Source organism: Nocardioides sp. NPDC127514 (assembly GCF_040302125.1).
Taxonomy (GTDB): Bacteria; Actinomycetota; Actinomycetes; order Propionibacteriales; family Nocardioidaceae; genus Nocardioides.
Window position 1 is genome coordinate 1 of the sequence record NZ_JBEORF010000032.1, and the last position, 96434, is coordinate 96434.

The window sequence follows — 96434 nt, forward strand, 5'->3', positions numbered from 1 at the left end:
CCGACACCGCTCGCCGCGAGGACCTTCCTCACGGTCGTACGTCCAGACCGGCGACGGGGATACCCGGGCGGGACCCGAGCGAACTGCCTATTACCGGCGAGTAGATGGGCAGTTCGCTACCGGACTACCCCGACGCTCAGTCCTCGACGAATTGGCGGTGGTTGCGGATCACCTCGGCGATGATCACGTTGAGGATCTTCTCGGCGAACTCGGGGTCGAGGCCGGCGTCGTCGGAGAGCCGGCGGAGCCGCTCGATCTGGACCGCCTCGCGGCTCGGATCGGCTGGCGGGAAGCCCGCGCGCGCCTTCAGCCGGCCGACCTGCTCGGTGCACTTGAAGCGCTCGGCGAGAAGGTGGACAAGGGCGGCGTCGAGGTTGTCGATGCTGCCGCGCAGGCGCAGGAGCTCGTCGTGGGCGTCTTCGGTCACAGCGCTATCAAACCCGATGCCGGCCCCGGAGCACCGACGAGTCTTACTCGCCGGACTCCTTCGAGGACTGCTCGGCAAGCGCCTTGTCGATGTCGAGCTCGACGACGGCGTCGATGACCTGCTTGAGCGCGGGCGCGGGGAGCGCACCGGGCTGCGAGAAGACGAGGTTGCCCTTCTTGAAGGCCATCAGCGTCGGGATCGAGGTGATGTTGGCGGCACCGGCGAGCGCCTGCTCGGCCTCGGTGTCGACCTTCCCGAAGACGATCTCGGGGTGCTCCTGGGAGGCGGCGTCGTAGATCGGGCCGAACTGGCGGCACGGGCCGCACCAGGACGCCCAGAAGTCGACGAGGACGATCTCGTTGTCGGTGACGGTGCTCTCGAAGTTCTCTGCGCCGAGCTCGACGGTGGGCATGGGGCTCTCGCTTCCGGTCTGGGGTGGGTGCGCGCCGGATCGGCGGGCACGTACGTCTCAACGCACGTGCGTCACTGAGGATTCCCCGTGCGGATTCCTCGTGGGATCAGGGAAGACGCTTGCTCTTCGGCCCGATCTGCCGCTCGATGCGGCTGCGTGGCTGCCCGGTCAGCTTGGCGACGATCGGAACCCGGAACACGTATCCACCGACAGCCGCTGCGATGACCAGCAAGATAATCCAGAACATGTGATCCAGCGTACGCCGGACCACCCAGGCCCCACCTCAGGATTCTCCCTGAGATGGGGCCCGGACGAGTCCTGGGTCGGTGTCAGGCGGCGCGCCGGCCGCGGCGGCCGGACTCGCGCTTGCGCAGAGCGTCGGTCAGCAGCGAGACCAGAGCCTCGAGCTGTACGTCGGCGGAGTCGGTGACCTCTTCGTCGGAGCCGTCCAGGGCACGAGCCGCGAGGCCGGCCTTGGAGTCGATCAGCTCGGCGATCCGGGTGTCGATGGTCTGCGAGGCGATGATGCGCCAGGCGGTGACCGGCTCGGTCTGGCCGATGCGGTGGACACGGTCGATCGCCTGGGTCTGCTCGGCGTCGGTCCAGGAGAGCTCGGCCAGGATCAGGTTGGAGGCGGCCTGCAGGTTGACGCCGACACCGGCGGCGGTGAGCGAGCAGACGATGATCTTGACCTCGGGGTCGTTCATGAACTCGTCGATGGCCTTCTCGCGTGCCTTCGAGGTCTGGTCGCCGCGGATCGTGGAGTAGCGGATGCCGCGCTCCTCGAAGAGCTTCTGCGCGGTGTCCATCACCTCGATGTGCTTGGCGAAGAAGACGACCTTGCCGACGTTGCGCGCCAGCTGAGCGGCGTAGTCGGCGGCCAGCGAGGCCTTCGCGCGACCGATGCGGCGCATCATCCCGAAGACGTTCTCGCCGGTGGAGGCGTCCTGGTCCTCGCGCTCCCAGGTGGCGACGCGGCGGATCAGCTCGAGGTCGAGCTCGCCGGGGGCCGGCTTGGCGCCGGTCACCCGGGTCTCGATCGCGGTGTCGTAGCGCTGCATCATCCGCTTGGCCAGCTCGGCCTCTGCGGCCCGGATCGAGCGGCCCTCGGCGTCGTCGAGCTCGACCGGCAGGTCGGCCACGCGGCGCGCCGGGATGTCGCTGGCGACGTCGATCTTGCGGCGGCGCACGATGCCCTGGTTGACGACGACGCGGCGGGCCGCGCCGTAGAAGCTGTTGTCCTGCGGGGTCAGGCCGGTCTCCTCGAGCCCCTCGAGCAGGCCGTTGAGCGGTTTGACGTCGTCGATCCAGCCGAGGAACTGCCAGATCGCCCGGAAGTCCTCGATGTCGTTGATCAGCGGGGTGCCGGTCAGCGCCATCAGCAGCGGATTGGCCGTACGCTGCCGGATCTTCTCCGAGAGGGCCAGCACGTGCTGGGAGCGCTGGGAGGACTTGTTCTTGATGAAGTGGGCCTCGTCGACGACCATGCCCTTGAAGCCGAACTCGCCGAGCCAGCCGACGTGGCGGTCGAGGATCTCGTAGTTGACCACGATGATGTCGGCGAAGCCATCGATGTCCTCGCCGTTGCCGTGGACCACGGTCGCCTTCTTGGACGGCGTCCAGAGGTCGACCTCGCGGGCCCAGTTGGCCTTGACGACGTTGGGCACGACCACGAGCAGCGGGTAGGCGTCGGCCGCCTCGGCGGCGAGCAGCGCCTGCGCGGTCTTGCCGAGGCCCGGCTCGTCGGCCAGCAGGTAGGAGCGGTGGCCCTCGGCCGCGGAGGCGACCAGCTGCGCCTGGTGGTGCATGAGCTCGCGGGTGCCCGGCGCGTCGATGTGACCGGGGCCGTAGGCGGGCGGCTCGGGCAGCGGCATGCAGGAGGGCCCGGAGTCGGCGTACTCGAAGCTTCGGAACAGCGGCCCGAGGAGCTCCCAGCCGGACAGACGGCGGGCGTGCACCGGCGGGCGGGCGTTGGTGAAGTCGGGCACCAGGAACGGGTTGGAGAGCTGGCGCTGGATGACGCTGGTCGGGACCACGCGCTTGTCGGGGACCACGACGGCAGGCGTCTCGTCCTCGTCCTCCTCCTCGTCCTCAGGCACGTCGACGCCGCCACGGGCCATCAGCTCGTGCTTGAGGTCGACGGCGGCCTCGGAGATCTCGGCGTCCTCGGCGAGGAGCTCGAACAGGCGCGAGTCCATGGTCGCGGTCTTGGCGAGGATCGTGGCGATCCCGTCCAGACGCTTGAGCTGCTCGGCGCGGCGACCCTCGTTGAGGGTCTCGTCCTCGAGCACGCGGTGGCGCTCGTCTCGGGCGAGAAGCGCGACGACCTGGAACTTGGTCCGTACGTCGGGCATGGCCGAGCGGCGCTGAACGGCCGACTCCACCTCGCGGACGACCTGCGCGAGCACCGGAATGATGCCCTCGTTGTCCTTGTGGACGCCCTTGCGGCGACCGTTCTGCCCGGACTTGCCGGCGTTGCCGTTGCTACGTGAACGGCCGGACCGGTTGTTGCGCCGGGTAGCGGCTCCCTGAGCCAACTGAATCCTCCTTGGGGCCACGCACGGGTGAGTGGCATGTCCAAATGCCGACCCTCATCGGCCGGTCGCCCTCCCAGGGCTCACGCAGATCGATGGCAGACGACTGACGACCGCGGCCAAACAGCGGATACGCGCGATCGGCGCCTCATCGACCGGGCCAGTGACTCGTTCGGTCCCCACGACGAACGTCCACGAGCCGGGCGCTTGGAGCGAGTGTAACCCCACCCACACCGGTTAGCGGAAGTCTCGTTCGGCGTTTTCTGTCAATTGATCAAACGCGAGGCTCAGGCAGGCCTCGGATGAGCCCGGTAGAACTCGCGTGCGCGCCTTCCGAGACGGTTGGTGGCGACGTCCGAGAGCACCACACCGAGCGGGATGTTGAGCACCGGGATGCCGCGCAGGACGACACGCCGGGCGACCCGGACACCGACGAGGTGCGCCATCGAACTGGTGGCCTCGACGGTCTTGTTCACCGCCCAGCGGGAGACGGCCCGGACGCCGAAGCGGCTGCCAGCGGCGCCCGCCACGCTGCCGCCGCCGTCGAAGAGCAGGTTCACGCCGGCCAGCTTGAGGAACTCGTTGACCCGCACCGGATCCTCCAGATCGTGTCCGTACGCGGCGGCGATGTGCATCACCAGGCGCTGCTCGATCCACGCCAGCGCGATCAGGTCGCCGAGGATCGCCGTCCCGGCCGCGGCCACGACCGCAGCCGGACCGCCGATCACGGCCGGCACCTCGGCGACGGCGATCATCGCGCCGCCGCTGGCACCCTGCAGACGAGCGAACCAGCGGTGCTTCCTGATCAGCTCGTCGACGTACGCCTCGGTGTCGAAGCCGGGCTCGGACCGGTCCGCGGCGACCTTCCTGGCGATCTCCGGACCCTGGGTCGCGACCAGGTGGCCGACCAGCACCTGCGGTGCCGCAGACCCTGCCGTGATCAGCTCCTTGACCGGGAACTTCGGCTTCTTGATCATCTACCCTCCGCGTCGCTCGGCGACCGTGCCACCGTCTGAATGGCCCGAACCTATCCGAGGTCGACGCGGCGACAGCGCTGCGACTCAGTCGATCAGGTACTGATCCGCCCAGGCCGAGATGATCCGGGCGGCGCGCTGGGCCTGGCCGCGCTTCGTGAGGAGATGGTCGGAGCCCTCCAGGGACACGAAGGACCGCGGGTGGCGGGCGGTGTTGAAGATGTCGGAGGCGTTCTCGATGCCGACCGTGGTGTCGGTCGGGCTGTGCATGACCAGGAGCGGCTTCTTGAGCTGCATGATCTTGTGGCGCAGGTCGGCGCGGCGTACGTCATGGACGAAGGCCTTGCGCAGGGTCAGCGACTTGCCACCCGCCATCCACGGCGCCTCGCCGTCCTCCAGCACACGGGAGAGCACGGCGTCGTAGTTGTGCTCGACGTGCGCCGGCTGGAACGGAGCCGCGACGGTGGCGACGGCATCGACGCCGACCCCGTCAGCGGCTGCAGCGAGGACCGCCGCACCGCCGAAGGAGTGGCCGACGAGCAGCTCGGCCGGGGTGCCGCGCTCGGCCATGAAACGGGTGGCCTCGACGGTGTCGGCGACCTTGTGGGTGAAGGAGCCGTCGCCCCAGTCGCCCTCGGAGTCGCCGAGCCCGAGGTTGTCGAAGCGCAGCATCCCGATGCCCTCGGCGGCAAGCTGCTTGCAGATCCGTGCCGCGGCCGGAGAGTCCTTCCCGAGGGTGAAACCGTGACTGAACACGCCCCAGCCACGCACCTCACCCTCGGGCAGGTCGATGAGACCGGCCAGCATGGGTCCGGACGTACTCTTGAAGGTCACCTTCTCAGCCACGCCCAGGATTCTCTCAGAATCCGGCGCGACTGATCGGTTCTGCTCAGCGCTCGACGTAGAACAGACGCTTGTTGAGGAACTCGTCGATCCCGAGCGGGCCGAGCTCGCGGCCGAAGCCGGAGCGCTTGGTGCCGCCGAAGGGGACGTCGGCGCCCTCGCCGGCCGGCGTGTTGACGTTGGCCATGCCGACCTCGAGCTGCTGGGCGACGGCGATCGCGCGTGCCTCGTCGGTCGAGAAGACGGCGCCACCGAGGCCGTACTCGACCGCGTTGGCCAGCTCGACGGCCTCCTCGTCGGTGCTCACCTTGTAGACGACGGCGACCGGGCCGAAGAGCTCCTCGGTGTAGGCGCGCATCTCCGGCGTGACACCGGTGAGGACGGCGGGGGCGAAGAAGGCGTCGGGGCCGTCCGAGATCTCGCCGCCTGCGTGGAGCGTAGCGCCCTTGTCGACGGCATCCTGGATCTGGTCGCGCAGCGCCTCGGCGGCCTTGCGGGCCACCAGCGGGGAGTAGACGGTGTCGTCGCCGTCCTCGCCCTCGAGCGGCTTCATCGCGGCGGCGCGCTTGGTGAGGGCCGCGACGAAGTCGTCGTAGACGCCCTCGTTCACGATCATCCGCTTGTTGCCGTTGCAGACCTGGCCGACGTTCTCCATCCGGGTCGCCCAGGCGGTCTCGGCAGCCTCGTCGATGTCGTCGGAGTCGAGGATGATGTACGGGTCGGAGCCGCCGAGCTCGAGGACGACCTTCTTCAGGTGGCGGCCGGCGGCCTCGGCGACCGCCGTACCGGCGCGCTCGGAGCCGGTGAGGGAGACCGCGCGGACCCGCGGGTCGGCGATCATCGTGGCGATCTGCTCGTGGGTGGCGTAGAGGTTCTGGTAGACGCCCTCGGGGAGGCCGGCGTCCGCGAAGATCTTCGCGATCGCGGCCGAGGAGCGCGGGCAGTTCTCGGCGTGCTTGAGGATGACGGTGTTGCCGGCGACCAGGTTGGGCGCGGCAAAGCGGGCGACCTGGTAGTAGGGGTAGTTCCACGGCATGACACCGAGCACCGGGCCGAGCGGGAGACGCTGGATGACCGCCTTGCCCTCGTGGCCGGGCAGGTCGGTCTCCGCGAGCAGCTCGGGGCCGTGGTCGGCGTAGTAGGCGGTGATCTCGCCGGAGAACTCGGCCTCGCCGGCGCCGGAGGAGGCCTTCTTGCCCATCTCGGTGCGGATGATCCTCCCGAGCTCCGCGGCCCGCTCGGTGAAGAGGTCCGCGGCGCGCTTCACGATCGCGGAACGCTCCTCGATCGGGGTCGAGCGCCAGGCTTCGTACGCCTTCTTGGACCGCTCCAGCGCCTCCTCCACCTCGGCATCGGTGGCGAATGGGAAGGTCTCGATCACCTCGCCGGTTGCGGGGTCGGTCACCTGGTACGGAGGCGTGGTGCTCATCGTCATCCTCTTCGATCGGGGGCTGCTTTGGTGCGATGGTACGTGGTTTTGGAGCGCTTTTGATGACGGAACCGTTACTCTTTACCGGTTCTGGCAACTGAATCCGAAGTTAGGACACGTTCTAGAATGTCCGCATGGATCTCGCATTCTTCCGGCGCACCGATGACGGTTTCGAGCCTACGCCGATGGCTCGCAGCATGTGGGCCGAGGACCACATGCACGGAGTGGCCGCCAGCGGCCTGATCGCTCGCGGTCTCGAGGACCAGATCGAGGAGCTCGGACGTGCCTCGGAACTGGTCCCCTCGCGCTATCACGTGGACCTGTTCCGGCCGCCGCGGATGGTGCCGACGCGGATCCGTACGAGGGTCGTACGCAACGGCCCGCGCATCGCACTGCTCGACGCCGAGATGGTCCAGTCAGCGGCCGATGGCTCGGAGCAGGTCGTGGCTCGGGCGACGTGCACCTACCTGCTCGCCGGCGAGAACCCGGCCGGCGACGTCTGGTCGTCGACCGACCGCGCCACTCCCCCGCCGCTCGAGGTCGCGCCGCCGACCTCCGAGCCGCACGTACCGTTCTTCGTCTCCGAGAACCCCTGGTCCGACGACTTCGGCAAGCACCAGAACGCCGGGCGCCACGTCACCTGGCAGGTTGCCGTACCGACCGTCGCCGGCGAGCCGATGACCCCGTTCCAGACCGTGGCCTCCATCGCCGACGCCACCTCGATGGTCACCAACTGGGGCAGCAACGGCGTGGAGTGGATCAACACCGACATCTCGCTCGCCCTCGCCCGGCGCCCGGCCGGGATGGAGGTCGGCCTCGCCACCATCGACCACGTCGCCCATGAGGGCATCTCCGTCGGCACCGCCGAGGTCTTCGACCGCGAGGGCACCATCGGCACCGCCACCGTCACCGCCCTGGCCAACGCCAAGCGCACCGTCGACTTCACCGCTCCTGGCGAGGGCGGTCCCGCCACCCCGGTCTAGCCGAAACCGCAGTTGTGGCGGCCGAATCCGCACTTGTGGGCGACGAAACTCTCGTTTCGTCGCCCACTACTGCAGTCTCGGCCGCCAGAACTCACGTCTCGGCGGGCGCTTGTGCCTTCTCGGCTAGGGCGAGGTTCTGGTCGACGAGGGCGGCCATGAGGGCTCGCTGACGGGTCGGGGTGAGGCCGAAGCCGGAGGGGGTGAGGTCGGGGGTGGCCAGGGACTCGTCGAGGCCGTGGAGGCGGGCGGTCGCGTGGTTGACGTCCGCGATGGCCTGGCGGAGGTCGGTGGTCGCGGGATCGTGGGTGTCGGGGTCGCCGACGAGGTTGAGTACGCCGGTGATGCCGATCCGGCGCTCCTCGCCGACCCGGTCGAGGGCCGCCAGGAGCGTGACGCCGGCCGGGCGGAGCGGCTCGAGGTCAGCGGGGAACGGGTAGGTGGCACGCAGGCGCGAGGGGTTGTAGCGGTAGGCGGTGTTGAGCATGGTGCCGCCGGCGCGTACCGCCCAGACCCGGTGGAGGTCGGAGGCCAGGAAGGCGTACGCAGCCGGGTCCTGGGTGGGATAGACGACCAGCCCGTTGGAGAAGACGTGGTCGGCACCGACCAGCACGGGCCACAGATGCTTGCTGTGCTTGCTGAACGCGATGACGTGCGAGAGCCCGGCGGCGTCGCGGTAGAGCTCGTCGACCGGGCTGAGGAAGCCCCACCAGCGCTCCTTGAGCTGGGGGTACTTCACGAACTGGCGACGGCGCTCGGCACGCACCTTCGACCGCACCAGCCGCGCGAGCGCACGGTCCTCGGCGAGCTCCTCCAGGCCCAGCTTGCCGACGTCGAGCACGAAGCGGGAGGCGGTCGAGCCGCAGGGGGTCACCAGGTCCTCGCCGCTCAGGTAGGGGCGCACGGTGTGCCCGAGCGGACCGCGTCCGAGAGCCTCCGCCTCGGCCGGCGTCAGGACGAGCGTGCGGCCGAGCACGATCGTGCCCTGATAGCCGTGAGGCAGCGGTACGTCGAGATCCAGCCGCGCCGGCTCCGGGAGGGAGAAGCCGTCCTCGAGCGTCCCGGTGATCGCCGGGACCGATCGCCCGTCGAGCCACGCGCTGTCCAGCGGCCGCGTGGTGAGCCAGATCTTCGCGAACCGCACGCCCGCCGTCGGCCACGGGGCCGAACGCTCCGCCCGGGCGACCTGCCAGCCGCGGTCCAATAGCGCCCCGAGGCCGAAGCGCGCGGTGTCACCCTCGCTGATCGAGTCGGTCGTGATCAGCCCGATCTCGCCGCGACTGAGAGCGGCTGCCCGGAGCAGGAAGTAGATGACGTAGTCGGCCCGCCTCGTCGTGCCCCCGGCGAGCGTGTGCGCGAGGTAGTCGCGCAGCTCCTGGCCGATCGCGTCCCGCACCCGCTTCACCCCGAGGTAGGGCGGGTTGCCGACCACCGCGTCGAAGCCGCCGCGCGCCATCACCTCGGGCGCGACCAGCGCCCAGTGGATCGGCCGGACGGCGGGCACCGGCAGACGCCGACACCGACTCAGTGCCGCGTAGGCCTCCTCGAGCCGTCTCCCCGGCCGACCGCCCAGCGGCAGCGCGACCGCGACCATGGCATCGGCGTACGCCTCGGGGTCATCGACGCCGGCTGGCAGCTCGTCCGCGTCGACGAATCCGACCAGCGAGTTGCCGCACAGGATCCGGTCGTCGAGGAAGGTCAGCGGGAGCGAGGGGTCCTCGCAGAGCAGCCAGAGGGAGAGCTTGGCGATGTCGACCGCGACCGGGTCGATGTCGGCACCGTAGAGGCAGCGCGTGACGATCTCGGCCACGGGCCGCTCGCACGCGGACGCCAGATGACGGGCGGAGGCGAGGAGGAAGACGCCGGTCCCGGCGGCGATGTCGACCACGGCCGGGTCGGCGGAGGCGACCGGAGCCAGCGCGTGGGCGACGACCTCGTCGGCGAGCTCGGGAGGGGTGTAGTGGGCGCCGTTGTCGCGTCGCGAGGAGACCTCGAGCAGCGCCTCGTAGACGTAACCGATCTCCTCCAGAACGAGATCATCGACCGCGGCCCCATCCAGGAACAGATAGTTCGACAGCAGATGATCCGGCTGCGGACCGTCCGCGCACGACAGCAACCCGGCGGCGTCCAGGGCAGCGTCGGTGAGCACCATCCCCCGTGCCCGCGCGAACCCCGCCACGACACTGCGCATCACCGCCGCCACCGCCGAGGGGCCGCCGCCCAGCTCGGCAACCGCCGACCGCGCTCGAGTGCGCAGTGCCCGGGGCGTGATCACAGGATGAACCATAGAACGCCCGCAGGTTCGCGGAGACGAACCGATGGTGAAGAGTGACGCGACGGGGTGCCCCCGTTCACCACAACGTCACACCGTGCGTACAGAATCCGGCGCATGTCAATCGACTCGGAGCGGCTCGGGCCCCTCCTTCACCTCCGGCCCGGCACGGCTCCCCGCGTGGCGATCATCTCCGCGAGCTACGGCGCCGGCCACAACTCGGCCTCCCGGGAGATCTCACGAGCGCTCGGGGAGGCCGGATGCGACGTCGAGATCTTCGACTTCGTCGACCTGATGCCCTGGCGGCTCGGGCACGGACTGAAGGTCGGCTACAAGATGCAGCTCCAGGTCAGCCCCGACTCGTGGGGCACCACGATGAGTCTGGTCATGCCGGGACGCCCGCTCCACAAGCCGTTCAACCGGTTCCTTCGCCTCTCCACGCGCAACCTCACCGAGGCCATGCGCGGCGCCGATCTGGTCATCTCGACCCATCCGTTCTGCTCCCAGGTCATCGGCCACCTGCGCACCAGCGGACAGCTCACCGTGCCGGCGGTCACCTATCTCACCGACGCCGCCGTCCCGGCGCTGTGGATCAACCCCGGCATGGACCTCAACCTCGCCATCCACGAGGTCGCCGCACGCGAGGCGCGCATGCTCGGCGGCAACGCGGCGGTGGTCCAGCCGCTGGTCCCGCCGGGGGCGGCGTACGTCCCGGGCCAGGTCTTCCCCGATCCGCTCGCCGACCTCGACCTGGAGGGTCCTCGGGCACTGGTCACCGGCGGCTCGCTGGGCGCGGGTGCGCTTGAGCAGACCGCCCGCGACATCCTCGAGCACAGCGACATGACCCCGGTGGTCCTCTGCGCGACCGATCCCTGTCTCAAGCGCCGCCTGGAGCGGATCCCCGGTGTCGTGGCGCTCGGCTGGCGCACCGACGTACGCGCCCTGATGGCGACCAGCGACTGCGTCGTCCAGAACGCCGGCGGCTTCACCTCGCTCGAGGCCCTGGCCTCGGGCACGCCGGTGATCACCTACCGCTCGATCTCCGGCCACGGCGCGGCCAACTCGGCCAACCTGGACCGTGCCGGACTGATCCCGTGGGCTCGCGACGAGGTCGAGCTCGCCAAGCACCTGGAAGTCGCCGCCGAGTCGCCACGGTTCAACCGGCTCGCGCTCGGCGTCCCCGACATCGTCCAGATCCTCACCGACAGCTACGACGAGACCGCCGTGGCCTAGCCGGCCGGCGGCAGCCCGAAGAGCCGCGCGGCGTTCTCGTAGAGCACCCCGCGTGTCCACTCGTCACCGAGCCCGAGCCCCAGGACCCCGTCGACCGCCTCTAGATAGGGATAGGGGATGTTCGGGAAGTCGCTCCCGAACAGCACCCGCTCGCCCAGCGCCTTCAGGCGCGGCAGTTCCTCGGCCGGGAAGGGCGTCGACGCCTCGGTGAAGGCGGTGAAGGCCATGGTGGTGTCCAGGTGCACGCCGTCGTACTTCTCCACCAGGTCGAGGAAGCGCGAGTAGTCCGGCAGCCCCATGTGAGCGACGATCAGCACCAGGTCCGGATAGCGTCCGAGCAGCGCCTCCATGCCGCTGGGTCCGGTGAACCGACCCGGGGCGGGGCCGTGTCCCGAGTGGATCACCAGCGGCGTACCGGACTGCGAGAGCACCTCCCAGACCGGGTCGAGCAGCGGCAAGTTGGGGTCGTAGTCGCCGACCTGGACGTGCGCCTTGAAGATCCGCGCCCCCGCCTCGACGGCCTCGCGCACGTAGTCACCCGCACCCGGCTCCGGGTAGAACGTCGCCGACTGCAGGCAGTCCGGCTTGTCCGCCGCGAACTCCGCACCCCACTGGTTCAGCCATGCCGCCATCCCCGGCTTGTGCGGATAGGTGAGCGCCGAGAAGTGACGTACGCCGAGATCCCGCAGCACCCGGAGCCGCTCCTCCTCGGAGTGCCGATAGGCGATCGGCCACGGCTGGCCGGTCAACGGCCCGACCGCATCGAAGTAGGCCCACACCTTGTCGAGCATCCGCGCGGGCAGGAAGTGGGTGTGTACGTCGAAGATGCCGTCCAGGCCCAGCGCATCGAGCCGCGCGCGAAGCTGCGCGGGCTCGTCGGGGGCGATGGTGACCGTAGGAGCGTTCACGAGGGCCGAACCTACCCGGCGGTGGCGGACCCAGCGGCCACGGGCGCAGCAAAGGTCTCCGCGATCGCCCGAGCCCTCTCGGGCACTTCGTCGGCGGTCAGCCCCCAGGTCCCCTCCGCGAAGCGCCGTGCGAGCTTCGCGAGCGAGTCGGCACCCTCGTTGAGCGCCTCGCCGACGTGGCCGCGCACCCACTCGAAGGAGAGCCGGTCGGACTCGCGGCACAGGTCGTCGTGCATCCGGGTCAGGCCGGCGAGCTCGGCACGGTGCTCGCTCTCATAGCCCTTCGGCATCGACAGCTCACCGCGGAGCCAGTCCTCGATCATCGCGAGCGCGACCCGGGAGTCGGTCCGGATGGTCAGCGTCCGGCGGGGCAGCGCCCGCACCGCCTCCGCGATCGCCTGCAGCTCGGCCAGGACCACGAGCGACTGCGGGTCGCGGATCCGGGCGTTGGGCACCTGCCGGCCGAAGCCGTGCTGGCCGTCGCCGGCGAGCCATCCCCAGCCGATGAACCCGCGATGGGCCGAGCCGTCGGTCGCCACCACCAGCGGCGGCATCGGGCCGGCCCGATGGATCGCCAGCGCTTCCACCGCCTCCGCCCGGATGTCCGCGTCCTCGTCGGCGAACGGCACCACGGTGACCCCGGGATAGGCGTCGGCGATCTCGTCGGTCAGTATCCAGAACCGCGCGTTGGACGGCAGCGCCACCACGACCTGGACCGGCGCGAGCGACTCCAGCGACTCGTACGCCGCCCCGACCGCCGCGATGATCGCGTCCTCGGTCCCGCGGGCACCCAGCGATCCCGCCGCCTGCAGCCCCGGACCAGCCAGGACCCAGTCCCATCTCTCGGCATCGCTGCACTCTTTGACGACGATGAAGCAACGCATTGCTGACCTCCTGACCCGCCCGAACAAGTCGTCCTCGACGTTACCGGGCGGCCCCTGAGAACGTGACTCCGCCGTCAGGATCCGGACACCGCTGACCGGATCGGTCAGACGAGCCCGAGCTCTCGCGCGCGTACGCCCGCCTGGAACCGGGACGCGGCGCCGAGCGCCTCCATGAGCTCGGCGACCCGGCGCCGGTAGGTGCGTACGCCCAGCCCGAGGGTGCGCGCCGCGGCCTCGTCCTTCACGCCCCGGCCGAGCAGGTCGAGCACCTGCGGCGCGATGTCGCGCAGCTCGGCGATCCGGGCGTCGTAGGCGTCGACGGTCGTCGCCGAGCGCCAGGCCGCGTCGAAGAGCGAGGTGACGCCCTGGACCACCTCGGGCTGGGTGACGATGCTGAAGCTGCGCTCGCCCAGGCGCGGGTCGCCGGCGAGGATCGCGACCCGGCGGTCGATCAGGATCGTCTCGTTGATCTCGTCGGGGGTGATCCGGATCTGGGCGCCGCGGACGTCGCGGATCTCGCGCAGATGGGCGGCGGAGACCGGGTCGAGCAGCACGTTGGGCCGGTAGACCTTCCGCAGCCGCACCTCGGCCCCGTCGCGACCGCACAGCGCCGCTCTGATGCCGGACTCGGTGCGCGCGGCCGACCAGGTGCGCAGGTCGATCGCCGCACAGGCGATGTCGGTGGCGGCCGCGAACAGGTGCGAGGTGCGCCGCACGAGCTCCTCCTCGCCGCGTACGACGGCGACGGTCCAGCCCGTCCGGATCGTCCCCACCGTGTTGGTCACGGCATCGATTTTCCCCCGCCCGCCAAGACGAGAGCCGCGATCGGCAACAACCTGCCAACGGCGTGAGTACGCGGCGCCGGATCGCGACGCTGGAGGGCATGACCACGAACCACATCACCGCCGGTGCCGCCGGCACCTGGCAGCTCGGCGACAAGCGGATCAACCGGATTGGCTTCGGCGCGATGCGCCTGATCGGCAACCTCTCCACCCCGATCGCCCCCGACCGCGAGAACGCGATCGCCGTCCTCGGCCGCGCCGTCGAGCTCGGCGTGAACCACATCGACACTGCGGCGATCTACTTCACCCCGACGCGCTCGGCCAACGAGCTGATCGCGACCGCCCTCCAGCCGTACGCCGACGACCTGCTGATCGCGACCAAGGTCGGCCCCACCCCACGGAGCCGCGACGGCGCCTGGGAGTCCGACCCCCGACCCGAGCACCTGCGCCACCAGGTCGAGGAGAACATCCGCCAGCTCGGCCTCGACCACCTCGACCTGGTGAACCTGCGCTGGGGAGTCGGCCGCGAGCGCGGCACCGGATCGATCGCCGACCACTTCGGCGCCCTGCTCGACCTGCGCGAGGCGGGCCTGGTCGAGCACGTCGGCCTCTCCAACATCGGCCCCGAGCAGCTCACCGAGGCGCTCGCGATCGGGCCCGTGGCCTGCGTACAGAACCAGTACGGTCTCACCACCCGCCGTGAGGACGACGCCCTGCTGCGGCTGTGCGGCGAGCACGGGGTCGCGTTCGTGCCCTTCAACTCCATCGGCGCCGCCGTCGCCGGCGCTGTCCCCGGAACCGCCCCCGACGAGACCGGTCGCGAGGTCGTCGAGGCCATCGCCGCGGCGCACTCCGCCGCCCCCTCCCAGGTACGCCTCGCCTGGACGCTCCACCAGGGTCCGCACGTGCTCGCCATCCCCGGCACCGCCGACCTCGCCCACCTCGAGGAGAACATCGCCGCCGGCGCCCTACGGCTCACCGACGAGGAGGTGAGCCGCTTGGACGCCGTCGCCGCGTAGGCCGCCCGGCTCAGTCCTGGGTGTAGAGGCCGTCGATGACGTCGGCGTACTTCTTGCTCACCACCCGCCGCTTGAGCTTCAGGGTCGGGGTGAGCTCTTCGGACTCGGCGGTCCACTCCTCGCCGAGCAGCTCGAAGGCCTTGACCTGCTCGGGGCGGGAGAGGCGGGCGTTGGCGGCGTCGACGGCCTGGGCGACGGCGCCCCGGATGACCGGGTGCTGGGCCAGCTCGGCGAGCGAACCTGCCTCGACGCCGAGCTTCTGAGCGACCACGGGCGCGATCTCGCCGTCGAGGGTGAGGACGGCGACTACGTACGAACGGCCGTCACCCACCACCATCGCGTGGCCGACGAGCGGGCTCTCCTTGAGGAGGTTCTCGATGTTGGAGGGGGCGATGTTCTTGCCCGCGGAGTTGATGATCATCTCCTTCTTGCGGTCGACCACGGTGAGGAAGCCGTCCTCGTCGAGCGAGCCGATGTCGCCGGTGTGCAGCCAGCCCTCGGAGTCGAAGAGCGCGGCGGTGGCATCGGGTCGGCCCACGTAGCCCGGGGTCATGATCGGGCCCCGGAACAGGATCTCGCCGTCCTCGGCGATGCGCAGCTCGATGCCGGGCTGGGCGCGTCCGACGGTGCCGAGCCGGAAGGCCCCCGGGCCGTTGCCGGTGGCCGCCCCGGTGGTCTCGGTCATGCCGTAGACGTCGTAGATCTTCAGCCCCAGGCCGGCGAAGAACTTCGCCACCTCGATCGGCATCGGCGCCGCCGCGCTGGCCGCCCACTCGACCCTGTCGAGGCCGAGGAGCGCACGCATGGTCGACAGGACCGCGGCGTCGACCTGTTCGAACTGTGCCTGCAGCTCGGGTGAGGTGGTCTGCCCGAACTGCTGCGACTCGACGTAGGCCAGCCCGACCGCCATCGCCTTCTCGACACCCGCCTTCTTGGCCTCGTCGGTCTCGGCGGCGAGCAGCGCGGTGACGCCGGTGCGGATCTTCTCCCAGACCCGCGGCACCCCGAAGAAGCTGGTCGGGTGCACCTCCTGGAGGGTGCCGAGCAGCAGCGCGGGGTCCTGGACCAGGTAGACGTGGCCGCCGTTGAACTGCGGGATGTAGAGGCTGAGCACCCGCTCGGCGATGTGCGCGAACGGCAGGTACGAGACGAGCACTCCCGGCTCCACGACCCCGGAGACCGTCAGCGAGCTGGTCGTCTCGAAGACGATGTTGCGGTGGGTGAGCACCACACCCTTCGGCTGCCCGGTCGTGCCCGAGGTGTAGAGCATCGTGACCGTGTCGTCAGGGCTCACCGCGGCACTGCGCGCGTCCAGCTCCTCGCCGACCTCGGCCAGCGCCGCTGCGCCCGAGGCCACGAAGTCGTCCCAGGCGACCGCCCGCGGGTCGTCCTCCACGGCGGTGTCGATGGTGACGACGCGTACGATCTCCTCGCGCTTGAGCCCGAGCGCCCAGCGGGCGACGTGGTCGTCGGTCTCGAGCACGACGATCCGCGGGTCGGCGTGCTCGGCGACGTAGCCGACCTGGTCGGGCGCGAGGGTGTTGTAGATGCTGATCGGGACACCACCGGCGAGCACCGTGGCCATGTCGGCGACGACGTGCTCGATGCGGTTCGCTGCCATGATCGCGACCGACTCCCCCGGCTGGAGACCGGCAGCGATGTAGGCGGCGGCCAGCTTGCGGGCACGCTGGTGCAGCTCGCCCCAGGTCAGCGTGCGCCAGCCCGTGCCGTCAGGGGTGTGCCGGTCGGAGAAGGCCGGCTCGGAGCCGCGGTCGGCGACCACCTTGGCGAGTACGTCGACCATGGTCCGGTCGCCGATCTGGGACTCGAGGGCGGCACGGTCGGCGAGGACGTCGGGCATCGGAGCGCTCCTTCTGTTGTTTGTGACTCGGGTCACAATCGGGGTGCCTCGACCGTAGGGACGAGTCGGCGCGGACACAAGAGCCCGTCTGCGCTATTTGGGAATCCACCCCGGCGGCGAGTTTTCCATTCAGTGGAAGAACCCCCTGGCGGCAGCCACCGGACGGGAGTTGACTCACCCCATGGCAGAAGAACGTACGCAGGTTGTGATCGTCGGCGCCGGCCCCGCAGGGATGCTGCTGAGCCATCTCCTCGCCGCCGACGGGGTCGACTCGGTCGTGGTCGAGACCCGGTCGGAGGAGTACGTCGCGGCCCGCATCCGCGCCGGGATCCTGGAGCAGTCGAGCGTCGATCTGCTCACCGAGGTCGGTCTCGGCGACCGGCTCGCCCGCGACGCCGACAAGCACCGCGGGATCTACCTGCAGTGGCCCGAGGAGCGCCACCACCTCGACTTCGTCGACCTGGTCGGCCGGGCGGTCTACGTCTACGGCCAGACCGAGGTGCAGAAGGACCTGATCGACGCCCGGCGCGCCGCCGGGCAGGTGGTTCACTACGAGGTCAGCGACACCGCGCTGCACGACATCGCGTCCGACCGACCCTCGGTCACCTTCACCGACGCCGCCGGGCTCCCCCAGCGGATCCGGGCCGATGTCATCGTCGGCTGCGACGGCTCCTTCGGCCCCAGCCGCGCCGCGATCCCGGCCCGGGAGAGCTGGGACCGCACCTATCCCTACAGCTGGTTCGGCATCCTCGCCGACGTCGCGCCGTCGACCGACGAGCTCATCTACGCCTGGCACCCCGACGGCTTCGCGCTGCACTCGATGCGCTCGGAGAGCGTCTCGCGGTTCTACCTCCAGGTGCCCAACGGCACCGACCCGGCGACCTGGTCCGACGACCAGATCTGGGACGCGCTCTCCGCCCGGCTCGGCCACGGCCAGAACGGCTGGAGCCTGCAGCCGGGCCGGATCACCGACCGCAGCGTCCTCCCGATGCGCTCGCACGTCTCAACGCCGATGCGCCACGGCCGGCTCTTCCTGGCCGGCGACGCCGCCCACATCGTCCCGCCGACCGGAGCCAAGGGACTCAACCTCGCGGTCGCGGACGTCGCGCTGCTGGCCCCCGCGCTCACCGCGCTGCTCAAGGGCGACTCACGACTGGCCGACGACTACTCCGAGACGGCGCTGCGTCGCGTCTGGCGCTGCACCCACTTCTCCTGGTGGATGACCACGATGCTGCACACCGCCGAGGACCCGTTCGACACCCAGCTCCAGCTCTCCCAGCTGCGCTGGGTGACCTCGAGCGAGCACGCCGCCGCCGGGCTCGCGGAGAACTACGCCGGTCTGCCGATCGGCTTCTGAACGGCCGGCGGCTCTTGCTCGATCAGCCACAGTCGTGTTTAGGTAAGCCTTACCTAAACACGGAGGTGTCATGGATTCGACCGCCAGCATTGCCCGCAGCATCCTGTCATGCCCTCGTGGCGGCAGCGTGGTGATCGACGGCATCCCCTACTCGATGGAGGAGCTGGAGATGCAGGGCTTCGCCGACGACGGCGGGCGCCCGACCTTCCTGTGCCCACCCGAGCAGCGGATGGCGTACGCCGGGCGCCGCGGCAGCCATGTCGTGCTGGTCCTCCAGGGCGCACTGGGCGACGGCGAGGCGGTCCGGCTGACCGGGGCGTTGAGGTGGCTGCGTACGGATGCCTGCACGTGCTGTGAGACGGAGTGGGAGGAGGTGGTCATGGACGTCTCCAACGTGATGCTGGTGCGCCGCACCGGCGAGGCGGTCCCGATCCCCCTCGATGCCTTCACCGACCGCGACCTCGACCTCAACGCCGGCGTGCTCCACCGCAACCAGGACCATCTCAACAACCACCACGGCAACGAGCTCCGCGAGGCGGTCGCGACCCGCTCCTACATCCGGGTCGACACCATCCTGGCCGCCCAGATCACCGGCCTCAGCGCCGAAGGCTTCGAGTTCCAGTGGGTCGACGAGGGCGGGGCGCACAGCGCACGCACCACGTTCGACCGCCCGGCCCGCACCCCGGAGGACCTCGTCGCCGGCGTCCGGAAGGCCCTCGCCGCCGAGATCTGCTGAGCGGAACACGCGCGCCGAACCTGTTTCCTGGTACACAAATCCCATGTACCTTGGTGACGTATCAACGTCGTGCAAGGAGGCTCGGATGGTTGTGCAGACACTGCGCTCGATCGGTGGCTACGTGGGTGCGGTCGCCGGCACCCCGGTCCGGATGATCACGCCGACCAGGCCCGTGCCGCGCCGGGAGTACGGCGAGACGCTGCGTACGTTGTCCGAGGCGTCGGTCGAGATGTACTTCAACGCCTTCAAGGACGTCGACTGGGATGCGCCCGAGATGGCCCTGTCCGAGGACGACGAGCGCTGGATCCTGCCCACGCTCGACCTGCTCGGCGCCCATCCGTGGTACCAGTCGCTGCCCAAGGCACGCCAGATCGAGGTCGGCCGGCACCGGCTCACCGCGATGGTGAAGACCGGCTCCCAGTTCGAGCAGCTGCTCCTCCTCGGCGGCACCCAGTTCCTGATGGGCGTCGACAACGGCGACCCCGAGTTCCGCTACTTCATGCACGAGCTCACCGAGGAGACCCATCACATCCAGATGTTCCAGGAGTTCACCAACCGCGCCTGCCCCGACGTCGTGGGCGCACCGGGCTGGCTGATGCGTGCCATCCCGCTCGTGGGACATCTCGGCGGGCTCTATCCCGCCCTCTTCTTCGCCATCATCCTGGCCGGCGAGGAGCCGATCGACCACGTGCAGAAGGAGGCCATGCGCGCCGGCGGAACCCATCCGCTCCTGGACCAGATCATGGCCATCCACATCGCCGAGGAGGCCCGCCACATCGGCTTCGCGCACGCCTGGCTCGAGGAGCACGCCCCCTCGCTCAACCCGGTCTCGCGCCTGGCTCTCGGCATCCTCACCCCGCTCGCGATGCGGCTGGGCTCCGACGCGATCATCATCCCCTCGCGCGCCGACCGCGAGCTCATGGGACTGCCCGACTCGGTCGTCCGCGAGGTCTGGGGCACCGGCGCCGAGGCCGCCGCGTTCCGCCGTCATCTCTTCGCCGACGTCCGGATGCTCTTCGACAACCTCGGGCTGCGTACGCCGCTCACGCGGTGGTCCTGGAAGGTGCTCGGCGTGGACGGCCGGCCGGCGCGATTCCGGGCCGAGCCACCCACCGCCGCCGCTTGACGAGCAGAGTTGAATGGCATCACCGACTCAACCGAGGAGCACGATGCCGAACAACGACAATGGCCGCGCGAACATCGGCGTGGTGGGCCTGGCCGTGATGGGATCCAACCTGGCCCGCAACCTCGCATCCCGCGAGGGCAACACCGTGGCGGTCTACAACCGCACCTACGCCCGCACAGAGGAGCTCATCACCGAGCACCCGGAGGCCGGCTTCCTCGCCTCCGAGACGATCGACGACTTCGTGGCGACGCTGGCCAAGCCGCGTACGGCGATCATCATGGTCCAGGCCGGCAAGGGCACCGACGCGGTGATCGAGCAGCTGGCCGAGCGGTTCGAGCCCGGCGACATCATCGTCGACGGCGGCAACGCCAACTTCAACGACACCATCCGCCGCGAGCGCGAGCTGCGTGAGCGTGGCCTGAACTTCGTCGGCACCGGCATCTCCGGGGGCGAGGAGGGCGCGCTCAACGGCCCCTCGATCATGCCCGGCGGCTCGGCCGAGGCCTGGACGACGCTCGGCCCGATCCTGAAGAGCATCGCTGCGGTGGCCGAGGGCGAGCCGTGCGTGACCCACGTGGGCACCGACGGCGCCGGCCACTTCGTGAAGATGGTCCACAACGGCATCGAGTACGCCGACATGCAGCTGATCGCGGAGGCCTACGACCTCCTCCGGCGGGTGGCCGGGCTCTCGGTGGAGCAGCTCGTCGACGTCTTCAGGGACTGGAACACCGGCGACCTGGAGTCCTACCTGATCGAGATCTCCGCGGAGGTGCTCGCCCAGAAGGACGCCGAGACCGGCCAGCCGCTCGTGGACGTCATCCTCGACGAGGCCGGCTCGAAGGGCACCGGCGTCTGGACGGTGCAGAACGCCCTCGGCCTCGGCATCCCGGTCTCCGGCATCGGCGAGGCCGTCTTCGCCCGGGCGGTCTCCTCCAAGCCGGCCCAGCGCGGAGCGATGCGGGCCTCGGTGACCAACCGTCCGAAGGCACCAGCGGTCCCCGACACGTTCGTCGACGACGTACGCGCGGCCCTCTATGCCTCGAAGGTGGTCGCCTACGCGCAGGGGTTCGACCTGATCGTGGCCGGAGCCAAGGAGTACGGCTGGGACATCGACCTGGGTGCGCTCGCCAAGATCTGGCGCGCCGGCTGCATCATCCGGGCCCGCTTCCTCAACCGCATCGTCGACGCCTACGCCACCAAGCCCGACCTGGAGACGCTCCTGGTCGACCCCTACTTCGCCGACGCGGTCGCGTCCGGCGAGGAGGCGTGGCGGCGCGTCGTCGGGATCGCGGCTGCCTCCGGCGTACCCGCACCGGGGTTCTCCTCGGCGCTCGCCTACTTCGACTCGCTCGCCGCCGACCGGCTCCCGGCCGCGCTCATCCAGGGTCAGCGTGACTTCTTCGGGGCCCACACCTACAAGCGCGTCGACAAGGACGGCACGTTCCACACGCTGTGGTCCGACGACCGCTCGGAGATCCCGACGACGCCCTCGACGCACTAGGGAAGCTGCCCGGGCGGAGATACCGAACTTGGGGCTGTCAGCGGCGGCGACGGCGGACCTAGCCTGAAGCATGGGGTTCGACGTTGCCGCTGAGAGGTATGCCCGCTTCATGGGGCGCTACGCCGAACCCCTTGCACCCCACTTCGCCAACTTCGCCCGGGTCAGCATGGGCCAGCGGGTGCTCGACGTCGGCTGCGGACCGGGCACGCTCACCCGTCATCTGGTGACCCTCACCGAGGCCCACCTGGTGGCCGCGATCGACCCCTCGCCACCATTCATGGAGGCGGTCGCACGGCAGCTGGCCAGGGTCGATGTGCACACCGGCGTGGCCGAGGCTCTGCCCTTCGCCGACAACTGGTTCGACGTCTCGCTGGCCCAGCTCGTCGTGCACTTCATGACCGATCCGGAGGCCGGGATCAGGGAGATGGTCCGGGTCACCCGACCCGGCGGCACCGTCGCGGCGTGCGTCTGGGACGGCGACACCGGTGCCGTCGCGCCGTTCTGGGACTGCGTGCACGAGATCGACCCGGAGGCCGAGGACGAGGCCCTGCTCGCCGGCGCCCGGCTGGGTGATCTGGAGAAGCTGTTCAAGAAGGTCGGCCTCCGCAAGGTCGAGCCGAGCGGCCTGGTCGTCCGCGTCACGCATCCCACGTTCGAGGACTGGTGGGACCCGTACACCTTCGGCGTCGGGCCGGCGGGCGACTACGTGAGCGCCCTCGACGACGCCGGTCGCACGGCGCTCGAGGAGGTCGCCCGGCGCCGGCTCGGCAACGGCCCGTTCACCGTGACCGCGACAGCCTGGGCGGCTCGCGGCACCGTCGCCTAGCCGCCCGAGGTCTCCGTCTGCGACCCGGCGCGGCAATTTGCATCGTTCCCCTATCCTCCATAAGGTTGTAAAAGTCAACCAATCAGAGGGGGCGATGATGACGCAGGCGACCTACCGCGAGCTGATGCATCGACTCATCGAGGTCGGGGCCGTCAGGAAGGGCCTGGCCCGCAATCTCCCGCCCGACCTGCCGGCCGGTTCGGCGGGCGTGCTGGGACTGCTGAGCGAGCACGGCGAGATGACCATCAGCGAGCTCACCGACCTGCTCGCCGTCGACATCTCGGTGACCAGCCGCCACGTCTCGCACGTCGCCGACCAGGGCTGGCTCGAGCGCACCCCCAACCCGGCCGACGGGCGCTCGCGCCTGCTGCGCCTCACCGACTCCGGGAGCGATCTGCTCGCCGGGTTCTCCGACCACATCACCGAGCTGCTCGCCGAGCGGCTCAGCGACTGGAGCGAGGAGGAGGTGCATGAGCTGATCCGGCTCATGGCCAAGCTGCACGACAGCCTCGTCTGCCCCGCACCCGCCCTCCCCCACGTACGCACCTAGGGCTCTGCCCCACCACCGATCTGCTCGATACAGAAGGGAAGTCCATGGCAACGACGACAGCCGAACGGACTCACGCCGGTCCACCGGGAGGCCCGTCCGGGGGCGCACCCACCTCGCACGGTGAGATGTCTCACCGCGAGATCATGGAGGCGCTCTCGGGTCTGCTGCTCGGCATGTTCGTGGCGATGATCTCCTCCACGATCGTCTCCAACGCCCTGCCCGAGATCATCGCCGACATCGGCGGCGGGCAGTCGGCCTACACCTGGGTGGTCACCGCCTCCCTGCTGACCATGACGGCCACCACCCCGCTGTGGGGCAAGATGTCCGACCTGTTCAGCAAGAAGCTGCTCATGCAGATCGCGCTGGTCCTGTTCGTGGCGGCCTCGGCCGTCGCCGGCCTCGCCCAGAACCCGGGTGAGCTCATCGCCGCCCGAGCGGTCCAGGGCATCGGCATGGGCGGTCTGACCGCCCTCGCCCAGGTCATCATGGCCGCGATGATCTCCCCGCGCGAGCGTGGCCGCTACTCGGGCTACCTCGGCGCCGTCTTCGCGGTCGCCACCGTCGGCGGCCCGCTGATCGGCGGGGTCATCACCGACGCCGACTCGCTCGGCTGGCGCTGGTGCTTCTACGTCGGCATCCCGTTCGCGGTCATCGCCTTCATCGTGCTGCAGAAGACGCTGCACCTGCCCGTCATCAAGCGCGACGGCGTCAAGGTCGACTGGGCCGGCGCCTTCTTCATGGCCGCCGGCGTCTGCCTGCTGCTCGTCTGGGTGACCTTCGCCGGCGACAAGTACGACTGGGCCTCCTGGGAGACCGCGGCCATGGTCGGCGGCTCCGTGCTGCTCCTGCTGATCTTCGTCCTCGTCGAGTCGAAGGCCGCCGAGCCGATCATCCCGCTGCGGCTCTTCGCCAACCGCACGATCACGCTCTCCTCGCTCGCCTCGCTCTTCGTCGGCGTGGCGATGTTCGCCGGCACGATCTTCTTCAGCCAGTACTTCCAGCTGGCCCGCGGCGAGTCCCCGACGATGGCCGGGGTGATGACGATCCCGATGATCGCGGGGCTGTTCCTCTCCTCGACCGTCTCCGGCCAGGTCATCACCCGCACCGGGAGGTGGAAGGCCTGGCTCGTCGTCGGCGCCCTCCTCATCGTCGGCGGGCTCGGCCTGCTCGGCACGATCCGCTACGACACCGAGTACTGGCACGTCGCCGTCTTCATGGCGGTCCTCGGCCTCGGCGTCGGCATGACGATGCAGAACCTGGTCCTCTCCACCCAGAACCAGGTCGCACCCGCCGACCTCGGAGCCGCCAGCTCCATGGTGACGTTCTTCCGCAGCCTCGGCGGCGCGATGGGTGTCTCCGCGCTCGGTGCGCTGATGGCCCACCGGGTCACCGACTACGTCCAGGACGGCCTGGCCGACCTCGGTCCGCGCTACGCCGCGCTGGCGCAGGGCACCTCGGGCGAGATCCCGGACATGGACAAGGTCCCCGAGCCGCTGCGGTCGGTGCTGGAGAGTGCGTACGGGCACGGCATCGCCGACATCTTCCTGGTCGCCGCGGGGGCAGCCGTCATCGCGCTGCTGTTCGTGGTGTTCATCAAGGAGGTCCCGCTGAAGACCAAGGGCGGGATCGCCCAGGCCGCCGCGGAGGCCGCCGAGGTCGACCGGCCCGCAGCGGTCGCCGAGGCCGTCGCCGGGGTGCCCGAGCAGCAGGCCGCCGCTCTTGCGCCGGTCGCCAACGGGATCGCGCTGCACGGCTTCGTCCGCGGCTCCGGAAACATCCCGGTCCCGCACGCCGCGGTCACGCTGATCTCGCTGTCCGGGCGTCAGCTCGGCCGCTCGGTCGCTCACGCCGACGGCTCCTACGCGGTGGACGCGCCCGGGTCGGGGACGTACGTCCTGATCGCCTCCGCCGACGGCTTCCAGCCGCAGGCGTCCACGGTGGTCGTGGGCGGTGAGCCGGTGGCGTACGACCTCCTGCTCAGCGGCACCACGGGCCTGAAGGGCATCGTGCGTGGCGGCGAGGACGGCGCGCCGATCAAAGACGCGATGGTGATCGTGACCGACGTACGCGGCGACCTGCTCTCCACCGGCACCACCGTCGCGGACGGCACCTTCTTCATCGACGAGCTGGTCCCGGGACCGGCGACGGTCGCGGTCAACGCCGAGGGCTACCGCCCGCGCGCGGTGCCGATCGAGATCGGTGCCACCGGCGTGACTCGGATCGAGGTCGAGATGGTCACCGGCGCTCGCCTGACCGGTGTCGTCAAGGCGGCCTTCGGGCCGCTCGCCGACGCTCGGGTGACGCTGGTCGACGCGGCCGGCAACGTGGCCGGGACCGCGACGACCGGCCCGGACGGGGCGTACGCCTTCGCCGATCTCGACAGCGGGGACTACACGGTCCTGGCCACCAGCTACCCGCCGGCGGCCGGCGCCGTGAGCCTGACCGGCCACGGCGTGGACGGCCACGAGATCGTCCTCTCCCACCCCGAGGACTGATCCGCGATGGCACTGACCGCACAGATCCGCACCCGCGACGGCTGGGCCGTGGCGCACGCGGTCGTCACCCTCACCGACACGGCCGGCGGTCAGGTTCTGCGCGCCGAGGCCGACGAGGACGGTGTCGTCGCCGACGACACCGTCCTCGCCCCCGGGCCGTACGTCGCGATCGTCACCGCGATCGGCTGGTCCCCCGCCGCGGCGACCGCGATCGTCACGGCCTCAGGTCTCGCTTCGCTCGGGACCGTCACGCTGACGCGCCAGGGCGACACCTCGCTCCCGGCCCCCGGCCCGTGGACCATCGATCCCGCCCACTCCACCGTCGGCGCGGTCGCGCAGCACCTGGGCATCTCCAGTGTGCGCGGCCGGTTCACCGACTTCGCCGGGGTCGTCGAGATCGCCCCGGACCGTCTGGAGAAGTCACGCGTCGAGGCCGTCATCCGTGCCGCCTCGATCGACACCGGCAACCGGATGCGCGACGACCACCTCCGCAGCGGCGACTTCCTCGATGTCGAGGCGTACCCCGAGGTCGTCTACCGCTCCACCGGCCTCACCCCGGCCGGATCGGACCGCTGGACCGTGCACGGGGAGCTCTCGATGCACGGGCAGACCCGCTCCGTCGACCTCGACGTCGCCTACCTCGGCACCGGCCCGGACGCCTGGGGCGGCACCCGGGCCGCCTTCCGCGCCACCGCTCAGCTGCGCCGTGACGACTTCGCGATGAACTACAACCAGGCCGTCGCCGCCGGCATCGCCGCCATCGGCACGACCCTCAAGGTGGAGCTGGACATCCAGGCCGTACAGGGCGACACGCTGCCGGCCTGAGCCGAGGCCCCCGACAGCCGAGGCGTCAGTTCGGTCGGCCGAGGCGTCAGGTACGTCGGCCGAGTGGGCAGCGCCGTGACGACTCGGCCGACGCGGGCGACGCTTCGGCCGACGTACGTGACGCCTCGGCAAGGCATATCACTGCCGAGCGACTGAGACTCTGCGAGTATGAGTGCATGGAGCTGCGCCACCTTCGCTACTTCGTCGCGGTCGCCGAGGAGCGTCACTTCGGCCGGGCGGCGGAGCGGCTCCACATGGCGCAGCCGCCGCTGTCGCAACAGATCCGTCAGCTCGAGGCCGAGCTCGGGCTGACCCTGCTCACCAGGACGACGCGGCGGGTCGACCTGACCCCGGCCGGTGCTGCGTACCTGGAACGGGCGCGGGAGATCCTCGGTGCCGTGGACGCAGCCGCCCACGAGGCCGCCAGCATCGCCTCGGGGCGGCGCGGCCGACTGCTGATCGGGTGCGTCGGGTCGGCGACGTACTCGCTGCTCCCGGCGCTGGCGCGCACCCTGCGCGCCGAGCTGCCCGAGGTCGAGTTCGGGTTCCGGGGCGAGATGCTCTCGCCGGACCAGGCCGCGGCGCTCACCGACGGCACCCTCGACCTCGGCCTGCTCCGCCCCCTGCCCACGGGCAACTCCGGGAGCCTCTCGATCACCCACCTGCGCCAGGAGAACCTGCTGGTGGCGATGCCGAGGGACCACCGGTTCGCCGGCCGTCGCCGCGTACGCATCGCCGACCTCGACGGCGAAGGCCTGGTCATCCACGCCGGCGGCGGCCGTTCGGCGATGAACGCGATGATCCAGGAGCTCTTCGACTCCGCCGGGATCCGCAGCCACATCGCCCACGAGGTCGCCGAGACCTCCACCCTGGTCACCTTCGTGGCCGCCGGTCTCGGTGTCGCCATCGTCCCCGAGCCCACTGCGGCTCTCGCCGTCCCGGGAGTCGTGTACGTCCCCCTCACCGGCACCCCCGGCGTCGAGCTCGTCGCCGCGACCCGCGCCGGCGACGAGAGTCCGCTGATCACCCGCGCACTGAACATCCTGGCCGGCCTCAGCACCGACGAGCCCCGAGTCGGCGCGAACTGACCACACGACGCCGAGTCGGCGCGTCATGACGAGCCGACTCGGCACGGATCTCGGTCAGAACGAGCCGACTCGGCGCGGAGAGGGTCAGCGGCAGCGCAAGGTCTGCGAAGGCGGCACGCCGTAGGCCTGCCGGTAGGCGGCGGCGAAGCGGCCGAGGTGGGTGAAGCCCCACCGGTAGGCGACCTCGGCGACAGTGTCGCCGCGGCTGGCGAGCAGGTCGGCGTGGACGCGTTCGAGGCGGATCTCCTGCAGCTTCTGGGTCGGGGTGCGGCCGAGGTAGCGCTGGAAGCCCTGCTGGAGCCGGCGGATGCCGACGTCGGCCTCGCGGGCGAGATCGGAGACGGCCCATTCGCGCGCCGGGTCGGCCTCCATGGCCTCGACGACGCGGGAGACGATCCGGGGCCGGACGGAGCCGACGGCCGGCTCCTCGGGGAAGCAGGCGGCGACGAAGGCGGCGGTCAGCGTCCCGGCCAGCCGGCGACGCACCCTCTCGTCGCCCACCAGCGCCGGGTTGCGCATCGCCTCGGTGCCGAGCGAGCCGAGCAGGCCGATCCAGGCGCGGGCGCCATGGGCACGCAGGTCGAGCTGAGCGGGCAACCGGTCGGTGTGCAGGCCGACCAGGGCCGCGACCTCCTCGACCAGGTAGTCACGGTCGACCCGCATCCCGACGATCGAGCAGTCGGCAGACCAGCGCGTCATCTTGGTCGGCCGGTCGGGAGGGCACACCGTCGCCTGGCCGTCGAGCGAGAGCACATGGGCGCCACCGACGTTGGCCTCGAGCACACCGCTGCGCGGGACGTTGACCGCCCAGGCGCCGGGATGGTCCGACTCCACCGACACCTCCGCACCCCAGCCGATCCGGGTCAGCCGGACGGGGCCGAGGTCGACCGCACGCAGCTCAGCCGGGCACGCGGGCCGGCCGCGCATGGTCAGGGCATGCGGGAAGTACGCCCGGGCGACCTCGTCGGAGAAGCTCTCCATGTCGCCGGACGACCCGGATGATGCGGTGAGAGTGCCGGTGCTCATCTGCCACCCCCTAGTGACGTCCTTCACATTAACAGCGCATCCGGCCGTCGCCGAGAGCGTCCGGAAACCCGGTGCGCAATCCGGACAGCCCGTTCGCCCAGCGGATCGCCGCCCTCGTGATCCGGATCTAGCGTCGTCCTCCGACGTGACCGCCGCCACACATCTGCGGCCCCGACGAAGGAGGAGCTCCATGGACCCACGCACCCTGCGGTCGACCTTCGGCCGCTTCGCGACCGGCGTCACCGTGATCACCTGCCGCACCCCGGACGGCGCCCACCACGGCGCCACGGTCACGGCCTTCACCCCGATCTCGCTGGACCCGCCGCTCGTGCAGGTCGCCCTGACGCGTACGTCCAAGGCGGCCGCCTATCTCGAGGGCGAGGCCTTCGCGGTCAACGTCCTCGCCGACGACCAGAGCGATGTCGCCATGCACTTCGCCGGGCGTCCGGGCAGCGACCCGCTCCCCTGGCGCGAGGGCGCGACCGCGCCGCGGCTGGGCGGGACGGCCGCGACGCTGGTGTGCCGCCCGTGGCGTACCGACGACGGCGGGGACCACCTGCTGTTCCTCGGAGAGGTCGTCGAGGTGATCACCACCGACCGCAAGCCGCTGCTCTTCCACGACAGCGCCTTCCACCACATCGGCAACCCGTCCTCCGAGGTCGTCTGGCTCGGCTGCCAGGACGACCCGAGCACCGGCTGGTTCGACGCGACCACGTCGTTCACCGCCCTCGATGTCCCCGCGATCCCGCGATCCACCCACTACTGATCCCAACCCTGAAAGCCAGACCAAGGAGAGAACCCATGACCGACACCCTCGCCCCGGAGACCCAGCCCGACGGACCGCCGACCGTCAACCCGGCCGCCGGCTCGCCCGCCAACCAGCAGACCAACTTCGCCTCCCGGCCGATGACCGGCGACGAGTACATCGAGAGCCTGCGCGACGGCCGCGAGATCTACCTGCACGGCGAGCGGGTCGAGGACGTCACCACCCACCCGGCCTTCCGCAACCCGGTGCGGATGACCGCGCGCCTCTACGACGCGCTGCACACCGGCCCGCACGTCGACGAGCTCACCGTGCCGACCGACACCGGCAACGGCGGCATCACGATGCCGTTCTTCAAGACCCCGACGTCCTCGGCCGACCTGCTCAAGGAGCGCGACGCGATCGCACGCTGGGCCCGGATGACGTACGGCTGGATGGGCCGCTCCCCCGACTACAAGGCCAGCTTCCTCGGCACCCTGCACGCCAACAAGGAGCTGTACGCCCCATTCCAGGACAACGCCGAGCGCTGGTACCGCGAGTCCCAGGAGAAGGTCCTCTACTGGAACCACGCGATCATCAACCCGCCGGTCGACCGCCAGCTCCCGCCGGACGAGGTCGGCGACGTCTACATGAAGGTCGAGAAGGAGACCGACGCCGGCCTGATCGTCTCCGGAGCCAAGGTCGTCGCGACGGGCTCGGCGATCACCAACTACAACTTCATCGCCCACTACGGCCTGCCGATCCGCAAGAAGCAGTTCGCGCTGATCTGCACCGTCCCGATGGACGCCCCCGGCATCAAGCTGATCTGCCGATCCTCCTACACCGAGCAGGCCGCCAAGAACGGCGAGCCCTTTGACTACCCGCTGTCGAGCCGGATGGACGAGAACGACACCATCTTCATCTTCGACAAGGTGCTCGTGCCCTGGGAGAACGTCTTCATGTACGGCGACGTCGACCGGATCAACGCGTTCTTCCCGCAGTCGGGGTTCCTGCCGCGGTTCACCTTCCAGGGCTGCACCCGCCTGGCCGTCAAGCTCGACTTCATCGCCGGCCTGCTGATGAAGGCGCTCGACGCCACCGGCTCGGGCGGCTTCCGCGGCGTACAGACCCGGGTGGGTGAGGTGATCGGCTGGCGCAACCTGTTCTGGTCGCTGACCGAGTCGATGGCCCGCGACCCCGAGCCGTGGGTCGGCGACGCGGTCATCCCGAAGCTGGAGTACGGCCTGACGTACCGGATGTTCATGATCCACGGCTATCCGCGGGTCAAGGAGATCATCGAGCAGGACGTCGCCTCCGGGCTGATCTACCTGCCCTCCGGCGCCGCCGACTTCAAGAGCCCCGAGGTGCGGCCGTACCTGGACAAGTACGTCCGCGGCTCCAACGGCATCACCGCCGTCGACCGGGTCAAGGTCATGAAGGCCCTGTGGGACTCGATCGGCTCCGAGTTCGGCGGCCGCCACGAGCTCTACGAGCGCAACTACTCCGGCAACCACGAGAACGTGAAGGCCGAGCTCCTCTTCGCCGCCCAGAACCGCGGCGGGGCGGACGCGATGAAGGGGCTCGCCGACGAGTTCCTGGCCGAGTACGACCTCGACGGCTGGACCGTGCCGGACCTGTTCTGACGAGGAGCCCCGCCGAGTCGGCGCGTCAGAACGCGCCGACTCGGCATCCGGGCTCAGCGCAGGATGTACCAGAGCCCGACAGCGGCCGGCAGGACACCGAGGACCAGCCAGGGCGTGAACGGGCTGCGCCGGTGGATGAGGAACCCGCCGGCCAGGCCCAGCACCCCGAAGGCCGCGGCGATGATGCACAGCCCGATCCGCGAGCTCTGGTAGACCGGGTCGATCGCGACGGCACCGATGACCAGCCCGACCGCCAGGTGGGCGACGGTGAACACGACGAGCACGGACGCCACCCACTGCTTCACGTGTGTGAGCGACTTGTCGTTGACGGGCCGGATCGGGTTGTCCGGGTCCATCAGGTGGCGTGGTCGTCGCGGTTGATCGTTCACGGTCCCATACTTACCAGGCGAACTGTTTGTGCACCAACTATTGGTACGCTAACTCACATGCCGACGCAGAAGGACCCCCTCTCGGGGATCGAGAACCCGCTCGCCCTCGATCAGCAGGTCTGCTTCGGCCTGGCCGTCGCCGCCCGCAGCGTCATCGGCCTCTACCGGCCCCTGCTCGAGCCCATGGGGCTGACCCACCCGCAGTATCTGGTCATGCTGGCCCTCTGGGAGGAGGAGCCGCTCCGCGTCTCCGAGCTGGGCCGGAAGGTCCAGCTCGACCCGGGCACGCTCTCCCCGCTGCTCAAGCGCCTCGAGGCGCAGGGCTACATCCGGCGCGAGCGCAACAAGCTCGACGAGCGCTCGCTCGCCGTCGTCCTGACCGATCGCGGGCGCGCACTGCGGGACGACGCCGAGAAGATCCCGCCCGCGATCGTCGAGCGTCTCGACATGAGCGTCGACGAGCTGATGGAGCTCCATCGCCGACTGCTGGAGGTCATCGCCGCAGCGACCCGCTGAGCCGGGCGCCTAGCGGGACGCCAGCGCGCCCGCGAGCGAGTCCAGGACGCCGGGGACGATGGAGAAGTAGGCCCACCGGCCGCGCTGCTCGCGGGTGACGAGCCCGGCCTCGACCAGCAGCTTCATGTGATGGGAGACCGTCGGCTGGGACAGCCCGACCGGCTCGGTGAGGTCGCAGACGCAGGCCTCGTTGTCCTCGGCGGCCGCGATGATCGAGAGCAGCTTGACCCGGTTGGGGTCACCGAGCGCCTTGAACATCCGCGCCAGCACCTCGGCCTGGTCGTCGTCGAGAACGCCTGCGGTCACCGGCGAGCAGCACGCGACGGCGGCGGAGGGAAGCACGGGAAGAACGGTCATGAGGACGAGTCTACCGAATGATATTGACGAACGTCGATACGTCACCTAAGGTCGCCGTCATATCGACGTTCTTGAATCTGAGGAGCATCATGACCGACCTTCCCGTTGCCGTCATCGGCGCCGGCCCACAGGGCCTCGCGGCCGCTGCCCATCTCCTCGAGCGCGGCCTCACCCCGCTCGTGCTCGAGCAAGGGAGCGAGCCTGCGGCAGCCGTCGCCGAGTGGGGCCACGTACGTCTCTTCTCGGCCTGGCCGGAGCTCGTCGACAAGGCCGCCGCCCGGCTCCTGGAGCCGACCGGCTGGGCCGCACCGACGAAGGGCTATCCCACCGGCGCGCAGTGGCGCGAGCACTACCTCGCCCCGCTGGCCGACGCGCTCGGCGACCACGTCCGCTACGGCGCCACGGTGACCGGCGTCTCCCGCAAGGGCCGTGACCGCCTCGTCGACGCCGACCGTGCCGAGCAGCCGTTCGTGCTGCACGTGACCGGTGCGGACGGCACCGAGGAGCGCATCGAGGCGCGGGCCGTCATCGACGCCTCCGGCACCTGGCGCCGGCCCAACCCGGCCGGGGCCGACGGGCTCCCGGCACTCGGGGAGCGTGCGGCGCACGCCGCCGGTGCGCTCGGCTACGCCGTCCCGGACCGCGCGCACCCCGAGGCGTACGCCGGCCGGCACACCGTCGTGATCGGCGCGGGTGACTCCGCGTTCAACGCCGTCAACGAGCTCACCGCCATCGCCGAGGACCACCCGGGAACGAGGATCACCTGGGCGATCCGCCGCGCGGTCTCGACGAACACCTTCGGTGGCGGCGAGGCCGACGAGCTCCCGGAGCGGGGCGCCCTCGGCGTACGCGCGAGAAAGGCGGTCCAGGACGGCTCGGTCGAGCTGGTGACCGGGTTCCGCACGGAGCGGGTGGACGGCGGCACCGTCATCGCCGAGGACGGGCGCGCCATCGAGGCCGACCAGATCGTCGTGCTCACCGGCTACCGTCCCGACCTCGGCTTCCTCAGCGAGATGCGCCTCGACCTCGACCCGACGCTGGAGGCGCCGCGCAACATCGCGGTCCAGATCGATCCCAACCTGCACTCCTGCGGCTCGGTCAGCGCGACCGGCGCCAAGGACCTCGCCCAGCCCGAGCCCGACCTCTACCTCGTCGGGATGAAGTCGTACGGTCGCGCGCCGACCTTCCTGGCGATGACCGGCTACGAGCAGGTACGCAGCGTGGTCGCCGAGCTCGCCGGGGACCACGACGCGGCCGCCCGGGTGGAGCTCGAGCTCCCCGACACCGGGGTCTGCGGCGGCGCCGGCGTCTTCGACGACCCGGAGAGCACGGGCGGTGGCGGCTGCTGCGGCCCGACGGCTCCGAGCGAGGAGCTGTTCACCATCAGCCGCGCGCCGATCACCCTCTCGTGACGGAGCGGGCGGGGGTCACGCCGAGCTCACCGAGGAGACCGAGCACCCGCTGCTCGATCTCGTCGCGGATGCCGCGTACGTGCTCGATGCCCCCGCCCTTCGGGTCGGTGACCTTCCAGTCCTCGTAGCGCTTGCCCGGGTAGTACGGGCAGGCGTCACCGCAGCCCATGGTGATGACGGCGTCGGCGCTGCGTACGACCTCGTCGGTCCAGGGCTTGGGGAACTCCCCCGAGATGTCGATCCCGAGCTCGGCCATGACCTCGACGGCGACCGGGTTGATCGCCGCGGCCGGAGCCGAGCCCCCAGACCAGCCGATCGCCTGGTCGCCTGCGTAGTGGGTGAAGAAGCCGAGCGCCATCTGCGAGCGGCCGGCGTTCTCGACACAGAGAAAGAGGACGGCGGGCTTGGCCTCGGCCGCTGATCCGTCGGTGTTCATCGAGTGGTTCTCCTTGCGGTGGGGGTGTGGGGTCAGGAGTCGAAATCAGGAGTCGAAACGGGAAGCGAGCGTCCGGATCCGGTGCTCGAGCTCGACGTACGCAGCGTCGAAGGCCTCAGGGCCTCTGCCCACCGGGTCGGGGATCGACCAGTGCAGCTCACCGCGGACCTTCGGGGTCTCGTGGGCGCGGTCGCAGACGGTGACCACCAGATCGTCCGGGTCCAGCACGTCGTCGAGATGACGGGGATCGATGACGGGGAGCTCCAGATCATGGCGGGTCGCGACGTCGACCGCACCCGGGTTGATCTGCTCGGCGGGATGGGTGCCGGCCGAGGCGGCCGGGATCGTGCTGACCTGACGCCACAACGCCGCAGCCAGATGCGATCTGGCCGAGTTGCCGGTGCACACGAACAGGACACGCCTGGGCACCGCCACGGGGGACGCGGTGCCCAAGCTCTCGAGCGCGTCCTGCTCGAGGTGCAGGTACGTACGTCTCCCGTCGCCCTCGGAATGATGACGGGACACCACGCCTGCGCTCACCAAGGTCTGCACGTGGTGAGCAAACAAGTTCGACGAGACATTCAGCATCCCGGCGAGCTCTGTGGGGGAGGCATCACTCATCTGGAGGCTGTCGACGATCCGAAGCCGCACCGGATCACCGAGCGCTGCATGCATCTTCGCCCGGCGTTCCAGCTCCGGCTGTCTCTCAACCTCCATTGACTCAATATTGACTGAGTAATCCTCGAACGTCAAGAATGCGACCGTGATCTCTTCCCTCCCGCGCCGCGTGCTGGCCGAATTCCTGGGCACCGCCCTGCTCGTCGCCGTGGTCGTCGGCTCGGGCATCGCCGCCGAGCAGCTGTCCCCCGACGACGTCGGCCTGCAGCTTCTGGAGAACTCGATGGCGACCGTCTTCGGACTGGCCGCGCTGATTCTGATGTTCGGCCCGGTCTCGGGCGCGCACTTCAACCCGGTGGTCTCGCTCGCCGACTGGTTCCTCGGGCGCAAGGCCGGCAAGGGGCTCTCGCTCGCCGAGGTCGGCGCCTACGTGGTGGCGCAGGTCGCGGGCGGGATCGGTGGTGCGTTGCTGGCCAACGTGATGTTCGACGTCGACCAGGCGATCTCGACCAAGGACCGGGCCACCGGCGGCCACCTCGTCGCCGAGATCGTCGCCACCGCCGGCCTGGTGGCCCTGATCTTCGCTCTCGTACGCAGCGACCGCGGCGCCCTGGCGGCACCCGCGGTCGGCGGCTACATCGGCGCGGCCTACTGGTTCACCAGCTCCACCTCGTTCGCGAACCCGGCGGTCACGATCGGCCGGGTCTTCTCCGACACCTTCGCAGGCATCGCGCCCGGCTCGGTGGCGCCGTTCATTCTCGCGCAGCTCGTGGGCTTGGTCGTCGGCGTACTCCTGATCCTGGTTCTCTACCCTGGTGCCGGCGACAAGGCCGACGACGTCGTCGTCCCGCATCCCTGAGCCGCGACCTGCCCTGCCCACCGGAACGGACACGCCATGACGCTCGAGAACGCACGCACCAACGACGTCATCCCGCTACGGGAGGCGACCCGCGCGTGGTTCGCGATCTCCTTGCAGACGTTCGGCGGGCCCGCGGGTCAGATCGCGGTCATGCAGCACAAGCTGGTCGATGAGAAGCGCTGGATCGGACAGCAGCGGTTCCTCCATGCCCTCAACTACTGCATGCTGCTGCCCGGCCCCGAGGCCCAGCAGCTGGCCATCTACGTCGGCTGGCTGCTCAACGGCACCCTCGGCGGGTTCATCGCCGGCGTCCTGTTCGTGCTGCCCGGCGTCGTCGCGCTCCTCGCCCTCTCGGCTCTGTACGTCGGCGCAGGCTCCACCGCGCTGGTGGCCGGGCTCTTCGCCGGCCTCGCGCCCGCGGTCATCGCAATCGTGGTCCAGGCGGTGCAACGCGTGGGCACGCGGGCATTGCACCATCCGATCCTGGTGGCGATGGCGATCGCCTCGTTCGTCGCACTGACCGTCTTCAAGGTCCCGTTCCCGGTCGTGATCGTGGTCGCGGCTCTACTCGGCTGGCTGGCCGGCACGCGGGTCCCCGCCTTCACCCGGAGCAAGGGTCACGGCAGCACGGACGACGGCCCCGAGCCGCTGATCAGCGATGACGCCCTGCACCACGACGCACCGTCGAAGGTCCGCGGCCTGAAGACCCTCGTCCTGGGCCTTGTGCTGTGGTTCGCCCCGGTGGCGCTGGCGGCGATCGTGTTCAGCCGCGACAGCGTGTTCGTCGACCAGGGCCTGTTCTTCTCCGGCGCCGCCGTCGTCACCTTCGGAGGCGCGTACGCGGTTCTTGCCTACGTCGCCCATCAGGCCGTCAACGTCTTCGGCTGGCTGAAGGCCGGCGAGATGGTCCGTGGTCTCGCGCTCGCCGAGACGACACCGGGACCGCTGATCATGGTCGTGCAGTTCGTCGCCTTCGTGGGCGCCTACCGCAACCCGGGCTCCCTCGACCCGTGGGTGGCCGCCGTGATCGCGTCGCTGCTGGTGACCTGGGTGACCTTCGTCCCCTGCTTCCTGTTCATCTTCCTGGGCGCTCCCTATGTCGAGCGACTTCGGAACAACCAGCACCTCACCGCGGCGCTCACCGGGATCACCGCGGCGGTGGTCGGCGTGATCGCCAACCTTGCGCTCTTCTTCGCGCTGCACACGCTGTTCGACCGCTCCCGCACCCTGGCGTGGGGGCCGATCGACCTGGATCTTCCGGTCCTGTCTTCATGGGACCCGATCGCGTTCGCCATCACCGCGGTGGCGATCGCACTCGTCTTCTGGCGCAAATGGAGCACCATGCGGACCCTCGGCGCGTGCGCGGTCCTCGGACTCGCCTCGACCCTCATACCTCTCTGACGGCGGTGAGCAGGTGCGGCCAGGCCGTCGAGGTCGGGTCGCCCCAGGCTGCGTGGTCGGCGTCGTCGACGACCTCCAGGCGTACGCCGGGGTGTGCTGCCACATAGCGCTCGGAGATCGCGAGCGGGATCACGGTGTCGGCGGCGCTGTGCAGGACCCGCACCGGCACCTGCGGGGCGAGACCGAGCGGGTCGGCGGCGGCGTACGCCTCGGGGCTCTCGGACGGGGTGCCACCGAGGAACTCCTCGACCGCGCCGTCGCCGAGGCCGTCCTGGCTCATCGCGGCCAGCGCGGCGGCGGGCGCCAGGGCCACGACGCCGGTGACGAGGGTGCCCGCCCGGGAGGCCGCCCACAGGGCGAGCTGGCCGCCGGAGGAGTGTCCGACCAGGGTGATCCGGCGGGGTGCGTCGTTGTGGATGGTCCACTCCCGGCCGCTGAGCTGGATCGACTCGATCGCGGTCTCGACGTCGTCGAAGGCCTGCCGCCACTGGCCGGGCCCGTGCCGGTACTCGACGGTCGCGGTCAGATGACCGGCCTCGGCGAGTGCCCGGCCGGCGGACCAGGTGCGCATCCGGTCGGAGTCGCGCCACATCCCGCCGTGGAGCAGCAGCATGAGCGAGTCGGTCGCCTCGTCCGGCTCGAAGACGTCGGCGACCTGACGGGCGGTGGCGCCGTAGCGCATCGTCGCATCGGGGTAGGTGGTGTCGGTGGTGGTCATGACTTCTCCCTGCTGTTGTTTCGGCTGTCGCGGTCGAGCAGCACGCTGACCGCGACACCGACCACCAGCCCCCAGAAGGCGGAGCCGATGTTGAAGACGGTGATGTCGGCGACGGTCACCAGGAAGGTGACCAGCGCGCCGGTGGCGTAGGCCCCGCTGAAGGCGGTCTGGAAGGCGCCTTGGAGCGGCTTGAGCATGGCCAGGCCGCCCAGCACGGCGACGTACGCCTCGGGCATGGTGGTGATGACCCGGACCATGCCGGGGGCGAGCAGGCCGAACCCGATCGCGAGCACGCCGCACCAGATCGCCGCGGCATAGTGCCGTCGCCGCTCGCCCGAGGCGGTGACAAGCGCGTTGGTCGGCCCGGCCAGGCAGGTGGACACGCCACCGAAGGGGGCCGCGACCAGCGAGGTCACCCCGCACCAGCCGGTCACCTGGTTCATCCGCGGGTCATGGCCGGCGGCTCGCAGGACCGCCATGCCCTGGCCGTTCTGGACGCCGAGGACGGTGATCAGCAGGGGGATGGTGAGCTCGATGAACGCGGACCCGGTGAAGACCGGCGTCGTCCAGACCGGGTCGGCCAGCCATCGCCCGGAGACCGAGACGGCAGGTCGGTCGGCGAGGCTCACCGCGACCGCGCCGACGGCGAGCGCGACCAGCACCGCCGGGAGCCAACGGGCGAGCCGTGGGACCGCGCTGACGGCGACGAAGGCGACCACCATCGGCCCAGCGATCGCCAGGTCGCGGTCGACGGCGAGGACCAGATCGGTGCCGAAGCGGAGGAAGACACCGGCCACCATCGCCATCACTATCGGCATCGGCAGCAGGTGCATGACCCGGTCGACCTGCCGGGTCAGGCCCAGCGCGACCAGGAGCACCGCCGCCATGATGAAACCGCCGACCGCCTCCGGCCAGGTGGTGCCGGCGGCCATCGCCTGGCCGACGACCACGGTGCCGGGGATCGTCCAGAAGTAGACCAGCGGCTGCCGGCTCCAGCGGGAGGCGATGATCGTCAGGACGCCGTTGAGGCAGAAGACCGCGCTCACCCAGGAGGCGACGACACCAGCGGAGAGCCCGGCGCCCTGGCCGACGGCGAGGATCACCGCGACCGGGCCGGTGCAGGAGAAGAGGAATCCGATGAAGCCGTTGACCAGCTCGTGACGGCCCAGGTCGCGCCGCAGACCGGCCTCGCGGACGTCGGGATCGTCGAGCTCGGTGCTCATGGCTCCTCCGTCGGCTCGGCCGCCATCGCCGCGAGCTCGGTCCGGCTGCGGACGCCGAGCTTCGCGTAGATGCGGGTCAGGTGGTACTGCACGGTCTTGGGCGAGACAAAGAGCTGCGCGGCCACCTCGCGGTTGGAGAGCCCCGAGGCGACCATCTGCGCGACGGTCTCCTCCTGCGGGGTCAGGTCCACCGGGCCACGCTGACCGCGCGGCGCCCGCACTCCCCCGGCGCGCAGCTCGCGCTGGGCGGCGTCGACGTAGGTCACCGCGCCGATCCCGTCCCACAGATCGCGCGCGGAGGAGAGCAGCGCCTCGGCGTCGCGACGGCGGCCGGCACGGCGCAGCGCCTGGCCGTAGGCGAAGGTGACCCGGGCGCGCTCGTAGCGCAGCGGCAGCCCGTCGAGCAGACCGAGCGCGCGGTCGAACGTGTCCCGGACCCCGGCGAGGTCGCCACGCGCGCCGTGCCAGCGGCCCCGGGCGGTGGCCAGCCTGGCCTGGGCGGAGCGGTGCTGCGTCTCCCGGGCGCGGGCCTCGTGCGGGCGGAGGAAATCGTCAGCCTCGTCCAAGCGGCCCTCCGCGATCAGCGCGGCGGCGTACGTCTCGGCCCAGGGCCAGATCGCCGGCTCGGTCAGCGCGCTTCCGGCCGGGGCCTGGGTGAGCGGCTCGAGGATGCGGAGGACCGCACGGAAGTCGCTGCGGGCCTCGGCGATGTGGGCGCGGGCGAGCAGTGCGGGGACGCGCATGATCTCGTAGCCCTGCGCCCCGATCTCGGCGGCGCGGGCAGTGCGGGCCGCCTCCTCCCAGCTGCCGCGCAGCAGGTGGGTCTCGGTGGCCGTCCACTCCAGCAGCGGGGTGACCAGGGCGATGCCGGACTCGGCGGCCAGGGCCCGCCCGGCCGCGACCGTCTGCAGCGCCGCCTCGCCCTCACCGGTCAGGAACTGCACCCGTGCCAGCCAGGCCAGGGCCCACATCGAGATCCGGGTCGAGCCGCCGAGGACCCGAGGGTCGGTGACGCCCTCCAGGCGGCTGCGAGCCTCGTCGGGCTCGTCGGAGAGTACGTCGAGCCAGCCACGACCCATGGTGACCCGCTGGGTCTGGGCGCTGTGTCCGACGCGGCGCGCGGCCAGGGCGTACGCCTCGTGGGCGTCCTCGAAGCGGCCCGCCATCGCCAGGCCGAGCCCACGGATCGCCGCCGCCTCGACGCCCGCCGCCGAGTCCCGGCCGGCCAGCGAGATCGCCCGGTCGGCCCAGGTGACCAGCTCGTCGCCGCGGCACAGCGCCAGCGAGTGCAGCACGTGCCGGGTGGCGATCAGCGCGGCCGTCTCCGGCTCCCGGTCGGCGTTGACGATGTCCCAGGCGCGCTTGAGCCGCACCTCGGCCTCGGTGGCGCGGCCGCGCAGGATCGCCAGATAGGCGAGCACCGCATCGCGCAGCGGCGTCTCGCGCAGACTCTCGACCACGGGCACCAGCGCCGCCGCGCCCATGCCGTCGCCCGCCGCGACCAGCGCGTCGACGGAGCGGATCAGCCGGTCGTCGCGCCGGACGGGGTCCTCGGTGAGCCGGCTGGAGTCGCGGTAGAGCGCCGCGGCCTCCGCCCAGGCGCCCTCGTCACCGCGCCGTTGGGCCAGCCGGGCGACCTCGTCGGCGAGCCCGGCGTCGGGCAGCGGGGTCGCGGCGACGAGGTGCCGGGCGCGGCGGACCTCGTCGTCGACGATCGCGGCGGCGCGCTGGTGCGCGTCGGCGGACCGGCGAGCGCCCATCGTCGCCAGCACGGCGACACCGACCAGCGGCGTACGCCATCGGGGGCGGTGGTCGCGGGTGGTCTCGACGAGCCCGGCCGAGGCCAGGGCGTCGACCGCGGAGAGCGGGTCCTCGAGGCCGGCGAGAGCCGCGGCCTGCCCCAGCGACGCGTCCTCTCCCAGGATCGCGAAGGCCTCGGCGAGGGCACGCCCGGCGGCACCGCAGCCAGCGAGGGCGAGCTGGACCTCGTCGCGGACGTGGACCGGGGCGGGCAGCTGGGTGTCGGGCCGTGCCCAGCGGGTCGGTGGGAGCTCGTCGAGCAGCGCGACCGCGTCGCGCGGGCTGCCCGCCGTGTGGCGGGTGAGGACCTCGGCCATCGACGGGTGCAGAACCCGTCCGCGCAGCGAGGCGAGCTCGCCGACCGCGGCCGCGTCCAGCCCCTCGATGCGTACGGTCTCGGCGGCGATCTCGCCGAGGAACGCGGTGCTGCGGGTGGCGGAGAGCACCACGAGCACCGGTGCCTCGCGGTGCCGGCGCAGCGCGGAGGCGATCGCCTGCAGCGAGAGCGTGTCGGCGAGGTCGGCGTCGTCGACCAGGATCAGTCCGGGCTCGTCGGCACACCCGGCCAGGGCCTGCGTGACCAGGGCATCCGCCGCGGCGACCGGGTCGGCCGGTGGCTCCTCCCCGAGCAGCTGGCGCAGCACCGCTCCGGGCGAGTCCTGCTCCCACGCGCCGGCGCGGGCCCTCAGCGCCGGCGTCGCGACCCGGTCCGCCAGGCCGCGCAGCAGCGCGGTCTTGCCCAGCCCCGGGTCGCCGAGGACGAGTACGGCGGCGGAGCCGGAGGTGCGGGTGCGGGCCAGCCGCGAGGTGAGCTCGACGAGCTCGTCCTCGCGACCGACACACCCAGCTCGTTCTATGAGCACGGTCACACCCTAGGCCCCCTTCAGGCCGGTACGCCGTCGTCGAGCGTGACGCTCACGACGGTCTCTTCCGGGGACCGCGGCACCGCCACGGTCACGAGGGCACCGAGCACCGCGACGCCGGCGAAGATCTGGAAGGCGGTGGTGCCGCCCACTCCGGCGGCGACCAGCGCCCCGCCGATGATCGGCCCGACGATGCCGCCCAGCCGGCCGAACCCGGCACACCAGGCGACGCCCGCGCCGCGGGCCCGGGTCGGGTAGTAGTTGGCGACGAGGCCGTAGATCAGCACCTGCGTACCGATCGTGCCGACCCCGGCGATCGCGACGGCCGGGAACAGGATGGTGAGCGGCAGCCCGAGGGGCAGCAGCAACAGCATCAGGCCGGCGAGCACGAAGGTCGTCGAGACCACCTTCTTGGCCCCGGTGCGGTCGGCGACGTACGAGGCGAGAAGGCCACCGAGGATGGCACCGCCGTTGAGCACCAGCAGGAAGGTGAGCGCGTACGCCTTGCCGTAGCCGTTGTCCTCCATGATCTTCGGCAGCCAGGTGTTCAGGCCGTAGGTGAGCAGCAGACCGGAGAAGCTCATCAGGCCGAGCACGGCGGTCGGGAACGCGAGCGGGCGGCGCGCCAGGGCGCTGAAGCCGACCGCCTCCTGGGCGGTGCTGGTCGCCGCGACCCGGCCGCGGGAGTCGAGCCACAGCTGCGACTCGGGCAGCTTGGCGATGGCGAAGGGCAGCAGGAGCACCAAGGGAGCGGCGCCGATCGCCATCAGGATCCGCCAGTTGGAGCCGCTCGGATCGATGATGAGCGCCATCACGGAGGCGGCCACGCCGCCGGCGGGGATGCCGCTGTAGACGATCGCGTTGAGCCGGTTCTTCCGCTCCGGCGGGGCGAACTCGGCGACCAGGGCGCCGACGGTCGCCAGGATCGCGCCCAGCCCGAGGCCGGTGAGGAAGCGCAGGATGCCGAAGACGGCGATCGACTGGGCGAACGCGGTCGCGGCCATCCCGAGCGAGAACCAGGTGATGCTGGCGAGCACGACCTTCCGGCGGCCGATCCGGTCGCTGACCGCGCCGGCGCTCAGTGCGCCGACGAGCACCCCGACCAGCGCGTAGCTGCCGAGCGTGCCCGCCTGGCCCGCGGAGAGCTGCCCGATCTGCCCGGGATCAGCCATCAGGGTCGGCAGCACCGTGCCGTAGACCACGAGGTCGTAGCCGTCGAACATCAGGGCCAGCGCGGAGAGCGCGACGACCCAGGCGAGCTGGCGCGCGGTCTTGGCCCGAGTGATTTCATCGGTGTTTTCGGACATGGGTGTCTCCATGGGTGACGCGAGCGTGCTCGCGAAGGGAGGGACGGCCCCGAGAGAGGACCTGGTGGCTCAGCCGAGGTCACCGCCGGCGACGGGAAGGACCGTGCCGGTGATGTAGGAGGCTTCCTCGGAGGCGAGGAAGCAGATCGCGGCGGCCTGCTCGTCGAGCGTGCCGTAGCGGTGCATCAGTGAGGTCTCGAGGGTCTGGTCGATATGGGCCTGGAACCAGGCCTTCTCGTCGTCGGTCTGCGGCGTTGGTGTGCCCCGGGAGATCCGGCGCGGCGGCGCTTCGGTGCCGCCCGGAGCGGTCGCGACGACCCTGATGCCATCGCCGGCGTACTCCAGCGCGAGCGAGGCGGTGATCGCGTTGATCCCACCTTTCGCTGCCGAGTACGGGATCCGGTGGATGCCGCGGGTCGCGGCCGAGGAGACGTTGACGATGACGCCGTGCCCGCGCTCGACCATGCCCGGCAGGGCGGCCCGGCAGGCGTACAGCGTGGTCATCAGCGACCGGGTGATCTCGGCGTCGATCTGTGCAGGCGTGAACTCGGTGAACGGCTTGAAGTTGATCGCGCCGCCGACGTTGTTGATCAGCACGTCGATACGGCCGTACGTCTTCACAGCCCGCTCCACCAGCGCGGCCGCGCCGTCGTAGTGCTCGAGGTCGCACTCGACCGCGGTCGCTTGTGTGCCTTGGCCGGTGAGGTCGGTGGCGACCTCGGCCACCAGCGGCGAGCGGTCGGCGAGGACGACCTTGCCGCCCTCGGCGGCCACCCGGCGGGCGACCTGGGCGCCGATGCCCTGGGCGGCCCCTGTGACCACCACGACCTGCCCGGCGAACCTGCCCGGCGTGATGAACCGCGGCCTGCTCGCGGCGGCCGACTCGGCCATCGCGCGCCGCATCGTCTCCTGGGACCGCTCGCTGTGGGCCTTGATCAGGTCGCGTGCGGCCGGCCGGTCGCCGCGCTCGAACGCCTCGACGATGTCGAGGTGGTCCTGGGTGCACTGCGGGTGGCACCAGGTGGCGTTGCGCAGCACGTCCTCCATCCGGCCCTTGACCCCGAGCGCCTGGTAGGCGGCCAGCAGGTGGCTGTTGCCGGTGAGGGTGAACAGGTAGTCGTGGAAGGCCGCGTTCGACTCGGTGTAGCCGTGGGCGTCGAGGAACCGGTCGCCCTCGACGTACGGGAGGGTGGACTCGGCGAGCAGCCGGTAGCCGGCGAGCTGCTGGGAGTCGAGCCGTCCGATGGTGAGGTCGAGCGCCCCCACCTCCAGCGCCGCCCGGGCCTCGAAGATCGCATCGGACGCGGAGATGTCCGGGTGCTCCTCACCGATCGTGTAGCCGTCCGCGGTGGTCGAGACGTCGCCCGCGTCGGCCGAGGCGTCAGGTACGTCGGCCGAGAGGTCATCACCGGCCGGGAACACCTCCTGGCCACCGATCCGGCGAGCGTCATGGGTCACGCTCAGAGCGTCGTCCTCGACCACCGCGCCGCTGGCTCCGTCGAGCGCGGCGGGCGCGACCAGCTGCCCCGCGATGCGGCGTACGACATCTCCGTCGTCACGCGTCGTGGCGGTCGATCCGGCGGGTCCGAGGTCGAGCGCTGGAAGCATCTGCTGCCCCGCGATCGCCCGCGCCTCCGGGTGGGTCTCCAGCTCGCCGCGGACGGGTGACGCTTCGGCCGACGCAGGCGACGCTTCGGCCGACGGGGCTGACGCCTCGGCAGCAGGGACGGCGAGGGCGAACTTCTCGTAGTAGAACCCGGTGGGCTCGATGCCGGCACCGGCGACATGGGTACGCACCGCCTCGACCATCGGCGGCGGACCGCACAGGTAGATCGCGACGTCGCCGTCGTGCAGGTCCTCGTCGCCGATCAGGCTCATCACGTAGCCCTTGTTGGCGGCGGTCGAGGCGGGGTCGGAGACGCAGTGGTCCCAGGTGAACCCGGGCAGCCGCGAGACCAGCTCCTCGACCTCGTCGAGCTTGACCAGGTCGTCGTCGGTGCTGACGCCGTAGACCAGGCGGCCGCCTCGGTCGCAGCCGTCGACGTCCAGCTGGCGCAACATGGAGAGCACGGGGGCGAGCCCGGTGCCACCGGCCAGCATCAGCACCGGCCGGCGCGCCTCGCGCAGGAAGAAGGAGCCGTTCGGCCCGGTGAAGGTGACCTCGTCACCGACGGCGGCCCGCTCGGTCAGCCAGGTCGACATCGCGCCGCCCGGAGTGAGCTTGACCAGGAAGACGAGCCGCTCCTCGTGCGGGGCGTTCGCGAAGGAGTACGACCGGGTCACCTCGGTGCCGGGCACCGCGATGTTGACGTACTGACCCGGCAGGAAGGCCAGCTCGCCGCGGTTGGGGATGTCGATGGCGAGCTCGACCGTGGTCGGGCTCAGCCGGTCCAGGCCGACCACGGTGCCGGTGTAGCTCGCGGCGCCGGTCTTGGCGACCTCGGAGGTGGTGGCGATCTGCAGCGCGAGGTCCGAGCGCGGCTTCATCGAGCACGGCAGGGCGTACCCCTCGGCGGCCTCCGCCTCGGAGAGCGCGTCCTCGATGTAGGTGCCGCCGTCGTACTCCCCCGACTCGCACAGCGCCTTGCACGTCCCGCAGGCGCCGTCGCGGCAGTCCAGCGGGATGTTGATCCGCTGCCGGTAGGACGCGTCGGCGACGGTCTGGTCCTCGCGGACGGTGATGAACCGGGTCACCCCGTCCTCGAAGGAGAGCGCCACCTGGTGGGTCGCGATCCCGGTGCTCGGCTCGGTCTGTGTTGCAGTCATCGCGGTGCCTCAGACGTGGTAGATGTCGACGACGTGGTGGATGTAGTCGTTCTTCAGCACCACGGTCTTGCGGCGGATCAGCGGCTGCGAGCCTGCGAAGTCGATGGTGTAGAACGACGTGCCGTAGTAGGGGTCGACGGTCTTGTAGCGGAAGTACATGGTGTGCCAGTTGAAGCGCACGTCGACCAGGTCGCCGCGGCGCTCGATCACCTCGACGTTGCTGATGTTGTGCGACGTACGCGGCTCGGGCAGCGAGGTGGCCGAGGACCGCTCCGTACGGATCCGGAAGACCCGGTCCTCCAGACCACCCTTGTTGGGGTAGTAGATGAGCGACATCTCGGTCTGCGGGTCCTCGGTCAGGAGGTCCGCGTCGTCCCAGCAAGGCATCCAGTAGACGACGTCGTCGGCGTAGCACTCGAGCCACTTCTCGAACTCGCGGTCGTCGAGGAAGCGCGCCTCGCGGTAGAGGAACTGCTCGATCATGCTGTGCGTAATGAGCTTGGGGGTGACGAGCTTCGCCCCGGCCGGGGCGTTCTGGGTGAGCGTCATGGTCAGTTGCCCTTCTCGTTCGCGATGGCCGTACGCATCTGCTCGGTCCACTGCGCGTGCATGACCGGGTAGAGACCCTCGTCCTCGTTCTTCGCGCCGGCCGAGATCACACCCGGCATGTCCAGCGCCTCGGCGACCTCGTCGGGACCGGTGAGCCAGTGCTCGGCGCCTCGGCTCATGTCGTTCCACGGAGCGGCAGAGGCCTGGTAGGTGAGGAAGCAGGAGCGGAACTCCTCCAGGTCGTCGGGCGTGGCCATGCCGGAGGCGTTGAAGAAGTCCTCGTACTGCCGGATCCGCCAGGCGCGTGACTCCGGGCTCTCGCCCTTCGGCGCGATGCAGTAGATGGTGACCTCGGTCTGGTCGACCGAGATCGGGCGGAAGTGCCGGATCTGGGTCGAGAACTGGTCCATCAGATACACGTTCGGGTAGAGCAGCAGGTTGCGGGAGCCCTTGACCATGAACTCGCCCTTGGCCTCGCCGAACTTCTCCTTGAGCGTGTCCATCTGGTCCCACAGCGGCCGGTCGGCGGGGTTGGCGGCCCAGGTCCACAGGCACAGGTGGCCGTTCGGGTAGGACCAGTAGCCGCCACCCGCCTTGCCCCAGCTGCCGGCGTCGACGGTCTTGGTGGTGTTCTTCGACTCGCCGGTGTTGCGCCGCGAGGTCGTCGCGGCGTAGTTCCAGTGGGTGGCGGTGACGTGGTAGCCGTCGGCGCCGTTCTCCGCCTGGACCTTCCAGTTGCCGTCGTAGGTGTAGGTGGAAGAACCACGCAGGACCTCGAGCCCGTCGGGCGACTGGTCGACCAGCATGTCGATCACCTTGACGGTGTCGCCGAGGTGCTCCTCGAGCGGCAGTACGTCCTCGTTGAGCGAGCCGAACAGGAAGCCGCGGTAGCTGTCGAAGCGGGCCACGTGGGTCAGGTTGTGCGAGCCTTGCGTGTTGAAGCTCTCCGGGTAGCCCGCGTCGTCGGGGTCCTTGACCTTGAGCAGGGTGCCGTCGTTGCGGAACGTCCAGCCGTGGAACGGGCAGGTCAGGGTCATCCGGTTGTCGGTCTTGCGCCGGCACAGCATCGCGCCACGGTGGGCGCACGCGTTGATCATGCAGTGCAGCTCGCCGTCCTTGTCGCGGGTGATCATGACCGGCTGCCGCCCGATGTAGGTCGTGAAGTAGTCGCCGGGATTGGGCACCTGGCTCTCGTGGGCGAGGTAGATCCAGTTGCCCTCGAAGATGTGCTTCATCTCCAGCTCGAAGACCTCCTCGTCGGTGAAGATTCGGCGGTTGGCGCGGTAGATCCCGGCCTCGCGGTCCTCGACCACGGCGTCCGACAGGACGTTCTCGATGTGGCCCAGGCTCTCGGTGAGCGGTGCGGTCATGGTGATGCCTCCAACGGGTGACGGTCCCCACACCTTCGCAAGACGTGGCGACCGTCACACCAGGCGAATGCCCAGTCCCGACCTAGGCACCTATTGATCATTCGAATCGATCAATAGGCGTCAGTTTCGTCCTTGTTGTTTATCTATCGCGGTCCTAGTGTGGCGGTCATCACCACCTCGTGAGGAGCGCTTCATGGAGCTACGCCACCTGCGGTATTTCGCCGCGGTCGCCGAGACCTGCCACTTCGGTCAGGCCGCGGCGCAGCTGCACATCGCCCAGCCGGCGCTCTCCCAGGCGATCCGCCAGCTCGAGTCCGAGCTCGACGTCACCCTGTTCACCCGGACGACCCGGCAGGTCTCCCTCACTCCGGCCGGCGAGTTCCTGCGCACCGAGGCCGCGCGGGTCCTGGCCGCCGTCGACGACAGCGTCCGAGGCGTACGCCGCATCGGGGCCGGCCGCCACGGCCTGGTCCGCCTGGGACTGACCGGCACCGCCTCGTTCTCGCACCTGCCGGGCATCGCCCGGGTGGTCAAGCGCGAGCTGCCCGAGGTGGCGCTCGAGATCCACGCCGACCTGCTCACGCCGGCCCAGTGCGAGCGGCTGCAGAGCGGGGCCCTCGACCTCGGCGTACTGCGGCCGCCCGCCACCGGCGAGGGCCTCACCCTGCGCACCCTCGAGGTCGAGCCGCTCGCGCTCGCCATCCCCGTCGACCACCGGCTCGCCGTCGAGCCCGTCGTGGCCCTGGCCGACCTGCGCACCGAGCCGTTCGTGGCCTACAGCGCCCGCGACTCGGCGGTCAACGAGGCGGTCCTGCGCAGCTGTCGCGAGGCCGGCTTCGTGCCGCGCCGCGAGCACGAGGCGCCCAGCACCGCGGTCCTGCTGGCGCTGGTCGCCGCGGGCCTCGGCGTCGCGGTCCTCCCGGCCTCGGTCCGGGCGCTTCCGCTGGAGGGCGTGGTCTTCCGCGACCTGCTCGACGCGGGCAGCGTCGAGCTCTCCCTCGCCTACCGCACCGACGACGACAACCCCGTCGTCGACGCCGTCATCGAGATCCTCGAGGCAGCCGACCTGTTCACCGCACCCCGTCTGGAAGCTCCCCGATCATGAAGATCACCAAGGTCGAGGCGATCCCGTTCGCCATCCCCTACCGCAAGCCGCTGCGCTTCGCCTCCGGCGAGGTCCACACCGCGCAGCACGTGCTCGTCCGGGTCCACACCGACGACGGTGTCGTGGGCGTGGCCGAGGCGCCGCCGCGACCGTTCACCTACGGCGAGACGCAGGCCGGGATCATCGCCGTCATCGACCAGCTCTTCGCGCCGCAGCTCGCCGGGCTGACCCTGCTCGAGCGCGAGACCGCCCGTGTCTTGATGGAGCGCACCGTCGGCAACCCGACCGCGAAGGCCGCCGTCGACATGGCCATGTGGGACGCCCTCGGCAAGACCCTGGACCTGCGGGTCGTCGACCTGCTCGGTGCCTTCACCGACCGGATGCGCGTCTCGCACATGCTCGGCTTCGACTCCCCCGAGGCGATGGTCGCCGAGGCGGAGCGGATGCGGGAGACGTACGGCATCTCGACGTTCAAGGTGAAGGTCGGCCGCTCCCCCATCGAGCTCGACACCGCCGTGGTCCGAGCGCTGCGCGAGCGGTTCGGCACCGAGATCGAGCTGTACGTCGACGGCAACCGCGGCTGGACCGCGGCCGAGTCCGCCCGCGCGATGAAGCAGATGGCCGACCTGGACCTGCTCTTCGCCGAGGAGCTCAACCCGGCCGACGACGTGCTCGGACGGCGCTGGCTGGTCAGCCAGATCGACGTGCCGTTCATCGCCGACGAGTCGGTCCCGACCGCGGCCGACGTCACCCGCGAGGTGCTCGGCGGCTCCGCCACGGCGATCAGCATCAAGACCGCGCGCACCGGCTTCACCGGGTCGCAGCAGGTGCTCCATCTCGCCGAGGGCCTCGGGCTGGAGGTCGTGATGGGCAACCAGATCGACGGCCAGCTCGGCAGCGCCTGCTCGATCGCCTTCGGCGCGGCCCACCGGCTCACCTCCCGCCGCGCCGGTGAGCTCTCCAACTTCCTCGACATGGCCGATGACCTGCTCACCGAGCCGCTCGAGATCCGCGACGGCGAGCTCGCCGTACGTCCTGGTGCCGGCCTCGGGGTCGAGATCGATCCGGAGAAGCTGGATCGCTACCGCACCGACAACTGAACACCCGACCCCACCGCAACACGAGAGGACACACCCATGACCACCGACCAGACCCTCGAGTCCGCCGAGGCCGCGACCGCGGCCGCCTCGGGCGCCTCCGCCACCGAGCGCTTCGCCGCCGACAAGTCGCCCTTCGACGCCGTCAAGGACACCCCGCCGGAGCGCGTCGACCGGCTGGCCAAGCGCGTGCTCAACGCCGTCTACGACACGATCCGCGAGGAGAAGGTCAGCTACGACGAGTACAACGCGCTCAAGGCGTGGCTGATCCAGGTCGGCAAGGACGGCGAGTGGCCGCTCTTCCTCGACGTCTGGGTCGAGCACGAGGTCGAGAAGGTCGCCACCGAGCACCGCGAGGGCAACAAGGGCACCATCGAGGGCCCCTACTACGTCCCGGCGGCCCCGGAGCAGGGCGCCAACGGCACCATCCCGATGCGCGACGGCGAGGCCGGCACCCCGCTGACTTGGACCGGCACCATCACCTCCACCGACGGCACCCCGCTCGACGGCGCCAAGGTCGAGCTGTGGCACGCCGACGCCGACGGCTTCTACTCGCAGTTCGCGCCCGGCATCCCGGAGTGGAACCTGCGTGGCAGCTTCACCGTCGGGTCTGACGGCGCCTTCGAGATCCACACGATCCAGCCGGCGCCCTACCAGATCCCGACCGACGGCTCCTGCGGCAAGCTCATCGCCGCCGCCGGCTGGCACGCCTGGCGCCCCGCGCACCTGCACGTCAAGGTGTCGGCGCCGGGTCACGAGCTGCTCACCGCACAGCTCTACTTCCCCGGTGACGAGCACAACGACGACGACATCGCCTCGGCGGTCAAGCCCGAGCTCGTGCTCGCGCCCGTCGCCAACGGGGACGGCTCGGTGAGCGTCGACTACGGCTTCGTGCTCGACCCGGTTCGCGGCTGATGCTCTACCACGTACGCATGGACGTCCGGATCCCGCACGACCTGGATCCGGACGTCCGCGACGACACGATCGCCCGCGAGAAGGCCTACGCCCAGGAGCTCCAGCGCGCCGGGAAGTGGCCGCACCTGTGGCGGATCGCCGGGGAGTACGCCAACTTCTCGGTCTTCGACGTCGAGTCCCACGACGAGCTCCACCAGATCCTCTCCGGCCTCCCGCTGTTCCCCTACATGGACGTCCAGGTCACCCCGCTGGCCAAGCACCCGTCCAAGGTCGACTAGAGCTGTCCGAGCACCCGGTCGGCTTCGCGCCGCAGCGGCGCGAAGCCGTGCTCGGCGGCCAGCTGCCGGCCGCGGCGGGCGTGGACCCGGGCGGCCGCGGTGTCTCCCTCCGCGTGGAGCGCCTGGGCCAGTCCGATCCGGGCACGGGTCTCGGTGAACGAGGCGACGTGGGTGTGGCTGAGCCGGACCGCGTACTCGTAGGTCTCGGCGGCGTCTCGGTGGTTCCCGGTCGCCTCGAGGGCCGCGGCATAGCTGCACGCCGTCGAGGCGACGAAACGTACGTCCCCGTGGGCCCGCGCGGTCAGGTGGGCCCGCTCGGCGAGCTCGAGCGCCGAGGCGTGGTCGCCCCGGACCAGGGCGAGCAGGCTGAGCTCCTCGAGCGCGTTGGCCTCGGCGAACGGGCTCCGGTTGCGGGTGGCCTGCGCCAGCGCCGACTCGAGCCGTTCGCCGGCTGAGTCGAGCAGACCGAGAGCGCGCTCGGCGGCGGCCAGGGTGGAGAGCTCGAGCGGCGTGGCGCTGCCCTGTACCTCGCTCAGCTCGACCGCCTGGAGATGGTGACGGCGGCCCTCCTCGAAGCGGCCCTGCTCGGTGCAGGCGATGCCGAGGGCCTGATGCGCCCAGGACCGCAGCCCCTCGGTGCCCTCGACGTCGCCGAGGATCTTCAGCGCGTGCGCGTAGGCGACCTCCGCCTCACGGCCGGAGTCGGCGACCCGGTGGCGGTGGCCGTCGACGATCGACGCGAACGCCAGCCCCTGCGGCCACCCGCTCGTGTCGAGCAGGCTCCAGGCGCGGTCCGACTCCGCCCAGGCCTCCTCCATCCGCCCCAGGACCCCGAGCACATCGGCCCGCAGCGTACGCAGGAAGGCCTCGGCCCGCGCCTCGTCCTCCAGCATGGCGGCTTCGGCCCCGACCGTCACGAGCTCGAGGTAGGTGGTCACGTCGAGGCGGGTGCGGTAGTGGATCCGGGCCTGGTCGACGAGCTTCCAGGCGTAGTGACGCCGGAGCGGGTCGGTGGCCGCCTGCTTCGAGAAGGCGATCAGCAGCTGGGCCTCGCGGTCGAGCCAGGTGCGGGCGTCGTCGGCCGAAGCGAAGCGGCTCTGCGGCGACGGCTCGATCTCCAGTGCGCGGAGGCGGCCGGGGTAGGCGGTGTCGGCGGCGCTGACCGTGGTGTCCAGCAGCCAGTCGGCGAGCCGGCCCTGCGCCTGCGGCTGCTCGGGGTCGGCGGCGGCCAGATCGCCGGCGTGGAGCCGGAGCAGATCGTGGTAGTGGTAGCGCCCGACGCCGTCGTCGGAGACGGCGGTCTGCAGCATGTTGGCATCGACCAGGTCCTCGAGCAGCCGCTGCGTGGTGGCCGGGTCGCGGTCGAGGAGTGCACACGCCGGAGCGGGGTCGAAGTCGTAGGCCGAGATCAGCGAGCACAGCCGGAACGCGCGCTGCGCTTCGGCGGGCATCGCGGCGTAGGAGATCTCGAGGCTGGCCGCGACGCTCACCTCGCCGACGGCCAGCTCGGCGAGCCGGTGGGAGCTCTCGCTCAGCCGGGAGGCGTACGTCTCGATCGACCATTCCGGGCGGCTCAGCAGCCGGGCGGCGGCGATCCGGAGCGCCAGCGGGAGACGGCCGCACGCCAGCGCCAGCGACTCGCTGGCGCGCAGTGCCGCGGCGACACGCTCCTGCCCGACGATCGCCCCGATGAGGTGGACGGAGGCCTCGGTGCTGAGCTCGCCGAGGTGGATCTGGCGGCCCAGGTCGATCGTGCCCGCGAGGGCCGGCAGCCGGTGGCGGCTCGTCATGATCGTCCGGTTGGCGCCGAGACCGGGCAGCAGCGGGATCACCTGGCCGGGGCTGTCGACACTGTCCAGCACGATCAGCATCCGGCGGTCGGAGAGCTCGCTGCGGAACAGGGCCGCGGCATCGGCGGCGTCGGTCGGGATCTGCTGGCCGGAGAGGCCGAGCGAGCGCAGGAAGCGCCGCAGCACCGAGCCGGGGTCGACCGCCTCGCCCGAGACACCGTGGAGGTCGGCGTAGAGCTGGCCGTCGGGGAAGTCACCGCTCAGCCGGGCCGCGGCGGTCAGCGCCAGCGCGCTCTTCCCGGAGCCCGCCGGCCCGGTGACCAGCACCGCGCCACCGCCATCGCCCAGGCCGGCCGCCAGCATCTCGAGCTCGGCGTCACGCCCGATCAGCGCCGGCGCCGCCGGCACCTCCCGAGGTACGTCCCGCCTTCGCGCACCCTCGACCAACGTCGGTCGCCGGGTGTGCCAGCGCCCTTCCAGCGTCCCTTGGCGGACGTCCTCGAGGACCGGGCTCGGGTCCAGCCCGAGCTCCTCGGCCAGGACGGACCGGACCGTGTCGTAGGCGGCGAGCGCCTCGGCCTGCCGTCCGGCCGCGGCCAGCACCTTCACGTACGCCGCCCACAACGGCTCGTCCAGCGGCCGCAGCCGAGCGAGCTCGCCCACGACCGGGAGCGCCTCGATGGCCCGGCCCTCGGCAACGCCGAGGGTCGCCCATCTGAGCACGACCGCGACGTACTCGTCCTCGATGGTGCTCGACAGCCAGGGTGCCTGGTCGAACCCGTCGGGACGCCCACGCCACAGGCCGACGGCCTCGGTGAGCGGGGCCATCTCGTCGGTCCTGGTCAGCTCGCGGAAGCGGACCAGGTCGAGCTCGTCGGCCGAGGCGTCGAGGCGGAGGGCGCTGCCGTCCTGGGTGACCACGACCGGCGCGACGAGGGCGCGCAGGCGCCGGACCAGCTGGGCCAGCCGCCTGCCCGACTCGGCCGAGGTGAGCTCGGGCCACAGCAGGTCGAGCAGCTCGTCGCGCCCGACCTTCTCCCCCGGCTCCAGCGCCAGCCGCCGGAGCAGCAGGCCGACCTGATCGGCCATCTCGACCGGCGCTCCATCGCGGACCACGACGCTCGGGCCGAGGACGGCGATGCGCACCGCCGCCCCGTCGGCCTCGCGGGCGGGTGCGATGGCCTCGGCGAACCGAGCCTTCTCCTCCGGGCTCAGGTCCAGCGCCTCGGCGAGCGCGCGCAGCGAGGCCGCCCTCGGCCGCCTCGTTCTGCCCTGCTCGAGGTCGCGGATCGAGGCGACGCTGACCCCCGCAGCACGCGCCAGCGCGCCCTGGGTCAGCGAACGCGACTCACGGAGCCGGCGGAGCCTGGGACCGAACATGCCCTCATGGCGCACCCCGGCCTCCGTCACGAGCCCGAGCCTGGCGAATCACCACGAAATCCTATCGGGTCAGGCGTGGTCCGACGTGCAGGATCGTCGTACCTGCGAGGATCGCGGCGAGGTGATGAGATGTCGATGATCGACTATGCCGCTCCCGCGGGTCCGACGCGTGGCTATCTTTCGGTTCCCGAGGGTGTTGGGCCCTGGCCCGGCGTCGTCGTCGTGCAGGACCTCTTCGGCGTGGCCTCTGACGTCAGGCGGATCAGTGACCGGTTCGCCGCCAACGGCTACCTGGCGCTGACGCCGTCGCTCTACGAGCGAGGCCCGAAGGTCGGGTGCGTCGTCAGCACGATGAAGTCGCTGGTGACAGGCAAGGGCACCGCGGTCGACGACCTGATCGCCGCTCGCGACCACATCGCCGACGACCCACGCTGCACCGGCAAGGTCGGCGTCGTCGGCTTCTGCATGGGCGGCGGCTTCACCCTGCTGCTGGCCCCGCGCGGCATCTTCGACGCGGCCGCACCCAACTACGGAGTGCTGCCGAGGAGCCTGTCCACGCTGAGCTCCTCGTGCCCGATGGTGGCGAGCTACGGCGCCAAGGACCGCATGCTGCCCGGCGCGGCGGACAAGGTCGAGGCGGCGCTCGCCGCGGGCGACGTGCCGCGCGATGTCAAGGAGTATCCCGGCGTCGGACACAGCTTCATGAACGACTGGGGCTTTCCCCGCCCCGTTCCCGTCCTGGAACGGGTGGTCGGCTACAACTACTCCGAGCCCGAGGCGGAGGACGCCTGGCGGCGCATCCTCGCCTTCTTCGGCGAGCATCTCGACCCGAAATAGCGCGGAAACCTCGGCGTTCTACTGTGGTGGCGCCCGAGTTCAACGGACAGCAAGGCCTCCTGGCCGGGAAAGCGGACACCTCCGGGCACGACCATCCGTCTGCTCCGAGCAAGGAGAACATCCGTGAGCAACTTCCACGTTCCCGTCGTCGACATCGCTGCGTACGTCCAGGGCGGAACGCCCCAGGAGAAGGCGGCCGTCGCGGCCGCCATCGACACCGCCTGCCGTGAGGTCGGCTTCATCCAGATCCTCGGCCACGGCGTCGCTCCGTCCACGGCCGCCGGCCTCGCCGCGGCCATGGACGACTTCTTCGCCCTGCCGCCGGAGGAGAAGATCCGGTGGCGCCGGCCGGCCGCCGAGAACCGTGGCTACACCCCGCCCAAGTCGGAGACGCTCGCGCTCAGCGCCGGCGTCCAGTCCGAGACGCGGATGAAGGACTTCTTCGAGGCCTTCAACGTCGGCTCGTCGGTCTCCGACCACCCCGACGCCGAGCTCGTCGCGGCGCACTACGCGGAGAACACCTGGCCGTCGGTGCCGGACTTCCGGGCGCGCATCGACGCCTGGCGCACCGAGGCCGGCCGGGTCGCGCGCACCATGGTCACCATCTTCGAGGACGCGCTCGACTTGGAGCGCGGTGCCATCGCGAGCCTCGCGGCCCACCCGATCGAGGTCCTGCGGATGAACAACTACGCCCTCCCGGAAGGCACCCGGGTCGAGGTCGACGAGGACATGATCGGGATGGGCGAGCACACCGACTACGGCATCGTCACGATCCTGTGGGCCGACCGGGTCAAGGGTCTCCAGGTCCTGCACGGCGGCGAGTGGCACGACGTCAGCCCGGCCGAGGGAGCGCTGCTGATCAACCTCGGCGACCTCACGACCCGGCTGACCAACGAGCAGTGGCTCTCGACCCTGCACCGGGTCAAGCCGCCGATCGTCGAGGGCGCCATCCAGCGACGCCGGTCGGCTGCGTACTTCTTCGACGGCGACGCCGAGGCGGTCATCGGCCCGCTGGCGGGCTTCGTCGACGACGAGCACCCCCGCCTCTACCGTGACGTCACCGTCGACGAGCACATCGCCGCCAAGCTCGCGGGCTCCCGTGCCGGCGTCCTCAACGCCGCCGCCGGCCGGGAGGCAGCCCGCGTGCTCACCGCGGGTCGCTGACCAGCGGCTCCTCGGAGTGCCGGCGGGCGATCGAAGCAGGCCACCAGATCTTGTCGCCGACCAGGGCGAAGACCGCCGGCACCACCACGGTGCGGACGAGGAAGGTGTCCAGCAGGATGCCCAGGCCCACGATCAGGCCCACCTGGGTCAGCGTGATCAGGGGTAGTACCCCCAGGACCGCGAACACCGAGGCGAGCACGATGCCGGCGCTGGTGATGACGCCACCGGTCAGTCCGACCGCCATGACCATCGCATCGACGGTGTCGTGCTCGGCGGTCTCCTCCCTCGCCCGCAGGACGAGGAACACCGTGTAGTCGACGCCGAGCGCCACCAGGAACAGGAAGGCGTAGATCGGTGTGCTGACGTCGAGCGCAGGGAACCCGAAGACATGCGTGCTCATCCAGGCGCCCAGGCCGAGGGCGGCGAAGGTGGCGATCACGCTGATGGTGACGAGCACCAGGGGCGTCACGATCGACCGCAGCACCGCGAAGAGCACCAGCAGCACCACCAGCAGGATCAACGGCACGACGACCTTGAGATCACGCTCGGCGCCGTTGCGGCTGTCCAGGTCCTTGGCCACGCTGCCACCGACCAGGGCGCCGGTCCCGGCCAGCTCGCTGCGCATCGTCTCGATCGTCTCGATGCTCTCCGGGGTGGCTGGTGCGTCCTCCAGCGTCGCGGTGATCTTCACCAGGTCGCCGCTCTCGCCCGACGGGCGAGCGCTGTCGACCCCGTCCATCTGGTTGACCTGCGCGAGAACCGCGTCGGCCTGATCGGCACCGACCACGATCGTCACCGGATCGGAGGCACCGGGCGGGAAGTGCTTCGAGAGAGTGTCCAGACCGTCGACCGACTCGGCGTCCACACGGAACTGGTCGGTCTGCGAGAGCCCGACCTTGACGCCCAAGAGCCCGGAGGCGAGTACGCCGAGGATCACCGCGGCCACGGCCAGCACCGCTGCCGGGCGGCTCACCACGGTGCGGGCAATCCGGAACCAGACCCCGTCGCGAGACTTCTCGTCCTCGCCGTTGCGCGGCACGAACGGCCAGAACAGGCCACGACCGAACAGCGACAGCGCTGCGGGAAGGGCGAAGAGCGCGAAGAGCAGGGCCACCAGCAGGCCGATCGCAGCCGAGACCCCCAGGGCCCGGGTGTTGGGAGCGACGCTGAACACCAGGGCCAACAGCGCGAGCACGACGGTGAGGTTGCTGGCCACGATCGCCTCGGCGGAACCGCGTACGGCGGCGGCGAGGGCATCGCGGTGGTGTGCGTGCCGCCGGAGCTCCTCGCGGTAGCGCGAGACCAGCAGGAGCGCGTAGTTCGTGCCGGCACCGAAGACCAGCACGCTGGTGATCCCCGAGGTGGAGCCGTCGAGCCCGTTGCCGGTCCAGTCCGCGACGATCTGGGTCACCACCGACGCGGTGCGATCGGCGACCGCGATCACGCTCAGCGGCACGAGCCACAGCACCGGCGAGCGGTACGTGAGGATCAGCAGGATGGCGACGACCGCGGCGGTGACGAGGAGCAGCCGCACGTCGGCGCCTTCGAACGCCGAGGAGATGTCGGCGGCGAAGGCGGCACCGCCGGTGAGCTCGACCGTGAGGCCGTCGGGCCGGTCCTCGTCGACCGTCTCCCGCAGCTCGTCGACGAGCTCGGTGAGGTCGAGTCCGGTCACGTCGGCATCGACGTCGATGGCGACGATCAGGGCATCGCCGTCGGTCGCCGGGATCGGCGGCGAGACCTCGTTCCCGGTGATCTCGGCCCAACGCTGCGACACCTCGGCGACCCACGCCCGGTCCTCCGCGGTCAGCCCACCCGCACGCTCGACCACCGCAACCGCGGGCAGCACGTCACCGCCCGGAAAACTCTGCTGGAGCTCAGCGACCCGGGCCGACTCGGCGTCGGCCGGCAGCGGGTCAGGCGCCGAGCTGGCGGACTCCAGGGAAGATCCGACGACCATCACCGCACCGGCCAGGAGGACCGTGATCACCAGGACCAGCCATGCTGTGGCCTTTCTCGTGGTGAGTCGTGCGAGAGCTGCTAGCGCGGAGCGCATGGTCGGGCCTTTCCAGTAGGGGTGGTGAACGCGTCGGATGACATCGGGGCTAAGGCCTCTCCAGGCCGGCGGCAGCCGCCGCCCAGCTCCACAGCGCCTCGGTCTCTCCGCGACCCGGGCGGGTCGCCGACCGATAGCTCGTGGGCCGCTGGCGACGGTCGTGCCAGAAGGTGCCGGACGGCGGGGCGGGCTCGGTGGCTGCGAGCCACACCGCCGTGTCCGCGCCCTCCTCAGCCGGACGCAGCAGCGGGCGGGTCAACGTACGGAAACTGGGGAGGGATCGGGCGAGGCCCGGGGTGTCCGCCCAGCCGGGGTGCATGACGTAGGTGGAGATCCGGTCCGGTGACCACCGCCGGTCGAGGATCGGTGCCAGCTCCACCTGCATGCGCTTGGACCTCGCGTAGGCCACGGCGCCCTGGTAGGTGCCCTGCTCGAACTCCGGGTCGTCCACGGGAAGAGGCTGGGTGTACATCCCGCCCGAGGCGACGAAGACCTGCCTGGCGCCGCGCGCCGAGCGGCGCAGGGCCGGCAGCAGCTGCTCGGTCAGCCGGATCGGCCCGAGCACATGGGTGGCGACGGACAGCTCGTGCCCCTCGACCGACTCGGTCCGCTCGGGCGGCATGACCCCCGCGTTGTGCACGAGTACGTCGAGCGTGGTGCGGCCGTCGTCGCGCGCGCAGAAGTCTGCGGCGAACGCGTCGATCATCGCCGGATCGGAGACGTCGCAGCGCTCCGTGCGAAGGTCGGCGGCCCGCCCCTCGTCGCGGAGGATCCGCTCGATCCGCTCGACCGCGGGCGCGGCGCGTTCGGGCGAACGTACGAGGAGGTGGACGCGGGCACCGAGCCGGGCCAGGCCCAGCACCGTGGCCTCGCCGAGACCGCTGCCGCCGCCGGTGACCACCGCGGTACGCCCGGCCAGCACGGCCGGACGCGGGTCGCCCTCGGCCCAGCGACGACGACGGATCGCGTAGCCGAGGCGGGAGTAGCCGAGCACGACCGTACGGTCGAGCAGACGGTCGAGACCCTGGTCAGATGCTGCGGCGTGCTTCATGTGCGTACGCTCCCGAGGACATGTCGCAGCGCCTGCTCGGCCTCGTCGAACCGGAAGCGGTGGTCGAGCGCGAGGAGTCGTTGCGGGACCACCCGCTGGTTGGCGAAGGCCACCTCCTGCGCTCCTTCTCCGCCCAGGAGCAGACGGGGACCGAACGACGGTGTCGGCAGGATCGCCGGGCGGTGCAGGGCTCGGCCCAGGGCGGCGGCGTAGGCACGCTGCCGCAGCGGCGCGGGCGCGACGGCGTTCACCGGTCCGGCGAGGCCGGGGTCCACCAGAGCCCGGTGGTAGATGTCGACGAGATCGTCGATCGCGATCCACGACTGCCACTGCTCCCCCGACCCCATCGGGCCGCCGAGACCGGTGGCGAACAGAGGCCGCTGCAGGCGCAGGGCTCCCCCGCGCGGGCTCTGCACGATCCCGGTGCGCACCAGGACGACCCGCATCCCCTCGTCGACCGAGGCCACCGCCGCCTCCTCCCAGTCGCGGACGACGTGAGCGAGGAAGTCGTCCCCGGTCGTGGAGTCCTCGGTGAGGACCTCCTCGCCGCGGTCGGCTCCGTAGATCCCGATCGCGGACGCACAGACGAAGACCCCCACTCCTGCCGTCGCACTGGCCCGGGCGAGCAGGCGGGTGGGCCCGATACGCGAGCCGCGGATCTTCTCCTTGTGCCTGTCCGTGAAGCGGCCGGCGATGCTGTGCCCGGCCAGATGGACGACGGCGTCCACTCCGGCCAGCGAGGCCGGGTCGGGGTCGTCGGGGTCCCAGGCACGCTCGTCCGGAGCCGTCGGCCGGTGGCGCACCAGGCGGACCACGGTGTGTCCGCCGGTCGTCAGGAACGCCGAGACCGCGCTCCCCACCAGACCGGATGCGCCGGTGACCGCCACGGTGAGCCGAGGGGTGCCGACCGCTGAGCGGTGAGCCGCCAGGTCGTCGGCGAGCTGACGCCGCCGGTAGGCGAACATCGGCTCGAGCAGCCGCTTCGGCAGTGTCGTCGTGATCCTGTCGATCACGGAGGTGCCCTCGCCGACGCTCTCGAAGTCGTGGCGATGGTGCCACGACACCGGGAGCACGAACGGACGCGAGACCAGGCGGTCGGCGAAGCGGTGGCCGGCCACGTACTCCTCGGGCAGGTGCTGGGCCACCCATCGCCGGCCGGCCGGGAAGTCGAGCACCGCCGTGCCTCCGGCGAGGTCCTGGGCCTCCTCGCCGATCCGGACGGGCTGCCACGGCGGCACCAGCCGCTCGAACGCGCCGGGTCGACCGTGCCAGTCGAATACGACGTCGGTCGCGTCCGGCACCGTGTGCCGGAACTCGTGGGTCGTCGTACGCAACAAAGTCATAAGGTGGAGTCCTTCAGCTCTGTCAGCCGGGCCAGCGCCTCGCGACGCTCCTCGGCATGGTCGACGACGCGTTCAGGGTAGCCGTTGGTAAAGCCCTCCGGGTGGCGCCACGGCTCGTGGGCGGCTGCCCCAGGAAGATGGCGAAGCTCAGGTACCCAGCGCCGGACGTAGTCACCCTGCGGATCGAACCGGAGCCCCTGGGTGATCGGGTTGAAGACTCGGAAGTACGGCGCGGCGTCGGTTCCGGTCCCGGCCACCCACTGCCAGCCGTGGCTGTTGGAGGCCAGGTCGCCGTCGAGGAGATGGTCGAGGAAGTGCCGGGCACCGGCCGGCCACCAGATGTGCAGATCCTTGATCAGGAAGCTCGCGACGACCATCCGTACCCGGTTGTGCATCCAGCCCTCGGCAAGGAGCTGACGCATGCCGGCATCGACGAACGGGAAGCCGGTCCTGCCCGACTTCCAGGCCTCCAGCAGCTCGGGGTCGTCGTCGTACTGCATGCCTCGCAGCCCGTCCCGCAGGTCACGCCAGGCCGACCCGGGGTCGTGCCAGAGCACGTCGGCGTAGAACTCACGCCAGGCCAGCTCCGCGACGAACCGCTCGACGTCCTCTCCGGAGGCACCGCTGCCGTGCTGATCCAGATCGGCGAGGAGCGTACGCGGATGGATCTCGCCGAACTTCAGGGCCGTCGAGATGCGGCTGGTCCGGTCGAGGTCGGGCCGGTCCCGGGCCGAGGCGTAGCCGGCCAGGTCCTCGGCGCAGAAGTCCTCCCAGCGGTGCAGCGCCACACGCTCGCCGGCCTCCTGGTCCAGATGCTCGGGGTGGTCCGGCAGCGGGTCCGACTCGAGCTTCGTCATCCACTCGACCTGAGCGTCACCGGCGGGCGCCCTCCACCCGTGCTCGCGCCAGGCACGCAGGAAGGGCGTGAAGACGCGGTAGGGAGCACCGCTGGCGTTTCGGATCCTGCCCGGGGTCACGGCGTAGGGGCTGCCGGTGCCGACCAGCCCGATGCCGGCATCCGCCAGCCGCTGCTCCGCGGCCTCGTCGCGTCGCCGGCCGTACGGGGTCGTCTCGGTCGAGATGTGCACCTGGCTCGCTCCGGCCTCGGCGGCGACCTGGGCCACCACCTCGGCCGGGTCGCCCTGACGGATCACCAGTGCCCCGTCCGTCTCCTCGCGCAGCGCGGTGAGCGAGGCCAGCAGCCGCTCCCACCTCCGCCCGGAGCCGGCCAGGCGCGGGTCGAGCACGAACAGCGGCACCACGGGCCCGTCGGCGGCCGCGGCCTGCAGAGCGGGATGGTCTCCCAGCCGCAGGTCCCGCCGGAACCACATCACGGATGTGGTCATGAGTGGTCCCGTTCCCCGGCCTCCAGCCGGATCTGGGCGACGTCGATGACTCCGGCCCGGAAACCCGCCTCGCAGTAGGCCAGGTAGAACTCCCAGGTGCGACGGAACTCCTCGTCGAACTCCTCGGACCGGATCGTGGGCCACGAGGCCAGGAAGGCGGAGCGCCAGCGGCGGAGCGTCTCGGCATAGTCGGCGCCGAACCTGTCGGCGCGGGTCACGCTCAGGCCGACCCGGTCGGCCTGAGCGGAGATCGCCGTGGCGGACGGGATCAGGCCTCCCGGGAAGATGTGCTTCTGGATCCATCCGTAGGAGTTCCGGGTCGCCAGATAGCGCTGGTGCGGCATCAGGATCGCCTGCAGGGCGACGGCACCGCCAGGACGGACCAGACGGGACAGGGCGGCGAAGTAGTCGGGCCAGTAGCGCTCGCCGACCGCCTCGATCATCTCGATGCTGACCACGGCGTCGAAGGTGCCGGTGACGTGTCGGTAGTCCTGCACCACCACCTCGACCCGGTCGGTGTATCCCGCCGCCTCGATCCGCTCCCGGGCCAGGTCCGCCTGCTCGACGGAGAGCGTGATGGTGGTGACCCGGGCGCCGCGACGTGCCGCCTCGATCGCGAGGGTCCCCCACCCCGTACCGATCTCCAGCACGTCGTCACCGGCGCCGACGCCGGCCAGGTCGAGGGCCGCGTCGACCTTGCGCAGCTGTGCCTCTTCCAGATCCTGATCGGCGACCGGACGGCTGCGGTCGAACAGCGCCGAGCTGTAGCTGAGGCTGGGGTCGAGGAACGCGGCGAACATGTCGTTCCCCAGGTCGTAGTGGGCCGAGATGTTCTCCCGGGTGTGCTCCACGGCCCCGCGCTGGTCGGCAGGGATCGGCAGGTCGACGAGGCGGCGCAGCCGCAGCATCCAGCCCGGGAGAAGCCCGGAGAGGCGTTCGGCGTACGGTGTCAGCGCGTCCGCGAGGTCGGTGCCCTCGGCCGCATGCCAGTCCCCGGCCGTGTAGGCCTCACCGAGGCCGATCTTCGGGTTCTCCGCGAGTCGTCGGTAGAACGACTCCGGGCGCTGCAGGACGATGCCCGGCCGCCCGGCCGTACGCGACCCGCCTCGCTGGTTGAGCAGGCTGCCGTCCGGGAGCACGACGTCGACCGGAATCTGCCGGGTCACCAGACGCAGAATCTGCTTGGCGACACGGCCTCGTAGGCTCGCGGCGGCCGCGGGCTCCCTCCGCACCGGCAGCTCGAGCGAGACCGGCTCTGCACTCATGATGTGACCTCCTTGGGAGTGGCTGGACGAGGGATGATGGGCAACCTGCGCAGCCACAGCCGGATCCCGTGGAACCGGATGAGCGCGCTGACCCGGTGAGGCATCAGCAGGTGGGTGAGGCTGACTCGCAGCAGCGCCCGACGTGTCGCGGGCTCCACGGTCCCGCGGGTGGTCGCGGTCAGCACGCGGGCGCTGTCGCGGTCTAGGGCGACGGTCACGGAGACGTGTCGCGGGTCGACCTGGAGCCGGATGTCATAGGTCCCGTTCATGTCGTTGAACGGAGAGACGTAGAAGGCCTTGTCGGTGCGGGCGTGCCCGTTTCGATCGACGTCGAGCAGGTAGGCGTGGCGGCCGCCGTAGGTGTTGTGCACCTCGAAGACGACCGCGCGCAGGACACCGTCGTCCGACTGCACCCAGAAGACGGTGAGGGGGTCGAAGACATGGCCCAGGACCCGGGCGTTCGCCAGCATCAGCACCCGGTCGGTCGGCGCGAGGTCGACGCCGTGGCCGGCGAGGAACACGCCGAGGTCGCCACGGACACCGCCTCCCGACGAGCCCCCGTCGAGATGGTCCTCGGCTCGGAACCCAGCCAGGGGACGCAGCCAGAGCGGCAGTCGAGGCAGGTCGTCGATGTCGATGAGCCACTGGTAGCTGCGGTGACGGAACGCGTGCCGCAACGGCACCGCTCGGGTGTGGCTGACATGACCGACGACCAGCGCGGGAACCTCGGGAAAGGCCGGCGACGGGATCACCACGTCACCCCGAACGACTCTGCCGCCTCCACGCCCGAACGACAGCCGTCCTCGTGGAAGCCCCAGCCGAGGTGGGCGCCGGCGAAGGCCAGGCGAGGCCCTCCGGACGTACGCAGCCGGGCCGCTGCCGCGACCGCCTCGGTGGTGAAGACCGGGTGCTCGTAGCTCATCCGTGCGGTGACCTTGGCCGGGTCGACGTGCTCGGTGGCGTTGAGCGTCACCACATGCTCGTCGTGGTCCTCGAGACCTTGGAGGCGGTTCATCCAGTAGCTGACGACCACCTTGTCGGCGCCACCGCCGCACGATGCGAGGCGATAGTTCCAGGACGCTCGGGCGCGGGGCGAGGCCGGCAGCAGGGTGGCGTCGCGGTGCAGCCAGGTCTCGTTCCGCGAGTATCCGATCGCGGCCAGATCCGCCTTCTCCTCCGGGGTCGCATCGGCCAGGAGCTGCAGGGCCTGGTCGGCGTGGGTCGCCAGGACCACGCGATCGAAGTGCCGGGACCCGGCCTCGGTGCGTACCTCGACCCCGTCGGCGTGCCGCTCCACGGCGGTCACCGCTTCGCCGACACGGATCTCGCCCACCCGCTCGGCGATCTTGTCCACATAGGCACGGGAGCCGCCCACGACCGTGCGCCATGTGGGCGACCCGGTGACCTGGAGCATCCCGTGGTGGTCGAGGAAGGCGAACAGGTGCCGTGCCGGGTAGGCGGCGGCGTCCTCGTCACCGCACGACCAGACGCACGAGACCAGTGGCACGGCGAAGTGCTGGACGAAGTAGTCGCTGAAACCGCCCTCGGCGAGGAACTCTCCCCATGTCAGGTCGCTGTCGGTCTGGAGCAGACGGCGGGCGCGACGGTGGAACCGCGGCACCTGCGCGAGCATGCGGAGGAAACGCGGATCACCGAGGCGACGCGGGTCGGCGAGGATGCCGCCCAGCCCCTTGCCGCCGGCGTACGACAGCCCGCAGTCGTCGCAGTCGATGCTCATGCTCATCTCGGTCGGCCGGGTCTCGACACCGAGCTCTCCGAAGAGCCGGAGCAGGTTCGGATAGGTGCGCTCGTTCATCACGATGAAGCCACTGTCGACCCGGAGGACGGCTCCCGACGCGGTCGCGACGTCGTGGGTGTGCGCATGGCCACCGAGCCTCTGCTCGGCCTCGAAGAGCGTGACGTCATGGCTGCGGCCGAGGAGGTACGCCGCGGTCAGCCCGGAGACTCCGCCACCGATCACGGCAACCGTTGGCCGCGGTGTGTGGGCCGCTCGGCTCATGAGAACTCCCTCGTCCGGCAACGGCATGGCCGCTGGCTAGTTTCGAAGATCGAACGTACAATGTTTGTACAAGGTATGTCAAAGGTTTGAAAGGGGCACGACATGAGGATCGATCGCACCGTGGAGACCTCCGCACCGACCGCCCAGGTGTTCGACTTCCTGGCCGACTTCACCAACACCGAGGAGTGGGATCCGGGCACCGTGCGCACCGACCGGATCTCCGGCGACGGCGGGGTCGGAACGGCGTACGCGAACACCTCTCGGTTCCTCGGGCGCAACACCGATCTCACCTACGTGGTCGAGATCTACGAGCCCGGCAAGCGTGTCAGGCTGCGAGGCGAGAACAAGACGGTCGTGGCCCATGACACGATGACCTTCCTACCGACAGCCACGGGCGGAACCTCTGTGCGTTACGTGGCCGAGTTCGAGCTGAAAGGCATGGCCAGGATGGTGGCCCCACTGCTGACCCCCGCGTTCACCCGCCTGGGTGACTCCGCCTCCGAGCAGATGCGCGCGACCCTGGACCGACTGGGCCGGTAGCCGCGCAGATGTACACCATCAAGCACGCGGCACAGCGGGTCGGCATCACCACCGCGACGCTTCGTGCCTGGGAACGCCGGTACGGCGTGATCGCTCCCCACCGGTCCGAGAGCGGCTACCGCCTCTACGGCGACCACGACGTCGCCGTGCTGCGCTCGATGAAGCAGCTCGTGGACCAGGGATGGTCGGCCGCCCTGGCTGCGGCCGAGGCGATCCGGCTCGATCGCGCGCAGCCCGCTCACGAGATCGCGGCGTCGCCGCGCGACGGAGCCAGCTCCTCCTCCGACCTCGCGGAGCGACTCACGACCGCCGCGTCGGCACTCGACACCACCGACCTGGCAGCGACCCTGGACCAGGTCTTCGCCCTCGGCGGCTTCGAGACGGTGATGACCGACCACGTCTTCCCTGCGCTGGAGGAGCTCGGGGACGCCTGGGCCGACGGCCGGGTCAGCGTCGCCGGCGAGCATCTGGCCTCGAACGCGGTGATGCGCCGCCTCGCCCTCGCGTACGAGGCGGCGGCCGCCCACGGCCACGGGCCCCGCATCGCCCTCGGGACGGCACCCAACACCCGCCACGAGATCGGTCTCTTCGCCTTCGCCGTCGCCGCCCGACGGCACGGCATGGACACCGACTACCTGGGTGCCGACCTGCCGATCGACGACTGGCTCGGCGTGGTCAACGACCCCGCCCTCGCCGCCGCGGTGCTGGTGATCCCCACCACCGCCGACATCATCGCCACCGCCGCGGTGATCACCGCTCTGCACGACCACCGCCCCGATCTCCTCGTGGCCGTCGGCGGAGCCCAGCAGAGCCACGCTCCCGAACCCGCCGTACGCCTGGGTCACGACATCGTCGCCGGCGCGAAGACCCTTGCGGCCCTGATCTCGCAGACGCGACACTGACTGGTCATCACACCTGGTCGGGCAGGGTGGCGCGGAGCACGCGCAGCGTGTTGCCGCCCATGATCGCCGCCACCTCGGTCTCGTCATAGCCCCGGTCGACGAGCTCCTGGGTGATGGCGGCGAGGTCACCGGCGTCCCAGCCGACGGTGGTGGAGCCGTCGTAGTCACTGCCGAGGGCTGCCGTCTCGACGCCCCCTACCTCGACGACATGGTCGATGGCGTCGACGACCGCCTCGACGGTCAGGTCGCACACTGCGGCGTCCCAGTAGCCGACGCCCACGACGCCGCCGGTCGCAGCTACCCCGCGTACCTCCTCGTCGGTCAGGTTGCGGTTGACGTCGCAGGTCGCCTGTACGCCGCCGTGGCTGAGCACCACCGGCTTGGTCGCCATCGCGAGCATCTCGGCGACCGCTGCGTGGCTGGCGTGTGCGATGTCGACGACGATGCCGCGGCGCTCCATCTCGGCGAACACGCGGCGCCCGAGGTCGGTGAGACCGCCCTTCTCTACCCCGTGCATGGAGCCCGCGACCTCGTTGTCGAAGAAGTGCGTGAACCCCGCCATCCGCATGCCGGCGTCGTAGAGCGTGTCCAGGTTGTCGAAGTCTCCCTCGAGGTTCTGCAGGCCCTCGACCGAGAAGAGCGCGCCGGTGACCTGCTTCCCGGCCTCACGGTCGGCGATCAGGGCGTCGAGGTCCGCACGGGAGCGGATGAGTCGCAGCTTGCCGTCGGAGTCCGCGGCCGCATTGTCGAGCTTCTGGGCGTGGTAGAGCGAGCGGTCGAGCAGCGATGTCCAGGTTCGGGGCGGCTGGAGCTGGGCGAAGGTCAGCAGCGTGATGTTGTCGCTGTCCCCGGTGTTGCTGTCGTAGTTCTGCCCCTTCGGCGACTTCGAGACCGACGAGAACACCTGCAGCGCGACGTTGCCGTCCTCCATCCGACGCAGGTCCAGGTGGCCCCGGTCCGAGTGCTCCAGGACGTCGCGGTCCCACATCAGGGTGTCGCTGTGCATGTCGATGACCTGCAGGGAGTCGTGCAGCTGTCGTGTCTCGGGCGTCACCTCCGGCAGGCTGGCCGGGCGGATCTTGTTCTGGGAGTTCTCCACGATCCCGGGGGCCAGCGCGAAGAAGCCGCCACCTCCGACGACAAGAAGGGTGAGTACGGCCAGCAGCACGCGCTTCGTCCAGCGTCGGATCATTTTTCTCGGGGTCCTCTCGAGCAGGCTCGGAACGGCCGAGCTCACGGCGGGACGAGTATCGCGGCGCGTACGCCGGCGACGGGTGAATTGGACCGAATCGCTCGCCTGCCGGGGCGATCGGACAGGATGTGACCATGGCGACACTGGATGAGGACGACATTTCGCTCATCCACGCACTCCAGATCAGGCCGCGCGCGTCCTGGGCCGACCTCGCCGCCGCGCTCGGCACCTCACCGACGACCCTGAGTCGCCGCTGGGAGAGGCTGCGCGCCGACGGCAGCGCCTGGGTCATGGGCCATCCGCGGCCCCGGGGAGCCGACGGGACCAACCTCGCCATCGCCGAGATCTCCTGTGTCGGCGGGCGGTCCGGCGCCATCGCCCAGGAGCTGGCCGCGTGGCCGATGATCATCACCATCGAGGAGGCGGCCCGCGACTACGGGCTGATCGTGACGGCCGTCGGCCTCGACTCCGGCGACATGCCCAAGCTGCTGCTCGACGACCTGTCCGCCCTGCCGGGGGTCCTGGGCGTACGCGCCCACCATGTCGCCCGGCTGCATGTCGACGCGAGCAGCTGGCGCATCGGCGGGCTCGATCACGACCGCGCCCGGGCGGTGGCCCGGATCCCGGACCAGCGCGACACCGGTGGCGCCGCGTCTGCTCCGATCAACCCCTGGACCGAGCCGTACGCCGCCCTCACCCAGGCGCTGATCCGGAACGGTCGCAGCAGCGCGGCCGACATCGCCCGCCAGACCGGCCGACCGCTGTCGACGACCCGTCGCCAGCTCGGCCAGCTGCTCGCCTCCGACGCGCTCACCTTCCGCTGCGAGGTCGCCCAGGGCCTGACCCCTCTGCCCATCGTCGTCCAGACCTGGTGCCGGGTGCCGGTCGGCGACGTCGCCGAGTGCGTCACACGCCTACGGGCCACGCCCGGCGTACGCCAGGTCGTCGGTCTGCCCGGGCCGACGAACCTGCTGATCAGCACCTGGACGCGCTCCGTCGAGAGCGCGATGCTTCTCCACGAGCATCTCCAGCGCGACCTCGCACCGCTCGAGGTGGTCGAGTCCGCGATCGTCCTGCGCCAGATCAAGCGCCTCGGCTGGAGGCTCGACGATGTCGGCCGCTCCACCGGCACGCTGGTGCCCTACCCGGCGAGCACCGACCGCATGTCACACGGCGAGGAGCCGTCTCGTCTCCAGGGGTGAACCCACAGATCAGGAGAGAGACATGCACATCGCCCTTTGGATCACCGCCGGCCTGCTCGCCCTCGTCGCCCTGACGGGCGGCTTCACCAAGACCTTCGTGCCGCTGGAGACGCTGTCCCAGCACGACGGCGCCGCCTGGACCCGCGGCGCCAGCCCCACCTTCGTCCGGACCCTCGGCGTCCTCGAGATCCTGGCCGCGATCGGGCTCGTCCTTCCCGCTGTGCTCGGCATCGCGCCCGTCATGGTGCCCGTCACCGCCGCCTGCTGGATCGCCCTGATGATCGGCGCGATGATCACCCACGGGCGGCTCGGCCAGCCCAAGCTGGTCGCGGTCAACGTCGTCTACCTCGCCCTGGCCCTCTTCATCGTCGTCGGCCGCTTCGGCACCACGCCCTTCACCGCCTGACCAGCTCGTCGAGTCGGCGCATCTGTCTCGTCGACGAGACCGCCTCTGCCGCTGGTCGAGCCGCCGGAGCCGCTGGGCGGAGGCGTGTCGAGACCAACACGGTGGCTTTGCTGGTTGGGGGTGCCGAGAGCTCTCCCTGCCGGGACGTTTCGCTCGGAGGGTGGTCGGGGCCGCCGACCCTTGCTTTGAGGGTGTTCTCGACGAACCCCGGAGTCAAGGACGGCCTGCGGCCGCCGGCTTCGCCGGCCGCTTCGCGGTCCTTGACACCGGGGCCCGTCGAGAAAAAACTTGGCTGGCTATCGGGGCGGCGGCCCGGGTGTGGCGCGGACTGAATGTTGCTTGAAACAGGTGAGGTTGATGGGGTGTGAGGGTGGCCCTTCGGGCCACTTACCATCCACAGGAACGAGGTCGTTCGCTCACCGCGAAAACAGGGCTTGACCTGGGAAAATGATTGGCTCCAGAGCGCGTGAAGGCGTAGAATCGGATCCATCACAGCACACCTCTGGGAGAGGAACGGCGATGAGTCTCGGCCGCGACATCGACCCCTGGGGCACCAACCCCGGCGACGCGATCGACGCTGCCCTGGCCGCCATCGAGACCGCCCTCCACGACCTGCTCGCGACTGATCCCTCCTATTGGCGCACCTGGCAGAAGAAAGACCTGCTCGAACGGTTGGAGAAACTCCAAGCCCAACAAGCCGCACTGAAGCTGAGGGTGCTCGCGACGGCCGGCGACATCGCCGAAGAAACCGGCGCCAAAGACGCCTCCGCCTGGATGCGGACCGACCTCCTCGTCGACAAAGCCGTGGCTCGCTCCCAGATCAAACTCGCGGCCAGCGTCGCGAAGTACGACCTCGTCGCCGCCGGCCTGGCCGAGGGTGTGGTGTCCCAGGACAAAGCACGGGTGATCACCCACGCCCTCGACAAGATCGAGACCAACCCGGTCGCCAGCGGCGAAGACCTGATCCTGGCCGAGAAGCTCCTCGTTGACTACGCCGGTCGCCTGACCGCGAACGAGCTCCGGATCGTCGGACGACGGATCCTGGCCGAGATCGACCCGGCCCGGTTCGAAGACGCCGAAGCCAAAGCACTCCTCGCCGAGGAAGAACGGGCTCAGCAGAAGACCGCGCTACGGGTCTGGGACAACCACGACGGCACCGTCGGCTTCGACGGCGTCCTGCCGACCTCGATGGGGATGCGGTTCAAGCGGCTGGTCGAGGCCTGGGCCCAGCCCCGCAAACAGCAGCTTGTTGCCAAGGGTGCTCCGTTGCCGCCGTGGGAGCGGTTGATGGGTCAGGGCTTCACCCGGCTGCTGGAGACCGTCGACCCGGCCGCCCTGCCCCGCCACGGCGGTGACGCGACGACCATCAACGTGGTGATCAGCCTGGAGGAGCTCCGCAAGGACCTCGGCATCGCCACCCTGGGTTATGACGAGACCAACGGCACCACCATCAGCGCAGCGGAGGCGAGGCGGATGGCGTGCAACGCCACCATCATCCCCTGGGTGCTGGGCGGTGACAGCGAGGTCCTCGACGCCGGCCGAGGCAGCAGGTTCTTCCAACCCATCCAACGCAAGGCACTCCGGCTCCAGCAGAAGTGTTGCCAGGCCGAAGGCTGCGACATGCCACCGGAATGGTGCGACGCCCACCACCTCGACCCCTGGGCCGCCGGCGGCAAGACAGATCTCAAGGACGGGGCCTTGTTGTGCCCGCATCATCACCGCCTCGCCCACGCACCCGGCTATACCCATGAGCGACTACCCGATGGGACCATCAGGTTCACTCGTCGCCCCTAATCGGCTGAGTGCGGAATCCAGTTCACCGGGTCTGCCCGTCAGGCCTGACGACTCCAACCGTCGACCGGTCTCGGCTCTCGCTGAAGGGTGCATGTCCTGGTGCCCAACCAGCGTTCCGGCCACCTTCTCGACTCCACGCGCGCCGGCTCCCCACTCACGGGGACGCTTCCCCACTCCCGTGAAGGTTCCCCACGCTCCGGAGAGTGGGGAACCTCCATGCCCGTGGGGAACTCTCCCGATCAGTGGGAAACTCGCGACCCGGCCGGCACCGAACCAGGCCCGGCACCGAACCCGACCCGGTCAAGAACAACGGCTCGCTTGTGAACCATTCACAAGATCGCGCCCACTGCCGTAGGCACCCACGAGGCACGATCCGCCGGCGCACGACCAGCCCACGGCCCCAAGCCCGTGCCCAAACTGAATCCGCTGCGCCACACTCTCGCCGCCGACCCGATACAGGCCAAGTTTTTCTCGATCGCGCATCGGGTCAAGGATCGCCGCAGGCGACCGGCGAAGCCGGCGGGCGAAGCCCGTCCTTGACGCGGTACGCGATCGAGAAACAATCGAACCAAGGGTCGGCGGCGAACCCCAGAAACGAAACCACGGCCACCTCCAGCGCGGCGAACCGGGACCAAACCACAGCGCACTCAACCGCAACCCACGATCCCCCTGGCCCGACGGCATCAACATCACGATCGACAGCTTCGTGCACGACCCCGACGGCCGGTACGTCCAGTTCGAGCTCGACGTCCTCGACTTCTACGGCGGCACCTACCGGGTAGGTCTAACCCCGGCCAGCGCCATCGTCGTCCCCACCGACGGCAGCCCCGTCTTCGACGCCGACTGACGGCGCCGCGGCGCCGTCCGCAAGCAGTCCATGGCCGACGACGTCTGTCGCGACCCGCAGCAGCCGTCTGAGCTCCTCGAGATCGCGGCCGAGGGGGTCGTTGCGCCAGCCGAGACTGATGATGCCGTTCCAGGCGGCCCACAGGACGGTGGCGACGTCGTCGGGATCCAACGCCCGGAAGGTTCCGTCGGCGACGCCGCGGCGTAGCTCGGACACCATCCGTGCGTTCTGCTCCTGGACCGAGGCGGCGAGCCGCTCCGCGAGCTCGCGGCCGGCGGCGTACGTCGTCGAGCCGTTCGGGAAGGCCAGGGTGCGGAAGTACTCGGGGTTGGCCGCGTAGAAGTCGAGGTAGGCGTCGGCGGCGGCGTAGAGCCTCTCCACGGGCGACCCGTCCTGCGTGTAGGCCCGGTCCATGAAGCGGCGGTCGGCGGCGACGGCGCGCTCCACCACCGCGGCATGCAGCCCCGCCTTGGAGCCGAAGTGGTTATAGACCGACCCGACGGCCACCCCGGCCGCAGCGGCGATCTCGTCAAGCGTGACGTCGTCGACCGATCGACGCGCGAACAAAGGCTCGGCAGCCGCGAGCAGCGCGTCGATGGTGCGTCGTGCGCGAGGATCCACAGCACTCTCCCGACTTCTTGTAATCGTTGCAACAGTCTCGACGCAAGGCTACCGTGATCCCATGGCGTTTCTTGCAATGGTTACAAGAGTGGCCTGATGGCCGACTGGGACTCCGTCCACCGCCGGACGGTCGAGACGCTCCGGGCGGGCTGGGCCGCCGCCGGGCCGACGGCATGGGACGACTTCATCGACGACCGGAGCGAGATGGTGCAGCCGATGCTCGAGAACGGCACCGGAGCACGGTTCTGGAGCAGCGAGATCAGTCGCGTGCTCCGGGTGATGCCGGACCTGCGCGCGGACGTGCTCGGCTGGAGCGGCAGCGACGACCGCCTCTTCATCCATCTCAGGTTCCAGGCGACCGTCGGTGGCCGAGGCCTCACCTGGGACGCCGTCGACCTCCTCCACCTGCGTCCCGACGGAACCCTGATCCGCCGGGAGTCCTTCTTCGACTCCGCCCCCGTCGCTCGTGTGCTCGCAACCCGGCCGCGTACGTGGTGGGCGTGGTGGTGGTCGGGCCTGTGGCCCTGGCCCGGACGGCGACGGCTGATCGACCGCCTCTCCTCCGGACGCGATGCGTAATGGCCCCGGCAGACGCCTTCTGGCGTGACCCCCGGCTCGGCACACCCGGACGCGTCGAGCTGTCGGCGGGGACCGTCGACTACCACTCCTTCGGCTCCGGACCCACGTTGCTCTTCGTCCACGGCTACCTCGTCAACGCCAACATCTGGCGCAAGATCGTTCCGCTGCTCGGCGATGCCTATCGATGCATCACGCCCGACTGGCCCTTGGGCTCCCATCGAACCGCACTACGGCCGGGCGCGGACGTGACCCCGCGGGGCGTCGGTGACCTCATCGCCGAGTTCGTCGAGCGCACCGGCCTGGATGACGTCATCCTGATCGGCAACGACTCGGGTGGGGCCTATGCCCAGATCGCCGCCGCGCATCACCCGGACCGCTTCTCGCGGTTGGTCCTCAACAGCTGCGAGACGCCGCGGTGCTCGTGGCCTCCGAACCCCGGCGGATTCGGGCTGCTGAAGCGCGCAGCGTCGCACCGCATCACCCACCGAGCCCTCTACCAACCGCTGCGCCTGACGCGGACCTGGCGGTGGCCCAACACCTACGGCTGGCTCGCGAAGAAGCCGATCGACCATGCCGCCATGAGGACGTACGTCGGTCCCGTCCTCATCAACCGCTCCGTTCGGGCTGATGGCCGCGCGGCCATCAGCAGCGTCGGCGCCCACCACGTTCGAGAAGCCGCCGACCTGCTCGGCCGACGAGACGATCTGCCCGTCCTCGCGCTGTGGGCAGAGGACGACCGCGTCTTCCCCGTCGAGCACGCGGTCGAGTACGCGGAACGGCTGGACGCCCAGCTGGTGACGATCGCCGACAGCTACACATACACCGCCGAGGACCAGCCCGAGCGAACGGCCGAGGCGCTCGACGGCTGGCTCTCGTCATGAGCTCCTCGACCTCAGTGGTCGCCTGACTCCAGGCGCTCGGTCTCGATCCGGAGCGCCTCGATGACACCGGTGACCCAGCGTCCGATGGCGGCCAGCTCCTGCTGGTCAAAGCCTTGGTTCATCTCCTCGATCCGTCGCGCGAGGCCGGCCGCCGTCGGGCGTGAGGTCTGCTGGAAATGCGGTGTGGTGTGGATCCGGAACGACCGGCGATCACGCGAGCTGCGTTCACGGCGTACGTAGTCGGCGGCGACCAGCTTGTCGACGATCTTGGTGACAGCCGCATTGCTCAGGCCGGTCGCGGCCGAGAGCTCGCCGGGGGTGATGCCGTCGGGATGGCGGGCCACGAGGTCGAGCATCTTGTGCTCGCTGTTGCTGACGCCCAGCCGGCGGGCGATGGCCTCATGGAACATCACCACGCGGAGGCTCAGCTCGGCGCCGAGCCGGTCGCCCTCCTCGGACATGCGGCCACCTCCCATCCTCGCTAATTTGTTTCACCTTAGTGAAATAACAGGCTAGTCTCCGCCCATGAGGATCGAGCTCTCGCCACCCCGGACGACCACTGATTCCCCCACCTTCGCCGGTGCCCTGCTCCGCTGCTACGTCGCGACTCTGCTCGTCGGAGCCCCGCTCGCCGCACTGCTGCTGACCCCTGGGCTCATGCGGAGCCGGGTCGCCCTGGTTCCGGGGATCACCTCGTTCGGCATCACCGCCTTTCTGGTGCTGTCCTTCCTGCTGATCGCGGTGGCACCGCGCATCTCGGCCCGGGTCGCGCCCGGCGGCGCATGGCGCCCGGGACTCGTCCGCAAGGTCGGGCCCGCGCTCCGTCGCGAGCTGCCTCGCCAGTGGTGGAGTCGCGCCGGCGAGGCCCTGCTGATCTTCATCGCGTCCCAGCTGACCGGCGGCTTCATCGCCTGGATGATGCCCTACATCTGGGCCGACCCGGCCTCCCCCGACGACCAGGTGACCTGGGTGCTCCACTACCCCAACTACGCGACCCAGGCCGTCTCGATGTACCTCGTCATCTGCCTGGCGGCGGCCTGGTTCGGCACCCGGCTGCGCCAGCTGGCCCTCGGTATCGACTTCGTCGACCACGGCCAGCCGGTGTCGTAGCGGGATCAGCGTCCGAGCACGGCGCGGAGGCGGCCCACCTGGGCGGTGCGCTCGGCGAGGCGCTGCTCGTCGAGACTCCGGCTCGACGCAGCCGCCAAGAGCTCGTGCGTACGCCGCACCGCGGTCGCATCATGGGCGACGAGCGACCCGACCAGGTCGGTGAGGGCCGAATCCAGCTCAGCGGCCGGCAAGACGCTCTGCGCGAGCCCGATCAACTCGGCCTCGGCAGCGCCCACCCTGCGCGCGGTGGCACAGATCTCGAGCGCTCGCGCATAGCCCACGGCCTCGACCAGGGGCTTGGTGCCGGCGAGGTCGGGAACCAGCCCCAGCGCAGGCTCCTTCATACAGACCCAGGCGTCGTCGGCCATGATCCGCAGGTCGCACGCGAGCGCCATCTGGAAACCGGCACCGATCGCGTACCCCTCGACGACCGCGATCGAGATGAACCTCGGGTCCGCCAGCGCCGCGAACGGCCGCTGATACTCCCCGATCAGGTCGATGACCTCCTGGTCGCTCCGTGCCAGCGTCGCGACGAGGCTCCCAGCCACCTCGGTCTGCCCCGGATCGACCAGCGACAGGTCCAGCCCCGCGGAGAACGTGCCGCCGGACCCGCGCACCACCACGACCCGCACCTCAGCCGGAAGCGACTCGAGGAACCCCGCGATCGCCGCCCACATCGCCTGATGCTGGGCGTTGCGTACGCCCGGACGGTCCAGCAGCACGGTCGCCACCACACCGTCGATGCTCAGATCCACACCTGGTTCGTTCATGTTCATGGCTTCATCCTGACCCCTGGGGCCGCCGGCCGATCATCCAGGACGGCCGCAGGCCCGGCGCGATGCGCCGGGCCTGCGGGGGTGATGCTCCCGGCACGCAGCCGGGTCAGCGGATCCCTAGGAGCGGGCCGCCTCGATCTGGGCGGTCACGTCGTAGGGGAACTCCGAGGTGATGCCGATCTTGTCGTACTCCATCTTCGAGGCGTCGAACCCGTCGTTCCAGTTGCCGTTGGTGACCTCGTTGCACTGGTAGGACTGGTAGGACTGGTCGGTGGTCTCACCGACCTCGATGTTGGCGAAGGAGAACCCGCAGCCGCCCGCGTCCATGTGGATGCCGCGCGTGCCGGAGTCGGGCATCTCCCCGACCGGGTCGGTCAGCACGTCACCGATCACCATCTGCTCCACCTTGTTCTTGATGGGGTGCGGATCCTGGTTGGCCACGCCGTACGTGTAGAACGCGCCCATGTCACCCGAGTCCAGGCCGGCGTTCTGGATCTCGATGTAGCGGAAGGTGTTGTTGTCGGTGTACTGCTCGCCGTCGACGACCTCCGGACGCGACTCCAGGCTGATGCCGTACCGCGCAGAGTGGTTGACGAAGACGTTCTCGACCAGGTTGTTCCCGGTGTCCATCAGCTCGATCCCGGAAGCGTCGCCGGGCACCAGCTCGCCGATGTGGTCGATGAACACGTTGGAGATCGTGTGTCCGTGGCTCAGGTCGCCTTCGCCGGGCCAGCCGCCCTCGATCTTGATCGCGTCCGCGCCGATGTTCTCGAACAGGCTGTTGGTGACCTTCAGCCCCTCGTTGGCGAACAGGGCGTAGACACCCATGAACCCGGTGTCGGAGACATGCAGGTTGGTCAGCGTGATGTCCTTGGTGTTCTCCAGCGTGATCGCACCGAAGCGGTTGCGCGGCATCTCGATCTGCCGGTCGTACTCGGGGTACTTGTGGGGCTCACCCGAGTCGCCCGCCGAGATCCACCCCGCGCGATACCAGTCGACGAAATCGCTGTGCTGCAGCCCGATCCCGTCGAAGGTGATGTCGCGTGCCCGCCGCTCCGGCGTCGCACCCTTCACATCGATCAGCTTCTTCACCGTCGGCGCCATGATCCGCACCTTGCTGATGTCGCCCTTCGGCTTGTAGTAGATCTCGTTGTTGGCGTAGTCGAAGTAGTACTCACCCGCCTGGTCGAGGAACGGGAGAGCGTTCTGGATGAAGTAGCGCGAGCCGCCACCGCTGTTGACCAGCGCGTAGCGGGTCCAGTACTTCAGCGTGGTGAAGCCCTTGCGGTAGTCGGCCCCACCGAGCGGCACTGTGTCGGTGAACCAGCTCCAGGAGCCACCGGACCACACGGTCACCTGGGCGTTGGCCAAGGGGTTGCTGGTCGGGGTGTCGTCCCACGCCGGGTCCCAGTCACCTTCCTCCCAGTACAGCCACTGCCGCACGGCCTCCTTCTCGGGCTCACCGAGCTTGGAGAAGAGGTACGGCCCATGGGAGTCCTCCGACCCGCGGTTGGGATAGCGGGCGACCTCGGCCCGCGCACCGTCCTCGAACAGCGTGTAGAACCGCTGCCCCGGCTCGACCTTGGTCTTGTAGATCCCGTCGCGGAACGGCTCCCACCCGGTCAGCTCCTTCGCACCGGTCAGGACCGCCTTACCCGGTCCGTCCACCGACCGGTAGACCACGTCGTGGCCGTTGCTTCCGCTGTCACGATCGTCGAGCTCGAGCGTGGAGTCCACCTGGTACTCACCGGCCCGGACGTTGACCGTGACGTCGCAACCCATCTGGGCATTGAGCTTCTTGTCGCGGATCTCGTCGCGGGCACGCTCCAGGGTCGCGAACGGGGCACTCTCCGACCCGGCGGCCTCGTCGCTGCCGTCGGGCGCGACCCAGAGGGCCTTGCACTTTCCTCCCGCCGCGCCGGCGGTCTGTGTGGTGACCGCGAACCCGGTGACCGCTACGACGGCCGCCGCGGCCAGCGCGCCCAGGCGGCGCGTCATTGGTTGCTGCATGGTCCGTTCCCTTCTCTATGGGGGCGGAGCGCCCGGCGAGAGGCAGAAGGACCACCCGGGGGGTGGCCGTGCGGCCTCCGAGACGAGCTCCGTGTGACATGCGCCACGCATCTAGCGTGATGTCATACATATGACGTGTCAAGACCTGCCTGGATGTTGAGATGTCTCGTTTGCGTCCACGCCGCACGGGTCGGATCAGCGTCGCGGCGACGTACGATGTCCTACACTTCCGCTTATGCCGCAACCGCTCTCCCGGACCACCACGGTTCTCTCCCAGCCGCGTGACCGGCAGCCGATGCTCGGCGTGGTCGTCGTCGACGAGCTCGTCGACGCGATCGTCTCCGGGCGCCTGGCTCCGGGCGACGCGCTGCCGCCCGAAGGACCGCTCAGCGAGCAGTTCGGCGTGAGCCGCACCGTCGTACGCGAGTCCGTGAAGCGCATCGAGGAGAAGGGTCTCGTCACGATCGCGCGCGGGCGCGGCACCGAGGTGCGCCCGATGACGGCGTGGAACACGATGGACCGAGTGGTCCTCTCCGCCTTGATCAAGCACGACGAGACGCTGGGCATCCTCGACGAGCTCAGCGTCGTCCGTGCCCAGCTCGAGTCCGTGATGGCGGCAGAGGCCGCCCAGCGGCGGTCGGACGAGCAGGTCGCCGAGCTCGACCGGGCGATGCAGCGGATGCGGGAGAGCACGGCCGACGAGGATGTCTTCCGCGCCGCCGACGTCGCCTTCCACGAGACCGTCATGGAGCTCTCCCGCAACCGGCTCGCCGGCAACATCGCTCGTACGCTCATGGACCACGCACTGGAGAGCTCTCGCTACCACGGCGTCGACACACCCGACGCGTTCGCCCTGACCCTGCGTGAGCACGAGGCCGTGCTCGCCGCCATCTCCGAGGGCGACCCGGCGCGGGCGCAGGACGCGATGAACAACCACATCCTCGAGGCGTGGCGCCGCCGCAGGCTGCCGCTGCCCGACGCCGGCAACCGCAAGGACTGAGCCCGGGTGTGGGCGGCCACCCGGCCGCCCACACCTCACCCCTTGACCGCTCCGGCGGCCAGGCCGCTCATCACCCAGCGCTGGGTGAGCACGAAGATCACCAGGATGGGCAGCACGGCCAGCAGGAGCGTGGGGAACACCTGCGTGTAGTCGGCGGAGTACTCCCCCACCGAGGCGTAGACACCGGTGGTGACCGTGTAGAGGCCCGAGCCGGGACCGAGGATGAGCTGCGGGCTGGCGAAGTCGTTCCACACGCTCAACGTGTTCAGGATGAACACGGTCGCCACGATCGGCTTCATGAGCGGCAGGATGATCGTCCACAGCGTCCGGTACGGACCGGCGCCGTCGATCGCCGCCGCCTCGTCGAGCGAGGCGGGCAGCATCCGGATGAACCCGGTGAAGACGAAGATCGTGAACGGCACCGTCGCCGAGGCCATGAAGAGCACCAGCCCCGGGAACGTCGACATCAGCCCGATCGCGCGGAGCACGAAGATCACCGGCACCAGGATCACCTGGGTCGGGATGAACATGCCCGAGATGAAGAACAGCAGCGCCGCGCCGAACACCGGCCGTGGCGAGCGCGCGATGACGTACGCCGCGGGCGCGCACACGCCGATGGAGACGATGTTGACGCAGATGACCAGCCCGATCGTCACGGCGTAGCCGAACGCGATGTCGAAGTCCGGGTTGTTCCAGGCGGCAACGAGATGCTCGAGCGTGAACTGACCGGGCGAGAGCGAGAACGGCCTGCTGATGATGTCGCGCTGATCCTTGAACGCGTTGACGACCAGGAGGTACATCGGGACCAGCATCACCACGCAGAGTGCTGTGACCATGGCGTACCAGAACGGCGTACGCCGCTCGCCGGTCGAGCTCCGCCGACCCGTCAGTGCTTGCAGCGCGCTCATGCCTGCGCCCCCTGGTCGTGGCGGCGGCGCAGCGCGAGCACGCCGAAGGCGAGGATCGCGGCCACGAGGATGAGGACCACGGCCTCGGCCGAGGCCAGTCCCACCTGCCGCTTGGGGAACTCCACGGCGAGGATCTGGTAGGCGAAGGTCTTCGTGGATCCTGCCGGTCCGCCGCCGGTCAGGGAGACGACGACGTCGTAGGTCTTGAGCAGCGAGATCATCGAGGTGATCAGGGCCACCGTCACCGAGGGCGCGAGCGCCGGCCAGGTGACGTGGCGGAAGGTCTGCCAGCGGTTGGCACCGTCCATGCGCGCGGCCTCCAAGAGCTCGGCGGGCACTGCCTGGAGCCCGGCGAGATAGATGAGCAGCTGGACGCCGAACTGCGCCCAGGCGATGACGAGGATCAGGGTGGCGAGCGCCCAGGTCTCGTCGCTGAGGAACGGGAGCGGGCTGCTGCCCAGGTTCTCCAGCACCGAGTTGACCGCTCCCTGCGGGCCCAGGATCGCCGACCAGAGGAAGCCGACGACGATCAGGCTGAGCACGTGGGGGTAGAACATGACCACCCGGGCGAACGCGGTGAAGCGGGTGGTGCGCCACAACAGCAGAGCCAGGCCCAGCGCCGCGGCGTTGACCACCATCGAGCCCGCGACCGCGACGATCGCGGTCACCGTCATGGAGCCCCGGACGTCGGCGGACTCGAAGATCCTGACGTAGTTGTCGAAGCCGACGTTCTCCGGGGTCTGCGTCGGAAAGCCGTTGTAGTCGGTGAAGCTGTAGTAGACGGCGTACCCGACCGGCACGACGAGGAGCCCGACGAAGACCACCAACGCGGGTAGCACCATCGAGGCCTCCACCCACCGCGAGGTGCGCGGACGGGAACCGGATGACCGGCCGATCGCCCGGCGAGGCCGGACCCCTCCCTCCCGCGGCAGGTCCACTGCCGCGGGAGGGCTGTCGGTGTTGCTGACGCTCATGAGAGCCATCGTCGTTCTCCTCGTCGTGGCCCCGAGGGGTCAGCCATTCTGCTCGGCCCAGTCGTCGAGCGCCTTCGCGGCGTCCTCGGGGCTGGTTCCGGTGTAGAGGCTCTGCACGATCTCGGTGAACTTGTCGTTGAGGCCCACGACGGGCAGGCGGATGTCGCCCGCGCCCTCGCCCACCGCCACGAGCTCGGGTGCCTCGTCGATGATCGCCTGGATCTCCGTCGCGACCGGCGACTGCTCGACGGACGCGCCGGCACGGAACACGCCGTCAGCGGTCAGCTGGCTCTCGATCGCGGCCTGGTCGGTCACCAGATACTCGACGAGCTGGAGGGCTTCGTCGGAGCGCTCGCTGCCGGCGTAGACCATGTAGGGGCTCGCCATGGTGGCGCCCTGCGGGCCGGGGTAGGCCATGCCCTCGTCCACCGGCGGGGAGAAGACGCCCACCTCGAACGGAAGCTCGCCTGCGTTGTCCAGGCTGGCGACGAGCCAGCTCCCGAGCGGGTACATCCCGACCTTGCCGTCCATGAAGTTGGCGTCGGCCGTGGTCGGGTCGAGGCCGACATCGGTCTTCTTGATGTAGCCGTCACCCAGCCAGGTGGCGTAGTGCTCGAACATCGGCTCGAAGGCGTCACCGAGGGTCAGCTTCCCGTCGGCGACGGTCGACTGCCACTCGGGCTGCTCGGTGTTGAGGGTGGGGTGCCACAGCTGCTGGAGCTGGAGGCCGGTCTGCCACTGGCCCGCGGTCTGCAGCGGGGTGTAGCCGGCGTCTGCGAGCTTGCCGAGCGCAGCGTCGAACTCGTCCCAGGTCTGCGGCGTGGCCTTGATGCCGGCCTTCTCGAAGGCCGTCTTGTTGTAGTAGACGAGCGACTGAGCCTGGGAGCCGACACCGGCGACCAGCCGCTTGCCGTCGATGGCGTACGTGTCGACCATCGGGGTGTCCTCGACCCAGCTCTCGTCGGAGAGGTCGAGCACCTCGGGAGCGATCTGGTCGTCCGGGAAGATCGACTGCACCACGTCGGGGGCGGTGCCCGCGGCGAGCTGAGAGCTGAAGGTCTCGCTCACGTTGGTGCCGGTCGGCCCCTCGATCTTGACATCGATGCCGGTCTCGTCCTCGAAGGGCTTCACCAGGTCGTTCCAGAAGTCCTTGGTGAGGTTGTCGGTCAGGTTGACCAGCACCCGCACCTCCTTGCTGTCGTCGCTGGCGGCGCCGTTGCCTCCACAGGCCGCGGTCGCGATCAGGGGGAAGAGAACCGCCGCGACAGCACCCACCCTCCACATGCGTCGTGTCTCCACAGGAGTCTCCGTTTCGTCGTCCGTCGATCTCTCCGACGGAGGTTGTTCGTGGGGATCCTGGCGATGCGAGCTGCCGACCACCAGGATTAGGAAAGCGCTATCCCGGGCACTAACGTGACGAAGATAACACATATGATGTTTAAATAGGCAAGCCCGTTCTAGACATTTTTGAAACGGTCCAACCAGCCTCGACCACACCGAGAGGAGCCGCCTCGTGCGTGCCGCCTTCGCCATGACTCCCGACCTTCAGCATCGGTTCTTCGATGCCACCCTGCTGGCCGAGCTGGGCGAGCTCGTGGACATCGATGCCGACGCCGTGCTCACGTCCTACGACGACCCGGGCGCCGCCGAGGTGGAGGTGCTCATCACGGCCTGGGGCACGCCGACCATCGACGCGTCGGCGCTCGCCCGGATGCCACGGCTGCGCGCCGTCGTCCATGCCGCGGGCTCGGTGAAGTACTTCCTCACCCCGACGGCCTGGGAGCGCGACCTCCGGGTCACCTGCGGCGTCGAGCCCAACGCCCGCCCCGTGGCCGAGTACGCCCTGGCCGCCGTGCTGTGGGCGACGAAGTCCGTCCTACCTCTGACCGAGCGGTTCCGCGCCGAGCAGGTGGCTCCCGACCTCACCGTCGACGACACCATCGACGGTGCGTACGGCACGACCATCGGCGTGCTGGGCGCCTCGGCCACGGGACGAGCGCTGCTCGAGCTGCTCGCCCCGTTCGACCTCACCGTCCTGGTCAGCGACCCCACGATCGACGCAGCGCGCGCCGCCGAGCTGGGCGCCGAGCTCGTGGACCTCGACGGGCTCTTCGCGCGCTCGCGGGTCGTCTCGCTGCACGCCCCGCTGCTGCCGCAGACCCGGCACCTCGTCGACGCCCGCCTGCTCGGGTTGATGGGCGACGGCACGACCCTGATCAACACCGCCCGGGGTGGCGTCGTCGACCACGACGCGCTCCGCGCCGAGCTCGTATCGGGACGGCTGCGGGCCGTCCTGGACGTCACCGAGCCGGAGCCGCTCTCCGCCGATGATCCGATGTGGGGCCTGCCCAACGTCACCCTGACCCCGCACGTCGCCGGCTCGCAGGGCAGCGAGCTGCGCCGCCTCGGCCGTGCCGCCGTGGACGAGGTGCGTGCCCTGATCGACGGCCGGCCGCCGCTGCGCCCGGTCGACCCCGCCACCCTGGCCACCAGCGCCTGAACACCATCGGAGACCCCCATGACGAAACCTGCTCCCGACCTCGCCCACCTCACCCGCTGGTTCCTGACGTGGGTCACCGACGAAGGGGCGATCAACGGCTTCCACAACCACAGCGTGTGGGGCACGAACCCCGCGACCTTCCTCGACTGGACCAGCGGCCACGCCGCCTTCTCCGCGCCGGCTCTCGGTGCCGTCGCACAGCTCCTCGCCGCTCGGCACGATGACCGGGCCGCCGAGGCGTGGCGGCGGATGATGCGCTTCCAGAGCAGCGCGCTGCAGGACGACGACCAGTACAAGCACGTCGGCTTCCAGGTCGGGGAGTCGGCCACGACCGGCCTCATCCACAACGCCACCGGCAGCATCGGTCTGCTCCTCGGGCTCAAGCACGCCCGGCACCTGCTCGACGACGCCGAGGTCGACCGCATCGTCGACGTGGTGCGCCGCAACCTGGTCGCCCTCCACTCCTTCGGCGGCGGCCGCCCGGCCGAGGACGGCACCTGCAACCAGGAGTACGCCCGGGTGTGGGTCAAGCTGCTGCTCTCCGAGGTGACCGGCGACGACAGCGGCCTGGCGGAGATCGGCGAGGACCTCGACGTCCTCATCGCCCGCCACCACGAGCCCGGAGTCCCGGACGCCGACTCCTCAGGCACCTGGCGCCAGGCCGAGGATCGGGTCGCCGGCGGGATCCTGGAGCCGGCGGAGTACTACGGCCTGATGATCATGCCGCTGCTGCTCGGCCACCTGCGCCTGGGCGAGCAGCGCTACCTCGACGAGGCGGTCCGGCTGTGCCGCCATGTCGCCCGCTCCGCATGGACCGACGCGGACGGCCAGACCCGCTTCCACCGTTACTGGTACGTCGCACCCAGCACGACGCTGAAGAGCGACACCCCCATGCTGATCGCGGGCATGGGACTGTCGCTGCACGGCATCCGCGAGGTGTGCCGGGTGCGCCCCGACGCCGAGCTCGAGGAGTTCATGGCGCGTTGCCGGGCGACGTACGCGCACTATCAGGCGCCGGCCGGCTACTTCGCCTCGGCGACCCACTGGGGCACCGAGGCCGACGTCGCCCCGAGCACCGCGTGGCACGCCCACGACCTGGTCTTCCTCGCCGACGACGTCGAGGACCCGGGCCCGGACTTCTGGACGACGGTGCTCACACCCGACGAGCGCCAGTCGGTCCTGATGACCAACCGGGCCGTATGGTCCGAGCACGGCGTGCACTGGTGCATCCGCAGCCCGCTGACCGCAGGCGACCTCCACCTCTACGGCCGCAAGGACCGGGCGGTATTCGGGCGCGACTTCTTCGCGTGGACCGACAAGGAGCCGCTCGACGACGAGCTGCGCTACCCCGAGGCGCCACTCTTCCTCGAGACCAACGACGGCATGCGACGCGTGGACACCTCCGATCGACCCACCGACGTCTCCACGCTCGGCACGACCTATCAGGGAGAGCTCTGACCATGACCCTGCTGCGCCCCGGACTGTGCTCGGTCACCGCCCGTCATCTCCCGACGGACGGAGTGCTCGAGGTCGCCGCGGAGGCCGGCCTGGCCTGCATCGAGTGGGGCGCGGACGTGCACGCCCCGCCTGCCGGCGACCTGCGCGGCCTGGCCGCGGCCACCGCTGCTGCCGGACTGGCCGTCGCGTCCTACGGCACCTACTGGCGGGCCACGCCGGACGACGACGGGGTCGCGCTGATCGGCGCAGCTCAGGCGCTGGGGTGCACGCGCCTACGCATCTGGGCCGGCACCACCGGCTCGGCCGAGGCCTCCCGCGCCGATCGCGCCGAGGTCGTACGCCGCGTACAGCGGCTGGCCGACGAAGCCGCCGGTCACGGCCTCGAGCTCGCCTTCGAGCACCACGACCTGACCCTGGCGGACACCGTCGAGTCCACCCTCGACCTCCTCGCCGAGGTGGACCGGACCAACGTCGGCACCTACTGGCAGCCTCGGGTGGGCGAGCCGGCAGAAGTGGCACTGGCCGGGCTCGCCCGGCTGCTCCCGCACGTACGTGCGGTGCACGCCTTCTCCTGGTGGCCACGCCACGAGCGCCTGCCGTTGGCGGCCCGCGCCGACCTGTGGCCGGCGGCCCTGGAGATGCTCGCGGCCACCGGGCGGCCGACCGACGTACTGCTGGAGTTCCTGCCCGACGACGACATGTCGCTGCTGCCGAGCGAGGCAGGTCGTCTGCGCGAATGGATCGCGCAGACGACCTGACCGCTCAGCCGGCGGCCGGGCCTCCGGGGAGCCCGATGCCGTCCCTGGTGACCAGCCGGTTCCAATTCGCCACCCACGTCCGGCCGTAGGCCTGCGCGACCTCGCCGGTGTAGCTGAACTTCAGCGTGTCGAGGTCGAGCCCGGCGGCCTCGAGCGATGCGGGCTTGCTCAGGTTGGTGTTGATCGCGTCGCTCCAGGTGGCGAGGCGATAGGTCGCGGCCGGGTTCGCGAACGAGTTCTCCCCGGCGCGATACTCACCGCCACCGATGATGACCGAGCGGTCGATCACGTTGCGGGCGGGCACGTAGAGGGAGTTCGGGTTCTCCCACACGGTCGCACGGTCACAGCCGTTGGTGGCGGCCGGCGAGTAGTCGGCCTTCTTGCAGTCCTCGCCGGTCGCGGTGACGCGCGGGACGTACCAGTCCCCGATCTCCGGGAACACGATCGGCTTCCCGTCGGAGTAGCGGGCCTTGCCGTCGGTGTAGTGACGGTGCCAGCCGGCGACGTCCTCCTCGGTCGCCGAGTACTTCTCGCCAGGACGTACGTCGAGGAACGAGTTGTAGCGGCTCTGCACCACCCAGCCGTTGGGCACCGGCAGGCCGGTCTCGCCGTTGCGGTGGTAGAGCTGGTCATGGCCGGTCTGGTCGACGTCGATGAACACGTTGTCCGTCGCCTTGTTGCTGTGGCCCGACTGGAAGAAGACACCCGAGTGCGCGTTCTTCACGACGTTGTGGTGGAACCGCATCCCCGAGACGCCGTCGTCCATGTAGAACGCGTCGTTGGAGCCGCCGATGGTGTCGAAGAAGTTGTACGCGACCTCGTTGCCCAGATAGGTGTAGTCACGCCCGGTGTAGACGACGCCCTGGTCTCCGGCGTTCTTCACCAGGTCGTAGAAGTGGTTGTGGTTGACGCGCATGTCGTTGCCCATGATCTGCACCGCCATGTGGGGCGCATCGTGGACGTAGTTGTTCTCGAAGCTGTTGCCGACGCCGTACAGATAGCCCGCCGGCGTGTAGGTCGCCAACCGTGAGAAGCGAGCGATCTCGTTGTTGCGGGCCACGTTGTCGCCGCGCTCGAGAGTGCTGCGGTCGCCACCGCCGAGCAGGACTCCGCCGCCGCCGAGGTCGTGGAGGTAGGAGTTCTGGACGACGTTGTCGTGGCCGCCGCGTACGGTCTCGTAGTCGGGCAGCGCGGTGATCGACTCGGTGGTCTCGCCGATGCGGATCGCGTCCATGCTGACGTTGGAGATGTCGACGCCGTCGATCAGCGTCTTCTCGGCATCGAGCAGCTGGACCGCGCTGATCAGCGAGTCCGACATCGACAGACCCTTCAGGGTCACGCCCGTGGTGCCCTCGAGTCGGAAGATGTTGTCGTCGAAGGCGCGCAGCGTCGCGCTCTTGCCCGCCATCGTCCCGCCCGCCGGCTTGTAGTAGACGACGTCGTTGCCCGCGTGGCGGTCGATGTAGTACTCACCCTCGACGTCCATCTCGGAGAGGATGTTGATCGCCTTGACCTTGGTGTAGTCGTTGCGGGGCCAGTACATCGAGGGGTACTTGGCGTACATCGTGGTGCCGCTCCAGGAGACCAGCCGCACCATGTCGTTGGCGTAGTTGTTGCCGAGGTAGCCCGAGAGCCAGGCCTCGGTCTCGTACGTCGTGTTGTCGACGTCGGTGAGCTCCTGCGGGTCGGCCTGCACCGGGATGTGGGAGTAGGCACCGAAGCCGCGGGTGCCGTGGTCGATGATCTCCGGCACCCCCTGCGGAGCCCAGCCCTGGTAGCGGTTGCCCTCGAGCAGCCGGCCACCGACCTCGTAGAGGGGAGGCGTCATCTTGCGCATCTCGTCCTGGGACCAGGTGTCGCGGTCCTCGGGGTCGGCGAGCTGCTGCTTCTTGTCCTCGAACTGCGCGCGCGGCGTCGTCCCGCTGATCGCCCAGTCCGGCTCCATCCCGAACCGGTCGCGCAGCGTCCACTGGATGAGGTCGTTGGTCGCCGGGACCTTCCACTTGCCGCCGTCGCCGTAGAGGTGGCAGCTGGAGTCCGCCCCGGTGCAGCCCTCCTGGTTGGGGAACTGCGCGAGCGTCTGCGTCCCACCGTCGACGACGAGCTCGGGAGCGAAGGGCTGCGGCAGCCAGTTGAAACCGTTCTTGTAGAGCGTGCCGGGGTCGATGCCCTCGGCACCCAGGTCGTAGACCCACACGCCCTCGCGCAGAGCCGGCGAGTCGAGTCGGGCGTTCGAGGAGAACTGCGGCTGCGCGAGCTCCTCCTCGGACAGGTCCGCGAGCGGCCGCCAGCCCTGGGCTTCCAGGGCGTGCGCGCCGGTGAGGCGGACCTTCTCCCCCGCCGCGGCGCGGTAGGTCACCCAGGAGTGCTCGGGACCGGTCAGGTCGATCGCGTCGTCGAGGACGTACTCGCCTCCGTGGACGATCACCGTGCCCCGGTTCTCCGCGGAGGTACGTCCGGCCAGGGCGTCGCGGGCCGCCGCCACCGTCCGCAGCGGCCGGCTCTTCGTGCCCGGGTCGGCGTCGTCGCCGTCCGGGGCGACGTGGACCGTGAGGGTCGTCTCGGCCGCGGTGGCGGGCTGCGTACCGGTGACGAGGACCGTCGAACCGAGTGCCGCCAGGACCACGGCCGCCGCGGCGCGGGCGCGGCGTGTCGTGCGAGTCTGCATGTCCGTCTCCTTGAGATATGACGTATGACATGTGTCTAACATCACAGACGAGGTGCGGGCAAGCGTTTTCCAATGTTTCCGGGGCGCGTGATCCCGCTCAGGAGGCGAGGCCGTAGACCCGAGCCGCCGTGCCGCCCCGGACGTCGGCTCGGCCGGTGTCGTCGAGCCCGGCGAGCACCGTGTCGGCGAGGTCGATCACCTCGCCGTAGGAGGAGCGCAGCAGGCAGACCGGCCAGTCCGAGCCGATCATGGTGCGCTCGGCGCCGAAGACATCGATGACGTACGCAGCCCAGGGAAGCACCGCATCGATCGGCTGGTCCGGGGCGAGCTCGGTGACGAGCCCGGACAGCTTGCACGCCACGGTGTCGTGGCGGGCGAGCGCGGCGAGGTGTCCCGCCCACTCGTCGAAGGCGGCGGAGTCGATCACGGGCTTGCCGACGTGATCGAGCACCCAGCGCCCGCCGGGGACCTGCTCGACAGCGCCGACGGCTGCCGGCAGCTGGTGCTGGCGCACCAGCAGGTCGTAGACGAGGCCGGCCTCGGCGACGGCGGTGAGCCCCCGCAGCACGTCGTCACGGAGGAGCCACTCGGGATCGGGCTCGGACTGCACCAGGTGCCGGATGCCGACCAGGAGGTCTCCCCCGGGGCGCTCGCGCAGCTCGGCGAGCCGGTCGGCGACGTCCGGGGCGGTGAGGTCGACCCAGCCGACGACCCCGAGGATCTCGGGTGTGGCCGCCGCCAGCGCGAGCAGCTCGGGGGTCTCCTCGGCGACCGCGACGGTCTGGACGACGACGGTTCCGGCGATCTCGTGGTCGTCCAGGTGAGGCCGGAGGTCGTCGAAGGAGAAGGAGCGCCGGATGGCCGGGAGATCGTGTGTCCACTCCTGGTCGCGGACCTCGAGGTCCCACACGTGGTGGTGGGCGTCGATGCGCCGCGCCTCGGACGGCAGCTCGACCACGGGCTCAGTCAAGGTGGAAGACCTCGGTCATCGGGGACCACTGCTCGTCCTCCGCGGCGGAGGGCAGCCGCTCCTGGCACGGGGCGGTGACCTCCCACCACTGCTGGGTCACGTCGTGAGCGGCGATCGCGGCCATGTCGGCGTCGTAGTCGGTCCCGACGTACTCGAAGTAGCTGAACAGCCAGCCCTCGCGCAGAAAGATGGAGTAGTTGCGGATGTTGCTGGCGGTCAGGCGCTCGAGCACCTCGGGCCACACAGCGGCGTGCAGCTCGACGTACTCCGCCTCCTTCTCGGGGCGCAACCGGACCACGGAGCCGTGTCGGGTCATGGTGGGGGTCCTCTCGGTGTAGTGGGCGTACGGTCAGAGGTCGTCGACGAGGACGACGTGCAGGGTGCGCGGGCCGTGGACACCCTCCACGCGGTCGAGCTCGATGTCGCTGGTCGCCGACGGGCCGCTGATCCAGGTCTGCGGCCTCGCCGGGTCGAGCCGGGCGACGGCCTGCGGGACACCGGCCACGACGTGGGCGGCCCCGAGCACGCACACGTGCAGGTCCGGGACGAGGGTGAGCGCGCGACGTCCTTGGCCGGGTCCGTGGTCGAGCACCACCGTGCCGGTGGCTGCGATGCCGAGGGCGGCTGCGGACACGACCGCGTCGATCGCGTCGAGCTCGGCGGCCGACTGTCCGGTGTCGTCCACGGAGCCCGGGACCGGCCACGGGAGGCCCGGGGGTACGACGACGCTCCGGCCGGCGACCGCCCGCGCCAGCACCTCGGCGACCTCTGCCGCACGGCACCGGGTGACGGTGGCGCGGTAGTCCTCGACGCGCTCCACGAAGCGATCGAGCACCGTGGACCGGTCGAGGTCGTCACCCCCACCCCGGTAGCCGCGCGGCACCTCAGCGGTCGGGCGAGGCACCTCGCCGAGCGCTTGCCGGACACGGCCGAGGATCTCCTCACGGGTGCTCATCGACACCTCCTTCGGTGCGGCGCCACCAGGCGCGGAAGGACTCGGCGGGTGGGTCCGGCAGGTCGCGGGCCTGCGTCCAGGGGCGCGCCCCGGCGCGGCGGGCGAGCCGGACGCCGGTGCCGACGAGGCGCTCGGCGAGGCCGAGCCGGCGGCTGGACGCGAGCGTCGCCCCGGCGGCCTTCATCGCCACCGCCTCGGGCTTGGGTACGCCACCTCGGTGGGCGTCGACGACCTGCGAGCGCAGCTCCACGAGCACCGAAGGGATGTCGATACGCACGGGACAGGCCTCGAAGCAGGCGCCGCACAGCGTCGAGGCGTACGGCAGGGAGTCGGTCTGGTCGTCGTGCCCGACTCCCTTCAGCAAGGGGTTGAGGATGGCGCCGATGGGGCCTGGGTAGACCGAGCCGTAGGCATGGCCGCCGGTGCGCTCGTAGACCGGGCACACGTTGAGGCAGGCCGAGCAGCGGATGCAGCGCAGCGCCTGACGACCGACCTCGTCGGCGAGCGCGCGAGTGCGGCCGTTGTCGAGCAGCACCACGTGCACCTCCTGCGGGCCGTCGCCCGGAGTGACGCCGGACCACACCGAGGTGTAGGGGTTCATCCGCTCCCCCGTCGCCGAGCGCGGCAGGAGCTGGAGGAAGACGTCCAGGTCGTCCCAGGTCGGCACGGTCTTCTCGATGCCGACCACCGAGACCAGCACCTCGGGCAGGGTCAGGCACATCCGGCCGTTTCCCTCTGACTCCACCACGACGAGCGACCCGGTCTCGGCGACCGCGAAGTTGGCACCCGAGACACCCACCTTGGCACGCAGGAACTTCTCGCGCAGATGCAGGCGAGCGGCCTCCGCGAGCCGCGCGGGTTCGTCGGTGAGGTCGTCCGGAGCGGGACGGCCGACCTCACCCATCGCGGAGGCGAAGATCTCGCGGATCTCGGCCCGGTTGCGGTGGATGGCGGGGACCAGGATGTGGCTCGGCAGGTCGTCGCCCAGCTGGACGATGAGCTCGGCCAGGTCGGTCTCCCAGGCGTCGATGCCGCGGGCGGCCAGCGCCTCGTTGAGACCGATCTCCTGGGTCGCCATCGACTTCACCTTCACCACCTCGGTGGCGTCGTGCGCGGCGGCGATGTCACCGACGATGCGGCACGCCTCGGCGGCGTCGCTCGCCCAGTGGACGGTCGCGCCGGCCTTCGTGAGCGACTCCTCGAGACGTACCAGATGCTCGTCGAGGTGCAGCAGCACGTTCTCCTTGATCGCCGCACCGGCCAGGCGCAGCTCCTCCCACTCCTCGACCTCGCCGACGACGGCGGCGCGCTTGGCGCGGATGGTGCCGGTCGCGTGCGCGAGGTTGCGGCGCAACTGGGAGTCGCCGACCGCCTCGCGCGCGGCCTTCGGGAACACCGGCATCCCGACGAACGTGCCGGTCATGAGGCGACCACCGCGGCAGGCTCGGTCTGGGCGAGGACGTCGGCCAGATGCATGACGCGTACGCCCGCACGCTGCCGGGAGAGCAGGCCCCCGACATGGGTCAGGCAGGACCGGTCGCCGGCCACCAGAACCTCGGCGCCGGTCTCGCGTACGTGCCGGGCCTTGTCGGAGCCCATGGCCACCGACGTGTCGGAGTTCTTCATCGCGAAGGTGCCGCCGAACCCGCAGCACTCGGTCGCGCCGGGCAGGTCCACCAGGTCGATCCCTCGGACGTGCCGGAGCAGCCGCAGTGGCCGGTCGCCGACCGCGAGCATCCGCAGCGAGTGACAGGTCGGGTGGTACGTCACCCGGTGCGGGAAGTAGGCACCCACGTCCTCGACGCCCAGTACGTCCACCAGGAACTCGCTGAGCTCGTAGACACGCTGGGACGTCTCGCGGGCCGCCTCCCGCAGGCCATCGTCGCCGCTGCGGCGGGCCACCAGGTCGTGCTGGTGCCGTGCCGACCCGGCGCACGAGCCCGACGGCGTGACGACGGCGTCGTACCCCTCGAAGGCCCGGACGAAGGAGCGCAGCACCGGCACCGCCTCGTCGAGGTAGCCGGTGTTGACCATCGGCTGGCCACAGCAGGTCTGGTCCTGGGGGAAGTCCACCTCGACGCCGAGGCGGCGAAGGAGCCGGACCACGTTACGACCGGTGTCGGGGAAGAGGGCATCGTTGATGCAGGTGACCATCAGGGCTACGCGCACGACGGCACCAGCCCATGGTCGGCCAGGTCGGCCCACAGCGCCTCGGGGACCGCCTCTGCCAGACGCTCGAGGTTCTGCCGAACCTGCTCGGGCCGGCCCGCGCCCGCCACCACCGAGACGACCCGCGGGTCCTGCAGCGGATAGTGCAGCGCGGCGGTGGCGATCTCGACCCCGTGCGCCTCACACACCTCGCCGATACGCAGCGCGCGCTCGAGGATGTCGTCGGGCACTTCGCCGTAGTTGTACATGGCACCCCTGCGCGGGGTGGTGGCGAGCAGGCCGCTGGCGAAGACGGCCGCCGCGACGATCTTGGTGCCGTGCCGGTCGCACGCCTCGAGCACGCCGTCGGCGACGGACTGGTCGAGGAGCGTGTAGCGGTTGGCGACCATGATCAGGTCGGCGAGGCCGGTCTCGACCGTCGCGGTGAGCGCCTGAACCGACAGGGATCCGGTCCCGATCGCGTCGACCATCCCCTCCTCGCGGAGCTTGGCCAGGCCGGCGAGCGCGGTCTCGACGGCTGCGGGGTCCTCGGAGAACTCAGGATCGTGCACGTAGAGGATGTCGACCCGGTCGAGGCCGAGCCGGGTCAACGACTCCTCCAGGCTGCGGCGTACGCCGTCGGCGGAGTAGTCCAGGACCCGGTGCGAGCTCGCCGGGACCGCGAAGCCCATGTCGTCCTGGGACTCCCCGTCCCAGGTGGGGTTGGGCCGCACGAGCCTGCCCACCTTGGTCGAGACGACGAACTCCGACCGCGGACGTGTCGCCAGGAACCGCCCGATCCTCTCCTCGGACAGCCCCAGCCCGTAGTGGGGTGCGGTGTCGAAGTGACGTACGCCTGCTTGCCAGGCCGCCTCGAGTGTGGCGTGACAGTCCTCGTCGGTGCGCGGCCGGAACAGGTTGCCCATCGGTGCACAGCCGAGTCCGAACAGCGGGATCTCCATCCGCCCTCCTCAACCTCTGACTCCACGGTCATCCGACCGCCACATCGAGGCTAGACATCTGATGTTTGGGCTGTCAATATGCATGGAGTGCCCAATTCGGGCGCTCTCAGACCACCATAGATCCGATTAATCAACGTTGGAGGCCACACCATGAAGTTCGCCCGCCTGGGACCCGCAGGTGAGGAGCTGCCCGTCCTCGTGCTCGAGGACGAGGTGCGCAGCCTGGCCGGTCTCACCGACGACATCGACGGGGCCTTCTGGGCCTCCGACGGACCGGACCGTGCCGCCGCCGCCCTCGCCGCGGGTGAGCTCCCGCTCGTCGAGAACGCCGACGCGCTCCGTATCGGCGCCCCCATCACCCAGCCCGGCGCCATCGTCTGCATCGGCATGAACTACGCCGCACACGCCGCCGAGTCCGGCGCGGAGCCGCCCGCGGTCCCGGTCATCTTCTTCAAGGCTCCGAACACGATCGCCGGGCCGAACGACACTGTCACCATCCCGCGCAACAGCACCAAGACCGACTGGGAGGTGGAGCTCGGCGTGGTGATCGGAAAGCGCGCGTCCTACCTCGACTCCCCCGACCAGAGCCTGGAGCACGTCGCGGGCTTCCTGGTCGCCAACGACCTCTCCGAGCGCGAGTTCCAGCTCGAGATCTCCGGCGGCCAGTGGAGCAAGGGCAAGATCGCCCCCGGCTTCAGCCCGATCGGCCCCTGGGTCGTGACTCCCGACGAGGTCGAGCACCAGAAGCTCGGCATGCGCTCCTTCGTCAACGGCGAGCCGCGCCAGGACTCCGTGACCGCCGACCAGATCTTCGACGTCGCGACGGTGATCCACCACCTCAGCCAGTTCATGGTCCTCGACCCGGGCGACCTGATCATGACCGGCACCCCGGAGGGCGTCGCGCTCTCCGGCCGCTTCCCCTACATCCAGCCCGGCGACGTCGTCGAGATCGAGATCGACGGACTCGGCCGCCAGCGCCAGGAGTACGTCGCCTACGGGAGCCAGGCATGAGCGGCCAGGGGACGCGCGAGCTCGACGGGCTCGTCGCCCTCGTCACCGGTGGCGCCTCCGGCATCGGCGCTGCCATCGTCGAGGTCCTGCTGGATCGGGGCGCCCAGGTCGCGGCCCTCGACCTCGACCTCGAGGGCATCCACCCCAAGGCCCTCGGCATCCGCGCCGACGTCACCGACGACGCGAGCATCAGGGCCGCGGTGGAGCAGACGGTCGCCGACCTCGGCCGGCTCGACATCGTGGTCAACAACGCCGGCATCGGCGCCCAGGGCACCGTCGAGGACAACCCCGACGAGCAGTGGCACGCGGTCTTCGACGTCAACGTCCTCGGGGCCGTACGAGTCTCGCGCGCCGCGCTCCCCCACCTGCGGCGCTCCCCCGCTGCGGCGATCGTCAACGTGGCCTCGGTGGCCGCGACCACGGGCATCCAGCAACGAGCCGTCTACTCCGCGAGCAAGGGTGCGGTCCAGTCCCTGACGCAGGCCATGGCCGCCGACCACCTCCGGGAGGGCATCCGGGTGAACTGCGTGAACCCCGGGACCGCCGCCACCCCCTGGGTTCAGCGCCTGCTCGACTCGGCCGACGACCCCGAGGCCGAGCGTGCCGCCTTGGACGCGCGGCAGCCGCACGGCCGGCTGGTCAGCGCCGACGAGGTCGCCCTCGCGGTCGCGTACCTGGCCAGCCCCTCGTCGGGCTCGACCGCCGGAGTGGCCCTCGCTGTCGACGGTGGCATGGCAACGTTACGGTTGCGACCGACCGAGTGAGAGGACCAGGATCCCGATGGCGCTGACCGACGAGGCGATCGAGAAGATCAAGGAGATGATCCTCGACGGCAGCCTGAAGCCCGGCGACCGTCTCCCCCGCGAGGCCGATCTGTCGGTCCAGCTCGGCATCTCCCGCAGCTCCTTGCGCGAGGCGGTGCGCGCGCTCTCGATGATGCGCATCCTCGACGTACGCCAGGGCGACGGCACCTACGTCACCAGCCTGACGCCGGAGATCCTGCTGGAGACGATGGGCTTCGTCATCGACTTCCACCAGGACTCCAGCGTCCTCGACCTCTTCGAGGTACGCCGGGCGCTGGAGCCCCTGGCCGCCGAGAAGGCGGCCATGCAGATGTCAGCGGAGGAGTCCGCCGACCTGCTCGCGCTGGTGGACTCGGTCAGCCCCGAGACGTCGTTGGAGGAGGTCGTGGCCAACGACCTGGAGTTCCACCACCGGATCGCCCAGGCCTCCGGCAACACCGTGCTCTGCTCGTTCATCGACGGGGTCGCCAACCGCACCCAGCGAGCGCGGATCTGGCGTGGCGTGACCCAGCAGGACTCCTTCGACCAGACGCAGCGTGAGCACCGCGGCATCGCCCTGGCCATCGCGGACCGACAGCCGAGCATCGCCGCCGCGCTGTCGCTGGCCCACGTCGCGGGCATCGAGAACTGGATCCGCCGCAGCCTCGCCGAGGACGGGGAGAAGGAGGAGTGAGCGTGCCGAACCAGGGGCGGCTGCACGTCAGCTTCCGGCCCAGCGACCGCGCCCGGCAGGCGCTGGATGCGCTGCCGGGACCGGTGACCTGCGCCGCGGATCCCGCCGGGCAGAGCCGCGCGGAGCTACTCACGGACGTACGCGGCGCCGCCGCGCTGGTCTGCCTGCTGACCGACCGCGTCGATGCCGAGCTGCTCGACGCGGCCGGTCCGTCGCTGCGCGTGGTCGCCAACATGGCGGTCGGCCACGACAACATCGACCTCGCCGCCTGCGCCGCTCGCGGCATCACCGTGACCAACACTCCCGGGGTGCTCGACGAGGCAACCGCCGACCTCGCCTTCGCGCTGCTGCTCGCCGCGTCCCGTCGCGTGGTGGAGGCCGACGCGTTCGTACGCAGCGGCGAGCCCTGGTCCTGGCGGCCGGACCTCTTCGTGGGCCTCGACGTCAGCAGCGGAGCGACCCTGGGCATCGTCGGCCTGGGCCGGATCGGGCTGGCGATGGCTCGGCGCGCCCGCGCGTTCGACATGCGCATCATCGCGACCCCGTCCCGCTCCGCCGGCGACGAGGCCGCACGCCTCGGCATCGAGACCCTGCCGCTCTCCGACCTCCTGGTCGCCTCGGACGTCGTGTCGCTGCACTGCCCGCTGACCCCGGACACCCGGCATCTCATCGGCGCCGAGGAGCTCCGCCTGATGGGACCGGAGTCGGTCCTCGTCAACACCGCCCGGGGCCCCATCGTCGACGAGGCCGCGCTGGCGGCCGCGCTCGCCGACGGCACGATCGGCGCGGCCGGGCTCGACGTCTTCGAGAACGAGCCGGCCGTCCACCCGGACCTGTTGGCGCTGCCGAACGTCGTCCTGCTGCCGCACATCGGCAGCGCCGGGCGCGCCACGCGTGACCGGATGGCGATGCTCGCGATCGACAACGCCCGAGCCGTGCTCGCCGGCGAGCCCGCACCGACCCCGGTCCACCCGTAGGCAGACTCGGGCCGGCCGCGGGCTCACCCGCGGCCGGCGAGAACTCCGAGTTCTCCGTCCACGCCCCCAGCAGCGTCACCGAGTCGGAGCGGGTGTGGTCGCGCC

At 70.4% G+C, this 96434-nt stretch carries 87 protein-coding genes; 40 read left to right on the plus strand and 47 right to left on the minus strand.

From position 1 onward, the window contains the following. Positions 1-136: 136 nt before the first annotated feature. The 7 genes from ABTX24_RS23220 to ABTX24_RS23250 form a co-directional block, all read right to left on the minus strand. Complete coding sequence (locus ABTX24_RS23220) at positions 137-427, minus strand: chorismate mutase (RefSeq protein WP_201451241.1); 291 nt, start codon at positions 425-427, stop codon at positions 137-139. Between the two features lie 43 nt (positions 428-470). Then, positions 471-839 (minus strand): thioredoxin, encoded by a 369-nt coding sequence (gene trxA / locus ABTX24_RS23225; RefSeq protein ID WP_160027609.1) that lies wholly within the window; start codon positions 837-839, stop codon positions 471-473. 106 nt (positions 840-945) lie between these two features. Beyond that, positions 946-1086, minus strand: a complete 141-nt coding sequence (locus ABTX24_RS23230) for a hypothetical protein (RefSeq protein ID WP_183543801.1) — start codon at positions 1084-1086, stop codon at positions 946-948. A gap of 82 nt (positions 1087-1168) precedes the next feature. Next, positions 1169-3376 carry a DEAD/DEAH box helicase gene (locus ABTX24_RS23235; RefSeq protein ID WP_350842941.1) on the minus strand — a complete coding sequence of 736 codons (2208 nt, stop codon included), beginning with the start codon at positions 3374-3376 and terminating at the stop codon, positions 1169-1171. A 284-nt stretch (positions 3377-3660) separates the two neighbouring features. Then, on the minus strand, positions 3661-4350 hold the full coding sequence (locus tag ABTX24_RS23240; RefSeq protein ID WP_160027605.1) for a hypothetical protein: 690 nt from the start codon (positions 4348-4350) through the stop codon (positions 3661-3663). An 84-nt stretch (positions 4351-4434) separates the two neighbouring features. Next, a complete protein-coding gene (locus ABTX24_RS23245) occupies positions 4435-5193 on the minus strand; it encodes an alpha/beta hydrolase family protein (protein WP_160027604.1) in 759 nt (252 codons plus the stop codon). A gap of 43 nt (positions 5194-5236) precedes the next feature. After that, on the minus strand, positions 5237-6619 hold the full coding sequence (locus ABTX24_RS23250) for an NAD-dependent succinate-semialdehyde dehydrogenase (RefSeq protein WP_350842943.1): 1383 nt from the start codon (positions 6617-6619) through the stop codon (positions 5237-5239). A gap of 134 nt (positions 6620-6753) precedes the next feature. Between ABTX24_RS23250 and ABTX24_RS23255 the strand changes: the two genes are divergently transcribed. Continuing rightward, positions 6754-7602: an acyl-CoA thioesterase domain-containing protein gene (locus tag ABTX24_RS23255; protein ID WP_350842945.1), complete on the plus strand. Its 849-nt coding sequence runs from the start codon at positions 6754-6756 to the stop codon at positions 7600-7602. Positions 7603-7693: 91 nt separating this feature from the next. On the opposite strand, the gene ABTX24_RS23260 is transcribed toward ABTX24_RS23255, so the two are convergent. Beyond that, a complete protein-coding gene (locus ABTX24_RS23260) occupies positions 7694-9874 on the minus strand; it encodes an Eco57I restriction-modification methylase domain-containing protein (RefSeq protein WP_350842946.1) in 2181 nt (726 codons plus the stop codon). Positions 9875-9988: 114 nt separating this feature from the next. On the opposite strand from ABTX24_RS23260, the gene ABTX24_RS23265 reads away from it, so the two are divergent. Continuing rightward, complete coding sequence (locus ABTX24_RS23265; RefSeq protein WP_350842948.1) at positions 9989-11104, plus strand: MGDG synthase family glycosyltransferase; 1116 nt, start codon at positions 9989-9991, stop codon at positions 11102-11104. On the opposite strand, the gene ABTX24_RS23270 is transcribed toward ABTX24_RS23265, so the two are convergent. The 3 genes from ABTX24_RS23270 to ABTX24_RS23280 form a co-directional block, all read right to left on the minus strand. Continuing rightward, positions 11101-12012, minus strand: a complete 912-nt coding sequence (locus tag ABTX24_RS23270) for an amidohydrolase family protein (RefSeq protein ID WP_350842950.1) — start codon at positions 12010-12012, stop codon at positions 11101-11103. The two genes, ABTX24_RS23265 and ABTX24_RS23270, sit on opposite strands and share 4 nt — an antisense overlap. A gap of 11 nt (positions 12013-12023) precedes the next feature. Beyond that, positions 12024-12896, minus strand: coding sequence for an RNase H family protein (locus ABTX24_RS23275; RefSeq protein WP_350842952.1), 873 nt, complete (start codon positions 12894-12896; stop codon positions 12024-12026). A 104-nt stretch (positions 12897-13000) separates the two neighbouring features. Then, positions 13001-13681, minus strand: coding sequence for a DNA-binding response regulator (locus ABTX24_RS23280; protein ID WP_350842954.1), 681 nt, complete (start codon positions 13679-13681; stop codon positions 13001-13003). A gap of 98 nt (positions 13682-13779) precedes the next feature. Here ABTX24_RS23280 and ABTX24_RS23285 point away from each other — a divergent pair, with 98 nt between their 5' ends. Then, positions 13780-14697, plus strand: a complete 918-nt coding sequence (locus tag ABTX24_RS23285; protein WP_350842956.1) for an aldo/keto reductase — start codon at positions 13780-13782, stop codon at positions 14695-14697. Positions 14698-14707: 10 nt separating this feature from the next. Here the strand turns inward: ABTX24_RS23285 and ABTX24_RS23290 are convergent, their stop codons facing one another. Then, a complete protein-coding gene (locus ABTX24_RS23290; RefSeq protein WP_350842958.1) occupies positions 14708-16558 on the minus strand; it encodes an AMP-dependent synthetase/ligase in 1851 nt (616 codons plus the stop codon). A gap of 181 nt (positions 16559-16739) precedes the next feature. Here ABTX24_RS23290 and ABTX24_RS23295 point away from each other — a divergent pair, with 181 nt between their 5' ends. The 9 genes from ABTX24_RS23295 to ABTX24_RS23335 all read left to right on the plus strand — a co-directional run bounded on the left by ABTX24_RS23295 (position 16740) and on the right by ABTX24_RS23335 (position 27062). Next, positions 16740-17915 carry a 4-hydroxybenzoate 3-monooxygenase gene (locus ABTX24_RS23295; RefSeq protein ID WP_350842960.1) on the plus strand — a complete coding sequence of 392 codons (1176 nt, stop codon included), beginning with the start codon at positions 16740-16742 and terminating at the stop codon, positions 17913-17915. Between the two features lie 70 nt (positions 17916-17985). After that, on the plus strand, positions 17986-18651 hold the full coding sequence (locus tag ABTX24_RS23300; protein ID WP_350842961.1) for a DUF2470 domain-containing protein: 666 nt from the start codon (positions 17986-17988) through the stop codon (positions 18649-18651). Between the two features lie 85 nt (positions 18652-18736). Beyond that, the gene (locus tag ABTX24_RS23305; protein WP_350842963.1) at positions 18737-19777 is read left to right on the plus strand and encodes an AurF N-oxygenase family protein; all 1041 of its coding nucleotides are present in this window, start codon (positions 18737-18739) and stop codon (positions 19775-19777) included. Between the two features lie 43 nt (positions 19778-19820). Next, entirely contained in the window at positions 19821-21278 is a 1458-nt protein-coding gene (gene gnd / locus ABTX24_RS23310) for an NADP-dependent phosphogluconate dehydrogenase (protein ID WP_350842965.1), read from the plus strand. Between the two features lie 70 nt (positions 21279-21348). Then, positions 21349-22104 carry a class I SAM-dependent methyltransferase gene (locus ABTX24_RS23315; protein ID WP_160027579.1) on the plus strand — a complete coding sequence of 252 codons (756 nt, stop codon included), beginning with the start codon at positions 21349-21351 and terminating at the stop codon, positions 22102-22104. A 97-nt stretch (positions 22105-22201) separates the two neighbouring features. Next, positions 22202-22654: a MarR family winged helix-turn-helix transcriptional regulator gene (locus ABTX24_RS23320; protein WP_350842966.1), complete on the plus strand. Its 453-nt coding sequence runs from the start codon at positions 22202-22204 to the stop codon at positions 22652-22654. A gap of 125 nt (positions 22655-22779) precedes the next feature. Further along, on the plus strand, positions 22780-25149 hold the full coding sequence (locus ABTX24_RS23325) for an MFS transporter (RefSeq protein WP_350842968.1): 2370 nt from the start codon (positions 22780-22782) through the stop codon (positions 25147-25149). Between the two features lie 6 nt (positions 25150-25155). Then, complete coding sequence (locus ABTX24_RS23330) at positions 25156-25974, plus strand: YceI family protein (protein WP_350842970.1); 819 nt, start codon at positions 25156-25158, stop codon at positions 25972-25974. Positions 25975-26150: 176 nt separating this feature from the next. Further along, on the plus strand, positions 26151-27062 hold the full coding sequence (locus ABTX24_RS23335) for a LysR family transcriptional regulator (protein ID WP_350842972.1): 912 nt from the start codon (positions 26151-26153) through the stop codon (positions 27060-27062). An 84-nt stretch (positions 27063-27146) separates the two neighbouring features. On the opposite strand, the gene ABTX24_RS23340 is transcribed toward ABTX24_RS23335, so the two are convergent. After that, positions 27147-28088, minus strand: coding sequence for an AraC family transcriptional regulator (locus ABTX24_RS23340; RefSeq protein ID WP_350842973.1), 942 nt, complete (start codon positions 28086-28088; stop codon positions 27147-27149). Positions 28089-28278: 190 nt separating this feature from the next. Between ABTX24_RS23340 and ABTX24_RS23345 the strand changes: the two genes are divergently transcribed. Together ABTX24_RS23345 and ABTX24_RS23350 are read left to right on the plus strand one after the other, a co-directional pair. Further along, positions 28279-28854 (plus strand): flavin reductase family protein, encoded by a 576-nt coding sequence (locus ABTX24_RS23345; protein WP_160027567.1) that lies wholly within the window; start codon positions 28279-28281, stop codon positions 28852-28854. A gap of 35 nt (positions 28855-28889) precedes the next feature. Continuing rightward, on the plus strand, positions 28890-30473 hold the full coding sequence (locus tag ABTX24_RS23350; RefSeq protein ID WP_160027565.1) for a 4-hydroxyphenylacetate 3-hydroxylase family protein: 1584 nt from the start codon (positions 28890-28892) through the stop codon (positions 30471-30473). 53 nt (positions 30474-30526) lie between these two features. Here the strand turns inward: ABTX24_RS23350 and ABTX24_RS23355 are convergent, their stop codons facing one another. Next, a complete protein-coding gene (locus ABTX24_RS23355) occupies positions 30527-30862 on the minus strand; it encodes a hypothetical protein (RefSeq protein ID WP_350842976.1) in 336 nt (111 codons plus the stop codon). Positions 30863-30919: 57 nt separating this feature from the next. On the opposite strand from ABTX24_RS23355, the gene ABTX24_RS23360 reads away from it, so the two are divergent. Continuing rightward, complete coding sequence (locus ABTX24_RS23360) at positions 30920-31378, plus strand: MarR family winged helix-turn-helix transcriptional regulator (protein WP_160027561.1); 459 nt, start codon at positions 30920-30922, stop codon at positions 31376-31378. Between the two features lie 9 nt (positions 31379-31387). Here ABTX24_RS23360 and ABTX24_RS23365 read toward each other — a convergent pair whose 3' ends face one another. Continuing rightward, positions 31388-31735 (minus strand): ArsR/SmtB family transcription factor, encoded by a 348-nt coding sequence (locus ABTX24_RS23365; protein WP_350842978.1) that lies wholly within the window; start codon positions 31733-31735, stop codon positions 31388-31390. Between the two features lie 89 nt (positions 31736-31824). Here ABTX24_RS23365 and ABTX24_RS23370 point away from each other — a divergent pair, with 89 nt between their 5' ends. Further along, a complete protein-coding gene (locus tag ABTX24_RS23370; protein WP_350842980.1) occupies positions 31825-33147 on the plus strand; it encodes an NAD(P)-binding domain-containing protein in 1323 nt (440 codons plus the stop codon). Here ABTX24_RS23370 and ABTX24_RS23375 read toward each other — a convergent pair. After that, positions 33134-33583 carry an arsenate reductase ArsC gene (locus ABTX24_RS23375; RefSeq protein WP_350717252.1) on the minus strand — a complete coding sequence of 150 codons (450 nt, stop codon included), beginning with the start codon at positions 33581-33583 and terminating at the stop codon, positions 33134-33136. The two genes, ABTX24_RS23370 and ABTX24_RS23375, sit on opposite strands and share 14 nt — an antisense overlap. Before the next feature lie 45 nt (positions 33584-33628). After that, entirely contained in the window at positions 33629-34300 is a 672-nt protein-coding gene (locus ABTX24_RS23380) for an arsenate reductase/protein-tyrosine-phosphatase family protein (protein ID WP_350842982.1), read from the minus strand. Positions 34301-34346: 46 nt separating this feature from the next. On the opposite strand from ABTX24_RS23380, the gene ABTX24_RS23385 reads away from it, so the two are divergent. Together ABTX24_RS23385 and chrA are read left to right on the plus strand one after the other, a co-directional pair. Beyond that, a complete protein-coding gene (locus tag ABTX24_RS23385; protein ID WP_350842984.1) occupies positions 34347-35060 on the plus strand; it encodes an aquaporin in 714 nt (237 codons plus the stop codon). 36 nt (positions 35061-35096) lie between these two features. Further along, positions 35097-36461, plus strand: a complete 1365-nt coding sequence (gene chrA / locus ABTX24_RS23390) for a chromate efflux transporter (RefSeq protein WP_160027551.1) — start codon at positions 35097-35099, stop codon at positions 36459-36461. On the opposite strand, the gene ABTX24_RS23395 is transcribed toward chrA, so the two are convergent. The 7 genes from ABTX24_RS23395 to benA form a co-directional block, all read right to left on the minus strand. Beyond that, positions 36448-37179, minus strand: a complete 732-nt coding sequence (locus ABTX24_RS23395; protein WP_160027549.1) for an alpha/beta hydrolase family protein — start codon at positions 37177-37179, stop codon at positions 36448-36450. The two genes, chrA and ABTX24_RS23395, sit on opposite strands and share 14 nt — an antisense overlap. Further along, positions 37176-38402, minus strand: a complete 1227-nt coding sequence (locus ABTX24_RS23400; protein ID WP_350842987.1) for a benzoate/H(+) symporter BenE family transporter — start codon at positions 38400-38402, stop codon at positions 37176-37178. Before ABTX24_RS23400 ends, ABTX24_RS23395 begins: the two co-directional genes overlap by 4 nt. After that, positions 38399-41065, minus strand: coding sequence for a helix-turn-helix transcriptional regulator (locus ABTX24_RS23405; RefSeq protein ID WP_350842989.1), 2667 nt, complete (start codon positions 41063-41065; stop codon positions 38399-38401). Before ABTX24_RS23405 ends, ABTX24_RS23400 begins: the two co-directional genes overlap by 4 nt. Before the next feature lie 20 nt (positions 41066-41085). After that, on the minus strand, positions 41086-42372 hold the full coding sequence (locus ABTX24_RS23410) for an MFS transporter (RefSeq protein ID WP_350842991.1): 1287 nt from the start codon (positions 42370-42372) through the stop codon (positions 41086-41088). A 69-nt stretch (positions 42373-42441) separates the two neighbouring features. Beyond that, a complete protein-coding gene (gene benC, locus ABTX24_RS23415) occupies positions 42442-45138 on the minus strand; it encodes a benzoate 1,2-dioxygenase electron transfer component BenC (protein WP_350842992.1) in 2697 nt (898 codons plus the stop codon). Positions 45139-45147: 9 nt separating this feature from the next. Continuing rightward, the gene (benB, locus tag ABTX24_RS23420) at positions 45148-45687 is read right to left on the minus strand and encodes a benzoate 1,2-dioxygenase small subunit (protein WP_502890913.1); all 540 of its coding nucleotides are present in this window, start codon (positions 45685-45687) and stop codon (positions 45148-45150) included. A gap of 2 nt (positions 45688-45689) precedes the next feature. Then, a complete protein-coding gene (gene benA / locus ABTX24_RS23425) occupies positions 45690-47057 on the minus strand; it encodes a benzoate 1,2-dioxygenase large subunit (protein ID WP_350842994.1) in 1368 nt (455 codons plus the stop codon). A 193-nt stretch (positions 47058-47250) separates the two neighbouring features. Between benA and ABTX24_RS23430 the strand changes: the two genes are divergently transcribed. Genes ABTX24_RS23430 through catC form a run of 4 tightly spaced genes read left to right on the plus strand, consistent with a single transcriptional unit; the run spans position 47251 to position 50452 of the window. Then, a complete protein-coding gene (locus ABTX24_RS23430) occupies positions 47251-48162 on the plus strand; it encodes a LysR substrate-binding domain-containing protein (protein ID WP_160027542.1) in 912 nt (303 codons plus the stop codon). Continuing rightward, positions 48159-49262: a mandelate racemase/muconate lactonizing enzyme family protein gene (locus ABTX24_RS23435; protein WP_160027541.1), complete on the plus strand. Its 1104-nt coding sequence runs from the start codon at positions 48159-48161 to the stop codon at positions 49260-49262. Before ABTX24_RS23430 ends, ABTX24_RS23435 begins: the two co-directional genes overlap by 4 nt. 36 nt (positions 49263-49298) lie before the next feature. Beyond that, a complete protein-coding gene (gene catA / locus ABTX24_RS23440) occupies positions 49299-50174 on the plus strand; it encodes a catechol 1,2-dioxygenase (protein ID WP_350842997.1) in 876 nt (291 codons plus the stop codon). Beyond that, positions 50174-50452, plus strand: coding sequence for a muconolactone Delta-isomerase (catC, locus tag ABTX24_RS23445; RefSeq protein ID WP_008361945.1), 279 nt, complete (start codon positions 50174-50176; stop codon positions 50450-50452). The genes catA and catC overlap by 1 nt, the downstream gene beginning before the upstream one ends. Here the strand turns inward: catC and ABTX24_RS23450 are convergent. After that, positions 50449-53652, minus strand: a complete 3204-nt coding sequence (locus ABTX24_RS23450; RefSeq protein ID WP_350842998.1) for a BTAD domain-containing putative transcriptional regulator — start codon at positions 53650-53652, stop codon at positions 50449-50451. The two genes, catC and ABTX24_RS23450, sit on opposite strands and share 4 nt — an antisense overlap. Before the next feature lie 99 nt (positions 53653-53751). On the opposite strand from ABTX24_RS23450, the gene ABTX24_RS23455 reads away from it, so the two are divergent. Continuing rightward, on the plus strand, positions 53752-54459 hold the full coding sequence (locus tag ABTX24_RS23455) for a dienelactone hydrolase family protein (protein ID WP_350843000.1): 708 nt from the start codon (positions 53752-53754) through the stop codon (positions 54457-54459). Between the two features lie 123 nt (positions 54460-54582). After that, positions 54583-55623, plus strand: coding sequence for an isopenicillin N synthase family dioxygenase (locus ABTX24_RS23460; RefSeq protein WP_350843002.1), 1041 nt, complete (start codon positions 54583-54585; stop codon positions 55621-55623). Here ABTX24_RS23460 and ABTX24_RS23465 read toward each other — a convergent pair. Genes ABTX24_RS23465 through ABTX24_RS23495 form a run of 7 tightly spaced genes read right to left on the minus strand, consistent with a single transcriptional unit; the run spans position 55607 to position 64704 of the window. Beyond that, complete coding sequence (locus tag ABTX24_RS23465; RefSeq protein ID WP_350843004.1) at positions 55607-57679, minus strand: MMPL family transporter; 2073 nt, start codon at positions 57677-57679, stop codon at positions 55607-55609. The genes ABTX24_RS23460 and ABTX24_RS23465 overlap by 17 nt on opposite strands. Positions 57680-57728: 49 nt before the next feature. After that, positions 57729-58730, minus strand: a complete 1002-nt coding sequence (locus ABTX24_RS23470; protein ID WP_350843006.1) for an SDR family NAD(P)-dependent oxidoreductase — start codon at positions 58728-58730, stop codon at positions 57729-57731. Continuing rightward, complete coding sequence (locus tag ABTX24_RS23475; RefSeq protein ID WP_350843008.1) at positions 58727-60073, minus strand: TIGR01777 family oxidoreductase; 1347 nt, start codon at positions 60071-60073, stop codon at positions 58727-58729. The genes ABTX24_RS23470 and ABTX24_RS23475 overlap by 4 nt, the downstream gene beginning before the upstream one ends. Beyond that, positions 60070-61419 carry a cryptochrome/photolyase family protein gene (locus ABTX24_RS23480; RefSeq protein WP_350843010.1) on the minus strand — a complete coding sequence of 450 codons (1350 nt, stop codon included), beginning with the start codon at positions 61417-61419 and terminating at the stop codon, positions 60070-60072. The genes ABTX24_RS23475 and ABTX24_RS23480 overlap by 4 nt, the downstream gene beginning before the upstream one ends. Continuing rightward, entirely contained in the window at positions 61416-62684 is a 1269-nt protein-coding gene (locus ABTX24_RS23485; RefSeq protein ID WP_350843012.1) for a class I SAM-dependent methyltransferase, read from the minus strand. The genes ABTX24_RS23480 and ABTX24_RS23485 overlap by 4 nt, the downstream gene beginning before the upstream one ends. Beyond that, a complete protein-coding gene (locus tag ABTX24_RS23490) occupies positions 62681-63436 on the minus strand; it encodes a DUF1365 domain-containing protein (RefSeq protein WP_350843014.1) in 756 nt (251 codons plus the stop codon). Before ABTX24_RS23490 ends, ABTX24_RS23485 begins: the two co-directional genes overlap by 4 nt. Continuing rightward, entirely contained in the window at positions 63433-64704 is a 1272-nt protein-coding gene (locus ABTX24_RS23495) for an NAD(P)/FAD-dependent oxidoreductase (protein WP_350843016.1), read from the minus strand. Before ABTX24_RS23495 ends, ABTX24_RS23490 begins: the two co-directional genes overlap by 4 nt. 102 nt (positions 64705-64806) lie before the next feature. Between ABTX24_RS23495 and ABTX24_RS23500 the strand changes: the two genes are divergently transcribed. After that, positions 64807-65244 (plus strand): SRPBCC family protein, encoded by a 438-nt coding sequence (locus ABTX24_RS23500; RefSeq protein ID WP_350843018.1) that lies wholly within the window; start codon positions 64807-64809, stop codon positions 65242-65244. A gap of 8 nt (positions 65245-65252) precedes the next feature. Further along, positions 65253-66146: a MerR family transcriptional regulator gene (locus ABTX24_RS23505; RefSeq protein ID WP_350843020.1), complete on the plus strand. Its 894-nt coding sequence runs from the start codon at positions 65253-65255 to the stop codon at positions 66144-66146. 7 nt (positions 66147-66153) lie between these two features. Here ABTX24_RS23505 and ABTX24_RS23510 read toward each other — a convergent pair whose 3' ends face one another. Further along, entirely contained in the window at positions 66154-67338 is a 1185-nt protein-coding gene (locus ABTX24_RS23510) for a dipeptidase (protein ID WP_350843022.1), read from the minus strand. 134 nt (positions 67339-67472) lie between these two features. Between ABTX24_RS23510 and ABTX24_RS23515 the strand changes: the two genes are divergently transcribed. The 3 genes from ABTX24_RS23515 (at position 67473) to ABTX24_RS23525 (ending at position 70740) form a co-directional block, all read left to right on the plus strand. Further along, positions 67473-68540 (plus strand): Lrp/AsnC family transcriptional regulator, encoded by a 1068-nt coding sequence (locus ABTX24_RS23515; protein ID WP_350843024.1) that lies wholly within the window; start codon positions 67473-67475, stop codon positions 68538-68540. A 22-nt stretch (positions 68541-68562) separates the two neighbouring features. Then, positions 68563-68946, plus strand: a complete 384-nt coding sequence (locus ABTX24_RS23520) for a DoxX family protein (protein ID WP_350843026.1) — start codon at positions 68563-68565, stop codon at positions 68944-68946. Between the two features lie 519 nt (positions 68947-69465). Beyond that, complete coding sequence (locus tag ABTX24_RS23525) at positions 69466-70740, plus strand: HNH endonuclease signature motif containing protein (RefSeq protein WP_350843028.1); 1275 nt, start codon at positions 69466-69468, stop codon at positions 70738-70740. A 784-nt stretch (positions 70741-71524) separates the two neighbouring features. On the opposite strand, the gene ABTX24_RS23530 is transcribed toward ABTX24_RS23525, so the two are convergent. Beyond that, positions 71525-72208, minus strand: a complete 684-nt coding sequence (locus tag ABTX24_RS23530) for a TetR/AcrR family transcriptional regulator (protein ID WP_350843029.1) — start codon at positions 72206-72208, stop codon at positions 71525-71527. A gap of 96 nt (positions 72209-72304) precedes the next feature. On the opposite strand from ABTX24_RS23530, the gene ABTX24_RS23535 reads away from it, so the two are divergent. Then, on the plus strand, positions 72305-72787 hold the full coding sequence (locus ABTX24_RS23535; RefSeq protein ID WP_350843031.1) for a nuclear transport factor 2 family protein: 483 nt from the start codon (positions 72305-72307) through the stop codon (positions 72785-72787). Continuing rightward, entirely contained in the window at positions 72787-73668 is an 882-nt protein-coding gene (locus ABTX24_RS23540) for an alpha/beta fold hydrolase (RefSeq protein WP_350843033.1), read from the plus strand. Before ABTX24_RS23535 ends, ABTX24_RS23540 begins: the two co-directional genes overlap by 1 nt. Before the next feature lie 11 nt (positions 73669-73679). On the opposite strand, the gene ABTX24_RS23545 is transcribed toward ABTX24_RS23540, so the two are convergent. After that, entirely contained in the window at positions 73680-74129 is a 450-nt protein-coding gene (locus ABTX24_RS23545) for a MarR family winged helix-turn-helix transcriptional regulator (protein ID WP_350843034.1), read from the minus strand. 64 nt (positions 74130-74193) lie between these two features. Between ABTX24_RS23545 and ABTX24_RS23550 the strand changes: the two genes are divergently transcribed. Next, a complete protein-coding gene (locus ABTX24_RS23550) occupies positions 74194-74778 on the plus strand; it encodes a hypothetical protein (RefSeq protein ID WP_350843036.1) in 585 nt (194 codons plus the stop codon). A 5-nt stretch (positions 74779-74783) separates the two neighbouring features. Here ABTX24_RS23550 and ABTX24_RS23555 read toward each other — a convergent pair whose 3' ends face one another. Both ABTX24_RS23555 and ABTX24_RS23560 read right to left on the minus strand, forming a co-directional pair. After that, complete coding sequence (locus tag ABTX24_RS23555; RefSeq protein WP_350843038.1) at positions 74784-75554, minus strand: enoyl-CoA hydratase/isomerase family protein; 771 nt, start codon at positions 75552-75554, stop codon at positions 74784-74786. Positions 75555-75671: 117 nt separating this feature from the next. Continuing rightward, the gene (locus tag ABTX24_RS23560; protein WP_350843040.1) at positions 75672-77564 is read right to left on the minus strand and encodes a right-handed parallel beta-helix repeat-containing protein; all 1893 of its coding nucleotides are present in this window, start codon (positions 77562-77564) and stop codon (positions 75672-75674) included. Positions 77565-77799: 235 nt separating this feature from the next. Between ABTX24_RS23560 and ABTX24_RS23565 the strand changes: the two genes are divergently transcribed. Beyond that, on the plus strand, positions 77800-78564 hold the full coding sequence (locus ABTX24_RS23565) for a FadR/GntR family transcriptional regulator (RefSeq protein ID WP_350843042.1): 765 nt from the start codon (positions 77800-77802) through the stop codon (positions 78562-78564). Between the two features lie 35 nt (positions 78565-78599). Here ABTX24_RS23565 and ABTX24_RS23570 read toward each other — a convergent pair whose 3' ends face one another. From ABTX24_RS23570 to ABTX24_RS23580, 3 genes are read right to left on the minus strand one after another with little or no spacing between them, the layout of a single operon-like run. Continuing rightward, the gene (locus ABTX24_RS23570; protein WP_160027514.1) at positions 78600-79472 is read right to left on the minus strand and encodes a carbohydrate ABC transporter permease; all 873 of its coding nucleotides are present in this window, start codon (positions 79470-79472) and stop codon (positions 78600-78602) included. Beyond that, positions 79469-80455, minus strand: a complete 987-nt coding sequence (locus ABTX24_RS23575) for a carbohydrate ABC transporter permease (protein WP_350843044.1) — start codon at positions 80453-80455, stop codon at positions 79469-79471. Before ABTX24_RS23575 ends, ABTX24_RS23570 begins: the two co-directional genes overlap by 4 nt. 30 nt (positions 80456-80485) lie before the next feature. Beyond that, positions 80486-81745, minus strand: coding sequence for an ABC transporter substrate-binding protein (locus ABTX24_RS23580; protein ID WP_350843046.1), 1260 nt, complete (start codon positions 81743-81745; stop codon positions 80486-80488). A gap of 214 nt (positions 81746-81959) precedes the next feature. Between ABTX24_RS23580 and ABTX24_RS23585 the strand changes: the two genes are divergently transcribed. Genes ABTX24_RS23585 through ABTX24_RS23595 form a run of 3 tightly spaced genes read left to right on the plus strand, consistent with a single transcriptional unit; the run spans position 81960 to position 85162 of the window. Then, on the plus strand, positions 81960-82946 hold the full coding sequence (locus ABTX24_RS23585; RefSeq protein WP_350843048.1) for a hydroxyacid dehydrogenase: 987 nt from the start codon (positions 81960-81962) through the stop codon (positions 82944-82946). A gap of 18 nt (positions 82947-82964) precedes the next feature. After that, positions 82965-84404 carry a hypothetical protein gene (locus tag ABTX24_RS23590; RefSeq protein ID WP_350843050.1) on the plus strand — a complete coding sequence of 480 codons (1440 nt, stop codon included), beginning with the start codon at positions 82965-82967 and terminating at the stop codon, positions 84402-84404. Between the two features lie 2 nt (positions 84405-84406). Next, positions 84407-85162, plus strand: a complete 756-nt coding sequence (locus ABTX24_RS23595) for a sugar phosphate isomerase/epimerase family protein (protein WP_350843052.1) — start codon at positions 84407-84409, stop codon at positions 85160-85162. A 4-nt stretch (positions 85163-85166) separates the two neighbouring features. Here the strand turns inward: ABTX24_RS23595 and ABTX24_RS23600 are convergent, their stop codons facing one another. The 7 genes from ABTX24_RS23600 to ABTX24_RS23630 form a co-directional block, all read right to left on the minus strand. Then, positions 85167-87830: a right-handed parallel beta-helix repeat-containing protein gene (locus tag ABTX24_RS23600; protein WP_350843054.1), complete on the minus strand. Its 2664-nt coding sequence runs from the start codon at positions 87828-87830 to the stop codon at positions 85167-85169. 97 nt (positions 87831-87927) lie between these two features. Next, positions 87928-88800, minus strand: a complete 873-nt coding sequence (locus ABTX24_RS23605; RefSeq protein ID WP_350843056.1) for an amidohydrolase family protein — start codon at positions 88798-88800, stop codon at positions 87928-87930. Further along, a complete protein-coding gene (locus ABTX24_RS23610) occupies positions 88793-89116 on the minus strand; it encodes an L-rhamnose mutarotase (protein ID WP_350843058.1) in 324 nt (107 codons plus the stop codon). Before ABTX24_RS23610 ends, ABTX24_RS23605 begins: the two co-directional genes overlap by 8 nt. A 33-nt stretch (positions 89117-89149) precedes the next feature. Next, the gene (locus ABTX24_RS23615) at positions 89150-89755 is read right to left on the minus strand and encodes a LutC/YkgG family protein (RefSeq protein ID WP_350843060.1); all 606 of its coding nucleotides are present in this window, start codon (positions 89753-89755) and stop codon (positions 89150-89152) included. After that, entirely contained in the window at positions 89742-91178 is a 1437-nt protein-coding gene (locus tag ABTX24_RS23620; protein WP_350843062.1) for a LutB/LldF family L-lactate oxidation iron-sulfur protein, read from the minus strand. Before ABTX24_RS23620 ends, ABTX24_RS23615 begins: the two co-directional genes overlap by 14 nt. Next, the gene (locus ABTX24_RS23625; protein ID WP_350843072.1) at positions 91175-91909 is read right to left on the minus strand and encodes a (Fe-S)-binding protein; all 735 of its coding nucleotides are present in this window, start codon (positions 91907-91909) and stop codon (positions 91175-91177) included. The genes ABTX24_RS23620 and ABTX24_RS23625 overlap by 4 nt, the downstream gene beginning before the upstream one ends. A 5-nt stretch (positions 91910-91914) precedes the next feature. Next, positions 91915-92865 (minus strand): aldo/keto reductase, encoded by a 951-nt coding sequence (locus tag ABTX24_RS23630; protein WP_350843064.1) that lies wholly within the window; start codon positions 92863-92865, stop codon positions 91915-91917. Between the two features lie 150 nt (positions 92866-93015). On the opposite strand from ABTX24_RS23630, the gene ABTX24_RS23635 reads away from it, so the two are divergent. Genes ABTX24_RS23635 through ABTX24_RS23650 form a run of 4 tightly spaced genes read left to right on the plus strand, consistent with a single transcriptional unit; the run spans position 93016 to position 96329 of the window. Continuing rightward, a complete protein-coding gene (locus tag ABTX24_RS23635; RefSeq protein ID WP_350843066.1) occupies positions 93016-93876 on the plus strand; it encodes a fumarylacetoacetate hydrolase family protein in 861 nt (286 codons plus the stop codon). Continuing rightward, positions 93873-94640, plus strand: coding sequence for an SDR family NAD(P)-dependent oxidoreductase (locus ABTX24_RS23640; protein WP_160027494.1), 768 nt, complete (start codon positions 93873-93875; stop codon positions 94638-94640). Before ABTX24_RS23635 ends, ABTX24_RS23640 begins: the two co-directional genes overlap by 4 nt. Positions 94641-94656: 16 nt before the next feature. Further along, complete coding sequence (locus tag ABTX24_RS23645; RefSeq protein ID WP_160027492.1) at positions 94657-95352, plus strand: FadR/GntR family transcriptional regulator; 696 nt, start codon at positions 94657-94659, stop codon at positions 95350-95352. A gap of 2 nt (positions 95353-95354) precedes the next feature. After that, the gene (locus ABTX24_RS23650) at positions 95355-96329 is read left to right on the plus strand and encodes a 2-hydroxyacid dehydrogenase (protein ID WP_350843068.1); all 975 of its coding nucleotides are present in this window, start codon (positions 95355-95357) and stop codon (positions 96327-96329) included. The last annotated feature ends 105 nt before the right edge of the window (positions 96330-96434 follow it).

Coding starts and splice junctions, on each gene's coding strand:
- ABTX24_RS23250 (WP_350842943.1), bottom strand. CDS start 6,619: ATGAGCACCACGCCTCCGTACCAGGTGACCGACCCCGCAACCGGCGAG.
- ABTX24_RS23625 (WP_350843072.1), bottom strand. CDS start 91,909: ATGGTCACCTGCATCAACGATGCCCTCTTCCCCGACACCGGTCGTAAC.
- ABTX24_RS23290 (WP_350842958.1), bottom strand. CDS start 16,558: ATGCCCGACGTCCTCGCCGACCGTGCCGCCCTCGAGTCCCAGATCGGC.
- ABTX24_RS23645 (WP_160027492.1), top strand. CDS start 94,657: ATGGCGCTGACCGACGAGGCGATCGAGAAGATCAAGGAGATGATCCTC.
- ABTX24_RS23610 (WP_350843058.1), bottom strand. CDS start 89,116: ATGACCCGACACGGCTCCGTGGTCCGGTTGCGCCCCGAGAAGGAGGCG.
- ABTX24_RS23540 (WP_350843033.1), top strand. CDS start 72,787: ATGGCCCCGGCAGACGCCTTCTGGCGTGACCCCCGGCTCGGCACACCC.
- ABTX24_RS23525 (WP_350843028.1), top strand. CDS start 69,466: ATGAGTCTCGGCCGCGACATCGACCCCTGGGGCACCAACCCCGGCGAC.
- ABTX24_RS23570 (WP_160027514.1), bottom strand. CDS start 79,472: ATGAGCGCGCTGCAAGCACTGACGGGTCGGCGGAGCTCGACCGGCGAG.
- ABTX24_RS23595 (WP_350843052.1), top strand. CDS start 84,407: ATGACCCTGCTGCGCCCCGGACTGTGCTCGGTCACCGCCCGTCATCTC.
- ABTX24_RS23315 (WP_160027579.1), top strand. CDS start 21,349: ATGGGGTTCGACGTTGCCGCTGAGAGGTATGCCCGCTTCATGGGGCGC.
- ABTX24_RS23400 (WP_350842987.1), bottom strand. CDS start 38,402: ATGAGCACCGAGCTCGACGATCCCGACGTCCGCGAGGCCGGTCTGCGG.
- ABTX24_RS23565 (WP_350843042.1), top strand. CDS start 77,800: ATGCCGCAACCGCTCTCCCGGACCACCACGGTTCTCTCCCAGCCGCGT.
- ABTX24_RS23470 (WP_350843006.1), bottom strand. CDS start 58,730: ATGAAGCACGCCGCAGCATCTGACCAGGGTCTCGACCGTCTGCTCGAC.
- catA (WP_350842997.1), top strand. CDS start 49,299: ATGACCACCGACCAGACCCTCGAGTCCGCCGAGGCCGCGACCGCGGCC.
- ABTX24_RS23500 (WP_350843018.1), top strand. CDS start 64,807: ATGAGGATCGATCGCACCGTGGAGACCTCCGCACCGACCGCCCAGGTG.
- ABTX24_RS23410 (WP_350842991.1), bottom strand. CDS start 42,372: ATGTCCGAAAACACCGATGAAATCACTCGGGCCAAGACCGCGCGCCAG.
- benB (WP_502890913.1), bottom strand. CDS start 45,687: ATGACGCTCACCCAGAACGCCCCGGCCGGGGCGAAGCTCGTCACCCCC.
- ABTX24_RS23520 (WP_350843026.1), top strand. CDS start 68,563: ATGCACATCGCCCTTTGGATCACCGCCGGCCTGCTCGCCCTCGTCGCC.
- ABTX24_RS23630 (WP_350843064.1), bottom strand. CDS start 92,865: ATGGAGATCCCGCTGTTCGGACTCGGCTGTGCACCGATGGGCAACCTG.
- ABTX24_RS23335 (WP_350842972.1), top strand. CDS start 26,151: ATGGAGCTGCGCCACCTTCGCTACTTCGTCGCGGTCGCCGAGGAGCGT.
- ABTX24_RS23375 (WP_350717252.1), bottom strand. CDS start 33,583: ATGAACACCGACGGATCAGCGGCCGAGGCCAAGCCCGCCGTCCTCTTT.
- ABTX24_RS23505 (WP_350843020.1), top strand. CDS start 65,253: ATGTACACCATCAAGCACGCGGCACAGCGGGTCGGCATCACCACCGCG.
- chrA (WP_160027551.1), top strand. CDS start 35,097: ATGACGCTCGAGAACGCACGCACCAACGACGTCATCCCGCTACGGGAG.
- ABTX24_RS23465 (WP_350843004.1), bottom strand. CDS start 57,679: ATGCGCTCCGCGCTAGCAGCTCTCGCACGACTCACCACGAGAAAGGCC.
- ABTX24_RS23640 (WP_160027494.1), top strand. CDS start 93,873: ATGAGCGGCCAGGGGACGCGCGAGCTCGACGGGCTCGTCGCCCTCGTC.
- ABTX24_RS23265 (WP_350842948.1), top strand. CDS start 9,989: ATGTCAATCGACTCGGAGCGGCTCGGGCCCCTCCTTCACCTCCGGCCC.
- ABTX24_RS23555 (WP_350843038.1), bottom strand. CDS start 75,554: ATGAACATGAACGAACCAGGTGTGGATCTGAGCATCGACGGTGTGGTG.
- ABTX24_RS23275 (WP_350842952.1), bottom strand. CDS start 12,896: ATGCGTTGCTTCATCGTCGTCAAAGAGTGCAGCGATGCCGAGAGATGG.
- ABTX24_RS23350 (WP_160027565.1), top strand. CDS start 28,890: ATGACCGACACCCTCGCCCCGGAGACCCAGCCCGACGGACCGCCGACC.
- ABTX24_RS23635 (WP_350843066.1), top strand. CDS start 93,016: ATGAAGTTCGCCCGCCTGGGACCCGCAGGTGAGGAGCTGCCCGTCCTC.
- ABTX24_RS23550 (WP_350843036.1), top strand. CDS start 74,194: ATGAGGATCGAGCTCTCGCCACCCCGGACGACCACTGATTCCCCCACC.
- ABTX24_RS23495 (WP_350843016.1), bottom strand. CDS start 64,704: ATGAGCCGAGCGGCCCACACACCGCGGCCAACGGTTGCCGTGATCGGT.
- ABTX24_RS23395 (WP_160027549.1), bottom strand. CDS start 37,179: ATGACCACCACCGACACCACCTACCCCGATGCGACGATGCGCTACGGC.
- ABTX24_RS23475 (WP_350843008.1), bottom strand. CDS start 60,073: ATGACTTTGTTGCGTACGACGACCCACGAGTTCCGGCACACGGTGCCG.
- ABTX24_RS23255 (WP_350842945.1), top strand. CDS start 6,754: ATGGATCTCGCATTCTTCCGGCGCACCGATGACGGTTTCGAGCCTACG.
- ABTX24_RS23620 (WP_350843062.1), bottom strand. CDS start 91,178: ATGACCGGCACGTTCGTCGGGATGCCGGTGTTCCCGAAGGCCGCGCGC.
- ABTX24_RS23435 (WP_160027541.1), top strand. CDS start 48,159: ATGAAGATCACCAAGGTCGAGGCGATCCCGTTCGCCATCCCCTACCGC.
- ABTX24_RS23370 (WP_350842980.1), top strand. CDS start 31,825: ATGACCGACCTTCCCGTTGCCGTCATCGGCGCCGGCCCACAGGGCCTC.
- ABTX24_RS23575 (WP_350843044.1), bottom strand. CDS start 80,455: ATGGCTCTCATGAGCGTCAGCAACACCGACAGCCCTCCCGCGGCAGTG.
- ABTX24_RS23600 (WP_350843054.1), bottom strand. CDS start 87,830: ATGCAGACTCGCACGACACGCCGCGCCCGCGCCGCGGCGGCCGTGGTC.
- ABTX24_RS23485 (WP_350843012.1), bottom strand. CDS start 62,684: ATGAGTGCAGAGCCGGTCTCGCTCGAGCTGCCGGTGCGGAGGGAGCCC.
- ABTX24_RS23330 (WP_350842970.1), top strand. CDS start 25,156: ATGGCACTGACCGCACAGATCCGCACCCGCGACGGCTGGGCCGTGGCG.
- benA (WP_350842994.1), bottom strand. CDS start 47,057: ATGACCGCACCGCTCACCGAGAGCCTGGGCCACATCGAGAACGTCCTG.
- catC (WP_008361945.1), top strand. CDS start 50,174: ATGCTCTACCACGTACGCATGGACGTCCGGATCCCGCACGACCTGGAT.
- ABTX24_RS23560 (WP_350843040.1), bottom strand. CDS start 77,564: ATGCAGCAACCAATGACGCGCCGCCTGGGCGCGCTGGCCGCGGCGGCC.
- ABTX24_RS23510 (WP_350843022.1), bottom strand. CDS start 67,338: ATGATCCGACGCTGGACGAAGCGCGTGCTGCTGGCCGTACTCACCCTT.
- ABTX24_RS23345 (WP_160027567.1), top strand. CDS start 28,279: ATGGACCCACGCACCCTGCGGTCGACCTTCGGCCGCTTCGCGACCGGC.
- ABTX24_RS23365 (WP_350842978.1), bottom strand. CDS start 31,735: ATGACCGTTCTTCCCGTGCTTCCCTCCGCCGCCGTCGCGTGCTGCTCG.
- ABTX24_RS23590 (WP_350843050.1), top strand. CDS start 82,965: ATGACGAAACCTGCTCCCGACCTCGCCCACCTCACCCGCTGGTTCCTG.
- ABTX24_RS23230 (WP_183543801.1), bottom strand. CDS start 1,086: ATGTTCTGGATTATCTTGCTGGTCATCGCAGCGGCTGTCGGTGGATAC.
- ABTX24_RS23430 (WP_160027542.1), top strand. CDS start 47,251: ATGGAGCTACGCCACCTGCGGTATTTCGCCGCGGTCGCCGAGACCTGC.
- ABTX24_RS23285 (WP_350842956.1), top strand. CDS start 13,780: ATGACCACGAACCACATCACCGCCGGTGCCGCCGGCACCTGGCAGCTC.
- ABTX24_RS23320 (WP_350842966.1), top strand. CDS start 22,202: ATGACGCAGGCGACCTACCGCGAGCTGATGCATCGACTCATCGAGGTC.
- ABTX24_RS23480 (WP_350843010.1), bottom strand. CDS start 61,419: ATGACCACATCCGTGATGTGGTTCCGGCGGGACCTGCGGCTGGGAGAC.
- ABTX24_RS23305 (WP_350842963.1), top strand. CDS start 18,737: ATGGTTGTGCAGACACTGCGCTCGATCGGTGGCTACGTGGGTGCGGTC.
- ABTX24_RS23295 (WP_350842960.1), top strand. CDS start 16,740: ATGGCAGAAGAACGTACGCAGGTTGTGATCGTCGGCGCCGGCCCCGCA.
- ABTX24_RS23300 (WP_350842961.1), top strand. CDS start 17,986: ATGGATTCGACCGCCAGCATTGCCCGCAGCATCCTGTCATGCCCTCGT.
- ABTX24_RS23325 (WP_350842968.1), top strand. CDS start 22,780: ATGTCTCACCGCGAGATCATGGAGGCGCTCTCGGGTCTGCTGCTCGGC.
- ABTX24_RS23545 (WP_350843034.1), bottom strand. CDS start 74,129: ATGTCCGAGGAGGGCGACCGGCTCGGCGCCGAGCTGAGCCTCCGCGTG.
- ABTX24_RS23455 (WP_350843000.1), top strand. CDS start 53,752: ATGTCGATGATCGACTATGCCGCTCCCGCGGGTCCGACGCGTGGCTAT.
- ABTX24_RS23240 (WP_160027605.1), bottom strand. CDS start 4,350: ATGATCAAGAAGCCGAAGTTCCCGGTCAAGGAGCTGATCACGGCAGGG.
- ABTX24_RS23535 (WP_350843031.1), top strand. CDS start 72,305: ATGGCCGACTGGGACTCCGTCCACCGCCGGACGGTCGAGACGCTCCGG.
- ABTX24_RS23340 (WP_350842973.1), bottom strand. CDS start 28,088: ATGAGCACCGGCACTCTCACCGCATCATCCGGGTCGTCCGGCGACATG.
- ABTX24_RS23380 (WP_350842982.1), bottom strand. CDS start 34,300: ATGGAGGTTGAGAGACAGCCGGAGCTGGAACGCCGGGCGAAGATGCAT.
- gnd (WP_350842965.1), top strand. CDS start 19,821: ATGCCGAACAACGACAATGGCCGCGCGAACATCGGCGTGGTGGGCCTG.
- trxA (WP_160027609.1), bottom strand. CDS start 839: ATGCCCACCGTCGAGCTCGGCGCAGAGAACTTCGAGAGCACCGTCACC.
- benC (WP_350842992.1), bottom strand. CDS start 45,138: ATGACTGCAACACAGACCGAGCCGAGCACCGGGATCGCGACCCACCAG.
- ABTX24_RS23515 (WP_350843024.1), top strand. CDS start 67,473: ATGGCGACACTGGATGAGGACGACATTTCGCTCATCCACGCACTCCAG.
- ABTX24_RS23615 (WP_350843060.1), bottom strand. CDS start 89,755: ATGAGCACCCGTGAGGAGATCCTCGGCCGTGTCCGGCAAGCGCTCGGC.
- ABTX24_RS23360 (WP_160027561.1), top strand. CDS start 30,920: ATGCCGACGCAGAAGGACCCCCTCTCGGGGATCGAGAACCCGCTCGCC.